This window comes from Pradoshia sp. Z5_111, from assembly GCF_058267535.1.
This window is the reverse complement of the sequence record NZ_JBZCPQ010000001.1, coordinates 807,401-893,346: the sequence shown is the minus strand read 5'-3', so window position 1 is coordinate 893,346 and position 85,946 is coordinate 807,401. Positions and strand designations below refer to the sequence as shown.

Genomic DNA, 85,946 nt, shown 5'->3' with positions numbered 1-85,946 from the left:
GCTCAAAAGCAACATTCGTCGAGGAATGGAAAAAGGATCCGGCTCTTAAAAATGTGAAGGCCTTTAAGAATAATGAAGTGCATGTAATAGACAGTGCAAATTTAACAACGGCATCCCATTTTGTGATTGAGGGAGCAGAAGATATTTATAAAGTTCTTTATGGAGAATAATATGGCTTTTAAACAGTCTAAACAGGTACTTATTTTCATAATCCTGATTTGTTCCCTGCTCGCATCGTTGCTATTGGCAACAATGTATGGCGGGGTCATCGTTCCATTTACGGAAACTGTGAAAGTATTACTCTCACTGCTTCCGTTTATAGAGTTTGAATATAACCCGATGTATGAAACAATCCTTGTGCAGATTCGCCTGGGGCGGGTTGCTGTGGCTGGATTAGTTGGGGCAGCCTTGTCAATATCGGGAGTTGTGATGCAAGGTGTGTTTCGCAACCCGATGGCTGATCCCGGTATAATTGGTGTTTCATCAGGTGGAGCATTCGGAGGAGTGCTGGCCATCTATTTTGGTTTGGCAGCAATCCATTCTCTTTTCGTCCCATTAATGGGCTTTATCATGGCTGCCTTGACTTTGTTTGTTATTTATATGATTGCGTCCAATCAAGGAAAGACTTCTGTGCTGACATTGCTGCTGACGGGTATTGCGATTAGTTCTTTTTTATCAGCCTGTAGCTCTCTGCTAATTTCTTTTTCTAATGCAGGAGTGATGCAGCAGATTGTCCAATGGATGATGGGGAACTTAAACGGGCGTGATTGGAGTCACGTGCAAATATTGATTGTTCCAGTTTTATTTTCGATTTGTGTCTTTTTATACCATGCAAACGACTTAGATATCTTTTTGCTGGGTGAAGAACAGGCACAAAATATGGGGATTTCCGTTCAACGCACCCGTAATCTACTATTAATTACTGCTTCTTTAGTGACTGGAATGAGTGTCTCATTAACGGGAGCCATCGGTTTTGTTGGTCTGATTGTCCCTCATATGACCCGTATGATCATTGGGCCATCGCATCGAAATTTACTACTGGCCAGTGCCCTAGGGGGAGCCAGTTTCCTGATCCTTGCTGACTTAATCTCACGTTTGGCCATCAGACCTGCAGAGATTCAAATCGGTATTATTACTGCTTTTTTCGGCGCTCCGTTTTTCCTTTATTTAATTTTGAAGAATAAAAAGAAGGGGGAACTATGAGATGGCAGCTGTTTTGAATGTGGAGAAACTCAGCTTTAATCGTGGGAAGCAGGTGATTTTAAAAGCAATGGATATCTCTTTGGAAAATAACCAGTTCACTTGCTTGATTGGTCCGAATGGTACCGGAAAATCTACTTTGCTGCGCTTAATGGCAGGGTTGCTAAAGCCAACTGCAGGTTCAATAGACTTCAAGAATCAAGCTCTCACTGAGATGACTACTCTTGAAGTGGCCAAAGCAATCACCTATATGCCACAAAGCACGGTCCTTGACTATGAATTTACGGTGAGTCAGGTAGTACTTATGGGAAGGCATCCGCATCGGAAGAAATGGCAATTCTCACAAAAAGGTGATAATAAACTGGCAGAGAAAGCGATGAAACAAACAGGAATTTATCATTTAAGAGACCGTTATATCACATCCCTATCAGGAGGAGAGCGTCAGCTTGTTTTCTTAGCTAAAGCCATCACTCAGAATTCTGAGGTTATTTTGTTGGATGAGCCAACTTCAGATCTGGATATTTATCATCAGGTCCAAATTGCCGAGGTCATCCGGGAGCTTGTAAAAGAGGGAAAGGCTGTCTTCGCGGCCATCCATGATATTAATTTAGCCACTCGCTATTGTGATCGACTCATGCTTATTGGAAATGGAGAACTCATTGCAGCAGGGGAACCGGAACAAGTCATTACGGATCATAACTTGATCCGTGTTTTTAAAACTCATACGTATACGTACAATGATTCCTATTTTGGGAAAAGGCAGATGATTCCTTATTCAATTGATGTAAAAGGTAGGCATGAAGAGTAAGGATTTCGTTATATTACTATACATACTTGCACGATGGCGTACTAGGTGAAGGCGCCACAGAGGTACCATTATTTCATAATTAAACCTATGTTTTAAATAAGGGGGAATGAACCTTGAAAAAAGACTGGCGTTACTCCAGTTATCCATTCATGAGAGAAAAAAGCTGTTTAGTTGATTATGAGATTCGCACTGATAGTTTAACGACAAGGATTGGAGCTGTTTTCCCATTATTGACTGAGAAAGAGCAAGCAGTTATTGATGACCTTCAGATGGTTCAACCGCTATGCTATCATGTGAACGGTTCTGTGCGCGGAAAATTGGCTATAATTGAAGCAGATTTACAGTGGCTGAGTGAAAGATATGATTTTTATGTTGAGAAAACAGGGGAAAAGATAAAACAATTCGTATTACCGCAAGGAACCAACGCCGCATGCGCACTTCATGTTGTCCGCAGTGAGGCCAAGAAGTCCTACCGTGCCCTGCATAAAGTTAGTGAAGAACGAAAAGTGCCAGATATTTTATTTGATTTTCTAGGATTACTTGCGAATGTTTGTTTTGTGATGGCTGTTTATGTAAATCAGATGAACGGCATACAAGAGATTCCTTTTGAGAGTAAATCATATGGTGTGAAAAAGAAATGAATGTTTAAGCTTACATCTAAAATAATGGCTGTTTTCGAATAGAATGCTACTCTAGAATAAAAAATGAAGTGGGGTCATCAAAATAAAGACAGCTTCTTTAACTAAAGGGAACGGTTAGTTGAATAAAGATTAACTGAACTATATATTTAAATTTGAATATAATACAGTTTCATACAAGGTGAATATACTGCGAAAAGTTGAGGTATCTTCACAAAAGAGTGGCTCTTGAGGTTTGATGAAGAGAGTGAGAGATTTATAAATATGTTTGGTGATTTAATGTAAAAATACATCACATTGGAAGTACCGCAATACCCGTTATAATATTGATCATCTAGGATTAATTCTCATTTATATTGAACTTCTTATTGTAGAAACGGGACAGGTTAGAGGAAGAAGGAATTGTTTGGTTGGAAGTAGAACTAAATATCCCAGTGAGTCCTAAAGGGGTGGAGTAAGGTGTATGAACTATATGCAGCGATTATTATAATAGTAGGGATATTGATAGGAGTTTGGAGAAGTATTAACACAACGAGAGATAATACATATAGAGTTTGGGGATCACAACAATGCTGATATTTGCACCTGTGTTTTCCTGGTTAATAGGTAGGTTATACGGAATATATGAGGGAAGCGGATTTGCTGCGATAGGTGTATTTATTATCACGTTTCCACTTGTTTTTATAACTGGAGGAGTTCTTTATTGGATAGGTGGAAGATAAGTATGAAGTATTGCGTTGGTTTGCTAATATTTACCAAAGTAAAGGTATTACTCCAATATCAAGGGCTGTAATCAGCTCTTTTTTTGTTAAGCAGCTAAAGGGGCAAGGTTAGCGGAAGAAGGATTTATATGCTTTTTAACGAATAAGTTTCTAACACCATCATTCAAATAAGGAGTTGGTTTATAGTGTGTGGGATTAAACACTAATTATCAAAAAAGAGATTTAAATCTTCCAAAGTATCGTCAAAACATAATTAAAGCAATTGAAGAAGATTTGGTAAAAGATGAGAACATATTGGGTGTATTTTATGGAGGTTCAATAGGTGATCAAAATACAGATTTATATTCTGATATTGACCTTAGAATTGTTGTCAAGGATGAGGTATATGAAGTATATAGATTAAACAAAAAGCAAAGAGCCCGAAATTGGGGAAAGGTTTTATTTTTTGAGGATTTGCCTTGGGCAACTCACAGTGTTGCTCATTATGATAAGTTCATAAAAGTAGACACTTTTTATTATAGGATTAAGGAGGTTCAACCATCAGTATGGTTACAAAACATTAAAATTGTTCGAGACACAAATGGGATATTAAGAACTGTATTAGAAGAATCAATGGATTTGTCGTATAGCCCTAATTTCCAGGAGTTTGAAATTTGGAGGACGAAATTCTTTGCTTATGTACACGAAGCATATCGAAGAGCTATGAGAAAAGAACTTTATTATGCTCTGAATTGTCTTGATCGTTTAAGACTATCAATGGTTACTGGTTGGTATATGGCTGCTGGTATTCAGCCTAACGCATTTGGAGACTGGGCAAAACTAGAAGGTAGCCGAAGTGAATTATCTGATTTACAACTCGGATTACTTGAACAATGGCACAGTAGTCGTGATCCAAATGAGATAATGACTGTAGTAAATAAAATAATCCCAGAGTTTAAAAAGGTCCATAAAAGTTTATGCATTGTTCTTGGCATAGAGGAAAAAGAGGAATGGATTGAAGAAATATTAAATATAGCTCTTTAAAAGGAATATATCCATAGTGTGAAAAGTTGTACATAAACTATCAAGGGCATTCATTCAAGAAGGATTAATGCCTTTTTGTGTTGAATTTCTTATTGTAGAAAAGGTGCAGTTAGCGGAAGAAGGAAAGTAATGCTTTAAGGGGGATTATTATGCAAGATTTAGAAGTCAGGAAAAAGTTCTTTTTGTCGCTTCTTATTTTCCCGCCAATTGGTCTCTTGATTAGAACTTACGATGAACTGTCATTGGTAACGAAAGGCATAATGACTACAGATATGTTTGTTTTGATTTTAATCACAATAGTTGGAATAGTTGGGTATGTGGATGCCAAAAAGAAAATAAACAGTTAAAAGATATCAGTATGTTCTAGTCTTTATTAGACAAACGGGGCAGGTTAGCGGAATAGGGAATTTTCTGAAACTTCAAACTAGTATCCATCGTATATAATTAATAACAGGAAATACCAAGAAAGGGGATTTTATGTTGCAGTTGCTTTTAAAGGGATTATATAGAGGGTCTATCTCATTTGGTATCTTACTAATAATTTCACTGTCGTATAAGTTGCAAGGGCAATCAGATGATTCGAGTGTTTATTTTTTTTATGGCCTTATAGCCTTTTTCCTTGGGTTGACAAGCGTCATATATCAAATTGAACAATGGAGTTTTTTAAAGCAAATTTTTGCTCATTATATGGCGATGCTGATTACTGTTTTTCCAACGTTGCTATTAAGTGGTTTTTATCCGTTAGATGCATTTAAAGATGTATTTGATGTGTATCTCCAATTTAATAAAGTGGGGATTATCTTATTTTTGACTACATATTTTATTTCGTATTTTATTTCACGTAAAAATTCTAATAATAGCACATCAATATGATTGAGGTATACGACTGACGGTGGGCATTGATCTAGGAAGAATTAATCCCTTTTGTGTTGAAACTCTTATGGAAGTAACGTGGCAGGTTAGCGGAAGAAGGAGTAACTATCATTCATACCGAATTATAAGGTTATAGAATTGGAAGCTGTGACTCGTAAAATTAAATGGAGAGGGTTAATAGTGAGGATATTGATGGGTATTCTTTTATTATTAGTGTTTTTTTTAGTGGAAAATAGAGTAGAGAAATTTCTGGGTGTAAAAAGGAAAAAAATATCTGAAACACCTGGTAAAAGCATAGACCGTTGGGGAATGACGATCATAATAGTTATCTTTTTATGTTCCTTACCGATTGTTACGCAATATTCGGAAACAGTAATAAATATTTCGTTGATTCTATTCATTACTTCACTAACGGCGTTTCAAGTTATATTGGAGTGGAAGTATTTAAAGGAATCGAAACAATATATTTCAACACTTATAAGCTCGACGATAATTATTAGCATATGTTTGTTAGCTGTTCCCTTTTACAGTTAAGGAACATTAGAAGAAAATCAAGGCAGTCAAATTGACGGTCTTTTCTATGCTACTAAAGGGGTAGGTTCGTGACATAACATAATAGAATTTATTGTTTTTTTGCTTATTACCCATATGATAAAATTACATAAACTTAGATATGGGAGTAAAAAAGAAGTGGTTAAGGTGAAAGATAAAAGTCCAGACTTTATTTTATGTTTTGTTTTAGGAATAATCTTGGGTATAGTATCGAAATACTTAGATACTGTTGCAGTTGATGGGAGTTGGTTAACTAATTTCCTTCATTTTTTGGGGAACTTATTTACAAGGTTAGGTATTTGGGTATTGATTGCTACATTGGTAGCTGCATACAGTAAAACATTGAGAAGGGCAGCTATTAATACATTCGTATTCTTTATAGGAATGTTAATAAGTTATTATGCATTTTCGGCTTTTTTATTTGGGTTTTTCCCAACTGGTTATTTTATACTCTGGGGCGGTATTGCTCTAGTTTCTCCTTTACTTGCAGTGGTTGTTTGGAAAGCTAAGAATAATGAACGGCTCGCTATGATCTTACCTGCTTTGCCTATGGGATTATTGTTAAGTCTTTCTTTAAGCATCGGTTTGTTCTATATAGATTTAACTCATTATGAAGAGTTAATAATGTATGTTTTTTTGTGTTTAGTCTTTTATAAGAATCAGAAGCAAATTGTTGTATCAATTGGATTATCCATTATTATTTCGATTATTATTAGTATAAGTTCATTATATTAGTGTGATATTTTTTACATTTTAAAAAGTGTGGAAAAATATAATTAAACAAACGGGGGCATTGATCTAAGGAAAATTAATGCTCTTTTTTTATGCAGCTAAAGAGGCCAGGTTAGCTGAATAAGAATATAATATATTAGCCTAAAAAAGTGAGTAATTACTCACTTTTTTATATTGAAAATTAGCTGTCTTGGAATTATAATCAACCTAAGTGAGTAAACACTCACTTTTGAAAGGAGGATACATAATGAACGAAACTAATACTATTCAAGTACAAGCAGTCACGAAAAGTTTCGGCAAAAAAGTGGTATTAAAAGATATCAACTTAGATATTAAACAAGGTAGTATCTATGGTTTTATAGGGCCTTCAGGAGCAGGAAAAACAACCTTGATAAAGTTGATTGTTGGAATGGATTTTCCTGATGAAGGTTCCGTCCATTTATTAGGTGAAAAAATGCCTAATTTAAACATCTTGCAAAGAATTGGCTATATGGCACAATCAGATGCCTTATATGAAGCACTAACTGGTAAAGAAAATCTTATGTTTTTCGCATCGCTCTTTAAGTTAGACAAAACTGAAAAACAGAAACGGATTGCTTATGCCGCACAATTAGTTAACTTGACCGCAGACCTTAATAAAAGAGTGTCAGCGTATTCAGGAGGTATGAAACGTCGATTATCTCTTGCAATTGCTTTAATTCAAAATCCCCAAGTTTTGATATTAGACGAACCTACTGTGGGAATAGACCCTGAATTAAGATTAAGTATTTGGAATGAGCTCTTAAGATTGAAAAACGAGGAAGGCAAAACGATTATTGTAACGACTCACGTAATGGATGAAGCCGAAAAATGTGATTATATCGCAATGGTTAGAGATGGTTCATTCATAGCATCTGGCACACCTCGCCAATTGAAAGAACAATATAATGTCAATAGTTTAGATGAGGTATTTTTGGGTGCTGGGAGGAAGGTACAATGAGAACAGTAGCACTTATTAAGAGGATTTTATTGCAAATACTTAGAGATAAGCGTACATTGGCTCTTCTCTTTGTTGCTCCATTATTAGTATTAACACTAATGAACCTAGTCTTTAATGGAAATACCGTTGATCCTGTTTTAGGAGTTGCTAATGGGAATCAGCAAATTATCGAAAAATTAGAAGATGCAGATATTGTAGTAAAAGAATATAACAAAGTTTCCAATGTTAAGGATATGATACTTGATAAAGATTTAGATGGTTTTTTACAAGTGGAAGGCGATCAAACAACCTTAACTTTACTGAATGATGATCCGACAATAGCGAAAAGTTTAGAAATGAAAGTAAAGCAAATTGATACTCAAGCAAAGCAATTGAAATTGATGGGGACTAACGCAATACAGAGTGAATTGCTCTCACAAGATTCCTTGAACACAAATTATGTTTATGGCACCAGTGAAACAGAGCTTTTTGATACCTTTAGTCCTATTTTAGTCGGGTTCTTTGTCTTCTTCTTCGTCTTCTTAATCTCTGGCATAGGCTTATTAAACGAAAGAACAACTGGCACGTTGGAAAGACTATTAGCAACCCCTATTAAAAGAGGAGAGATTGTCGCAGGATACCTTGTTGGCTATGGTTTACTGGCTTTGATACAGACAGTTATAATCGTTTTGTTTGCGATAAATGTATTGGATATGGTTTTAGTTGGTTCCATTTGGACTGTTATGTTAATCAATGTCATCATCGCCCTTGTAGCCTTGTCACTCGGAATATTATTATCTTCTTTCGCAAGTTCCGAGTTCCAGATGATTCAGTTCATACCAATTATTATTGTGCCACAAATATTCTTCTCAGGTATTTTCTCTATTGAGGGAATGGCGGATTGGCTACAAGTATTTGCAAACTTTATGCCGTTGTATTATGCAGCAGATGCATTAAAAGGAGTAATGTACGAGGGATTAAGTTTATCTGAAATTAGTAGTAATTTATATATTCTATTGGCTTTTGCAGCAGTATTTATCGTTTTAAATTTGTTTGCTTTGAAAAAGTATCGTAAGCTATAATACGGAAGCGATACAGCTTTACGCAAAGATGGTGATTTAAATGGTTAATAATAATCTACTGGATGAAATGGCTAAAATACTTGAAAAATCCAATAAACAAACGGTTAAGCAAAAGAAAATTATTGAGGTTGCTATCACTTCTTTTGCGGAAAAAGGATATTCAAATACATCAACATCTGAAATAGCTAAAAAAGCAGGCGTAGCAGAAGGAACAATTTTCAAACATTATGGAACAAAGGAAAATTTATTGTTATCTATAATGGTTCCTTTTCTAAAAGATTTTTTTCCTACGATGGCAGATGAACTCATTGGGGAATTAATGAATGATAAGCGTTCTTTTGAGGAATTCTTAAGAGTTCTTTTAACAAATCGTAGTGCTTTTCTTGCGGAAAATAGAGAAATATTTCAGGTGTTCATTAAGGAAATATTTTATAAAGAGGAACTTAGAAACGAATTCCTTCCCTTTGTTTTAGAAGTTGGATCCAATCACTTAATAAAAGTGATTGAAGCGTTTAAACAACGGGGCGAAATTAGAGATATACCGAATGAAATAATTTTAAAAATGCTAGGCACTGTAATAGGTGGATTATTTATTTCTAATTTTGCATTGCTAAATAAACATTCGGTTAGCGAAAATGAAATTGAGGAAGCCATATTTTTTATTCTGAATGGTCTTGGACAATCTCCTCAATAGAGGCATTTTTCTTTGAAGATTATAGATAACAATAGATTCCAATAGATTCCAATAGATTTAAATAAAACCCTCTCTTTTCATTTAAAGGTAGCTATATTTTAGCTGCCTTTCTTTTTATACAGAAAAATTATGGAATTATGCGAATTCACATTATAAGCATTTTGAATGTCTGTACTTAAACAAACGGGGGCAATTGAACAACGGAGACAGCAAAAAAGCTGTCACTTTTTATGATATTAGCAACTATCCTTACGAAAACAGCCAAAATAATAGAGTATGCATAGAGCTTGTTATCAGTTTCTAAATGAAGAGAGACTGATAAAGAATTAGAACGATTAAATTTAAAACGCTATTGTGTGGACAAGTTTCTTCATTATTAAGGATGGTTTTAAATTATGTGTACAGATTAAACCTACCAGATTCTATGGTGAAAAAGAGATTGTTTTGTAACCAAAAGGTCGTTAGATGACGGTCATTTCTTATTACCGAATGGAATGAATAGAAGCTCTTTAAGTAAGCCAATAGCAGCATTAATTATAAAGAATTATTTTCTACTTGCTGATTACATATTTCTAATAATACGATAAGTATAATCTTAACCTTTAACTATAGGACGTGATTTGAAAATGACAAGCGGATCTGCTGCGACTCAGACTACAGAAAGCACAAAACTGATCACAGAAAAAGAAGCGAAGGAAATTGCATTAGAGAAATTCAACGGAACAATTACAGAGGTTGATTTTGATCAAGATGATCAGCGCCCGCATTACGAATTTGAAATCCAAAGCAATAGTAAAGAAGTAAATATTGATGTTGATGCAAAGACTGGTAAAGCAACCATTACGGAGAGCGAACTAGCTGAAAAAGAAAATTCAGCCAACACGAAACCAGTACAAAACAATCAATTAGCATCTAAAGAGCAAGACGACGATGACGAAGATGATGTAAAGGCAGATTCATCTCAGCCAGCTACTACACAAAAAGCAATCATCACTAAAGCAGAAGCCATTAAAATTGCCTCAACTGTCGCTAAAGGCACTGTAACAAATGTTGAATTAGACAGCGATGATGATGACCAAACTAAGACATATGAATTAGAATTCAAAGACGGAAACGTAGAATATGATATTGAGGTAGATGCATATACAGGAAAAATCATTGAAGTCAATCAGGATATAGAGGACTAATCAGGGAAAATCCTGTATGATTCGATAAAAAGAAAAGCACGATTCTTTCTTTCATAATCAAAGAAAGAATCGTGCTTTTTTATGAATGAGTAGAGGACACATTAGTAGGGAATTTCATTCTACCCATGTTACGATCAAGTTATATTACAAAGAAACAAGTGGAAGAAAAATTGGAGTTAATTAAACCGGAAACTAAATACTTTAGGAGTGTTGCAACAGTGCTGGATAAATTTAAACAGAAATTTAACGAAATAAGTAAAAATGGAGTGACCGTTCCTATGAAGCCAGTAATGCTAGAACAACTCATAAAAAGGCAATCTGGCCAAAAAGATATAAAAGTAGAAATAACAACAGGCCATCTGATTATTCGCGGTACAACAGATACAAATAGTTCATATATAGTAAGTCTAAAACCTATTCATATGGAAAAAAGAGTGATTATTTTTGAAATTGAGAGTTTGAAGCCGATTGATATGAAGATAGATGAAATTAAAATTTTTAACAGTCCGCCATTTTCAGATTCTACAAATCAGACGGTTAAAATGGATTTTAATTCCTGGGATATCGTGAAAAAGATATCTGTTGGTAAAATTAAATCGTATGAGATGAATGATGGGACAATCAAGTTAACATTATCATTATAAGAAGAGCGAGGATTTCCGTAAAAGTGCGGAAATCCTTTTTTTTGACCAAAAAAATTAGACGCAGCACCTAATACTCAAAATCATTAAAGATACTTCGCACTGGTTATGAGGTAGAACAAGTTTTGTGTATTCGTCTGTTTATATGTTACTTTACGACTAAAATTATTAATAAGTATTCGTAAATCAAAATGTGTATGTTAGATTATATTTAAAAATAGAATTATTGGCTGTGGAAAGTTGAGAATTAAAAAAGGAAAATGCCGGAAACTAACTATTACTGTAGGGTGAAAGTATAAGATAAGTGAGAAATAAGGATGATAAGAAGTTTATGGAGTTATTTCGAAGTACAAATTTACTTTTTTATATTAAATATTCAAAATATTTTGCTGTTTATATTTTAGTTGTGTTAATATATCTAAATACTAATATCTCCAATAAAGGAAGGATGCGGAAAAAAGAAAACATAACACCTTTATTTTTCAGAATATTTAATTAACTACTAAGGGGCGATGGAGATGAAGAGAAAAGAATATATGATTGATCGAATGTATAAGGCATCTACGGGAATCGCAAATGCCGTTTTAGTAACATTAGGAATCGGTCTATTATTTGAATCAATTGGGGGTTATTTTGATTGGCAAATGTTCCTTACTATTGGAGGAGCGGCAAAGGTTTTGCTTGCGCCTGCTCTTGGTGCAGGGATTGCCTATCAGCTTGGAGGTAACTCATTAGTACAATTTAGTGCAATGGCATGTGCCTCTGTTGGTGGAGCAGCTATTCAAAAAACAGCAGAAGGTGCTTTTACGATCGTTACTGGACAACCCATATCGGCTGTATTGGCTGCACTCATCGCTACATATATAGGCAAGAGGATGGTTGGTAAAACCAAATTGGATATTATGGCAATTCCAATCACATCTATTTTTATTGGCGGGATTTCAGGAGTTGGATTAGCAGCGGTGACAACACCATTATTAACAAGGATAAGCGCACAAATTACCGCCTCTGTAGAAGGCTCTCCTTTAATTGGATCAATTGTCCTTTCCTTAATATTTAGCCTTTTATTAATGACCCCAGCTTCATCAGCTGCACTAGCGATTGCTCTGCAGTTGGATCCAGTATCAAGTGCAGCAGCCTTGATTGGCTGTACAGTACAATTTGTAGCCTTTACAGCAATGAGCTATAAAGATAATGATTTAGGTGGCTTCCTTGCCCAATCAATCGTGACACCAAAGGTACAGTTTCCAAATTTGATAAAAAACCCAATCTACATTATACCTGCGTTTACAGCTGCCGCAATTGCTGCGCCAATTGCTACGATGGTCTTTGATTTTAAAGTACCGTATGAACTAGGCGGGATGGGGCTAAGCTCGTTGATTGCACCGATAAACATCTTAGCTAATCAAGGGATGGGCATATTCCTTATCTATGTTGGGATTGGTATGGTGCTTCCTGTTATGATTGCCCTTGCGATTCACCGTCTCCTAAAAATGGCTGGAAAGGTTAAAGCAGGTGATCTTCATCTTGAAGTTCAATAGTTGTCTGCTTTGTCTCTTTTGAAATATTGACTCAAATAGGGGTTTAGGTAAATCATAAGAAGAAGAGAATCTATTTTGATAGAATATGTTAAAAATGAACCTAAACAATGATGAGAGATATAAAAATTTTACGTGGTGAGTAGATGGTTTCTGTATGATGCAGAGACCATCTTTCTTTGTGTACAGAATGATAGCTTAGTTGCTTGTTGATTTAAAATATAAAGTACTTTAGTTTACTTAAGTCCAAAGAATGATTCAGGTGGGCCATGAGTTTAAGAATATGATTAGAATATATCACGATTATTCTTTTGGGTGGTTTATGACTTCATAATCAATAATCAGATTATTATTGGGGAGAAAATTATCTCGATTATTTAAGGGAATTCAGCAAAATAGTAGCAGAAACATATAGTTAATGACATTTGATTGTTGATGAGCAACTTTCCTTCTGCCAAAGGGAAGGTATTCAATTGTAAGGGTAAATGATTTAACTGCTGCTCATCTTCTTTCGTTTAATTTATAGAAAGGCATAGGCATAAAGTCCGTATTTCCGAATCATATTCTTCTAAAAATAGGAAAACGTAAACTGTTCTTCAGATAGTTAGTTTACTAGAATGAAGGGTGTAATTGTGAAAACGATTACATATATGAGTTTATGCAATCGTTTGCCTTGCTAAGAGAAGAATGAAGGAGGAGTGGAAGATGTCTGTGAGAAAGAAGAAAATTATCGCGTTGCTAGGCACATTTTGCTTGTTATTGACAATGCTCCCTCAGCTAAGTGCAAAAGCAGAAGATAGGAACACGGAGATTGTCATCCATTATCAGGGGAATGATGATGCGAAGGATTGGAATTTATGGGTATGGCCTGAAAATGGAGAAGGCCATGTCGAACAGTTTGAGGAAGAAGATGCATTTGGAAAGGTTGCGAGATTTACACTGGAGGGACTTCATGAGCGGGTTGGCTTTATTATTCGTACTGATTCATGGGAAAAAGATGGCGGCGACCGTTGGATTGAAGGAATAAGGGATGGAAAGTCGGAGGTATGGGTTATTTCAGGAGATGATGAAGTGTACTATTCAGAACCAAACAGCGAGCCAAGCATCAAAAAGGCAGCGATGGATAGCTTTACAGAAATTACTGTAACGACAAATAAGCCACTTGATATAAATGAGACAGCGATTGAGCTTGAAAATGTACCAATTCAAGCAATTGTCCCTGAGGATGGGAATAACTCAGTAACAAATAAGTTTAAGATAAAAACAAACAAGAAACTTGATGTACGTGGCAGCTATGCCATAAAAATTGAGGGCTATGGAGAGCGGGCTGTAGAGATAGGAGAAGTGGTGAGAACTGAGGAGTTTGATCGCCAGTATTACTATAGTGGTAATGATCTTGGGAACACCTACTCACGTTTTTCGACCAACTTCCGTTTATGGGCTCCAACAGCTCAAGAGGCAAAGCTCGTTCTTTATGAAAATTGGAATGATCCTAAGGGCAAGGAAATAACGATGAAGTCGGATAAGAAGGGGACTTGGACGGCTAAATTAAAAGGAAATCAGGATGGTCTCTTTTACACATATAAAGTGAATATAGGTGGAAAGTGGACAGAGGCTGTAGATCCATATGTAAGGGCAGCATCAGTCAATGGCCAAAAAGGAGCCGTGATTGATTTATCGAAAACAAATCCGAAGGGCTGGTATAAACATAAGAAACCCAAGTTAGCGAGTCCTGAGAGCTCAATTATTTATGAATTGCATGTGCGCGACTTGTCCATCCAGTCTGAAAGCGGAATTAAGCAAAAGGGGAAATATTTAGGTGTTACTGAGAAAGATACTAAGGGACCAAATGGGCTTCCAACCGGTCTTGATCATATACAATCATTGGGAGTGACTCATGTTCAATTTTTGCCTATCTATGATTATAAAACAGTAGATGAAACAAAGCTTGATGAGCCACAGTATAACTGGGGGTATGACCCACAAAACTACAATGTACCGGAAGGGTCTTATTCTACCAATCCCTATGAGCCTAAAGTGAGAATAAAAGAATTGAAGCAAATGATTCAAACGCTCCATGAGGAGGACTTACGTGTAGTAATGGATGTTGTCTACAACCATATGTATGATGCTGCAGAGTCAAACTTTCAAAAGTTAGTTCCTGGTTATTACTACCGCTACAACGAGGATGGTACATTGGCAAATGGTACCGGTGTCGGCAATGATACTGCCTCCGAGCGAAGAATGATGCGTAAATTCATAGTCGACTCCTCAACCTATTGGGCGAAGGAATATAAACTGGACGGATTTCGATTTGATTTAATGGGAATCCATGATGTTGAGACAATGAATGAAGTAAGGAAGGCTTTGAAGCGTATTGACCCATCATTTATCATCCATGGAGAAGGCTGGGATTTAAATACTCCGCTTGCAGCAGACGTAAAGGCAAATCAGAAAAATGCTGAAAAAATGCCCGGCATTGCTCATTTCAATGATGACATTCGAGACGGACTGAAGGGCAGCGTATTTGAAGAGCAGGATAATGGTTTCGTAAATGGAAAATTAAATATGGAAGATCGTATCAAAAAAGGCATTATGGCCGGTCTTGATTATGATGATAACCAGGCAACATACCGTGATCCAGAACAGGTCATCACCTATGTAGAAGCGCATGATAATCACACCCTTTGGGACAAGTTGGAATTGACGAATCCCAATGCAAGTTACGAAGAGAAAAAACAAAGGCATAAACTAGCCTCGTCTATAATTTTAACCTCACAGGGGATTCCATTTATTCACGCCGGACAGGAATTTATGCGAACGAAGTATGGAGACCATAATAGCTATAAATCCCCGGATGAAATTAATCAATTAGATTGGAAACGGAATGCGGAATTTGTGAATGAAGTGAAATATATGTCGGGTTTGATTGAGCTTCGTAAAAACCATCCTGTATTCAGGATGACGGAGGCCAGGACAATAAAGGAAAGTATTCGCTTTTTGAATGCACCGGCAAATATGATTGCCTATACAGTAACCGAACCATCAAGAGGAAAGCAAAAGGGCAGCTATTTTGTAGCACATAATGCCAACACTAAAGATGTAGAGGTAGTACTTCCAGGAAACGCTGTATGGAATGTACTCGTCAATGCGAATGAGGCTTCCTCGAAACCCATATATAAACTGAAAGGGGATAAGGTAATTATTCCAGCATTAAGTACGGTTGTGCTTCAAGAAAAGGGAAATAGATATAAAAAGAAACGCTGATGCATAATTTATCTTAGGCCAAAACAGCTCTGTCATTATAATTACAGAGCTGTTTGGCTTTTCTATAAAACGAATTAGCTATGGCTTCAATAACCATCCTATGCTCCGGCTCTTCCCGGTCAAAGGAGGAGCGAAGGTGTGTATAAGGTGTAGGAAAGGAGCTATCAAACATCTATGCTGCACCTATGCCCCGGCTATACCCGGTCAAAGAGGGAGCAAAGGTGTGTCAAAGGTGTGGGAAAGCAGCTATCGAACACCTATGCTGCACCTATGCTCCGGCTATCCCCGGTCAAAGAGGGAGCAAAGGTGTGTCAAAGGTGTGGGAAAAGAGCTATCGAACACCTATGTTGTACCTATGCTGCACCTATGCCCCGGCTATTCCCGGTCAAAGGCGGAGCAAAGGTGTGTCAAAGATGGAGGAAAGCAGCTATCAAACACCTATGCTCCACACCTATCGTTTCTCCCGCTAGTTTATCCCCTGAGACAAGTAAAGGTGGGATTTAGAAAACGAAAAAGAAAGCCAAAATAGGCTTTCTTTTTACTTAGAGATAAATTGCTGAGTCCAAATGTGACCAGACTTCGCATAACCTACGCCAATATGAGTAAACTTTGAGCTTAAAATATTTGCTCTGTGGCCTGAGCTATTCATCCACGCCTTTACAACTTGTTCAGGTGTTGTTTGACCTTTTGCGATGTTTTCACCAGCAGATTTATAGCTGATACCAAAGTTTTTCATCATATCGAATGGAGAACCATACACAGGGCTAGTATGACTAAAGTAATTATTATCTCTCATATCTTCTGACTTGTATCTAGCTACTCTGGCAAGCTCCCAATCATATTTTAATTCCTGCAAACCTTGTTTTGCTCTTTCTACATTGACAAGCCTTATAACTTCTTGCTCATAGGCTTTTACATCGTCTTGAGTAGGAATATTGATCTTTTGACCAGGATAAATCAAGTTTATATTTGAAATTTGAGAATTGGCTGCAATAAGCTCGCTGATTCCTGTCTCTGTTTTTACAGCAATCTTCCATAATGTATCACCGGAGACAACCGTATATTGATAGTCCGCAAAAGCGGAGGCTGTAGGTAGCAGTAAAGTGGTTGTGAGTATAACTGATGTGATTTTTTTCTTCATCTTTCCTCTCCTTAAAATTTTTATTACAGGTTCGATTATATAAAAGAATGGAAGAGAATTGGTTGTCAATATCAGGAATCTACTAATATTGCCATTTGAACCCCTTTAGAAAGGGATTTATACAAAATTAGTAAATAATAGAATTTAGAATATAACTAGTAATGGGAGAAGTTAATTTTGGTAATAACCCATCACGAAAGGTCAGAGTATAAACATCCAGGCCTGAGGCTTTTTTGCCACGAAGATAGGAGGTAAGAGAGGTGTTGAATTCTGATTTGAAAAATAATGAAATATGACAAATTCAAAAACAGTATATACGTTCCTTCTATAAGTCTTTTATACTAGAAGTAGATAGTTGGAAGGGAGGTCCATATAATGAAAAAGATGTTAATTGCACTAGGTGTAACATTATTATTTACAGGGTGCAGTGCTACCGAAAGTTCCATGAAGGAAAACGAAAAGGTGGAGATGGAGAGTTCTGTTGGGCAAAAAGCAGTACATACATATATTAAGAAAGCAAAAGCTCATCTCAGTACAGCTCCTAATTATAATCCGGAAGTCTATGACAATCGGCTTATGAAAATGGCAAGTGAGTCTTTTCAGATATCTGCTGAAGAAGCCGCTCAGATTTACATAGCTTATGAATATGATAAATAATTTTTTAATTTAAATTAAAGCGCTTTCATTTGGTGGGAGTAAATCTTTCTTTCAGATCTGTATTAACCTTCTTATAAAAAGGGTAATAAGCTATTGATAGGGTTATTACAGAGAGGAAGTGGCACGGTGAGTCTCCAGACCATTCTGTTTGATTTTGATGGAACTATTGCCGATACTTTGCCTGTTAGTTTGGATGCTTTTAGGTATGTGTTTAATAAATATGATCAAAGAAATTTAACTGATGAAGAGATTATTAAATTATTTGGTCCCATTGAGGATGTTATTATAAGAAATCATTTACGTACTAAAGAAAAAGTAGAACATGCCATAGAAGATTTTTATGACCATTATGAAAAAGGGCATAATAGTGAGTTTGAATACTTAACCGAAATACAGGAGATGCTTGATGTATTAAAGGATATGGATATGAATCTGGGAATTGTTACAGGAAAGAGCAGAAGATCATTAACGCTCTCACTAGAGTTATTGAATCTATACGACTATTTCGATGTGACCATTTCTGGTGATGAAGTTAAAGCACCTAAACCCGATCCTGAGGGAATACAGAAATCACTATTTTTACTTCATAATGATTCATCTGAGGCCATAGTTGTTGGAGATAGCCAGGCTGATATCGCTGCAGGAGCTTCAGCGCACGTAACAACCATCGCAGCTCAATGGTTTAGCACAGTTCAAACGAGCCTGTATGGAACAAAGCCTTCTCATATTTGTAAGACTCTGCCTGATTTTATCAAACTGATAAAAAAGTATAAGCATGAAAATTCAATTAATAAACATAAAAAATAAATGTGTTATTCCAATTAATTCCTTTTAAATTAACTGTTTGTTGTTAAATTTAAAAGGTCTTTTTTGTTTACAAGATTTTTTTGAAGGTGAAACATTGTGAAAATCAATGATTAGTTTAGTATAATAGTCTTGTATGTGAAAGGGGGCTCTCACGTTGAAGGTGAAAAAAACCATATGGGGAAGTATAGGAATGTTAATAATGGTTCTTCTCTTGGCTGGTTGTAATGATACCGCCAGTCCAGAAGAGCGATTGAAGGAATACATAAACCTGTGGAACGATCAAAAATTTGACAAGATGTATTCAGGCTATGTAGCAGATTCAGCCAAAGACAAGTTTAAGAAGGAACAATATGTTGATCGATATCAAAAGGTCTATAAAGATCTGGAGATTTCAGATTTATCAGTTAAAAGCGCATTCAAGGATGAGAAAGAGCTGAAGGATCAAAAGAGTATAACACTTCCTATTCAAGTAAAAATGAATTCCCTTGCAGGACCGATTGAATTTGAAAAAGAAGTAACTATGAAGCTTGAAACGAAAGATAAGGAAGAGAATTGGTATGTAGATTGGGATACAACGTATATTTTCCCTGAACTGCAGCCAGACGATAAGATTGGGATTAAAAAGACAACGGGTAAAAGGGGCGAAATCCTTGATCGTAATGGAAATGGGCTTGCGGTAAATGGAATTGCTCAAACTGTAGGTATAACACCAGAGAACTTTGATGAATCCCAAAAAGTTCAGTTAACAAAATTATTAAATCTTAGCGATGACTATATTGATAAACAGCTTAATCAAAGCTGGGTGCAGCCAGGTTATTTTGTGCCGATTAAAACAATCCAAAATAGCCAAACAGAGCTGATTGAAAAATTAAAAGTGATTAATGGTGTCAGTTTCCAAGAAAAAGAGATTCGGGAATATCCCTATAAGGAAAGTGCAGCCCATTTGACAGGATATGTAGGTACCATTACTGCTGAAGAGCTAGAGAAAAATAAAGATAAAGGCTATTCAAATGACAGTATAATTGGCAAAAGAGGGCTTGAGCAACTATTAGAGGATAAACTTCGTCCGAAGGATGGCTATACCATTTATATTAACCGCGAAGACGACCCTATTGTCATTGCTGAAACCGAAGCAGAGGATGGGGAAAGCTTTAGGTTAGTATTGGATGCTGAATTACAAAAACAAGCATTTCAAAATATGAAGGGAGCTGCGGGGACATTTGCTGCGGTACATCCAACTACAGGAGATGTATTGGCACTTGTAAGTTCCCCGTCGTTTAATCCAAACGACTTTGTACTGGGAATTAGCTCAGAGAAATATAGTCAGCTGGAAAATGATAAAAAACAGCCATTGCTAAATCGATTTGCGGCCGCTTATTCGCCAGGTTCAACGATAAAGCCAATTATCGCAGCAATAGGTTTAAAAACGGGTAAGCTTGACCCAGAAAAACAGCTGAATATTAAAGGATTAAAATGGTCTAAAGGGAAAGAATGGGGAAATGCCTCTATTACAAGGGTAAGCGATCCAGGAAAACCTGTTAATCTGCAGACTGCCTTACAAATATCAGATAATATTTATTTCGCTCAGACAGCTCTTTCGATTGGTGAGACTGATTTGATTAATGGGTTTAAGGAATTGGGGATTGGCGAAGAAAAATTCTCACTCGAATATCCTATCCGCGCATCACAATATTCAAACAGTGGCAAATTGGAGAGCAGTAAATTATTAGCTGATACTGGCTATGGTCAAGGAGAAGTATTGATGAGTGCAGTTCATTTATCCAGTATTTACGGTACCATTGTCAATGATGGAAAATTGATGAAGCCTCGTCTTTACCTTGATACTGAAACTGCTGTTTGGCATGATTCTTTTATTACTGGTGAACAGGCTAAAACATTGAAAACTGACTTAAGAAAGGTTGTTACAAGCGGCACAGGTAAAGCTGCAAACACACCTAAACTGGAATTAGCAGGTAAGACAGGTACAGCTGAGCTGAAAAGCACACAAGGAGAAGATGGCATTGAAAATGGGTTATTCGTAGCCTATGATCAAAAAAATCCGAAGGCTGTCATGGCACTGTTAATAGAAGATGTACAAAATAATGGCGGCGGTAAAAATGTTCAATCCATTGTTCAAAAGACGTTCTTGGATTGGGATTCCTCCGAAATTGATTAATTAAAAGGTAAACAAAAAATAGAAAAGAAGCTTCCATTCAGAACATGAACGATACCACTGGATCGCGGACACTGACAAATAGTGTCCGCGATCCAGGGTATCGTGCAAATAAGGGTGGGAGCTTCTTTTTTTACGGCTGCTTTACAGGTTTTATTTCTGCGTTTTTCCAAGTTAATAATTTTATTCATTATCTTATCAATACTTTTAGTCATTTACTATCTCTTGATTGCATCTTAAATAGATAAACTACTAATCTGTAAAAAAGTGATGTAAATCGATTAACGAGATTTAATTCTCCTCACCAGGTAGGTTATACCTGCTATGATGATTCCCGCAATGCTCACAAATCCCATTAGCAATATAGAAAAACCTAATCCGATATTCGCATCTTCAGAGGGGGTAATCACTTCAGCAATAATTAAGAACGTATACAAGCCAAAGGTAGCTAGGTAGATTACTAATGCTGTATAGCGTTCGCCTTTACTTCCTTGCCTGGTTACTGCATAAATGCAAAAAAAGGAAACTGCCAGGAGAGCGTACCTCAAGATAATCTCAGTATAATTAATATAATCCATAATCACCGCATCCTATCTAATAAATTTAATATATTGAACATCCTATCTCATTATAAAGTTAAAATGGGTATTTATGGAATAAGTAAAAAGGCATGTCCCATCAGCAAACTTATTTCAGGTTAACAAAATTAATGTAAAATTCATTGAAAAAAGGCATCAGTTTCAAACTGATGCCTTTAATTTGCTTATCTCGAAAAGTTTTTTTAATTAGCTACATCCATAATCCTGCCTTCAACATTAGGTGAAACAGTTTGTTCAGGGAAGGATTGGATGTAATCGGAGAAAATCTCCCAATCAACGAAGCCGGGTTCGCTTACGCGGCCATCTGCATAAATATCAGCAAAGACAGAATAGCCATCGCCGCCTTTGGCAGTGAAGATGTTTGTAGCAGCGAAGTAGGTCTGTGTATCCACGAGTGAAGTATATTCACCATTCTGGTTTATTTCGACTGATTGCACGCGTGTGCCTACTGGTTTAGAGCTATCATAGGTAAAGCGCATGCCTGCGACCTGCAGGTATCCACCGCTAGCGCTTGGGGCAGCACTAACGCTATGTTCTAGAGCTGTTTTCAATTCCGCTCCGCTAATTTCCATGATTGCGAGTGCATTGCTGAAGGGGAGGACTGTCATAACGTCAGCTAATGTGATTGGTCCTGCCTTTAAGGTTGTCCGGACACCGCCTCCATTTTGTAGGGCGATGACAGTATTTGGATTGATGGCTTTTGCCTTATCGAGCATTCCATCAGCAATCAAGTTGCCAAGATTAGTTTCGCCTGTCCTTGCAGCAGGATTGCCACCAATCAGATCGACAGCTGTTGTTCCGACAACTTGCTTTTTCTTTGCGTCAACAACAGGCTTATACTTCGCTAGGATTTGACCTGCTGCCGGGTCTTCGGCAAAGATATAAGAGCCTTCCGCATTCTTGGCGTCAATGCTAATCAGTTCGCCATCATAGGCGATAACTTTTCCTTTTTTATCAAAGCTCACATCAAGCTCACCAAGATATTTGGAATACTCGTTTGCTTGGACAATAACAGTCGGTTCTTTGTATTTATCTACAACGACTGGTTCATTCAGCTGTGAATGAGAGTGGCCGCCAACAATAATGTCAATGCCTTCGACTTGATTAGCAAGCTCGAGGTCATTGTCACCGCCGCCATCATTGTAGCCAATATGGGTAAGGGCGATAATTTTATCGACACCTTGTTTCTTGAATGCTTTAACGGAGGCCTTAGCTGAATTGATATATTCCTCGAATCTGACATCCCCAGGACTAGAAATACTAGCAGTCTCAGCTGTCGTTAAGCCAAAAATACCAACTTTCTCACCGTTTACATTTTTAATGATACCGTCGTATATTTTTCCATCATGTGGTTTAGCAGTATATGTGTTATTCTGAAGTCTTTTCATGAGGGTATCATCGCTGAAATCTACATTTGCACTCACAATTGGAAACTCAGCGCTTTGAACAAATGGCAGCAAAGTCTCAGTACCAAGGTCAAACTCGTGGTTACCGAAAGTAAATGCATCGAATCCGGCTAGATTCATCAATTCAAGATCGGCTAGTCCCTTAAATTCGTTAAAATAAAGGGTGCCAGAGAATACATCACCAGCATGGAGAAGAAGATTATTCGTATTTCCATTGCGATGTTCATCAATCGCGGTAATTTGTCGTGGTGTATTTTCAATGTTAGCGTGTGTATCATTCACATGAAGAACGCGCAATTGATAATCTGGGGCTTTTAGGGCTAGTTGCAGCATGGAAATGAGCTCAGATAAGCTAACCTTTTGGTTATATCCAAATTCAGTATCGGAAATAGCTTCAGCGATACCGTATAGAAGGATAGAACCGATTCTTTCCGCTTGTTTAGCAGGTACATCAGAGAAGTCTGTTACTGTGCTTCCTTTCAAATCGAAAGCCTTCGCAATCCAAACAGCAAGCTCTCCACGAGTTAAAGGCTCAAAGCTGCCAAATTTATTCTTGCTTTTTCCATCAAGAATACCCGCATAGACTAATGAGTTTACTGCTTTTTGGGACGATTTTGGCACATCCGTAAAGTTTGTCTTTGGAGCTTTCTGGTTATCGAGTTTTAATGCGCGTGCCATCAAAGCAGCTGCATCAATTCGAGATATGGATTTCTGTTTCTTCATACTTTGGGACGAAACGCCCAGTTCCTGAATAAAACGTGTTTCATTCTGGCGATCAGCTGTCTTTGCATCCACAGCCGGCGCAACCAATGTTCCAGCAAGCGCAACAACCATTGTCATAATGGCCAACATACGATAAAACTTCACTCGATACTTCATATATCGCTCCCCTTTTGTTTGATATGGCCAAGATATAGGCCTCATATCTGATTATAATTAGTTTTCGAGGCAATCGACATAATTTTCAAATAAATGGTAAATTCGAACTATATTTTAATGAACAAATTTTTATAATAACGTAATTAATTCTTTTCAAGAGGCATTTACTTAGTTTTCTGTATAGGTTTGCTTAATCATTATGCCATAGACATCCGGAAAAACTTATATCACATAACGTATGTATTAAGGATGAAGGAGAAAGGTTATTAGATCCTTTTCTCACAATGGTATGGACCTTCATTGCCAAGTTATTAAATATGAATGAAATCTAATTAGAAAATGTTTTGTAATATTATTCCAAATGATGGTACTCTTATGAGTGGAGGTGTATTAGTGAGAAAATTTAGTTTATGGTCAATAGGAATGATGATTGCAGGGCTGATATTATTTGGTTTAACCAGAGGTATAGATCAACATGTGGAGCTTTTATTTCTTTTAGGAAGTATATCTTTTGCGGTTGGAATCGTTTTCAGTTTTGTGGCGATAGCAAAACAGGAAGAAGGGTGGTTAAAATTCATTTCACTCAGTTCTTTTTTTATTGTGTTCTTTTTGATTAGCTGGTTTGAGCCGTTTCATTTTATTCGAGTCCTTACTTGGTTGAAAAATACGGCTTAGAAGTTGGAAGGGGGCGCCGCATATTTCTCTTGCAGTGCATTTTTTTTGACTAGCTATCTTAGTATCTTAGCACTCATATAAAAGGTAGAACTTTATATGTGTAGGGTTAACAAGTGAAAATTTACAGGACAAATGTAAAATTAATTATTATTTTCTAAGTGAAGAATCATTTATAAAAGGAGGTTGATTAATGAAGAATGAAGGAATTTTAACCTTATTAAGTGAAACGTTTGAAGGACCTAAAGGGAATGAGAGTTGGTTCACTGAATCAAAGCCTGGGAGTGGATTGTTCGGTACTATTGATTCATTAAGCGCTGTGGAAGCCTCTGTACTAGTCGAAGGTGTGACAATTGCTGCCCATACAGATCATACACGTTACCACTTATGGGCATACAATCAATTATTAGAAGGGAATAGACAGGATTTCAATTGGGATGAGAGTTGGAAAATTGGATTGGTAACAAAAGATGAATGGGAGCAAATGAAGAATGAACTTCATAGAGAATACATGAAGATGATTGACCGTATTAATAGCATGCAAAACATTGATTCTCCTTCAACTACTATTCTTCTAGGGACATTGGCGCATGCAGCTTATCATTTGGGAGCAATCAGGCAGATGGTGAAGGGGGTTAGATAACTTACCATATATAACAGGGCTAAGTTAACATGCAATGGTTATGCTCATCGAATAATAAGTAAAGTCACCACTTTTCTGGATGTGGCTGTTTTCTTTCAACCTTATAAAAAAGGTACTGCAAGTAGCAGTACCTCTTTTAATTGAGAATACGAGAATTTAATTGAGAATGTTAAATAGGATTAAATTATTCTATTAAACTTCTTCAGTTACTGTTAAACCAAGTCCTGCAGCTACAAGTGTTCCGTATTCAGGATCAGCTTTGTAGAAATGCTGGATTTGACGTTCGATAATTTCAGGTACAGTTACACCTTGCATAGATCCAACGATGTTGTTAACTAGGTTAGCGCGTTCTTCACTGCTTAACAATCTGTATAGATCTCCAGCTTGAGTGTAGAAGTCATCATTATCATAAGAAGTGCTTGCAGCATAACCTTCTACTTCAAATGTTGCTTGTTGATCTTCAGGAGATTCTTGTGGACCTCCAAAGCTGTTTGGCTCGTAGTAGACAGAAGAACCGCCATTTATACTTGGGTTCATTTGGCCGTCACGTTGATAGTTATTAACTTCAACTTTAGGACGGTTAACTGGTAAGTGATTATGGTTTGCTCCGACACGGTAACGGTGAGCATCTGCATAAGCGAATAAACGACCTTGCAATAATTTATCCGGTGATACATCAATACCAGGAACGAAATTACCAGGAGAGAATGTAGCTTGTTCTACTTCTGCAAAATAGTTTTCTGGATTTCTATCTAATACCATGCGGCCAACTTCGATTAATGGATAGTCTTTTTGAGACCAAACTTTTGTTACATCGAATGGATCGAAACGATATGTGTTGGCATCTTCAAGCGGCATAATCTGTACGCATAATTTCCATGCAGGGTAATCGCCAGCTTCAATTGCATTGTGTAAATCTTCGATATGGTAGTCTGGATTAGTACCTGCAAGCTCAGCAGCTAAATCAGTAGATAGATTTTTTACCCCTTGTTCTGTTTTCCAGTGGTATTTAACCCATACGGATTTACCTTCAGCATTTGTCCATTTGAATGTGTGGCTACCGAATCCGTGCATATGACGCCAAGTAGCAGGAATACCACGGTCAGACATAAGAATCGTTATTTGATGTAATGATTCTGGTGAAAGTGACCAGAAATCCCAAACAGCATTAGGGTTTTTCAAATGTGTTTTTGGATCTCTTTTTTGTGTATGTATGAAATCAGGGAATTTGATTGCATCACGGATAAAGAAGACAGGCGTATTGTTACCAACGATATCGTAGTTACCTTCTTCAGTATAAAGTTTTACTGCAAATCCACGAGGATCACGTAATGTATCAGCAGAACCAAGTTCACCTGCAACTGTAGAGAAACGAATGAACAAAGGAGTTTTTTTGCCAACTTCAGATAGGAAAGCAGCTTTTGTATATTCAGTTAGATCCTTTGTAACCTCGAAATAACCATGTGCTCCGCCGCCTTTTGCATGAACTACACGCTCAGGTACACGTTCTCTGTTAAAGTGAGCTAGTTTTTCTAATAAATGTACGTCTTGGATTAAAGTTGGTCCGCGTCTTCCAGCTGTGATGGAATTTTGGTTATCTCCAACAGGAGCTCCCCAACTTGTAGTTAATTTTTTGGACATTAGTTATACCACCCTTTTTCGTAAGATAAACCTATTATATTTATTTTTTATAATATTATCAATTAAAAACTACTATTTATTTAAAATAATTATAAATAAAAGGAGGTTTAATGAAAGAATGCTAATGTGAACTATTATGAAAGGCTTCTTATTGGAAGGGATCTTACCTTTAAAAATAAAGCAAGCAGGAGAGTTAGCGAGCAGATTCTCAATTAAGAAATAGGTATTCTTAATTATGTCTTTTTGATTAGAATACGAAAATATCAAGTTTATAAAATGACGTGGTAAGGGAAATTTTGTCGAACATTTGTTTCACAAAATGATTGGGAAGATTATTATCCTTTATCAACTTCCTAACTGTCAATTAGAACGATTCATCAATCTTCCTATACATACAATTAATTACTAAAAGTATTTGATGATAAATATAATTTAATTAAATTCTTTTACTTTCCCAATTATGGTTAAACAGAGTAAGATGAGAAATAACATATAATACTTATTGGAGAGGTGTGAAATTATGGGGGAAACTGTGCGAACGGTTCCAAGACCATTGGTACGTTTAAATCAGTGGGTGATATTTCTTAGTGTAGTAGCTACTTGGGTAACAGGTGTTGAATGGATATTAGCACTGCCCTTACTTGCAGGAATTATGGGTTTATTATTTGGATTCAATCCAATCATGCAAGCAGGTAAATTATTTTTAAGAAAAAAACCTTCTGATTATATTCCGGAAGAGTGGGCTCAGCAACAATTTAATCAAGTAATCGCTGTAATTTGTCTTGCGGGTGGACTGATCAGTTTTATGCTTGATTGGGTGATTGCTGGATATGTATTTACAGCTATGGTTGCAATTGCATCGTTTGTAGCTATTCTGGGTTTTTGTATTGGCTGCTTTATTCGTTTTCAATGGCAGCAATATAGGTATAAGAAATCAGTAAATAAAACAGTTTAAAAGAAGGAAAAGGATCTTGCATGCTATCGCAGGATCCTTTTTTCTGGGCAGAATCGTAGAATTGTTGCTAACGGCTTAATTAAAAACCTCCGCAAGGCTATCGCTTTGCAGAGGCTCCAACTTAAATAGATTGCGATTCATCCAGAACAACAGGTTCATTTTTATCCTTCATTCTACTGAAGATCGTTGCTAAAATCGGTCCTGATATATTGTGCCATACACTAAAGATGGCACTTGGAACAGCTGCCAAAGGTGAGAAATGTGCTACCGCTAATGAAGCGCCCAATCCAGAATTTTGCATACCGACTTCAATCGCGACTGCTTTCCTTTTCGCCAGATTCATGCCTAATAATTTACCGAATAAGTATCCGATTAAATAGCCTAAGCCATTATGTAAAATAACTATAGCGAAAATAAGCAATCCTGTTTCAGCAATTTTTTGCTGATTTGCCGCAACTACAGCTGCAACAATAGCAACTATGGCAATAACAGAAACAAGAGGCATTACTTTAACACTTGCTTTCGCCTGCTTATTAAACAATTTTTGAACAATAAAGCCAAGTGCGATTGGTATAACAATTACTTGCACAATCGAGATAAATAAGCTAGCAGGTGCAACATCGATGTATTCGCTTGCGAATAAGAAAATGAGTGCAGGTGTGACAACTGGAGCCAGCAATGTTGTGATGGAAGTAATGGTTACGGATAATGCAACATCTCCTTTTGAAAGAAAGGTCATGACATTAGAAGCCGTTCCTCCTGGGCAGCAGCCTACTAAAATAACGCCGACTGCAATTTCTGGTGGAAGATCGAATAGCTTGACCAATAAAAATGCCAATGTGGGCATAATCAAGAATTGACCGACTACACCGATGAGAACATCCTTCGGTCTTGTTAATACTTCTTTAAAATCAGCAGGTGAAATTGTTAATCCCATCCCAAACATGACAATCCCTAATAAAACGGTAATATAGGCTGCAATCCAAGAAAAACCATCTGGAATAAAGAAGGCAAGTGCTGCAAAAATGAGTACCCATACTGCAAAGGTGTTACTTACAAATTGACTGAAACGTTCTAAAGCTTTCATATATCACCTCAGGGATAAATTTGTTTAATATGGGAAAATATATATTAATATCTGAATATAATCAATAGTCTAAAAATTTATTGTGAAGAGGTACATCCAAAAGAAACAGTTTTTTGGCTGACTTCTCTACATATAGTAAAGATAATTTCCGAATATCTCTGTGAAAAAGCAAAAAAATACACCATCAAACTCAAGAAACATACATAATATCGAGTAAGGTGGAAAATATTCACTTTGAATTTAATGCTTTTATTAATTCATCCGGATTTTGTGAACCCAAAACTACTGTTCTATTTCCTCTTAATTGCAATTCTATTCCCTTGTTGCCGCCTATATTATATGCAGAATCCCCATTTAAATTAAATCGTATGCCCCAGCCTCCGAATCGTAGTAACGAATTGTAGGTAATACTAGAATATTGAACCATATCTTTAAATAAAAATGATTTATAATGGAGATGAAACGGCATGTAACGCACATACAATCCATCCTTACGCACCTCAGTTTCTAGCTTACAGAATCCCAGTAATAGTCCTAATGGGATTGCTATTCCAAAAACAAGCCAAAGAATTGTTAAAAACGGATTAGATGCAGGTTTATCACCGAATGGAATTCCAAAAATGACCTGTTGAATAAATGCATACCAAAATAAAGCAGCGAGAGCAATAATTAAAATCCATAGCAAGGGTTGGCGAGGGTATTGAACTTCTCGAAAGATTACATCCTCCTGTTTTTTCATGATAATAATTTCCTCCTCTTTACATAATTAAGTACTAATGTTTGAGTACAGAACTTTTGTATTATTATAAATATGTGTTATTTATACTCCTTATTGTACTATTTAAGTAAAAAACTGTCATAATTCTATCTGTCCTTTAATTCCAGATAAAACTAAAACTCAAAAAGGCATGATCTCCGTAGATAAATGCCTCATTTTTTCTGTTAATTATATGTTCAGTAATAATGCTTGTTTATCTGTTGAGAGCTTTAAAGTCTATCCTCTATTTTTAATAGTAAAGGGAAATGAGTAGTAACACTTTATCATTCCTAGCTTTCTTATTTAAATTCCGCATAACTTGCTCCTATTTCTAAATCAAGGTCACCTTTCTTCAGCATGGGCATAAACTGTAGCATGCAATCCTTGTTGAACTGATAATTAACTTGCACGCTAGACATTTATCATGCATAGGATGAAATGAAAATGGTTGAGGAGGTAACCTTGTATGTCACAATATAGAGAAATCATCACGAAGGCAGTAGTGGCAAAGGGTCGTAAGTTTACCAAGGCAAATCATACAGTTTGTCCGGATAACGATCCTACCAGTATACTGGGCTGCTGGATTATTAATCATACGTATGAAGCCAGGAAACAAGGTAAGAAGGTAGAAATTGCAGGGTATTATGATATCAATGTTTGGTATTCATACAGTAATAATACGAAGACAGAAGTTAGAACAGAAAAGGTTCCGTATAAAGATACCATCAAATTAAAGTATCGGGATCAAACGGTCTATGATGATAATGAAGTCATAGCCAAAGTGGTTCAACAACCGAATTGTATTGAATGTCTAATAACTCCAGATGGTGAAAAAATTTCTGTTCATGTTGAACGTGAATTTTTAGTGGAGATTATTGGTGAAACAAAAGTAACTGTTTCAATCAGGGAAAATGCAGACACCGATGAGGAAAGCTGGGAGCTTGAGGTAGATGATGACGAACTGGAGGAAATTAATCCTGATTTCCTTGATCATAGTGAGTCATCCAGTGAAGAGTCCAGCTCCTATGAATCAGGCAGGAAAAAAAGCAAAAGCAAGCGGGATTAAGTAACTAGAGAGAAAAACTCTCTAGTTTTTTTGTTGTTAGATGAGCTTGGCTCCTATGATATAATACTTCTATTATATATTTGATTGAAAGAAAGGTTTTGGGAAAATGGCAGTAGCAACCTATACTCCTATGATTCAACAATACTTGAGTATAAAGGCAGATTATCAAGATGCATTCTTGTTTTTCCGCCTAGGTGATTTTTATGAAATGTTCTTTGAGGATGCCATTAAGGCATCAAAAGAATTAGAGATAACCTTAACAGCAAAGAATGGTGGAGGAGAACAAAAAATTCCCATGTGCGGGGTTCCTTATCATTCAGCGCAATCTTATATTGAAACGCTGGTAGATCGTGGCTTTAAAGTGGCCATCTGCGAACAAACAGAGGACCCGAAAGCAGCAAAAGGGGTCGTTAAACGTGAAGTTGTCCAATTAATTACTCCAGGTACGGTGATGGAAGGAAAGAGTCTCGCCGAAAAGGAGAATAACTATCTTGCAACTATTTCATCCATAGATGGCCTGGGATTTGGAGTGGCTCATATTGATTTAACGACTGGCGAAAATCGAGTAACCCATTTTTCCAATTTTAAAGATGTTTTAAATGAGGTTTCCGTTATAGGATCTAAAGAAGTTGTGGTTCAGCCAGATATCGGCGAAGAAAAAGAATTGTTATTAAAAGACAGAGGGATTGTCACAATCTCTTATGAAGCCGACTCGGAGCCGAAGGAAGAGTTTAACCACCTGGTTAACGAGCTTCCTAAAAAAGACTTGAAGCACACGGTAGCCCGTTTGCTCAATTATATACAGCGAACTCAAAAGAGAACGATTGAACATATTCAACCAGTTGAATTATATGAAACAGAGCAGTATTTAAAAATTGATTACTATTCCAAAAGAAATTTAGAGCTAACGGAGACTATTCGTTCAAAAGGCAAAAAGGGCTCTCTTTTATGGCTCCTTGATGAAACGAAGACGGCCATGGGCGGCAGAAGATTAAAGCAATGGATTGAACGCCCATTAGTCAGTGAATCTGGAATAGAAGCTCGGTTATCGATGGTCGAAACATTTATGAATCAATTTTTTGAACGGGAAGAGCTACGTGAGCTATTGCACGAAGTTTACGACTTGGAACGTTTAACAGGCCGCGTTTCCTACGGTAATGTTAATGCACGAGATTTATTGCAGCTGAAGCGTTCCCTGCAGCAAGTACCGGCTATTATTGATGTAATTGGAAGACTGCCTATTGATACGGCTAAACAAATCGCATCCCGGATGGATCCGTGTGAAGAAGTGACTGATTTACTTGAGCAGGCATTGCATGAGAACCCGCCGATTTCTATTAAAGAGGGAGGTATTATTCGCGAAGGGTATAACGAAGATTTAGATCGTTATCGCGATGCTTCCAAGAACGGGAAAACCTGGATCGCTCAGTTGGAACAAAAGGAAAGAGAAAGAACGGGTATCCGTTCGCTGAAAATCGGTTATAATCGCGTATTTGGATATTACTTGGAAATAACTAAGGCTAATCTTCATCTCTTAAATGATGATCGATATGACAGAAAACAAACTCTAGCAAATGCAGAACGTTATATCACTCCAGAATTAAAGGAAAAAGAAACAATCATCCTTGAAGCAGAGGAAAAAAGTACAGGTCTTGAATACGATTTGTTCTGTGAATTGCGTGATCAAATTAAAGATTATATTCCTCGCCTGCAAAAACTAGCGATGGAAATCAGTGAATTGGATGTTTTACAATGCTTCTCTACTATTAGTGAACGTTACCACTATGTAAAACCACAATTCTCTCATACACGCCAAATGAGTATAAAAAATGGCCGACATCCAGTCGTAGAAAAGGTTTTAAAAGCGCAGGAATATGTACCGAATGATTGCTTCTTGGATAAAAAGAAGGAAATCTTATTAATTACTGGACCAAATATGTCCGGTAAGAGTACGTATATGCGCCAGGTTGCTTTGACAGCGATTATGGCCCAAATCGGGTGCTTTGTACCTGCAGACGAAGCAATCCTTCCAATATTTGATCAAGTATTTACTCGAATCGGTGCAGCAGATGATTTGATATCAGGACAAAGTACATTTATGGTTGAAATGCTTGAAGCAAATCATGCGATTACGAATGCAACAGAAAACAGTTTGCTTCTGTTTGATGAAATCGGAAGAGGAACGTCAACCTATGATGGAATGGCATTAGCCCAATCAATCATTGAATATATTCATCATCATATTGGTGCAGCTACTCTCTTCTCCACGCATTATCATGAATTGACAGCTCTATCTGATCAACTCAGCAAGCTGAGTAACGTACATGTTCGTGCAATTGAGCAAAATGGCACAGTCATTTTCCTTCATAAAGTAGTCGATGGACCAGCTGATCGCAGTTATGGTATTCATGTTGCCAAGCTTGCAGAAATGCCGGAGACGGTGATTAAGCGAGCGCAAGAGATATTAAACGTCCTTGAGCAAGGGGACAAGCAACCAAAACCTACGCCGCCAGTCAAAACAGATACTGAGGCAGAAATGGTCAATGAACAAGCGCAATTATCATTCTTTACAGAAGAGAAAAAGGAAAAAGGATCCACAGTGAACCGGCAATCGAAAGAATGGAAGGTAGCGGAAGAGCTCAGATCCTTATCGATATTAGAGATGAATCCATTGGAAGCATTAAACGCCTTATATGCATTACAGAAAAAATTAAAGTAGGGAGGAGAGAACGAATATGGGGAAAATTGTACTGTTAGATGATCTATTATCCAATAAAATCGCTGCCGGAGAAGTAGTAGAGAGACCTGCATCTGTTGTAAAAGAGTTAGTGGAAAACTCAATAGATGCTAACAGTACGGTAATTGAGATTTATGCTACGGAAGCCGGCCTCGAGTCCATCCGCATCATTGATAATGGGGAAGGGATGGAAGAGGATGATGCCCTAAATGCTTTTCACAGGCATGCTACCAGTAAAATAAAAGACGAAAACGATTTATTCAGAATTCGTACGCTAGGTTTCCGGGGTGAGGCATTGCCTTCGATCGCCTCTGTCTCCAAATTCGAATTAAAGACCTCAACAGGTGATGGACCTGGAACCCGTCTTTTACTAGAGGGCGGCAAGGTCCTTACCCATGAGTCCTATTCAAGCCGTAAAGGAACCGATATTACGGTGAGTGAACTGTTCTTTAATACACCGGCCCGTTTGAAATATGTTAAAAGTGTTCATACAGAGCTTGGGAATATAACCGATGTCGTGAATAGGCTGGCGCTGTCTCATCCGGATGTATCGTTTAAGCTGGTGCACAATGACCGTACTTTATTACAAACATCAGGCAATGGCAATCCTCTTCAGGTGCTTGCCGGGATATATGGGATACAAACTGCTCAAAAAATGCTGCCATTTGAAGCATCAACGCTTGATTTTTCAATAAAAGGCTATGCTGGACATCCGGAAATGACGAGGGCTTCGCGTAACTATATGACTATTTTGGTCAATGGACGATTTATCAAGAATTATTTAATCGCCAAAGCTGTCATGGAAGGGTACCATACTTTATTGCCTATTGGACGTTATCCAATTGCGATGCTCAATATCGAAATGGATCCTTTGTTGGTTGACGTGAATGTGCATCCGTCGAAAATGGAAGTTCGTTTCAGTAAAGAGCAAGAGCTGATGGCGATAATTAGCGAGGCCATCCGGAATACCTTTAAAAAAGAGACGTTAATTCCGACAGGCGCTCCTGTTAAACGTGAGGAAAAAGCAAAAACGGAACAAGCTCAATTTACATTTACGGAGGAAAGAGAAAAGCGGCCTGAGCCGCCAAAGCAAACTCCTCCAATGGTGAAGGCAACTGAAGGATTTTCTGTGATTTATGATCCGCCGGAGATTGAACAGCCGAAGCGGGAATTCGAGGCTCTTATTTCTATTGAGCGGGATGAGATTGAAAGGGTGTCAGTAGAAGAAGAGGTAGAAACTGCCCCGGCAATCAGTTCAGAACCCGGTTCCGAACGGATCGGAACGATCGTGGAGCAAAAAGAAGAGAAAATAGAGTCTGTTCAAGAAAATCAGGACATTCAAGAAAGTCGAATTCCACCCTTATATCCGATTGGACAGCTACATGGAACGTATATTTTGGCCCGAAATGAGCAAGGGCTCTATATGATTGACCAGCATGCTGCCCAAGAGCGAATTAAGTACGAGTTTTTCAAGCATAAGGTGGGAGAGGTCAACAAAGAACTGCAAGAAATGTTGGTCCCGATGACACTGGAGTATTCAACAGATGAGTTTGTGAAGCTGGAAGAACATAAAGAAGAGCTGGAAGCGGTCGGAGTATTCTTGGAACCATTTGGATTAAACAGTTACATTGTCCGTGCCCACCCAACCTGGTTCCCGGCTGGCATGGAAGAAACGATCATCGATGAAATGGTCCACCAAGTATTAACGATGAAAAAGGTGGATATCAAGAAATTACGTGAAGAAGCGGCAATCATGATGAGCTGTAAGGGCTCGATTAAAGCAAACCGACATTTGCGTAATGATGAAATCAGTGCATTACTGGATGAATTGCGTCATACAAACGATCCATTCACATGCCCACATGGCCGCCCAATTATCGTCCATTATTCGATTTATGAGCTAGAGAAAATGTTTAAGCGGGTTATGTAAGTAAATAAGTATGAAATTTTAAGTAAGGTGGAGGAAACGAGTCGATTTCCTCCACCTTTTTGTGTCTGTAATATAAGTTTGGATACAAAAAAGCTCCTAAGCTGCGCTTTTTTGGGCCTATCCCCCACCTTTCAACCACCTATGCCCGGACTATACCGGGGTAAAGGTGGTTGAAAGGTAGGTGAAGTATGGGGGAAAGCAGCTATGCCCCACCTATGAGGCACCTATGACCGGACTATACCGGGGTAAAGGTGGGTGAAAGGTGGTGGAAGTAAGGAGGAAAAAGCAGCTATCCCCCGGTTATGAGGCACCTATGACCGAGCTATGCGGGGACACAGAACTCACCCAGAAAAGCAAAAAAAGGTGTCAAATCAGCCTATCAAGCTGATCAGACACCTTTTTAATTATTCAATATCAATAGTTTGCTCTTGCTTCGCTTGCCATAATTTGAATTTCTCGAGGTCTTCAGTTATTTGCTTAATGGTAAATCCGATAATGGCTGCATCATCCGCAAATCCAAGACCTACAATAAAATCTGGGATAAAATCAATAGGTGATACAAAATAGATAATGGCTGCGATTATAGAAATAATCGATTTTTTAGGAATCTCTTTGTAATCACCCTTTACCCAAGAACGAAACATGGTGATGAGTAATTGCAGATTGTCCCAAACCTCTTCCAGTGCATTTCTGTTTGTATTTGATTTCGTAGTTGCTTCATCTAAGAGCTCATTTGATTTCTTTGTATTATTTAAATAGGTTTTGGCTGAATCGATGTATTTTTTATATTTATGTATTCCTTTGTTTTGTTCTTCCATTACGCATTCCTCCTAAACGACAACTTGTTTACATTTTAAGGTATATTTCACTAACTAACAACATTTCAGTGATTGGCCAGAAAATAAATTAAATCCATTGCTTAATGTCTTTTTCCCTAAATTTGTGTATACTAATCCTATTCTGTGAAAAATTGAGGTGTATAGAGTTATGAGTAAAAGTCGGGCTAAAAAATATAGGTTGAAATTGGAGAGGGAAGGCAAGCGCAATCCTGAAACTCTACGGGGCGGTCTATATACAATTGATTTGAGTACAAGAATGACGAAAACAAAGAAGGATAAAATGGAGCAATTTAAACATAAAAAGAGATTTCAGCATCTAACAAAGGATGAGGGAATCTCTTTTTATTTGGTTCTATAGAGAAGTGTATTAAGGAGACAGTATATTCAGTCCCCTAGTATTGAGGCCTTATACTGTTCTATGTACTAAAACGATTAGTGGAATGGTGAACCAAGGGCCAAGCGCGTACCTCAATCTTTTTTGCAAAATGAAAGATAGGCAATTCATCATTAATTTCAATACCTTGCTTAGATAGTACTGAATTCTTGCTGAATTCTGCTTCTGCCTCTTGTATGATCCAAGGGTCATGTAAAATATCACAGCGAAGCGGGACTCCTGATAAATTTAAAGTATAAAAGCAGTAACGCTCGGCCATCCATTCCTCGAAGGACCCCTTAGCTGCCTGAAATGGTTCGGAAATTGGTCTATAGCTACAGGCTAACTCGATTTCAGGGTCAAGTAGTCTCTTGCTTTTAAATTCAATGTTTGTTTTATTAGTCTGCATTTCCATTTCAGTATACCAATACGGTAAGTGGTATAATGTTCTTGCCCCTTTTACAGCAAGCCAATTAGCAGCATCTAAACTAAAAAAGTAAACACCTGGCTTTCCGTCTAGAATGACATATGTCCGAACATTTAGCTCGGGAAATTGATCTGTTCCTGGTACAGGGGGTAATCCCCGAAGCCTGACACCCGACATACGAAATGGTACAACCCCAATCCAGCACATCCCATTATATGAATCCAAAGGGAGCACTTCAGGTACTAACTTTCGTAACACCTCAAATTTAATTGGATAATGGGCAAATAAGAGATCGCTCCATGTCTGCTTCATTGTCCAAGGCAAATTCGGAAGATCCCATGGACGATGGCTGTCATCCCATTGGGCTTTATTGAATTTTAGCTGTTCTTCCAAAGCCATCACTTCCTTCACAATTTTTTATAGCGCAATTTTTGGATTTAAATCCTTCTGAAATACCGTCACCACTTTACTGAAGGTAAGTAAAACTGCATCCAAAGTAAAAATCCTCATGAAAATCAACATTAATTTTGCAATTGTACACGGAGAAAAATAACCCAATTAATACCTATTATACCTTTAAATTGAAATGTTTTTATGTTATTAATCTATTCTAAGGTAATCATTGATGAAGAAGTTTCTTGCAGATAAAGGTAATCCCTGTAGAAAGAACTTTCCAACGTGAAGAATTAGATGGATTTGTAAGTTTTATATGGGAAATTAAATTAATGACAGCTTAGATGCCAGTGGTCAAATTGAAATAAACGGAGCAATATTCCGCTCATCATTGGATGGAAAATAAGTAAAGAAGAAGCGAGACAAGAACATACACAGTACCAATAAAAGCCTTATAGTTATAAAGTTCTCTAATACCTGTTAGCAAAAATAAGAAGAATAAATAAACAAAAAGCAATTGTACTAAGGAGAAGACTCTATATGAAAAAATATATCCCAGTAAGAGAAGCGTAAGTATACCAATTAAGACCTGTATGAACCGGATCATGAAAACAATTTCCTCATTTCTATATAGGTAAGATGCTTTTGTTATACCATTAACCACTTGCTGCACGTACTAACATTACACATTCAATTGTGTGAAACCTCTATAATAAATATTGATCAGGTAATTGTTATATGATTGATTACTGAAGAACCTTAATTATAGTGTTAGTAAAAATAGAACTTATCTTAAGGTTAAAGTTCATGTATAAATTATTTCAAAATAACAAAAGGATGAAAAAAGATTTGAATAAAGACTATTTAAACTGACTATACTGGTTAGATGTTACTCGCTCATGTTCAGATTATAATGATTTATGTTAAGATAAGAAAAAAATGAATAGGGCAGTGTGAAGCATAAATGGAAAAACAGAAATTGGTCGTGATTATTGGACCAACAGCAGTGGGAAAAACCAAACTATCAATCAATTTGGCCAAAAAGTTCAATGGTGAAATTATAAGTGGTGATTCAGCACAGATTTTTAAGGGTATGGATATAGGAACTGCTAAGGTTACAAAGGACGAAATGGAAGGGATCCCTCATTATTTAATTGATTGCAGGGAACCATCTGAATCCTATAATGTTTATGATTTTAAGCAAGAAGTCCAGCAGAAAATCAATGATATAACGAATAGGGGAAAGCTTCCGATTTTAGTGGGTGGTACCGGGTTGTATATTCAATCCGTCCTATACGATTATCAGTTCCCTGAAACCACGGCAAATCCCACTATTCGAAAAGAGCTGGAAGAACGAATTGAACAAGAAGGGCCTGATGCTGTTTATCAAACACTTGTTGAGATTGATCCAGTTGCTGCTGAAAAAATACATCCTAATAACACAAAAAGAGTTATCCGTGCTTTAGAGGTATTTTACGATTCAGGAAAGCGTTTCAGTGAACAGGAACAATCCACAGAGAGAACATTATTATATGATGTGGCTCTGATTGGGTTAACGATGGACCGTGATCTTTTATATAAAAGGATCAATGAACGAGTCGAAACAATGATGCAGCAGGGTCTTGAAGAGGAAGTCAGAAACCTATATGCAAAAGGATTAAAAGATGCACAATCCATGCAAGCAATTGGATATAAGGAATTTGAGGGACTAATTGAAGGAACTGAAACACGAGAAAATGTCATAGCGGAAATACAGCGGAATTCCCGTCGGTTTGCAAAAAGACAATTTACTTGGTTCCGAAATAAGATGGATGTTCACTGGTTTGATATGACCAATTTGGCTGATTTCGAAAAAATTTCTGAAGAAATATCGCTTGAAGTGGCAGGAATGCTCGCTTTAAAGGCGAATAGATAAACTATAGAGAGAAAAGAGGAGGCAAAAAAATGAAACAAGGAATCAATATTCAAGATCAAATTTTAAATCAATTGCGTAAGGAAAATGTATATGTAACAATCTTTTTACTTAATGGATTTCAGTTACGCGGACTGATAAAAGGGTTTGATAATTTTACAGTCTTAATTGAAACAGAGGGTAAACATCAATTGGTCTACAAACATGCGATTTCAACATTTGCTCCTCAAAAAAATGTACAAGTTGACCTTGAAGGTTAAGGATAAGTACGGCAGACTCCCTCTAAGGTGAGTCTGTTTTTTATTTTACTGATTTTTTCATTCTGTATAGAGGATGTTAGGAATATAAATAAGGAGAGGAAATATAATTATTTTCCGGGCAATCGCAGTATGTGACAATCAGGCACACCTTTATTGGTAAAAAATAAATTTATATTGTAGTTTCAGGGGTGCCCTTGTCTATTTTGCCTTCACTTTGTCGAATGTGTTAGGTAAAAAAGGGGGGACACGGCTTCATTAAAGAGGTGATCAAATGGAGCAACAGCCAATGCGAGTGAGAAATAATGGGCAGATTAATGTTGTACTGAAAAATGGTCAAACAAAGGCTCAGGTTAAGCCGATTTTAAATGTTCCTCCATTACCAAAGGATATACCTTCTCATCATATAGCCCTAAAAGAAATTGAAGCTGAATTGAATAGTCTCGTAGGCATGGAAGAAATGAAAAAAGTTATAAAGGAAATTTACGCATGGATTTATGTGAATAAGCAACGGGAAGTAGCTGGCCTTAAGGCGGAAAAACAGGCGCTTCATATGATGTTTAAAGGGAATCCCGGTACTGGAAAAACAACGGTTGCACGGCTTATTGGAGATTTGTTTGTAAAGATGAATGTCCTGAGCAAAGGTCACTTAATTGAGGCAGAACGGGCAGATCTTGTAGGAGAATATATTGGGCACACAGCTCAGAAGACGAGAGATTTAATCAAAAAGGCAATTGGGGGTATTCTTTTCATTGATGAAGCCTATTCTTTGGGAAGAGGTGGAGAAAAGGATTTTGGTAAGGAAGCGATTGATACATTGGTAAAGCATATGGAGGATCGGCAGCATGAATTTATTCTTATCCTTGCCGGATATTCACGGGAAATGGAGTATTTTTTAACCTTGAATCCAGGCCTGCAATCCCGGTTTCCGATTGTCATTGATTTTCCGGATTACTCGGTTGATCAATTAATGGATATTGGGAACCGAATGTTAAGTGCCAGGCAATACGTTTATAGTCCGGACGCGGAAAGAAAACTGCGCGATCATCTATATTATTTAACAAATGTTCTACATCTAAAATCCTTTTCCAATGGTAGATATGTAAGGAATGTAATAGAAAAATCAATCAGAACTCAGGCAATGCGTCTTTTGCTGTCGGATCAATATGAACGTCGGGAATTAATGACGATCCGAAGTGATGACCTAGTGTTCGATACGTTTGAGTAAGAGATACGAAAAAAGATGAATGCCCTGTAAGCTGTTATAAAGCTTATGGGGCATTTTTTTTGATAGAACAGTCATTGCGGAATAGACTGAATTGAATTCTAAGATGCTGATTTGATTAGGAGGTTAGAATACAAGAAATCAAACTACCTCGGACTGCAGGTTATTAACTGCCAAGTGTAACTAATCTATTAATTATTCTGTTGATATGGTAAATTTTAGTTAGTTTCATAGGGTTTAATGGTAGAGTTTGTGTTTAGAAAGTCTCTTGCCATTGTGTTAGAGAAAGTGGAATGAGAGTAGAGGGTAAACGATATGAATTTGATAGAAGAAACTATATTTACAAGCAAACAGGTAATCATTGATGCAGATTGTAAAAAAGAAGATTTGATTGTTTTGTTAAAAAACACCGGTGAATATACGATTCAATTAAATGGAGAACTTATTTTAACTCTTCCCAAGGGCCACCATATGATTCGATTCACAAAAGAACATTTTTGTCTTTTATACAATACGACTCTATCTTTTTATACATTAACGGGTAAATTTGTATCTGAATTTGGGGTTGGTTCACATATCCATGAGTTATTTCCCTATAAAGATGGCGTTCTTTGTACATATGGAGATGAAGGTGTATATGGAGAGGGTGCCGGAAAAGATCTATTAAACTATGTATCTCCATTCAGTGGTTTGGAGTCTTTTTATGATAAGGCTATTCGCTATAATCTTGACTATAATCCTCTATTTGCTCGATATAAGCCCTATACTTGTATCGATCCAGAGAGAAATGAGTTGGTATTACTCAACGAGCAACTTGAAGAAGAAAGAACAATGAAAATTCCTTTTGATACAGGAAATTTAATTACCTTTGCACTTACCTACAAATACGGCTTATTTATAGAAGAAAATAAGCTATGTGCATGGGAATTGGAAACAGCAAAACGCATTGTTGAGTATAAGAGGGAGTTCTCTTCTAAAACCAGAGCCATTTTTCATCGTCATGATTTTTTATTGATAGAGATTTCTGATTATGAAATAAAAGGATTCATGCCAGTTGTGGAGTATGGCACTTAAGCTAATAGATACCAAGCTTAATATCGAACGTAAACTATACAAGATATATGGGAGAGGTTTTTTTGTGGATTTAACGTTTATAGCATCTACTATTTCTAATGTTTATCGCCAAAATCCGAAGGTTGAAGCGGTATTGTTGGGAGGATCTGTTTCACGTAACTGGAATGACAGCTATTCTGATATTGAGCTATTCGTCTTTTTGGAAAGAAAGTCCAACAGAGGAGGGATTAAGAGCCTTGCTAAGTATGAAATGCAACAAGGCTCTTGTCATTTATCCTATATAAATACGAATCTATGAAATGAACTGGTAGTCTATCCATGTCAGTACTTTCAATCAGTAACTTCTTTTAACAACAGGCAGATGCCATTCATATAGATAAGAAAGCATTCTTAAAAAGGTAATAATGATAAATAAAAGGTATAATTCAAGGTTGGATGTCATCGCTCCGAGGCCGATTAAGAGACCTGCAATACCGGCCCATATGGCGTAAATTTCAGATCTTAACAGGATTGGCTTCCTGCCTGCCAGGACATCTCGTACGATACCGCCGCCACTTCCTGTCAGGATAGCAGCAAATATAACAGCAATAAGCGGTAAGGTCATTTCCGTTGCTAATAAGGCGCCCTGCACAGCGAATGCGCTTAGACCGATGGCGTCAAAAAAATTCCCCCACCTGTTCCAATGCTTTAAAAGCGAATGCTGAAATAAACAAACAATAGTTATAGAAATGAATGCGATAAAAAATAATCCATGTTGCTCCCAAATATGTATAATTGGGATTCCGAGCAGCAAATTGCGGATGGCTCCTCCTCCAAAGGCTGTTACAAATCCGAGTAAATAAAGGCCAAATAAGTCATATTCCTCTTCCATTGCCACTAATGCTCCGCTGATTGCAAAAGCGATTGTTCCGATAATACTCAATACATCCCATGTCATACTTTTTTCTTTTTCTCCTTAAATAAAATTCAAATAATCATTTAAAATCTGGCTAATTTATCATATCATTTGAATACAAGGTTTGGAACGGGTGATTTTTTTGGTATGATAAGAAGAATAGTGAACTATTGAGGGAAGTGACATAATGGAAGAAACATATGAAAAAGCTATACTAGTTGGTTGTCAGCGTGAAGATATTGATGACAGTCGATTTGAATCCTCTATGGAGGAACTTGAATCATTAACGGAAACTGCCGGAGGGCAGGCTCTTGTATTAGTGTCTCAAAAGAGAGTTAAGCCTCATCCTGCTACATATATCGGAAAAGGGAAAGTCGAGGAGCTTATTGCATTAGTTGAAGAGCTCGAACCGGATGTTGTAATCTTTAACGATGAATTGTCTCCCAGTCAAATACGAAATCTTGGTAAAGAGCTGGGAACTAGGATTGTTGACCGTACCCAGTTGATTTTAGATATTTTTGCTCAGCGTGCTCGTTCTCGTGAAGGTCAAATGCAAGTTGAGTTAGCGCAATTGCAATATATGCTGCCAAGATTGGCAGGGCAAGGTACTGAATTATCAAGACTCGGCGGTGGAATAGGAACGAGGGGACCAGGGGAAACAAAACTGGAATCTGACAGACGCCACATCCGACGTCGCTTGGATGAAATCAAAAGGCAATTGGATTCAGTTGTTAAGCACAGAGAACGTTACAGAGCGCGTAGAAAACGAAATAATCGTTTCCAAATTGCATTGGCCGGCTATACGAATGCTGGTAAATCAACCTTGTTTAACCGTCTGGCTGAAGCGGATTCTTATGAGGAAAATCAATTGTTCGCTACCCTTGATCCGATGACCAGAGAATGTCTTCTTCCATCAGGATACAAGGTCCTTATCAGTGATACTGTTGGATTTATTCAGGACTTGCCTACATCTCTTGTTGCGGCATTCAGATCCACACTTGAAGAAGTGACGGAATCCGATGCAATTTTACATGTAGTGGATTCTTCACATCCTGATGCTTATAACCATGAGAAGACTGTTCGTAAAATTATCGAGGACTTGGGTGCTGAGGATATTCCCCAATTGATTGTCTATAACAAAAAAGATATGGCCCATTCTGAATTTGTGCCGACATCCAAGGAAAAATCCATTCATATATCTGCTCGTCAGGATGAAGGGATTCAACAACTTCTTTTAGAAATGGAAAAATTGGTTGAAAGCTTTATGGAACCATACTCCGTTATGATCCCAGCTAATGAAGGGAAGATTATAGCGCGATTAAAGGATGAGACAATCGTTAAATCAACCGAGTTTCATGAAAGCAATGAGACCTATCATCTAAAGGGACTTGCTTTAGCGGACCATGCAATCATGGGAATTATTAAAAATTACGAGTAGGAGTAGGAATACAACATGTTTGAACAATTAAAGAACGGTGAGAGAATCAAAGAAACTGTTCAAGAAACTGAAAAAATGGTTGCTGAAAGATTTTTAGAAATCGATGAAAATGTAGACTTTAATACAGCAAAGGTATTAAAAGCCTTCCAGGAAAACCAGGTTAGTGATGCCCACTTTAATCCTTCAACAGGTTATGGGTATGATGATATGGGCCGAGATACATTGGAAAAGGTGTTTGCTCATGTATTTGGAGCCGAAGCGGCACTTGTCCGCCCGCAAATCATATCTGGAACACATGCTATTTCAACTTCTTTATTTGGTGTGTTACGCCCTGGTGATGAGCTTTTATACATTACAGGAAAGCCATATGACACGCTTGAAGAGATTGTTGGCATACGCGGAAGTGGTATAGGTTCATTGAAGGAATATCAAATATCCTATCAATCTGTTGCTTTAAAGGAAGATGGGTATGTTGACTTTGATGCAGTAGCAAAAGCTATTAAACCAAATACGAAAGTAATTGGCATTCAACGCTCAAAAGGCTATGATAACCGCCCATCATTTAAAATTGCTGAAATAAAGGAAATGATTCAGTTTGTAAAAGCAATCAAACAGGATGTCGTTGTCTTTGTTGATAACTGTTATGGAGAGTTTGCTGAGAAAATGGAGCCTACTGAGGTTGGAGCGGACCTAATGGCAGGTTCCTTAATTAAAAATCCTGGCGGTGGTTTAGCAAAAACAGGTGGTTATATTGCCGGTAGAGCTGATTTAGTAGAACGATGCGCCTATCGTTTAACAACACCGGGTATTGGTGCTGAAGCGGGTGCTTCCTTGTACAGTTTATTAGAAATGTACCAAGGATTCTTCTTGGCTCCGCATGTTGTTGGACAATCCTTAAAAGGAGCAATCTTTACAGCAGCCATGCTAGAAAAATGGGGATTTAGCCCTTCACCTACTTGGAACGAACCTAGAACAGATCTCATCCAATCAGTTCAATTCCATGACAGAGATAAGATGGTGCTGTTCTGTCAGCAGATTCAGTTTGCTTCACCAATTAACTCTCACGTGACACCATATCCGGCCTATATGCCTGGATATGAGGATGATGTCATCATGGCTGCCGGAACGTTTATCCAGGGAGCGAGTATCGAATTAACGGCTGACGGTCCGTTAAGACCGCCATATACCGCTTTTGTACAGGGCGGACTAACGTACTCCCATGTTAAAATAGCTATTTGCAAAGCAATCGATCAGATGATTGAAAAAGGATTAATAAAGTAATAAATGATAACTCCCTTATTTTTAGAATAGGGGAGTTTTTTTGTTCGTGAAAATATTGAAGGGGTCATGCTTATATACAAAATATGGAAATTAGTGATACTCTTAGTATTTCTATTTTAAAGTATAAATTTCAGATATTGAGGGTGAGAGTATGAGTAAAAAGTTGCATATCTTGAATATAATTGCAGGGATAATCATTTTAACTGCAATGATAGTCACACTTGTATCTGGCAGCAATAATCTTCCATATGCAGTCATAGTATTGTATTTTCTCAGTTACTCGCTGCAAAACTTAAATGATAAAAGGATCACTAAAATTCTTGGGTTGAGTATTACAATTTTATTGTTAATCTGGTCCTTGTTACTTTTGATGGAATTTGTGTTCCCTTTTGCGCCGTAGGAAGCAGGGATTGAATATAGCTTAAGAATATCCAAGAAATTGGAAGTTCTTTTTTTTAAAATCTTATTGATAAATTACTAGATTAATTACTGACAAATAGGGTAAAAGAAGTAAAGTAGTTAAAAAGATACATTACTCCTGAAATTCCATGTTAGAAAACCTTACATACGATTGACAAAGAAGTTCACATGGCATAAACTAACAATATCAAGAAGAGTTTTGAAGGAGGATGTAGTGGTGAGCGGTAACATCAGAAGAACCATGCCACTTTTTCCAATGAGTATTGTCATGCAGCTGACCGATTTAACTGCACGGCAAATTCGTTATTATGAAGAACATAAATTGGTTTATCCAGCCAGGACAGAGGGGAATCGAAGGATGTTTTCCTTAAACGATATCGATCGTCTTTTGGAAATTAAAGAATTGCTTGATCAAGGTATAAATATGGCCGGGATTAAAAAAATTCTTGAACCTTCTGCTTATAATGAAACTGAAATAATTGCTAAGGATGAACATTCCAAAGAAGAACAAAAGCCAGAATTGACCAATGCGCAATTAAGAAAATTACTGCGCGATGAAATTTTAAAGGCTGGCCGCTTTACAACGAGAGGCAGCAACCAATCTGGTGATATGCATAGGTTTTTTAATTAAAATTAAAATATAAAAAAGCTTTATTATTTAAGGGAGGAAAAAGGAAGATGGGGAAATACACTGCGGATGATATTAGGAAATTAGCTAAAGAAGAAAATGTAAAATTTATTCGATTACAATTTACCGACATTCTGGGAACAATTAAAAACGTAGAAATTCCAGTAAGTCAGCTTGATAAAGCATTAGAAAATAAAATGATGTTTGATGGTTCATCCATTGAAGGGTTCGTTCGTATTGAAGAATCTGATATGCTTTTATATCCAGATCTTGATACATGGGTAATTTTTCCTTGGACTGCTGAAAAAGGAAAAGTGGCTCGTTTAATTTGTGATATTTACAATCCGGATGGAACACCATTCTCAGGTGACCCACGTGCTAATTTAAAACGTGTGTTAGAGGAAATGAAAGAGTTAGGTTTCACAGATTTCAATCTTGGGCCTGAACCAGAATTCTTCTTATTCAAATTAGATCAAGCAGGGGAACCAACTTTGGAGTTAAATGATAAAGGCGGATACTTTGACCTTGCTCCTACAGATTTAGGTGAAAACTGCCGTCGCGATATCGTACTTGAGTTAGAAGAGATGGGATTTGAAATTGAAGCATCCCACCATGAGGTAGCTCCAGGGCAACATGAGATTGATTTTAAATATGCTGATGCGATTACAGCTTGTGACCAAATCCAAACATTCAAATTAGTAGTAAAAACAATCGCTCGTAAACATGGCTTGCACGCAACGTTCATGGCTAAACCATTGTTCGGTGTGAATGGTTCCGGTATGCACATGAACTTGTCTTTATTCTCTGAAGGGAAGAATGTTTTCTACGATACAAAAGGAAATATCGAATTGAGCGAGACAGCTCATCAATTCATTGCTGGTATCATTGAGCATGCGCCTGCATTCACAGCAGTAACAAATCCAACAGTTAACTCATACAAACGTCTAGTTCCTGGATACGAAGCACCTTGTTATGTTGCATGGTCTGCTCGTAACCGTAGCCCGTTGATCCGTATTCCGGCTTCCCGTGGATTGAGCACACGTGTTGAGGTTCGTTCTGTTGACCCAACTGCAAATCCATACCTAGCAATGGCAGTATTACTTAGCGCTGGTCTTGATGGCATTAGAAATCAGAAAAAAGCTCCAGCACCAATTGACCGTAATATCTATGTAATGTCTGCACAAGAACGTGCTGAAGAAGGTATTAAAGATCTTCCTTCTACGTTATATCAAGCATTAGTAGAATTACAAAAAAATCCTGTCATCATGAACGGTCTAGGTGATCATATCCTGGAACACTTTGTAGAAGCAAAAGAGATTGAATGGGATATGTTCCGCACCCAAGTTCATCCATGGGAGAGAGAACAATATCTTCAAATGTATTAATAGCCGAAACCCTTGACACTACCAGTGTTGAGGGTTTTTTATTTGGTGGGGCAATCATATGTATTTAGATTGTCCAAATTTTCACTCCGCTTTTGCTCCGCCTCTAAATATTTTTATCTCATCATACCTTTTGTGAAATCTTCGAATATCTCCATAGTATCTTTTTCGATTTTCTTAGTAGACATCAGCGGTGATCTGCATGGATCCATGACTCAAACGTTTTTGAATGTATTTCGAAGTTCCTGATTATGGGAGTAGAACAACATGAGTATGCCTTAAAGCGTGAATTGGTATCTTTGGCAATCTGGCTCTTTTATGGATTCGTTCCATAGCATTAAAAAGTTACAGGAATTGATTATCCTGTGCGAAAATTTTGTTAAAGTATAATTGGAACGCTATGCGGTAATATGTGAAGAATAAATAAGAGGGTTCCAAAGTGGGAGTCCTCTTATTTGTATATGGCAAATGAACCACATCTTGAGCCTCTTGTTGAAGTTATATACCAACGCTATTATTAACGTAAGTCGGATAAAGGATGAATATATATGAAGAAACTTTTGTGTATTTTCCACACCATGCGGTTACGCTATTTGCTTCAACATGTGGAATCATCTAAGGAAGTGAATCAAAAAATTCTTCTTTTGCATTTAAAATTAAACGAATTAGAAAAGCTAAAAAATTAAAATTAATGGGACTTTCCACTGTGGGAGTCCTCTTTTTTATAAAAACTTTTCCCCTCTTATTTAATAAATCGCCTCTGAAGGGAGTGGCGTATTGGCACTAATCGTTAGCATTGAAAATATATTACGATACAATTATTTTTCAAAAACTAATAGTATGTACTGTGCGATAGCCTGAGTTCGGAAAAATTACAATATTTACAATTCTGTATTTTGACGATATACTTTGGTTGTGCTTTCTCATTGAAGCCACTTTTTATATTTGTTTAATAACCTTACAGAAAGAAGTCTGAGTATTTAATACTTAGACTTTTTTCGTTCTAATGTTTATCTTTTTAAATCTGATAAAACCAGGTGTATGCTCGGTCTATATAGTGCACACCACCCCTTAAGGGAAGGAGGGAAGTCTTGCCATTTAAGGATTTGATATAAAAAAAGAGAGGCAGTTTTTATGCTCCGCAAAATCGCCTTTCCTCTATCAAAAACTGTAGACAACGTTTATTTTAAGAGTCCCTCGAGGCTCTTTTATATATTCTAATAAAAGGGGGGGTGATTATTATGGGTAAAATTATTGATATTTCGCATCACCAGCCGCCATCTTCTATAAACTATGACAAACTAGCCAAGGAAGTGGATTTAGTTATTGTTCGTACTCAGTATGGATCTTCTACAATCGACAGACATTATAAAACTCATCACAGGGAATTAAATAAGCGTGGTGTACCAACTAATGCTTATGCGTGGGTAAGGGGGATTTCGATCTCTGATATGGAGAAAGAGGCTACTGATTTTTATAACCGGACTAAAGAATTTAGGCCACCTGTTTACTGGCTTGATGTTGAGGAAAAGAGAATGAAAGATATGAGAGCAGGGGTTAAGGCCTATGTAAAGAAATTGAGAGCTCTTGGGGCAAAGAAAGTAGGAATATATATTGCCAATCATCTTTATAAATCCCTTAATATCGATATAAGAGACTTTGATGCTGTTTGGATACCTTCTTATGGACATAACGACGGCAAGCGAGCAAGTAGCCGAAAACCAGACTATGCCTGCGACTTATGGCAGTTTACAGACAAAGGAAGAGTAGATGGATATGCTGGTAATTTAGATTTAAATGCTATTATAAGTAATAAACCACTGATTTTTTTCACGGGTAATAATGAGCAAATCACATAGTATGAGGGGACTTCAAGCCGGAGTCCTCTTTTTTTTGCCTAAAGTGATGCTCGTGTAAAGTGAGCCATTCTCTTGGCCAACTATTTAGACATTAAATGATAGTTATATAGTCTAATTATGGAACAAAAGAAAGATTCTTCGCATATGATGAGGGTGAAGGTTACAGATGTTAAAACAGTTGGTGATGAATATGTCAGAAGAATTCAAAGAGTACAAGCGTCAGACGGAAGGGCAATTTGATAAACAGGACGTGCGTTTTGAAAAACATGAATTCCGGATGGACAAGCAGGAAGATCGGTTGGACCAAATGCGCAGTACACAAATTGTACACGATCAGCAGATTGCTGGTATTTTAGAAACCCTCAAAGACATTAAAGGAGATACTGTATGGTTAAGAAGAACTGTGACCGCTTCCGTTATAGGTGGAACTATTCCAGCGGTTATCGGTTTTATTGTGTTTGCTATACAAAAACTGAACTAAGGAGGGTGGATGATGAAAAGGTCTATACCATATTTTGAAGCACTAGTCAGTATATTGAGCTATTACCTTGCTTCGGTATGTATGTTCAACAATGATATGTTTCAGCAATTGCCAGAGTTATATGGAACTTTAAGTCAGTTGGGAAGCGAGACATTGTTTGCTCTCATTTTCTTTTCTGCAGCTACTATAAAGGTTATTGGCATGGTTATTAATAGTCATGTAATGAGAAAGTTTGGGTTAGGGTTATCCGCCTTAATTTATTTAATCATTGCCGTTTCTTATGCCGCGAGTGACATGCCTTTAAACTGGGGTACGGGGATTTTCTTTTTGCTGTCTGCATTCAGCCTTTTAAATATATTTGAAGTTAAGCATACTAAGTTAATAGAGTGATAGATATGAAGTGGAAAGTACGTTTAAAAACCCAATCTTATTATTGCATTTACTACTTTAGTCACTAGCTTTATATATAAATTGCTCGGTTTAATAGGAGTCATGCCGTCTGTCGCAGAAGATGATGTTACACATTGGTTTTGCTTTTTGTGGATATATTAGCTGGGATTGGTATTGTTCAGGATCCGACAACTAAAGGAATAGGAGACAGTCAACAAGCCTTGAGTTATGAAGTTCCTAGAGATGACAAAACCAATGTTGTATAAAGTCCACAGGAGCTCTTATGCTTAAGATGCGCTACCTATGACGTATCCTATCAAAAATCTGTCATGCATAAAAGAAGAGAAGGCGATCCTTTAAGACCACCTTCTCTAGACTTTAATGAACATTATTTTAGCATGGTTTGAATTAATACAGGGTCATGATCACTTGCCCGCCCATGTTCTTCCATGAAGGCAGCGTTGATGTGAACGATATCAACAGCTGTACGCAATGTTAGTGGTTTCGAAACAAGGATATGGTCTAGCACTTGTAAATTTCCTTGATAGGCATACGTATAGCGGTCAATTGAGGGAATCAAATCAATCATATTCGTCAATTCCCTGCCCTTCAGTGTTTTGAGTGTATCTGTAAATTCAAAATCATTTAAGTCTCCGAGAGCAATAATATTTGCATACTTGTCCTTGGACTGAATTTCTTTTACAAATTGATTCACCACATTTGCTATGCTAATGCGTTGCTCTTCACTAGACAATATAGCCGGCTGGTTTTTTCCAAAGAGCGGCTGGTCCCCGCCTTTTGAATTGAAATGGTTAGCGATGACAATAACATCCTTGCCATTAAAGGTAAATTGGGCAGCTAAAGGCTTACGGCTACTATCAAATGCAGGATTTTCAGGATCAATTCGTCCTGGATTTGCTGTCAGTTTGCCATTTTCATAGCGGACTGCTTCATTCGCACTGCCCTTTGGAGCAGAAGTGAGTGACACTCGCTCCGGGTTATATAAAAATCCGACACGGATATTGGCTCCAGGAGCGCCTCCATCTTGATTATTTACCGGGGCGATATCAGTGAATGAATAAGTGGGACCGCCCAGCTCTTTAATTTTATCAATTAATGTTTGATAGCTAGCACTTGCATCCGTATTACCGCTATTTGTGGCACCATCATTGTCCTGAATTTCAGTCAGTCCAATGATATCAGGTTGGTTTAGGTTGTCTGTAATAGCTTTTGCAAGTTTTGTAGTTTTTTCATCGCTCTCCTTAGGGGAGAAATTTTCTACGTTATAGGAAGCGACTGTCAGTTTTTTGGCATGTTGCTTAAATTTCGTTACCTCTTGTTTCAGGGAGCCGTTTTTAAGTTGCGGTAATTGATCTTTATCAGAAAGAATCCGGTAATTGCTGAAACCATAGCTTACAATTCCATGAATATCTCCCGTAAATGAATCGCCTGTCTTGGTAACAAAGCTTGAATCTCCAGTATCAACGATGAGTCGCTCTGGATTATAATCCTTTTCTGAAATCCTTAAGCCACCTGCCAAGGTGTTGAGTAACGTATATTTTGACACTACATATAGTTCGCCATAATCCTGCGGTGCAATGACCTTTGGCTGTTTAATGTTTACGAGCATTCCCTCTAGGCTCTCGTAATAATCTATGCCGTCCTGATACGGATCAAACTTGCCGAACTGGTCGTTATCGATGACTCGCGTTGGCTGTCCTTTAAGCGGGCTAATCTCAATCGGCTTAGGGAGCGGTTGTGAGTCTTTTACAATCGTAATGTTAGTAGCATTGATTTCCGTAACCGGTAAATCCGTTGTTAATTTTTCTGCATAACCTTCTAGTACCCATTCTTTGACCTGACCGCTTGCTTTAATGGTATTACCAACTTGTGCACCATGGTTTCTTTTATAGACAAGTATACCTTCTGAGGTGGAAGGGTTTTTATCAGCCGTTAGAGATTGCATATAGAAGTTGTTAGCATCTGCAATATAAGTTACGATGCCTTCAACATCTGCCACATATTGATCCTGAAAAGGAGAGTAGTGCTCAGCACCTTGAATGTCATGTATCTGTAAACCACTAGTGGCAATGTAATAGGTTAGTGATACAATATCACTGTTTTTATAGCCGTCTGCTATGACGATTGCTTTAATTGTTGTGTTCTCTGTGATGAGGATGGGGGTCGTGTACACTTGGCTGTCTATGGTAGGGTCCATCCCATTTGTTGTATAGTAGATGGTTGCGTTTTCTGTCTCTGTTGTTAAGGAAATAGCTGTTCCAGCTGATACTGGTCCGGGAGAGACTGAGCTCGCAGCAACGGCAGCTTTCGGAGTTGGATCATGTTCTTCTGCAAAAACAATGGAGGTAGGTGATTTTAATCCAGGCACTGTATAGTAAGCCTCAAGATTTCCGGTAACTTGAATTTTACTACCGATGATGGAAGGATTGGACTGCAGACCAAATTCTGCTCGGAATTTAGCTGGGAGCTGGATAGGAAGCAGTTTTTCTTTATCCGTTTCATTAGGTGAATCAGCGAGCGCAATATTAAAATCACTGCTGAATGGTGCTTCAAAATCGTAGCTATTATTTCCTGTCGTATGGGCAACGATATAGCCTTCAACAGTAGCATTGCCTGTATTGTTTGCTATTGCCTCTGTAACAGTAATGGGTCCATCTGCCTTGGGTGTTACCGCAGGAATGAACGATAAGAGGAGCAGGAACACGAGAAAGGCTGGGACGAAGAAACGATTAATATTGGATTTTGACATTCGACACTCTCCTTTAAATTTCTATCATTTCTCCCATATACTACAAAAAAGAGGGCAATCAGTACAGGGTGGTTAGATTCATCTTTCTGTTGAAAGTTAGGAATGGTATAAGTAAATAGTCATGATTCTATCATTTTTTAGGAAGTAAAGAATCCGAATCCTCATTTTGTGAAGGTAGAAATTTCTTTTTGTAAAATATATCGTTTTTCTTCTATTAAGTATAGGGTTGAGAGGATGCTATAGCAGGGAGAGTTGAGGAGAGAGTTATTTGTGTTCTTGGCATCTTTTTTAAAAGGGTAACATTTGTTGAAGTTAAGGTGCAGGTTTGATGAACTAGGTTAGAAAAATAGAGGTTAAGATTTATAAAAAAATATTGAGAATACACTAAGTAAGAAAAGTATGAATAGAGGTTGAATTTAAGCAAATAAAAACCCCGCTCAATCGAAACGGGGGACTTTTAGTTCGGCATATCTTTTTGCAACTAAATACTTTAGTTGTTCTAAATCTTCTAATGTAGTTTTATTTCCGATATAGTCTTTAATAACCGGAGGTATGGTTATTGAATCGATTTTTTTCGTTGGCTCTTTTATGTCCATTTTCTCATCTATCCTTCTGAAAAACTATTATAGTACCATTATATAGTTACAATATTACGAACAGATTAATAGGAGTTTACATTTAAATATTATTAAGAAGTCAAAAAGAATACCAATAATACCGAGATGGGGATTAAGATCCGCTAGAAATCATGCGCCCAACAGAAGGGAATGATAAAAAGGAGAATGAATTAAGAAGGGTTCGGCAAAAATTACCCAATCCTTTTATCTTATATAGTCTACAGATTGTATATTTTCATATAGCATAATTTAATCGATAGTAAACCCAGTATATAGATTATTTGTCGGTGGAGCGTTGAATTCTACCCACAATTTTTGGAGGGAAAAATAAAAATCGCTTTCTTCTTGAGTAATGCATATGCTGTGGTGTAGGATCGAGCGTTTCATCTTGTAAAAAATCGAGCATCGTATTAGTTGATATATACGCATGAACCATACTAACTTTCCATTGATCGTGATGAATATCCCCTCGTATGATTAAATTCCCTAAAATGCTATACATACTGTACCGTTCTAATAACCAAAAATCCAAAGATTCCGGCAGGGGCTCATATAAAATCTGCTGACGTTCATAATGAACATTGAGTTGATAGGTTTGTTTACTGCTTTCTCGTACACTTTGAAAATAAAATTGATCCTTTGCTTGTTGAAAGTACATATGTGCTTTTTTATATGGTAGGCCTAATCCTAATTGTGCTCCCAAGACGGCTAATAGTTTGTCCGCATCTAAACTAAAAAAATAAATACCTGGTACACCCTTGTATTTAACATATGTACGTACATTCAGCTCTAAATACGTATGAAGATATGGAAAATGCGGAAGCCCTCTTGCTCTCATTTTAGTTATTTTAAAGGGAATAATTGAAATCCATGCTTTTCCTTCATATAAATCAATTTCCAATTCCTCCGGCACATATGGACGGAGAAGGGTGGAGTCTAATTGATAATGTAAAAATAGCATATCATTCCATACCTGGGTCAGTATCCATGGTGACTTTGGTAGAGGAAAAGGACGATGTTTCGTTTCATTAAACTCAAAATACATAAATCCCCCTCATTTCTTTAAGTATATTAAATGTTTTGCCCATATATATTGATATTAAACATTCCGATAAAGCAATACGGATTAATAAGAAGGACTAGAACAAGAAGGAAAGAAATTTACATATAATATATAAAAGTGAATATAGCAGAGGGGAAATATGAAACTAAATATAAAATTTCGACATCTAATAATGCTGAAGTAATATATAAGTTAAAAGTAAAGACCTCTCCAACCAGAAAGATTTGAGAGGCTTTTTATAGTTCCTGGTTTTAATATCGGAGATCATACCTAAGGCGCATAACATTGTAAAACAATCGAGCATCTCGTCCCATTTTTGTTCGAGGGTTTATTTGGGATTGAAGGCAATTTAACAGCATTTCGTCACACTGTTTAGTGGGTCCAAACCGCTCATAACAGTCATCATGTTTCTTGCAGCATGAGTCTACTTGATTAGTAGGTCCCCATGGACCGGAACAGCCTGGACCGCACCAATTATATCCTGGATAACATAATCCTTTGCCAGGACGTCTTCGTCTTCTTCTTTGCATACTTCCACCTCCATATAAATCTTTATAATTAATATATGAGGAGTTGGACAAAACGTAAGGGCAGATAAATGGCTAATGTTTACTTGGATTTTAATTAGGTTGCTGTGACAAAACAAATATATTCTTATAGAAAAAAGCCCAGAGTGTTAATCTCTGGGCTACGACTAAGAAATGATAATCTCGCAATCTATTATTTATTCAACTCACGGATAATATGCATTCCGGAAACCCATCCTTGTGTATCATTTGAAAGGTTCACTTTATACCATCCATTGCTGGTTATCGGATTGTTTTTTGAATCAACCGATAGCTCAATATATTGATAATTAGATAGGGTGCCGACCACACTGCTGCCTGTATTTGCAGCAGAACGGACATTTAAGGATGTAGCATCCACACGCGCCAGATTTTTAACGGACATGTATTTATAGTAACTGCTTAACCCAAAACTGGAGGTGTAATACATGTTGCCTTTATATTTTATTTTTAAAGTCTCATTATTATGTTTTTCTAGCAAATTAAAGGTTTCTCCAGCTTTAATGCTGGCAGAGGATCCTGAGTTTGTTTTTGTTACATATTCAGAACTGACCCAGCCGGTTTTTCCGTTATATTGAACTTTATACCAGCTACCGCTTGCACTAAGAAAGGTTATTGTTGCCCCATTAGGTATGGTGAGCAAAATAGAACCATTTGTTGAAGCACTAGAACGCAAATTTAGATTAGAAGTTGTCTTATAAACGGTTGAACCTGTATTATCTGCTGATGCCAGATTAATGGTTGTATGTGCTACCGCAATAGTACCAGTAGGAAAGACATCTTTTGCATCAGGATAAGAGGGTCTGCTTGGCACCGTTTTATTCGGGGGGGCATTTTTGGCACCCTCGTTATTGTAATCAAGCATTGCCGACATATGTTTGGCAATCGCTTTTCCCCAATTTGAATCGGTCGCATAATAAAAATTCATCCCGCTGCTTAGACTGTCGATTCTATTCCCATTACTATCTTTAACGGTAGAACCAAGATACGCGCCTTTATAGGACCAGTAACCTTCATTTAAATACGTAGCTTTCATCATTTGAGCAATAAATTCAATATTTGATTTGATTGTATTAAATTTGACAGCACCCACAAATGGAGCTGCATCATAGGCTCCGTAACCAAACAGATTGTTTTTGGCTAGTGATATAGTTGATTTACCGAAATTGCTCTCGTGAATGGCATGTGCTGCAAGATACAAAGCATTCACGCCATATTTGTTTGCTGCATCAATAAATATGCTTCCCCTGTTAAATAGAACACTGTTGGAGGAGGTTGCATTATTCGCAATATACGTATTAATTTGTGCAGCTGTTACGGATGATTTTGTCCTTAAATCAATCGTTACATAGGAATCTGAACTGATTGGATTAGTGGAGTCGGAGGTAGATGCTCCTTTTACCAGATAGGATGAGCTGACCCAGCCTGTAAGTGAGTTATAGGAAACCTTATACCATGATCCGTTTTTGGATAAATACGTAACCTGTTTTCCTTTAGGTATAGTAGTAAGGACAGCTCCACTGGTAGAGGCTGAATTCCGGAACTTCAAATTAGCAGTTGTCGTATAAATCTCATTATTCTTTACTTCCTCTTTTTTATCTTCAGTTGTTTCCTTTAGGAATTCAGAGCTAACCCAACCTGTTTTGTTTCCGTACTTCACCTTATACCAAAAACTGCTTTTTGATAGATAGGTAACTTTCTCTCCTTTTGGGATAAGCGTTAATACAGACCCCTGGGTAGAAGCCTCAGTTCTTAGATTCAGTCTGGCCGTTGTTTGATAAGTCAAATTCTCATTTGGTTTTTCAACAGAAGGGGAGGGACTCTCATTTTTAACCGGTGTAACACCTTTTAAATAGCTGGAACTGACCCAACCAGTTTTACCGCTATATTTTACCTTAAACCATGAACCGCTCTTGGAAACATAAGTAACAGATTTGCCTTTAGGAATCGTTGTTAAAATAGATCCTTTCGTCGAAGCGGATGATCGTAAATTAAGATTAGCATTAGTTTGGTACTTCACTTCCTGTGTAGGTTTTGCCACAACGGAAGGGGTGCTGCTCGTTGGTTTGGCAGCAGCTGAGCTAGCTTTTAAATAACTGGAGCTGACCCAACCGGTTTTACCGCTATATTTTACCTTGAACCAAGAACCGCTTTTGGAAACATAAGTAACAGACTTACCTTTAGGAATCGTCGTTAAAATGGATCCTTTTGTTGAAGCGGAAGATCGTAAATTAAGATTAGCATTAGTTTGGTACTTCACTTCCTGTGTAGGTTTTGCCACAGTGGAAGGGGTGCTGCTCGTTGGTTTAGCAGCAGCTGAGTTAGCTTTTAAATAACTGGAGCTGACCCAACCGGTTTTACCGCTATATTTCACCTTGAACCAAGAACCGCTTTTGGAAACATAAGTAACGGATTTCCCTTTTGGAATCGTCGTTAAAATAGATCCTTTCGTTGAAGCGGATGATCGTAAATTAAGGTTAGCTTTCGTTGTGTATGAAGATGAACTGCTGGTAACAACAGCAGATTTAACCACAGCAGCAGGTTCAACCTTAGCTTTCTCATTTATTTTTTTTACATAATCTGAACTAACCCAGCCTGTAGTAGTTTGATATTTTACTTTAATCCAAGAACCACTAGTGGAAATATAGGTTAGGGTTTTCCCTTTCGGAATGGTTTTCAGGATTTTCCCGTTGGTAGACGCTTTGGATCGTAAGTTAAGATTAGCTGTAGTTTGATAGCCAGAGATAATGGCTTTATCAGAAGTAATATTTTCAGCTTTCTTCACATACTTATTATTAACCCAACCTGTGCGATTGTTGAATTTCACTTTGAACCAAGAACCACTTTTTGAAAGGTAGCTAATTTTTTCCCCTTTAGGAATGGTTAATAGTACAGAGCTTTTAGTAGAATTACTGACTCGTAAATTTAAATTAGAAGTGGTTTCGTAATACGTAACACTAGATGATTCAGCCTTTTTGGTGTCCAATAATTTTAATGATGTATCCCCGCTATATAGGATAAATCCTGCAGATAATAAAAGTGTTGTACCCTTATAGACCAATGGCTTATGGCTTGCCTTTTGATTTTGCAAATGTACATCCTCCTTTATTCTCCCTCAGTTTTACAAAGCTGTATGGCATATGTTTTTGTCAGACAACAGCAGAGATCAGTTAAATCAACCCCTAAAAAAATAAGGGTAAAATGAGTAACTAAAAAATGTCTCCAGCATAAAATGTCATAGAGGGTGCTATAGCACATATCGGCATAATTTGGGAAAAGTTTAGCGAGAAATGTAAGATTCCATAAATTAGATGTTATTTTTTTATTAAAAAAAGGAATAAAGGTAATAATAATGTAGAAAGGGGGAGATAAAATGGAAGGTTATCTACAAAATATAACAAAAAAGATATCTAGTTACTGTTTTCATCTGGATATGAAAACGAAAGTGAAAAACCGACATTTCACGATTGTCTCAGATAATGATTGGGGCAAGATAGTTTATGATGAATTAGGTATGGAATATCAAACTCCATTTGTAGGAATGTTCATATTTGCACCGGATTATATTGAACTGTTATCTAACTTTGAGCACTATATGAAATCTCCCCTTAAATTTACACTCCATTCAAAATACGATGGTGTATCGGGTGTCTATCCCATTGGGCTGTTGGGCCAGAAAGTAGAGATCCATTTCTATTCCTATAAGTATAAACAAACAGCATTAAATGACTGGAATGAAAGAGTTAAACGTATAAATTGGGATCAGCTGTTTTTTAAATTCAGCGATCAGTATCAGTGCAGAAAAGAATGTATTGAAACGTTCAATCAGTTGCCTTTAAAAAACAAAGTCTGTTTTACGGCTAGGCCAATGGGACATTTAGACAATGTGATTTGTTTTTCAAATCAACACATAGAAACCAAATTAGAAAATGAGCTAGTGGATTATAAAAAATACTTTGATGTAGCATCTTGGCTGAATACAGGAGAAGTGATTAAGAAAGAGCCTGAAAAAAGAAAAGCCAATTTTGAACTGCATTTTCCTTTTAAGCTAATCGGCAACAAATAGATAATGAATTTAAACACCGGTGTTTTCCGGTGTTTTTTATGTGCTCATGGTATGAGACCGACGCTACGGGGAGATTGCACGTTAAAATAAGGAGTAATCTATTAATTTTATCCTAACTCTCCGTACGATCTTCAAATGGGTTATCCGCTTTTATGTGTGGATTTTGCTTTAATAATTGACGAACAAACTGAGTTTGGTTTTTTGGTGAAATGGCAATCGTATTATATCCTGTAAAATTAATTTCTATTTTATCCATAGATAGGGCAGGAGCTGTAAAAGGATTTCTGGTTTTTCTTATACTGATAATTGTATCAATCATAATTTTCTTCTTAAATGGACCGTAGCGTATGGTGAGGAGGTTTTCCGATATTGTATATCCTGTTTTAAACCATATCCACAATAAACAAAAACCAACTGGTACTAACAGAACAATTTTAACCCATTGCTTGTCTAAGAAATCAGGGGTCATCCAAACACTAATGTTTGGAAATGAAATAGGTGAAAGAATAAAAAGAAATGCGAATAACCAAATAATAGCGGTCATCCATATGTCTCTTTTTGATGGAAAATACATGCAACCATCCTCCGTTTATTTGTATCTATACATTCTTGTTGGAACGTTTTTAGATCATATATAGCCTTCAAATTAAAGGGTGAATTTTAATGAAAACTACCCATCGATGGGCCGTTTTACGATTTGGGTTACCTTTTAATTCTATTTTACCAAAACTATCCATATTCTAGTTAAAAATATAAGTTGCTATTCTGAAATTTTATATTAAGATATTCGCTTCAAAAAAAGATAGTATATAAATATAGTTTTTCTTGAGCTATCCATTATTTTCGACAAAACCATTAGAAGAAATGAAAATTACCAATGTTTTTTGAAACTATCTCTCTGTTTGTTCGTATGTATAGTATGATAAAATTGCCTTAGAAAGGGGTGACTGTTTATGTTCTATATGATCCTTCTTGGATTGGTAGGAGCTACAGCTGTAGTTTTTCTGCAGGACGCAAAACCAGCAGGACCAAAACAGGAACGTTTGGCAAATGTGATGAAGCGAATAGCCGGTAAAAATCAAAAAGACCAGTTTGTATGCACGCAATTGGATGATCGTTATGCCCATTATGTATATGAATTGGATTCAAATATACTTTCCATCTTGGCTGGTCCGGATTACATTACGATTAATGCGCAAAAAGCTAAAACAAAACAGCCTTTACTGGATGTTCGATACGATACCAGGTCGAGAGTTTATACAGAAAAGAAAATCTCCGAACAACTATTAAAGAAAGAAAGCGATCTAGAAAAGATTGATCTCTTTTTAAGATGGGCCATTATGAGTTTCCAGCCAGATAAAATGAAAACGATATATCAAAATAACAATAACTTCACTGCTCTTATAAATGAGCTGGAAGATGCGAGAAATAGAAACTATCTATCTTCACCGATTGACCATGCCTTTACTCAAATTATCCCAAGCCTGGGTTATTTACTGGAGCATGTGGATCTCATCTCTGATGTTGATTATGAGCATCAGGTTAAGGAGACAATAATCAAAGATTTACGTAAGCTGATTGCTGACTTTAGTCAATTGGAATCCAAACAACAAGAAAAGTATGAACATGATACATTAAATCGACTGATTATCATACAGGAGCGAATTACACAAATTCGCAGGCATATAGACAATACAAGGGAATTTGATTTAAAGAAAACACTGACTACAATCGATCAAAGATACGAAAAATAATGTCAGACAAGAGGTGGAAAACCGATGAGTGAACAAAATAGGGAATTTGATGAAACAGCGATTCAATCATTCATAAATCCCGAAGATATGAAAAAATTAAATGATGAAGCAACTCAGGTCGTCAAAAAAATATCTGACACAGATGCACATAATATTGACTCCGTCCTAGAGCATTTAAGCAATTTCGGCGGCAATGAGCAACGTATGGCTGGGGAATCATTAAACAGTCTGCGCAGACCGGTTAAAGATATGATGGACAATAAGGACAATCACGATATACCAACTAATCTGCTGAAGCTTCGCGAGGCGGTATCTGACCTAAATCCAAATGCCTATCAGACAAAAGGAATAGCAAAGATTGTTCCGAAGTTTTTGCGCAAGAGTTCAAATGAAAAGTTTATTGCTAAGTATCAAACGGTGGAAAAGAATATTGATGAAATCGTTCAGTCCTTACTTAGAGGAAGAGATATGCTTCAGGAGGATAATGCTGAGCTTGATGTCATCAAAAAAGATGTCCATGAAAAAATTTACCTCTTAGATAAACAAATCTATATGGGTCAGCATCTTTTCCAAATGATTGAGGATAAAAAGAACGATCCGGAGTGGCAGAATAAGCAGCAGCTTGTCATGGAAGCACAGGAGAAAATCATTGTACGAACAAAGAATATGAGCTCTATGGTAAATGTGCTGCAGCAGTCCCTTGCTTCCGTTGATATTATCAAGAAAAATAATGATAAATTAAAAGAAGCCATTCGGAATGCAATTGACACGACTAAGAACTTAGCTCCCGTTACATCTGCAATTCATTTGGCCTTGCAAAATCAGGAAAGAATCATTACAGCAATCAATGATGTGAATGAAGCTACAGAAAACATGATTTTGGCAAACGCGCAAATGCTAAAAGAAAACACAGAAAAAACAACGAAGCTCTTGGAGAATCCATCTATCTCGATTGAAAAGCTCCAAAAGGCTTACCAGGATATTTATTCTGCTATTGAGACCCAGGAAGCATCCAGCAGAAGGATTATCGCCAGCAGTAAAGAGTTTGTAACGAAGCTGGATGATATGAACAGAGAAATGAAAACGAAGCTATTAAATCAATAAGGGGGAAGAAACCATGCAATATGTTAGATATTCTCTCTTGCTACTAACCTGTTATTTGACCGTGATGTTCAGTGGATTTATACCAGTGGTATTCTTTGATTCATTTGGAATGTTCCTGGGTTCCTATATTTCCATGTCCATCGGGATTACAATTCTTTTATTTGGCTTATTCTTTATGAAGATGAAAGAAAACCATTCATTGAAAATGAAGTTGCTTGTTATTAATACGATTGGCTTCCTGCTTTTCCATTTTAATTTTGCAGGATATACTTCATACAACTCCATGGTACTGTGTTATCCCATCCTAGCAGTCTTAACATTGGTTGCGTACGACAAGTATTATAAAAAGCAGAAGGATAAAGGAAATCGCATATACTACTGAAACGCCGAATGAATCGGCGTTTTTTTCTGTTTTAAAAAGACCAGGCTGCCAAACTAACGGGTTCTCTTTTGAGGGAGAAAAATAGAAATAACAAGACGTATAACACAACAATTAATAATGTAAAACGCAACAATATTTCGTTGCGATTTTTTTTGATATAAAAGGATTTAAATAAAACAATACCTCTTTTGGTTACTTAATTCGTCTAGTATTTAGCTTGCTTTTTAACATCGTTACAATAGCTATTGTCAATTTGCGATTGGGCTTGTTAATTTGCTTAAGATAATCATAGGTGATTTAGTAAAAAGGAATAAAAGGAACCTTAATCGAATATTTAACAAAGTTTAAATTGATTGAAGCTTACTAAAGTGGCAGTTTAGTTTAAAAGGCCCATTAATTTGAACTTACAGTAACAAATATAAAAGAGGGTATGAGGGATAATTTTGATTAAAGGATATTCAAAAATTTACTTACAAAAGGTTGAAAGTTTAAATAAACAAGGGTTAGTTTACTCAATAAATACAGGTGGTAAAACCATAGGGAAATTACAAGAATCCAAAAATTCCTCGAAAAAGTCAGGCAATCAATTGATAAAGCTGGCCAGCCTGATTCTCCTAGCTATACCTAAGAGAATAATCTTAGAAAATTTAGAAATAGATTTATTAAATGAAGAAGGAAAAAGTGTAGGTTATATAAAAAAAGAGATTGGATTTCATAAAGATTTAATTTTATACACGAAAAATGGAGAACATATTGCCACTGTGAAATCAACTTCAAAAGGTAAGTCACCATCAATAAAAGTTATTGATGCAAATGGCAATGAATTATTAACAGCAATAGGTAGATATGATGCAATAGATTTCACAGTTAGGGACAACAGTACAAATAAACTTTTAACTACAATTAAGAAACGCTCCTTATTTTATGAAACGATAAAAGAAAATTTATTCAACAATGATGGTTATCATATAGAAAATAGTGATTATAAAGAGGATGTAGTATTTGAACTTATTGGAATAGTGGTTGCTATTGATATTCACTTCCATATGGGGGAATGAATTGTGAACTTTTCTACTTTACCTATGGGCATTGATCCAAGGAGGATTAATGCCTTTTTGAGTTGAATTTCTTATTGTAGAAAAGGGGCAGTTTAGCTTAACAGGAGCAACTGAGAAAATAACATAAAGTTAATTCAAGTATTTAAGAGTTACAATATAAGACGGGGGGAAGAGATGAGTTGGGGAAACGGACAAAAACAATCGCATTTTATGTTATATCAATGATTGTTACATATGCGATATTTGCAAGTATAGAGAGTGCAAAACTAAGTTCTAAAACTGTCGATGAAGCATTTGAAAAGTTTAAGAATGAATTTGTTGAAACTGAAATCGGTGATAAAGAATTTTACCGAATTGGGAATTCTACATTTGTGCCATTTGAAGTTGGAAATACTGTTTCATTAGTCCAGTTTGAAAAAGGGATATTCGGTTGGAAACCAACCTATTATTCTCACGATGAGGATAGAGGTTCTTCCTATACAAGTTTTGCTGATGGAGATATCCTTTTGCACGGGGTCATACCAAAAGATATAGTGGCTGAAACGAAGATCATAAAAGTGAATGGAATAGAGGCAGATATTGTTAGGCTCAATGATAAAACGAGAGTTTGGATTTTGATGAACAATAAACCAAAAAACTTTTCTAACATAAACATAGACTTCTTAGATAATGACGGACATATAATCAGTGAAATATAAATACAAATAACATTTCTAAAGGTAGTTGCTATTATTGTGAATAAGTATACTTAAACAAACGGGGCAGGTTAGTTGAGCAAGATTCCAAGGGGGTATTTAGGAAATGGATATATATAGTTGGTTAGGTATTGTTTCAATTGTATTCATTATTTTATGTTTTTACTTCACTCTTTCATTTATTGAAAACCTTCATATGGATGATAAACGTATTACAAAACAGTCAAAAACCGCAGCGATAATTTGTCTTGGATTAGCGTTACTTATTCTGTTCTATTTATTCTTGGGGCTCTGATTCTAGAGGGATTATGTTAAATTCCTTATTGTAGAAACGGGGCAGGTTAGCTTAGTAAGAATAATGAAATTTCCATAAAAGTTGCAATTAAGAAGATTAGTGGGAGATATGAAAGTAGATAAAAAGAAGGGATACGAGATGACGTATTACTACTATTTAGCATCAGACAAGGAAATGGAATTTGGCAATGCTTCTATTGATTTTACAAAGTCGGCATTTCAAATAATTCCAGGTTTCGATTATCCAATTCAGTTAGAAATTTATAATGGTATTAGAGAAGAGTGGGAATTGCGAGAGCTACTACAATATATCCATAATCACACCGCCCCTTATAAGGTTTGTGTAGTGCAAGTAGCAAATTTAATAAATTCAAATAGAGTGGAGCTAAAAGTAGAGAAGAAATCAAAAATACTATTGCACGAAATTGTTGATGTTAATCAACTCTTATTGGAAGAAGGACATTTATTAACAATAGAAAAAGTACCGACTAAATGGAGAAAAAGGTCTATCAGAGGAAAGAATTCAAGAAAATAGAGGAAAATAGATGATGTTAAAAACGATATTTATTATTGTGAAAGGGAGCTTTGTATGAAGAAGTTAAAGAGGTTAAAGAATTTAGGGATTACTTTATTAATTCTGGTTAGTTTAATTGGTAGTATATTTCTTTATATTAGTTTTAAAAAAAATAGTTTAGAAAATGATGTAATAGAATATTTAATAGAAGAAAAGAACCTTAGTAAAGATGATATTATTTATAGAGAATCATTTATTTCCAATCTTAGTGGGGACAAAAATTTTATGGTTAGTATAAAAATAAAAGATGATAATAAAACTTACTTTTACTACAAAACTGATGGGGAAATTATTTTAGAATCTTATACTGAAAATGGCACAGAACATTGAAAATGTAAAAAGGAGAATCTCCCTTTTTACATACGGTTAATTCCGAACATTTCAGCTAACTACCAGCTGACAAACGGAGCAGTTTAGCGGAATAAAGAAAGTTTCTTATGGAAGTATAGGGGTAGCATTCCTTTACTAAATGGAAGTGTAGTTCTAGTTTGTGAAGAAACGTACTTAAACTAATGGGGGCTTTAGTTTAATAAGAAAAGAAAAACCGTCAAAGTTTCTCTGGCGGTTTTTGTGTCAATTGTATTTCTAATAAGGGTGCTAATTGATATGACAAAAGCTCTGTTACTATACGTTTCCTCCTCCAACTTAGAACCCGTTATTGCCAGACTGGCAGTCTTTTCTTTATACAGCTATCTTCTCATCAGGTTTGGATGAAGATCAATTGAAAATGGAAAATAATAAGTATCACAGGTTGACCATCCGTATATGAATGGAAAATTAGAAAAAGGATTTAAAAAGAAAGACAAGCCGTCAGATGGAGGCACGGCTTGTCTTTCTCTTTGTTTTATAGATTATCTGCAGGAGAATTGGCATCATACCTCTTTGCTTGTTCATCAGGCACAAAATCAGCATTGAATTCTTTTTCTGACTTGGAAACTACAACAGTTGCCACGCCGTTGCCAATTAGGTTCGTAATTGCACGTGCTTCAGACATGAAACGATCGACACCGATGGCGTATGTAGGTCGTGCAGTTGTGGCATTGGCATCAGACACCACGGTATCTAAGTTTTCTGGAGACACAGTAATGGTGGCTGAACTAGCGAGAAAATATGACTTTACCGATGTCGACGGAACTCAACCTTTGCCATTTGAACGATAATTACCCTCCTGATGATGGGTAGTAAGAATTGATAATCATATATTTCTTAAACAAACGGGAGCAATGGTTAATAAGGAAAGAGCCACTTATTAGTGTTTTCGTAAGAAATTTAAATTACGGGAAGGGAATGATACCTTGAAGATGGAAATATAATGTAGTAGACAGGCTCGTGATTACTTTTTAAAGGGAATGAAGGGGCGATCAGATGTGAATATGATGGCGAAAGTTAAACTCATATTTTATGCAGTAATCGTATTTTCGATTTATCTGTATGCCATTTTCTATTCTTTTAGTGATCATGATGTCGATTTAAATCAGACGTATACTAAACAAGCCGCTGATTCCTCGGATGAAGGTATCAGTAGAAATGTTCAAATAAAATTTATACTTTTGAATCCATCCGGTCATGCACTTGGAGAGACTGATATTTTGATTAAGAAAAACACTAAGAGTCATGAGAAGAAGCCCTTAAAGGTCCAAACTAATAGTAAAGGTGAATATGAGTTGACAATAGAACCTGGTACATATGATGTCTATTTAGAAAAAAATCGCTCTGTACAAAAACAAGTAACGATTCTTTCTAAGGATGATGGTAAATCAATAGTACTGAAGTTTTAAAGAAGCCTTGAGTATGGCTTTTTTTTGCATTTGTTCATTATAAACACTGTTAACTAACATCAAATAAAACGTTTCTTTGAAATTAAGTTTTTTCTCGTCAAAAATAAGGGAGAATTGAGCTATGCGACAGATTATTGCCTTAGGAGGCGGAGGTTTCTCAATGGAACCGGATAATCCGTTATTGGATCGATATATTTTAAAACAGGCTGCTGTAAGTAGGCCGAAAATATGCTTTGTTCCAACTGCCAGCGGGGATGCGGACGGGTATATACAAAGGTTTTATACCTTTTTTAATGAGCAGGAGTGTGAACCAACTCACTTATCATTATTTAAGCCACCTACCAAAAATTTGCAGGATTACATACTCGAACAGGATATTATCTATGTAGGTGGAGGTAATACGAAGAACTTATTAATTCTCTGGAAAGAGTGGGGATTGGATCGAATACTTAAAACTGCTTATGACCAAGGAATCCTATTGTGCGGTATAAGCGCAGGTGCGATTTGCTGGTATGAGGAAGGATTGACCGATTCATTTGGAGATACTCTTGAACCAATAAAGGCATTGGGGATATTAAAGGGGAGTCATTCCCCTCACTATGACGGTGAAATGAATAGAAGACCGACATATCTACAAATGGTTAAAAATGAATTACTAAATCCAGGTACTGCTGCTGATGATGGGGTAGGGCTTCATTATGTAAATGGAGAACTGATTAAAGCAGTGAGCTCCAGACCGAACGCCGCAGCCTATAGAGTTGAAATTTCAGATAATGGCATTGAGGAAAAAATACTGGAACCTTATTATTTAGGAAAGGAAGACTTATAGAAAGAATACTGCGTTGTGATTATTATGATGTTTACATGTTTTTCAATTGAGGGAAGTAGAAAAGTAAGCAAATTTAGATTAAAAGTCTTTTTGATAGTGGCAAATGAATGGGGTGCGGAGGATGAAGATAGCGATTGCTGGAGGTAGCGGTTTTGTTGGGAAGGAACTTGCTGCATTATTAGTCAGGGAAGGTCACGAGGTTTTTATTTTGACCCGTAATAAAAATAAGCTGACAAAGTCAACTGTTAAACCAGTTAAATGGCTTAATGAATCTAGTAAACCAGAAGAGGAATTGGACGGGGTTGAAGCTATTGTTAATCTAGCTGGCACATCCCTGAATTCTGGTCGTTGGACGGAGAAAAGAAAAAAGCAAATTTTAAATAGCCGTATAAATGCAACAAATGAGATCTATAGGATAATAGAAAAACTTGACCATAAACCTCGCATTTTAATCAATGCAAGTGCTATTGGTTATTATGAGCCATCTCTAGAACAAACCTATCATGAGGACTGGGAGCAAGCAGGTGACAATTTTTTAGCGGAAACCGTTGTTCAGTGGGAACAGGGTGCACAAAAGTTGGCGGATTTTGGGATACGAGTCGTATTTGCCCGTTTTGGCCTCATTCTTGGTGCCAAAGAAGGGGCTTTTCCAAAGTTGAATTTGCCCTATAAGCTATTTGTCGGAGGTAATTTAGGTTCAGGCCGACAATGGTATTCGTGGATTCATGTTGAGGACGTAGCAAATGCAATTTTATTCTGTATCCGAAACAACCAAATAAATGGCCCGGTTAATTTTACTGCTCCGAATCCAATGAGAATGAAGGATTTCGGTAAAACCTTGGGTGAGGTACTTAATAAACCGCATTGGACGACCATTCCATCTATTTTCATGAAGACAGCTCTTGGAGAAATGAGTATGCTAATACTGCAAGGGCAAAAGGTGTTACCCAAAAAATTAACCGAAGCAGGATACTCATTTATCTATCCGGATTTAAAATCTGCTCTAAAGCAATTAGTAAAACAAAGGAAGGACTCTCTGAGGTAAAAGCAGAGTCCTTATTTCTTCTAAATTACTTTTCATCATGAAAATTATGCTCATCATGATCATTGTCTGCCGTATGTTCATGATGAAGTTCTTCATGATCATCATGCTGGTTGTTTTGATGATCATGCTCTTGGTTCCATTGTTGACCGAAAAATAGTGGCCATCTTCTTTCCGTGTATAGGTTTCTTGAAATGCCAATTATTTTCTTGAAACGAATGGCTATAATACTGGTTTGACCTCTATTAGTAGTCAGCAGCAGCAAAAAGTCGCTCTTTAATGCCTTTAGCTCCCCGTAAAATGAACCTTCAACTGTAATAACCTGGACTTGTTCACCAATCAGATCAGAAGCATAATCAAAAAAATCTTTATCACTTTCTTTACTCAATTGTAGTCTCCCCTCTCTTTATAATTAGTTAATGCACGTTAAGATTTTTTGTGTAGACGTTTTGCTCAGGGAAAAGGGAATAATTATAGTTTGGCAATGGGTATAGAAGTTGCAAAGTGATATGATAAACATATAAACCATACTATTCAACCCAGAATAGTTTTTTTGATAAGGGAGCTGGCAACATGGAGGAATATTTAACAAAGCAACAAGAAACTATTTTGCAGCAATTAAAAGACGTAGCAAAAGAGTTTTCTGTAAGAGCACAAAAATATGACGAGGAACGCACATTCCCAGCTGAGAATATTGCCGATTTGAAAAAAATAAAGTATACAACCTTAACCTTGCCACAGGAATTTGGAGGAGCAGGGGAAGGGTTAACGACTTTTTTGCTTGGCCAGGAGATCATCGCCCAGCATTGCGGTTCAACATCACTTGCAATTGGGTGGCATAATATGGTGATCCTAGAGCTCTTAGAAAATCAAACATGGACAGAAGAAAATAAAAAGAAACTATTTAAAGAAATCGCTGATGGAGCTTTGGTTAACCGTGCCGCTTCCGAACCGGCGACAGGGAGCCCAACAAGGGGAGGCAGGCCAGAGACAATTGCTCTTAGAGACGGAGATAAATGGATCCTTAACGGAAGAAAAACGTACACATCACTGGCTCCGGCTTTGGATATTTTTCTTGTCAGTGCCTGGATTCCTGACGAGGAAACGATTGGTTGGTTTAAAGTATACAAAAACCAGAGCGGTGTAAGTATTGAGGAAACTTGGGATATGATTTCCATGCAGGGGACTGGCAGCCATGATTTACTTATGGAAAATGTAGTGCTTCATGAGGAAGATTTTGTGGAAAGAGCATCTGCTAGAAAAGCATCAGGCTGGCTTTTACATATACCTGCATGTTATATCGGCATTGCACTGGGAGCACGTAACTATGCGATTCAGTTTGCAAAAACGTATTCTCCAAACAGTCTAAAGGGCACAATCTCTGAACTGCCGCATATTCAGGCAAAGATTGGACAAATGGAGCTTGAACTGATGCAGTCAAGGAGCTTTTTATATTCTGTTGCTCAAAGATGGGAGCAATATCCTGAAAAACGTGAACAAATGGGCCCTGAATTGGCAGCTGTTAAAACAGCAATAACCAATCAAGCAATCTCGATTGTCGATACGGCCATGCGAATAGTCGGTGCACAAAGCCTGCAACGGAAAAATCCAATGCAAAGATATTATCGTGATGTTCGAGCTGGTCTGCATAATCCTCCTATGGATGATTCAACGTTGACCTTACTTGCTAAAAGTGCATTGGAGAAACAGGTGTAAAAGAAAGATTGACTGGTATGTAATATAGCTAAAGTAAATAATTAAATGAAATTTCATTCAGGAAGAATCCTCATTAAGGTAATGAGGTTCTTTTTTTTACTCCTTTACTTTAAGTTGATTGGGGGTCACTTTTTCCAAGAATAATTTTTGAAGAAGCAAATGAATATCGGTTTATATCCCTTAAACTCATTAAAGGGATATACAAAAAAAGCAAAAGTGCCATCCATAGTTTAATTTCCAATTCAAGTATATTCAAAAAAAGTAAAGTTAACTTTTTAAATGTAATAAATGTATATTTAGTGAAAAATACCACAATTTTCTTGACTATGAAAATATAAGAAGCTATATTGATAATATGTTATGTGAAATAATTCACATAGTTCACATCTTAGAGGAGTGAGTAATTTGAGAAATCTAAAAAAAGTAGCAATGGTAGGAACTGGTTTGGTTGGCTCAAGTGCAGCCTATAGTTTAATTAATCAAGGAATATGCGATGAATTAATTATGATTGACATTAACCATGAAAGAGCAAAGGGCGAAGTTTGGGATTTATTACACTGCATCGACTTTTTGCCAAGCCGAACGAAAATTACTGCGGGTTCCTACTCTGATTGCGAAGATGCAGATATCGTTATCATAACTGCTGGCCCTCCTCCTAAAAAAGGTCAGACACGACTAGATACATTGGAAATCAGTGCAGGGATTATGAAGTCTATTGTTTCGGAAGTAATGGAAAGTGGGTTTGACGGTATCTTTTTGATAGCATCCAATCCAGTTGATATTATGACCTATATGGTATGGAAATTATCTGGTCTTCCGAGAAATAGAGTAATTGGTACTGGAACTTCATTAGACTCTTCAAGATTGAAAAATTATTTATCTGAAATTTTACATGTTGATCCAAGAAGTATTAATGGTTATACAATGGGTGAACATGGAGACTCTCAATTTGCCGCTTGGTCCCACATGACTGTTGGGGGGAAACCACTTCTACAAATTTTAGAAGAAGGAAAAGAAGAAATTGGGGAAATCGATTTAGATTTATTATTGCAAAAAGTGAAAAGAGTAGGGTTTGAGATACTAGAAAGAAAAGGAACCACCTACTACGGTATCGGATCAGCTCTGGCATCTATCACTAAAGAAATATTTAATGATTCTCATAAAATTGTCGCACTTTCTACTATTCTTGATGGCGAATATGGATATAAAGATATCTGTACTGGAGTGCCTTCTATCATTACAAGAGAAGGTATTAAAGAAGTAGTTGAGTTAAACCTAACTAGCACAGAAAAAGAAAAATTTGATCAATCGAATGAAATACTACGTGAATACATGAGAAGCATTGGCTTTTAACAACAGGAGGAATGACAGATGAAAAAAGAATATATAATGCCTAGAATATTTAATGCTTCAACTGGTATTGCACAAGGTATTTTCGTTACGCTGGGTATCGGACTATTAATAAAAAATATAGGTTCCATTTTGGATTTGGCATGGATGATTGAAATTGGCTCAATAGCTACAGGGTTAATGGCACCAGCAATCGGGGTAGGTATTGCAATTATGTTAGGTGCGAATGGGTTAGTGGTTTTCTCTGCAGCTATAGCAGCAGCATTGGGAGCAGGCGCTATTAGTATTACCGAGGCGGGTATGTTGATTAAATCAGGAGAACCTATTGGTGCTTTAATAACCGCAACATTAGCAACCTTTATTGGAAAAAGATTGAGCGGCAAAACACCGCTTGATATGATGTTAGTTCCATTTGCAACCATATTAATCTCTGGATTTGTTGGAATACAGCTTTCAACAGTAATAGCACCTATTTTAACATCCGTTGGTGCGTTTATTAAAACATCAACAGCCGGTAGTCCTTTGATCGCTTCAATCGTTTTGGCAGTAGTTTGGGGATTATTCCTAGTATCTCCAGCATCCTCCGTCGCATTAGCTATAGCACTTGAATTGTCAGGTATCGCAGGTGGAGCCGCCCTAGCAGGTTGTGCTGCTCACTTTGTTGGATTTTCTGTTATCTCAGCAAAAGAAAATCAGTTGGGAGGTATACTAGCTCAAGGGATTTGTACGCCAAAAGTACAATTGCCCAATATAACAAAGAATCCATATATCCTGCTACCGACATTATTAGCAAGTGCCGTTGCAGGTCCGGTGTCAGCTTTAGTATTTAGTATAGAAGCTCCCAAAGAAATTGCCGGTATGGGTTTAAGTTCATTTGTAGCTCCTATTCAACTATTAACTACAAATAATCTGGGATATATCATTCCAGCGATGTTGATTACTTATATAATATTACCTGCAGGTATTGCATATGGCACTTATTATCTATTAAAGAAAAAAGGTAAGATTAAAGAAAATGATTTAAGCTTACCAGTATAAGAATAAAGAGGGCAGGGTAAATCTAATGATTTACCTTGTTTTACTTTTATAAAGGTTTTTTGACTGTAAAATAAAATTCAAAGTGATATGTTACCTTCATTAAAGGAATATGTTTCAGAATACTAATGCAGTTTTTTGATATGTTCAATTAAGTATAGTATCTTTTGAAGTAGATAAGTGACAATGTACGTGGGTTATTGGAGGGTAAAAGTCTAATAATTTGCTATTATAAGATATGTATGTTCTTCTAAAGAAGAATTATTTTTGTTCGTTTTCAGATTGAGAAGCGATTTTGATTTTCGTCTAAGGTTTTTGAGCAAGGATAGTAATACATTGTGTGGAAACACACTAGGAGGCAACAATTATGGAACAAGGTAAAGTGAAATGGTTTAATGCAGATAAAGGTTTTGGATTTATCGAACGTGAAGGCGGAGAAGACGTATTCGTACATTTCTCAGCAATCCAAAGCGAAGGCTTCAAATCTTTAGACGAAGGTCAAAGTGTTACTTTTGAAGTAGAACAAGGACAACGTGGCCCACAAGCTACAAACGTTCAAAAAGCTTAATAACAGCTAATAAATAGACCCTACATATGTAGGGTCTATTTTTATTTCATCATTAGAAAAAAATAAAGCCCTATTCATGAAATCAATAGAGCCTCTGTAACAAACGTATGAAACTAGTAATTTCAAATGGTAGGGTAAGTATGGCACGGTGGTTGAGTACTCACTAATTTAAATAGGGATTATCTGTTATTTTCCAATGATGAATCGGAATATTATGGTAATGTGTTAATGGTAAGATAGTGGGATATCAACAAGGGAAATAGTTACTGGATTACGAAATAAAAGAAGAGTTTACAGTAAAAGTATATGGTGAAGAAACAATCACAGAATACAAGGGATCGTTCAAAGGGTTTTAAATCAAGAACCAAATGCCTTTCAAAAGAAACTGTAGGGAATATTGAAATGATCGTTGATGACTTCTTTGAGGAATTCCAATTTATGCTATGGGGGGAACAGCCTGAACATTTAATTGGAAAGTTCCTAATAAGAGCTAAAAAGAAACTCAGTAGAAATTAAGTAAAGTAGTTAAAGCTGCACGAAAATGAATTTATTCATATGTTTAAAAGTCCAAGAGGAGGTATTGAAATGTCTAATGAATCAACATTTCAGAGAGAAGTAAAAGATTTTTGGTATCCAAAATACAATAAAGATGGTTACCCTCATGTTCAACAAGGAATGATTTTAAATCCTGAGAGGAATGAGGAATTTTCCCCGTTTATTCTAATGGCTGAAGACTGGTTTAAACGTGGAACCTTCTCCGACCATCCCCACAGAGGCTTTCAAACTATAACGTATGTTATTGATGGAAGGCTTGAACATATAGATAATGCTGGAGGGTATAGTATTTTGGATGCTGGTGATGCCCAATACATGAATGCCGGTTGGGCAGCCAGGCATGCGGAAGAGGCTTTTGACGATGATCTTATTCATACCTTACAGCTGTGGCTGAATCTGCCCAAAAGTTTGAAACATACAGAAACAAGTTATCAAAACATCTATGTAGAAGATGCTCCTGTTGTGAACGTTGAAGGGGGATACATTCGAGTTTACTCAGGTGATATTGCAGGGGTAACAGGACCTATGAATAGTCTGGTTCCTATTACGATGACAGAAATCAGCCTCCGTGAAGGGGCTGAATACACACATGTTTTGCCTGAGAATCATAATGCATTCTTGTATATGTTGGCAGGAGAGATGGGGTTCGGAGAAAGTAAGACAAAGATAGGTAAAACAGGGACAGCTACCCTATCCTTTAATGAGGAAGGCTCAGATTCTAACTCAAGTGAATTAAAAATAAAAGCATTATCTCGTTCCAAAGTATTGATTTATTCAGGCGTTCCTATTCGGGAAGAAATAGCTCTTGGTGGACCATTTGTAATGAATACACAGGAAGAAATCAGGGAGGCGTTCCGAGATTTTCAGCGCGGATTATTTGGACCACCTGCAGTAAAAAAATAAATCAAATTAGAGAAATAAAATATATTTTAAACAACACCAGATGGAAAATAAACATCTGGTGTTTATTTGTATAGTTTGTGTTTCTTTACTGGAATCTATTGAATAGTACGGGAGTGAATATTCTTGATTTCAATAAGTGGTTCAAATTTCACTTTAAGCGGCATTTTACTGATTTACATTTATATAAAAAGGATTTAATTAAAGAAAAAGACATTGAGGAAGCTAATAATATAACAAGGCTGTTTTCGCATAGATTGTTGTTCTTGAATAAAAGGATATAAATATCCAATTTGTGGTACAGTCGAATTAAGATGGCTTGTTCAACAAACGGGGCAGGTTAGTGAAAGAAGGAATGTTACATAAAGATAGAGAATATTTACTATAAGATACTAAAATAAAGGAAGGAGAAATATGGAGAATAGGGAGTATAACACACAAAGAACTTGCGGAGTATGGTTAGTTTACATTGGTGTAATTATAATAGTTTCAGCAATTAGTGGTGGCGAACTTTTAATACAACCTTTTATCTTAGGAGTTGGTTATTCACTAGGATATTTTTTAATATTTGTACTGCCGTACTTAAATCGAAAACTCGCATACGGTAATAACTCGAAGTTTCAAGATAAAATGGATAATATCACGATAATAGTTACTATTATTTTGTGTACCATTTGTGGACTTTTTATTGGTTTTGATAATTTAAGACTACTTTGGTTATCCATTTTAATTGTTATTGGTATACATTTTTTTGGTTTTTATTTTTCCCAAGGGAAACTGATGATTGTTTTAGGTGTGTTAACAATTATCAATGGATTGTTAGGCATCCTTATAGTCAACATTCCCTTTTTAGTAGTTGCATTGATTGATGGAACCCTAAAAATTGGTATAGGATTTAGAATGTTATTTAATAGGAGGCATTAAATGGTTGGTCTTTGAAAATGCCCGTTAACTGCCATTACTATATAATTAAGGAGCTGAGTTATCACGTTTACTGTTATACAGCTAAGGGCAGGTTAGTGGCAGAAGGATATTTTTGAAACCATATAGAAATATCTACTTCAAGGATTTAAAAAGGAGTTGTAGGGAGGAGTAACTTTGCAAATTTCTATTGTTCCAATAGCGAAAGTGAATAATAATCGTAAAGCTATTGAAGACGATAATTGGGGTTCAGTTATTTCAACTATTGAGTTAGCAGACAATATGAGTGAATCTTCTTTAGAAGGTATTAATGAATTCTCTCATTTAGAAATCATTTTTTTCTTTGATAAGGTTGCAGATGATAATATTCAATTTGAAGCAAGACATCCAAGAAATAATAAAGAGTATCCCAAAGTTGGTATTTTTGCACAAAGGGGTAAAAATAGACCTAATAAGTTAGGAGTTACTATTGTAGAACTTTTAGAAAGAAACAATAATAAATTGATTGTAAAAGGATTAGATGCAATAGATGGAACTCCTATAATTGATATCAAACCAGTAATGAAAGAGTTTTTGCCAAAAGGTGAAGTGAAACAACCAAATTGGTCAATATCTTTGATGGATAGATATTGGAACTCTTAAAAGAACTAACGTTCAGGTCTAAAAATAAGGTGTTTTCCTTATTGAGCTAAAAGGGGCATTGATCTAAGAAGGATTAATGCCTTTTTGTGTTGAACTTCTTATTGTAGAAAAGGGGCAGTTTAGTGATACTCCATTTTATTATGTTATGTATAAAACTTATATAATTTGTCTTTTTTATATCATAGCCCTAATAGATTAATGTAATCGAAGTAAGTACATATACTCTAAACAATTTGAAACAAGAGAATAAAGGAGAATAATTAAATGAGATTAGAGAGCGAGAGAATTTATTTAAGACTGCTTTGCGAGTCAGATGCCCCTATTATATTAGGAAGTACGCTGGATAAAGAAATACGTTATATGACTGGGACTACTTTTAATTTTTCATTACAACAAATTAAGACACATATAAATAATATAAATAATGATTCTAGTCGTTATGATTTCGCTATTTGTTTAAAAAGTAGTGATGAAATGATTGGGGAATTATCAATATACGATATTGATGAGGAGAATAAAAAGGCAGGATTTAGAATATCAATGGCTTCTACTTCATTAACAGGAAAAGGTTTTGGAACTGAAGCAATCAATATAGTTCTAAGTTTTGTTTTTGATCAACTCAATTTAAATCGTTTACAGTTAGAAGTATTTAGTCAAAATTTACGTGGAATCAGGGCGTATGAAAAAGTTGGATTTGTAAAAGAAGGCGTCTTACGTCAGTCCTTATATTACAATAAAGCATATTCAGATGAAATTATTATGGCAATACTTAAAAGTGATTACGAAAAGTTACTATTGTAATTGTCTTTGTTTGTGAATGAATATACTTAAACTAACGGGGGCGTTAGTCCAATAACAAGTACAGCCACTTCCTTTTTGGAGGTGGCTATTTTCATATCAAAACAAGCATTAATCAATAGCAATAATCCTTACGAAAACAGCCTATAACAATAAAGCAAATGTATGAAGCAGTAGAACCAATTAAGATTAAAAATTATGTCCATATTAATTATCAATATGAGTTAGATAGAGGATACGATATGTAAAAGATAATATATATAATAAATATTTCAGGTCGTACCAACTCTTTAGGGAGTATGAAAGATTGTTAACTGCTGTCCATGTATTGAAAGTGAGCTACATCCTCATACCAAATAAAGGTCCAGATGGACTTTACGCCATCTGGACCTTTATTATTGTCTTATTGGTCAATCTGCATATTGTAGCTGAAGACGAATCATATTCCATGACATCTTTGGCAGTACAGCTACTAAAGTGCCGTCATTAATATAGGATTGATCGCTTGTATGAGGTTTTACCTGCTCATTTCTTATTGTATTAATTGCTTTAGGGTTTTCATTCTGGAGCACAACATGTTCAATAAGTTGATAACCTTCAAATGAGCGGATATCCACATCGACGAATAATGGATGGTTCAGATTGCGGTTGACGGCAAAAATAACCAATTCATCATTTTCTTCGTTGTAAACAACAGACTGGTCCAAATAAGGTACATCTGTAAAGTCCTTGCTATCATACTTTGGAGAATCAACAATCGAATGAAGGGCAATTCCTCGTCCATATACGGAAGTATAATAGTATGGATAAAAGATCGTTTGTTTCCAAATGCCGCCTCCTGTCTCCGTCATGATTGGCGCAATGACATTCACTAATTGTGCCATGCAAGCTATTTTTACTCGATCGGAATGTTTTAGCAACGTATTGAGCATGCTGCCTACAAGCAGTGCATCTTCAAACGTATAGATATCCTCCAATAGTGGAGGAGCCGTGGACCAAGGCTCGACTTGCTTGTCCTGGTCATTGGAGTGAAACCATACATTCCATTCATCAAAACTTAAATACATCTTTTTCTTGGAGCGTTTCTTAGCTTTTATATAATCACACGTTGCGATAACTGTTCTAATAAAATTGTCCATATCCAATGTGCGAGCTAAATAGTTTGCCGTATCATTCTCTCCATTCCCATAATATTGATGGAGAGAAATATAATCAGCATATTCATATGTATGATCAAGCGTTTCAGCTTCCCATTCAGGGAATGTTGCCATGCCTGAACCTGAACTTCCGCAGCTGACTAATTCAATGGAGGGATCGACTAGTTTCATCGCTTTTGCCGTTTCAGCAGCTAGGTGTCCGTATTCAAAGGCGGTCTTCATGCCAATTTGCCAAGGACCATCCATTTCATTTCCTAAACACCATACTTTTATCTGATGTGGATCCTGGAACCCGTGCTCTCTTCTTAGGTCGCTCCAATACGTTCCACCCGGATGGTTGCAATACTCGACTAAATTTCGTGCAGCATCAATCCCTCGTGTTCCAAGATTCACTGCCATCATAACTTCGGCATTGACTTTTTTAGCCCATGTGGCAAATTCATTGGTGCCAACCTCATTCGTCTCCAGGGATCTCCAAGCCAGTTCCAATCGCTTAGGTCTTAAATCTTTAGGGCCGACTCCATCTTCCCAGTTATAGGCTGAAACCATATTGCCGCCAGGATAACGAATAATAGGTACCTGTAATTCTTTCACCAGTTCGATTACATCCTGACGAAACCCATACTCATCAGCCGTGGCATTTGAAGGATCATAAATGCCGCCATACACGGCGCGGCCTAATTGTTCGATAAAAGAGCCGTATATCCTCGGGTCAATCTCGGATATTTTAAATGACTTATCGAGGGTCATTTTGGCTTTTTTCATATTTAAAGTCATTTAGCTCACCTCTCCAGTAATCATTTGGTTATTCATTTTTTCATCATTTTTTTGAAACAAATCCATAGATATCCATATCCATCCAAAAGCTGCAGTACTTATAGTGAAAAAGGGAAGAAAGCCTGGGAATTTTAATGAAATATATAACAAGGCAAAAAAGTAAACCATGACAGCAATCGTATAGTGAATGCGCCCAAATCCAATAATGATAGCATTCCTGAAAAAGTGTGTAATTTTCCCATCATAATGAGCTAACTGTGGGAAAGACCATATGACTAGATTGATATAGAAGAAAATTAGCAAATAAAACGCCGCATGGAAAATAATATTGACGTTGCTCATACTTTGAATGGCCAGATAATTAAGGTATAGAATCATCCCTGCCATAGCCAATATCCAGCCTATTGTGTTAGATTTTGCAAATTCCTTGCGATATTCGTGCTTAAATGTATTCCAAATATGAAAATCTGTATTGCCCAGTCTCCATTTTCTGAAAATCTTTAAAGCCGATAGTGTAGCTGGAAAAATCCCGCAAATTATTAGGCCCTTCAGTGTAAACAAAAACCATAATGCATTAATGGCTGCTAACCTCATAATCCAAGTAAAGATTTTGTCTAGAAAATTTACAATGCGTTGGCCACTCATGATAAGGACACCCCTCGTTCACTAGTACATCCGTTCATCCTTTTACACTCCCAGAAGTTAATCCAGCAACAAAATACCGTTGGAAGAAGATAAAGAGAACAATGATTGGGATAATGGTCATAACAGCACCGGCAATTAATGTATCATAGTTGTTTCCATAAGGAGTTAATAAGGTGGCTAATCCAATTGGCAATGTAAACAAATCATTAGAACGGATCACAAGTAATGGCCACAAGAAATTATTCCAACTGTTTAATCCCTGCAGAATCGCCATAGCAGAGAAGGAGGGCAGCATTAATGGAGCCATGATTTTGAAGAATATCCCATATTCTGTACATCCATCAATTCTAGCAGAGTCCATCAATTCGGCAGGTAGGCCAAGTGCATATTGCCTAAAGAAAAATACGGCAGTCGGTGCTACAATCAGCGGCAGCATGACTCCTGTATACGTATTTATTAAATTTATATCAATCATCAGTTGATATAGCGGTAGCATTAAAACTTCAAACGGAATCATAATGATCACCAGTACAAACAGGAAAAGCACATTTCTTCCTTTAAAGTTATAAACAGCGAGTGCGTAACCAACCATCGATGAAAAGAAAAGAGAGAATACAATGGTCAAGGAAGATATCACCAAACTATTTCCATACCATTTCCAATATGCCGGAGATTCAGTGAAAATATGTGTGTAATTTGCTAGAGAGAGCTGGCTCCAGTTAATTGAAAATGATATCCCGTTTCTCATTAATTCGGAAGAAGGGCGAAAAGATGAGATAATCAGGCTTAATAAAGGGAACAATGCAATAAACGCCACAATGATAAAAAATAAATTTACAATCAATTTAATTAAGGTTCTATTCTTATTCATCCTACTCATCACCTCGTTTAAATGCACCTGTTAACAGCAAGTAGAAGATACTTACAACAAAGATGAGAAGCAATAGTATGACGCCAATTGCAGCACCAAAGCCCATGTCATTTTGTTGTATGCCTTGCTGATACAATAATCCAACAAGAGTCAGCCCAATATTACCGGGTGAATTTCCTTGCCAAATAACATAACTTTCTTCAAACACTCGGAAACCTCCGATTATACTTATGGTGGTCACAAAAATAATGATAGGCTTTAGGAATGGTAGAGTAACATGTCTAAATTTCTGATACATATTAGCTCCATCTATTTCAGCAGATTCATATAATTCCTTAGGGATATTCTGCAGTCCAGCCAAAAAGTATAATACATTGACTCCCATCCATCGCCAAGAAGCCATCATCACCATTAAAAACATTCCTGACCAGGCAGTAAATTGCCATTGAACAGGTTCAAAACCAAAGAACCCTATAATTTGGTTCGCAATCGCTTGCTCTGATTCTGAAAAAACTAGCCTGAAAATGACACCCGCCACTATGATGGAGGTTAATGCAGGAATAAAGAGTGCTGAACGGAAGAAGGTTTTAAATCTAACTAACTTAGAATCTAATAATAACGCCAAAAGAATGGGTATCGTAATTAAAATTAACACTGTCAGGAGCATATAAATGGTGGAATTAATTAAAGCCTTGTAAAATGTATCATTAAAGATTCTTGAATAGTTTTGCAATCCTATAAATTCAATATTTCCCGGCAATATTCTCTGAAAGCTCATAGTAATGGCTTGGATTGTTGGGTAAAGGGTAAGGATTGTAAAGGAAACAATGAATGGAAAGACAAAAACATATGGTACGACTTTTTTTGAATTAAAAAATTTCAAAAGCCCGTTTCCTTTTTTTGGAGTCATCAAATGAGCAGGATTGTCTCTCTTTTTCATATTTATATCAAACATATTATGCCCTCCCTACTTATGGAGATAAGAGATGATGGACTGGTTTACCACGTTCATCATCTCGTGTATTTTAATCTTTACTTCCTATTTTCTGCCTGATTGTATCAGCTGACTGTTTTAACGCTTCTTCTGGGGTTTGAGATTTTTCCCTTAGTACTTTATGCATAATATTAGAATCGATTTCTGTTAAAACGTCGGGTGTATACTCAGAAAGCTGAATGCCTGCTACATTATCTTTGACACTTAATAAGACATCAAAAATATCTTTGTGGAAATATTGATAATAAACATTGTCTTCTCTCATTGCAGGATCTTCCCATACATCCCAACGAGGAGGGTCGAATCCTAATTCTTTCCAAAGTTGAATATTTCCTTCTTTGGATAGCTTAGCAAAATATAAAAATTCTTTTGCCAATTCGATATGTTTGGATTGACTGGTAACAGCAGTGCCTGTTCCTCCCATTGTGACGGATTGATAGTCTGAATCAGACCATTTTGGCATAGGACGGATTTGAATTTTACCTTTAAGATCAGGCATGTATGTTGTAAAATCCTTCATATAATACATTGGAATGACTAAGGATGCCTGCCCTCCATCATTCATGAAGCCATAGAATTCCTCGGTGTGGTACTGGCCGCCAGGAGCAAGTTCGGCAATTTTATGTTTGTTAACGAGGTCATTGATAAATTCTAATGTTTCCACATTTTTTTTGTTATCTAATGTTAACTTTCCTTTTTCGTCAAAAAAGTCAGAGCCTTTTTGAGCAACAAAAGGCCATATTCCGTACCAATTGTCTGCGATTGTTGTCATCGGCTTACCAGTCTTTTCTACCACTGTTTTCCCAACTTCTACATAATCATCCCAAGTCTTGATAGAATCAATATCCACGCCAGCCTTATCCATGATTTCTGTATTATAGTAAACGACTGATGCGCCTAAGTGGGTTGGAGCTCCATAAAATTTTCCGTCTTTCGCATAAATATTAACCCTTTCTTCCATAAAACTATCTAACTCAGGTTCAATCAAATCATTAAGAGGCTCTAATTGAACATCGCCTTTTAGGAAATTAGGGAATTTAGCAAGTTCGATATCAGCTATGTCTGGTGCGCCGGAACCTGATTGCAACGCCATCAATAAATTATTATGCATCTGGTCAAATGGATAATTTTCAACAGTTAATTTGATAGCTTTATCAGGGTTTTGTTCATTCCATCTTTCGGCAGCATTGGCATAAAAGGTAGCATGTGTTCCTGCAAAGGTCCAAAAAGTTAACTCGGTGGCATCTTTGATATCAGCACCAGCAGTTTTTACATCGTCAGTATTCGCAGGTGCAGTTTTGTCATCGCCGCTGCATGCTGTCAAAAAAAATACAGAAAACAATAGTAGAGCACTAAAAATTGAGAATAATTTTTTATTCAATTTCTTTTCCCACCTTTACTTTATTCGTCTAATGAACAAACTAAGTATACAGAAATCGGTTAATAGTTATTAATAATCACCCCCTTTTTTTTAATAACCTTCAGAAATTACACTGAAAGCGTATACATTACTTATTTAAGTATAAAAACCCTTTACGTTCATGTCAATGTGAATCGTAGGTTAAAAGGTGAAAACATTATTACAATTAAATAAATTCATTATATACGTACAATAGGAGAGAAGTATAATCTATGAATCAAGCAGGGATTGATCAAAAAAATCAACCTACCTTGGGAGGAGTATTTTATTTGTATAAAGGCATTAAAGTAAAGGGAGCGGAGGCTTTTCGTAAATCTTTTAAACTATAAGGCTGAATTTAATATAGATGTACTTACTTAAACATCAAAAAGGAGTATCCTCAATCAGGAACCTGTTGAATACCTTTATAAAATTAAAAGAGACGCTTACTATGTCATATAGTAGTTTGCTTATAGTAATTTGGTTTCGTATAAAAATTAACCAGTTCATCATTAATGGTTAATTTAATTCCCGTGTCTAATAAAGCTCGGTGAATTTCTTCATCTAAATATCTAATATATTTATTTCTCCAGGAATCATTTGGTCGCAGATTATTCTCTCTTAAAAAATCTGTTACGGTCATGGCTCCTATTTGTTCTGCTAAATCAGCTAACTCTTCGTGGTTTCTAATGTGGATAAAGCCATTAGCATTACCATTTTGATAAGGGTAATTAGGTTCCATACAATTTGATTTACTATTGATAGCGAACCCAATCTGCCCAGCTTCCATACTAGGGAATTTAGTACAACCTACTAATAATCGCTTCATTTACATACCTCCATTGTATAATTATTTCAAAGTACTTCTGTATTAGGTGTTTCTTCTATTAGTTTATATAAAATGAAATTCGGTTAAGACCATAGAAAACCCTTCTTTAATAAAACGACTGTTTTGGATAAAATGACCTATAGAAGAAATGCGAACATACAGGTGCAGCTTAGTACTAGAGATTATACAGAACCTAGAAAGGCGCATTATAATGAGTATATGATCATAGGCCGAATAAGATGTACAAGCACTCTTTCTGTTTTAGACAGAAAAATAAGGAAACCATCCTAATACTTGACCCTCATCATCCTAAACACCTTTCCCAAGAATTTTAGATGTTTTTATAGGTTTGTAGGATATTTCAATCAATAGGTAAGCGTTATAATGAGTTTTGTAAGCGCTTTAATTTATGTGATAAAGGGGGAAAAGACGATGAAGAAATTAGGTTTAGTCCTAATGGGGTTACTGACGGTGTTAGCTTTAGCTGCGTGTAGCGATGATGATGAAAAAGCAGGTCAATCCACGAAGGATGGGGCAATTGAGCTGACACTTTGGACTGACTGGACCGAGGATCGGCCGGAAAACACACTTTACAAAGACATTATTTCTAAATTCAATAAAGAACACGATGATATTCAGGTTAAGGTAGAGGCCATACCACATGACCAATATGAAACTAAATTAAGAACACAAGCTGCTGGTAACCAATTACCTGACATGATGCGTGTATGGCCTGGGGCGAGAACAGAGCCTCTTGCTGAAGGAGGAGCGATTCTTCCATTAAACCCAATCATTGAGAACTGGGATGGAGTCATTCCTGATGCCATTCTACAAGACTATGCGTTAGATGATAATTATTACGCAATCCCTTCAAACATAAGTATTACAGGATTAATTTACTATCATAAAGACATACTCCAAGATGCAGGGTTTGATGAGTTTCCAAAAACATACGAGGATTTAAAAAAACTTGTAAAAGCACTTAATGATAAAGGAACGACTCCAATCTCTTTAGGTAACAAAGCAATTTGGCCATTGCAATCTGTTTATATCTCTACAATTGCTGATCGCTTTACTGGGAGTGATTTCTTAGAGAATACATTAAACGGAGATGGCAGCTTTGAGGATCCTCAATTTATCAATGCCTTATCTGTGATCGACGAATTAACAAAATTAAAGGCATTTAATGAGGATATGAATACTCTTGATGAAGCTCAATCGCGAAATGAATTCATTAAAGGAACTGCAGCGCTCCACTTTGCTGGTTCATGGGCACTTGGGCCAATCTTAGACAGTGTAGAAAATATTGATAACATTGGTGTAGCTCCATTCCCTACATTTGAAGGTGGTAAAGGGGATCCTGCCAAGATTGCTGGTGCTGCTGGCGGGGGGATTGCCGTTAACAGCAAGTTAAGTAAAGAAGAGCAAGAGGCTGCTTTCACATTCTTAAAATACTACTATGGTGATGAACTATACCAAGGATTAATCAAAGCGAATATTATCGTTCCAGCTACTGTTGAAATGGATGATAGCATTCCGCAAATATTCCAGGATGCTAATAGCTTTGCTCAAAGTGGATTAGTGCCTGTATATGATGCAACCTTAACTCCTGAACTAACAGATATTATTAACAATGGCTTGCAATCTATTACATTAGGTGACAAAACACCTGAACAATTAGCGGAAGAGATGCAGAAAGGAAACAAAAGTAAATAATCGTCTATAGTTCTTTCACAGGTTACTTCATGCAAGTAACCTGTGAATGTTTAGGGGGGAAGAAAATGAAGTTAACTAATAAGACTAAGGGAGCGTTTATACTAGGTATACTGCCTGCTTTCTTACTATATATTGTTTTTGC

The 85,946-nt window shown here is 36.7% G+C and carries 83 protein-coding genes and 2 pseudogenes (1 of these 85 cut by a window edge); 62 read left to right on the top strand and 23 right to left on the bottom strand.

Annotated features, from left to right (window positions below; all coding sequences use genetic code 11):
- Window positions 1-171 precede the first annotated feature (171 nt).
- From AC4D4A_RS04365 to pulA, 16 genes are all read left to right on the top strand, one after another.
- Window positions 172-1,203, top strand: coding sequence for a FecCD family ABC transporter permease (locus tag AC4D4A_RS04365; protein ID WP_490994735.1), 1,032 nt, complete (start codon window positions 172-174; stop codon window positions 1,201-1,203).
- Window position 1,204: 1 nt separating this feature from the next.
- The gene (locus tag AC4D4A_RS04360; RefSeq protein ID WP_490994734.1) at window positions 1,205-2,008 is read left to right on the top strand and encodes an ABC transporter ATP-binding protein; all 804 of its coding nucleotides are present in this window, start codon (window positions 1,205-1,207) and stop codon (window positions 2,006-2,008) included.
- A 113-nt stretch (window positions 2,009-2,121) separates the two neighbouring features.
- Window positions 2,122-2,649: a hypothetical protein gene (locus AC4D4A_RS04355; RefSeq protein ID WP_490994733.1), complete on the top strand. Its 528-nt coding sequence runs from the start codon at window positions 2,122-2,124 to the stop codon at window positions 2,647-2,649.
- Between the two features lie 566 nt (window positions 2,650-3,215).
- Complete coding sequence (locus AC4D4A_RS04350; protein ID WP_490994732.1) at window positions 3,216-3,368, top strand: hypothetical protein; 153 nt, start codon at window positions 3,216-3,218, stop codon at window positions 3,366-3,368.
- A 189-nt stretch (window positions 3,369-3,557) separates the two neighbouring features.
- The gene (locus tag AC4D4A_RS04345) at window positions 3,558-4,391 is read left to right on the top strand and encodes a hypothetical protein (RefSeq protein WP_490994731.1); all 834 of its coding nucleotides are present in this window, start codon (window positions 3,558-3,560) and stop codon (window positions 4,389-4,391) included.
- Between the two features lie 149 nt (window positions 4,392-4,540).
- On the top strand, window positions 4,541-4,738 hold the full coding sequence (locus AC4D4A_RS04340; protein WP_490994730.1) for a hypothetical protein: 198 nt from the start codon (window positions 4,541-4,543) through the stop codon (window positions 4,736-4,738).
- A gap of 133 nt (window positions 4,739-4,871) precedes the next feature.
- Window positions 4,872-5,264 carry a DUF3021 family protein gene (locus tag AC4D4A_RS04335; protein ID WP_490994729.1) on the top strand — a complete coding sequence of 131 codons (393 nt, stop codon included), beginning with the start codon at window positions 4,872-4,874 and terminating at the stop codon, window positions 5,262-5,264.
- A 192-nt stretch (window positions 5,265-5,456) separates the two neighbouring features.
- Window positions 5,457-5,798 carry a DUF4181 domain-containing protein gene (locus tag AC4D4A_RS04330; protein ID WP_490994768.1) on the top strand — a complete coding sequence of 114 codons (342 nt, stop codon included), beginning with the start codon at window positions 5,457-5,459 and terminating at the stop codon, window positions 5,796-5,798.
- A 156-nt stretch (window positions 5,799-5,954) separates the two neighbouring features.
- Window positions 5,955-6,551 carry a DUF6518 family protein gene (locus AC4D4A_RS04325; RefSeq protein WP_490994728.1) on the top strand — a complete coding sequence of 199 codons (597 nt, stop codon included), beginning with the start codon at window positions 5,955-5,957 and terminating at the stop codon, window positions 6,549-6,551.
- Window positions 6,552-6,795: 244 nt separating this feature from the next.
- Window positions 6,796-7,527, top strand: coding sequence for an ABC transporter ATP-binding protein (locus AC4D4A_RS04320; protein ID WP_490994727.1), 732 nt, complete (start codon window positions 6,796-6,798; stop codon window positions 7,525-7,527).
- The gene (locus tag AC4D4A_RS04315) at window positions 7,524-8,588 is read left to right on the top strand and encodes an ABC transporter permease (RefSeq protein ID WP_490994726.1); all 1,065 of its coding nucleotides are present in this window, start codon (window positions 7,524-7,526) and stop codon (window positions 8,586-8,588) included. Before AC4D4A_RS04320 ends, AC4D4A_RS04315 begins: the two co-directional genes overlap by 4 nt.
- A gap of 40 nt (window positions 8,589-8,628) precedes the next feature.
- On the top strand, window positions 8,629-9,282 hold the full coding sequence (locus AC4D4A_RS04310; protein WP_139892750.1) for a TetR/AcrR family transcriptional regulator: 654 nt from the start codon (window positions 8,629-8,631) through the stop codon (window positions 9,280-9,282).
- Between the two features lie 626 nt (window positions 9,283-9,908).
- Window positions 9,909-10,469 carry a PepSY domain-containing protein gene (locus AC4D4A_RS04305; RefSeq protein ID WP_490994725.1) on the top strand — a complete coding sequence of 187 codons (561 nt, stop codon included), beginning with the start codon at window positions 9,909-9,911 and terminating at the stop codon, window positions 10,467-10,469.
- A 125-nt stretch (window positions 10,470-10,594) separates the two neighbouring features.
- Window positions 10,595-11,113: a hypothetical protein gene (locus AC4D4A_RS04300; RefSeq protein ID WP_490994724.1), complete on the top strand. Its 519-nt coding sequence runs from the start codon at window positions 10,595-10,597 to the stop codon at window positions 11,111-11,113.
- A 509-nt stretch (window positions 11,114-11,622) separates the two neighbouring features.
- Complete coding sequence (locus tag AC4D4A_RS04295; protein ID WP_490994723.1) at window positions 11,623-12,651, top strand: PTS sugar transporter subunit IIC; 1,029 nt, start codon at window positions 11,623-11,625, stop codon at window positions 12,649-12,651.
- A 702-nt stretch (window positions 12,652-13,353) separates the two neighbouring features.
- Entirely contained in the window at window positions 13,354-15,915 is a 2,562-nt protein-coding gene (pulA, locus tag AC4D4A_RS04290) for a type I pullulanase (protein ID WP_490994722.1), read from the top strand.
- Between the two features lie 538 nt (window positions 15,916-16,453).
- On the opposite strand, the gene safA is transcribed toward pulA, so the two are convergent.
- The gene (safA, locus tag AC4D4A_RS04285; RefSeq protein WP_490994721.1) at window positions 16,454-17,056 is read right to left on the bottom strand and encodes a SafA/ExsA family spore coat assembly protein; all 603 of its coding nucleotides are present in this window, start codon (window positions 17,054-17,056) and stop codon (window positions 16,454-16,456) included.
- Between the two features lie 375 nt (window positions 17,057-17,431).
- Here safA and AC4D4A_RS04280 point away from each other — a divergent pair, with 375 nt between their 5' ends.
- The 3 genes from AC4D4A_RS04280 to AC4D4A_RS04270 all read left to right on the top strand — a co-directional run bounded on the left by AC4D4A_RS04280 (window position 17,432) and on the right by AC4D4A_RS04270 (window position 20,696).
- Entirely contained in the window at window positions 17,432-17,713 is a 282-nt protein-coding gene (locus AC4D4A_RS04280; RefSeq protein WP_490994720.1) for a hypothetical protein, read from the top strand.
- A gap of 126 nt (window positions 17,714-17,839) precedes the next feature.
- A complete protein-coding gene (locus AC4D4A_RS04275) occupies window positions 17,840-18,520 on the top strand; it encodes an HAD family hydrolase (RefSeq protein WP_490994719.1) in 681 nt (226 codons plus the stop codon).
- 160 nt (window positions 18,521-18,680) lie between these two features.
- Window positions 18,681-20,696, top strand: a complete 2,016-nt coding sequence (locus AC4D4A_RS04270) for a penicillin-binding transpeptidase domain-containing protein (RefSeq protein ID WP_490994767.1) — start codon at window positions 18,681-18,683, stop codon at window positions 20,694-20,696.
- A 278-nt stretch (window positions 20,697-20,974) separates the two neighbouring features.
- Here the strand turns inward: AC4D4A_RS04270 and AC4D4A_RS04265 are convergent, their stop codons facing one another.
- Together AC4D4A_RS04265 and AC4D4A_RS04260 are read right to left on the bottom strand one after the other, a co-directional pair.
- Window positions 20,975-21,271, bottom strand: coding sequence for a hypothetical protein (locus AC4D4A_RS04265; RefSeq protein ID WP_490994718.1), 297 nt, complete (start codon window positions 21,269-21,271; stop codon window positions 20,975-20,977).
- Between the two features lie 203 nt (window positions 21,272-21,474).
- Complete coding sequence (locus AC4D4A_RS04260) at window positions 21,475-23,577, bottom strand: 5'-nucleotidase C-terminal domain-containing protein (RefSeq protein WP_490994717.1); 2,103 nt, start codon at window positions 23,575-23,577, stop codon at window positions 21,475-21,477.
- Between the two features lie 393 nt (window positions 23,578-23,970).
- Here AC4D4A_RS04260 and AC4D4A_RS04255 point away from each other — a divergent pair, with 393 nt between their 5' ends.
- Both AC4D4A_RS04255 and AC4D4A_RS04250 read left to right on the top strand, forming a co-directional pair.
- The gene (locus AC4D4A_RS04255) at window positions 23,971-24,252 is read left to right on the top strand and encodes a hypothetical protein (RefSeq protein ID WP_490994716.1); all 282 of its coding nucleotides are present in this window, start codon (window positions 23,971-23,973) and stop codon (window positions 24,250-24,252) included.
- Window positions 24,253-24,442: 190 nt separating this feature from the next.
- On the top strand, window positions 24,443-24,892 hold the full coding sequence (locus AC4D4A_RS04250) for a hypothetical protein (protein WP_490994715.1): 450 nt from the start codon (window positions 24,443-24,445) through the stop codon (window positions 24,890-24,892).
- A 192-nt stretch (window positions 24,893-25,084) separates the two neighbouring features.
- Here the strand turns inward: AC4D4A_RS04250 and katA are convergent, their stop codons facing one another.
- Window positions 25,085-26,533 (bottom strand): catalase KatA, encoded by a 1,449-nt coding sequence (gene katA, locus AC4D4A_RS04245; RefSeq protein WP_490994714.1) that lies wholly within the window; start codon window positions 26,531-26,533, stop codon window positions 25,085-25,087.
- A gap of 520 nt (window positions 26,534-27,053) precedes the next feature.
- On the opposite strand from katA, the gene AC4D4A_RS04240 reads away from it, so the two are divergent.
- Window positions 27,054-27,488 (top strand): DUF4395 domain-containing protein, encoded by a 435-nt coding sequence (locus AC4D4A_RS04240; protein WP_490994713.1) that lies wholly within the window; start codon window positions 27,054-27,056, stop codon window positions 27,486-27,488.
- Between the two features lie 121 nt (window positions 27,489-27,609).
- Here the strand turns inward: AC4D4A_RS04240 and AC4D4A_RS04235 are convergent, their stop codons facing one another.
- Together AC4D4A_RS04235 and AC4D4A_RS04230 are read right to left on the bottom strand one after the other, a co-directional pair.
- The gene (locus AC4D4A_RS04235) at window positions 27,610-28,575 is read right to left on the bottom strand and encodes a bile acid:sodium symporter family protein (RefSeq protein ID WP_490994712.1); all 966 of its coding nucleotides are present in this window, start codon (window positions 28,573-28,575) and stop codon (window positions 27,610-27,612) included.
- Window positions 28,576-28,804: 229 nt separating this feature from the next.
- Complete coding sequence (locus tag AC4D4A_RS04230; protein WP_490994711.1) at window positions 28,805-29,314, bottom strand: DUF6141 family protein; 510 nt, start codon at window positions 29,312-29,314, stop codon at window positions 28,805-28,807.
- Between the two features lie 484 nt (window positions 29,315-29,798).
- On the opposite strand from AC4D4A_RS04230, the gene cotE reads away from it, so the two are divergent.
- The 3 genes from cotE to mutL all read left to right on the top strand — a co-directional run bounded on the left by cotE (window position 29,799) and on the right by mutL (window position 35,065).
- Window positions 29,799-30,398, top strand: a complete 600-nt coding sequence (gene cotE, locus AC4D4A_RS04225; RefSeq protein WP_490994710.1) for an outer spore coat protein CotE — start codon at window positions 29,799-29,801, stop codon at window positions 30,396-30,398.
- Between the two features lie 106 nt (window positions 30,399-30,504).
- On the top strand, window positions 30,505-33,117 hold the full coding sequence (gene mutS, locus AC4D4A_RS04220; RefSeq protein WP_490994709.1) for a DNA mismatch repair protein MutS: 2,613 nt from the start codon (window positions 30,505-30,507) through the stop codon (window positions 33,115-33,117).
- Window positions 33,118-33,133: 16 nt separating this feature from the next.
- On the top strand, window positions 33,134-35,065 hold the full coding sequence (gene mutL, locus AC4D4A_RS04215) for a DNA mismatch repair endonuclease MutL (protein WP_490994708.1): 1,932 nt from the start codon (window positions 33,134-33,136) through the stop codon (window positions 35,063-35,065).
- A 404-nt stretch (window positions 35,066-35,469) separates the two neighbouring features.
- Here mutL and AC4D4A_RS04210 read toward each other — a convergent pair whose 3' ends face one another.
- Window positions 35,470-35,883, bottom strand: coding sequence for a YkvA family protein (locus tag AC4D4A_RS04210; RefSeq protein WP_490994707.1), 414 nt, complete (start codon window positions 35,881-35,883; stop codon window positions 35,470-35,472).
- Between the two features lie 169 nt (window positions 35,884-36,052).
- On the opposite strand from AC4D4A_RS04210, the gene brfA reads away from it, so the two are divergent.
- A complete protein-coding gene (gene brfA / locus AC4D4A_RS04205) occupies window positions 36,053-36,262 on the top strand; it encodes a ribosome rescue factor BrfA (RefSeq protein ID WP_490994706.1) in 210 nt (69 codons plus the stop codon).
- A gap of 58 nt (window positions 36,263-36,320) precedes the next feature.
- On the opposite strand, the gene AC4D4A_RS04200 is transcribed toward brfA, so the two are convergent.
- The gene (locus tag AC4D4A_RS04200; protein WP_490994705.1) at window positions 36,321-37,097 is read right to left on the bottom strand and encodes a YqjF family protein; all 777 of its coding nucleotides are present in this window, start codon (window positions 37,095-37,097) and stop codon (window positions 36,321-36,323) included.
- A 964-nt stretch (window positions 37,098-38,061) separates the two neighbouring features.
- Here AC4D4A_RS04200 and miaA point away from each other — a divergent pair.
- The 5 genes and pseudogenes from miaA to AC4D4A_RS04175 form a co-directional block, all read left to right on the top strand.
- Window positions 38,062-39,012, top strand: coding sequence for a tRNA (adenosine(37)-N6)-dimethylallyltransferase MiaA (miaA, locus tag AC4D4A_RS04195; RefSeq protein ID WP_490994704.1), 951 nt, complete (start codon window positions 38,062-38,064; stop codon window positions 39,010-39,012).
- A gap of 29 nt (window positions 39,013-39,041) precedes the next feature.
- Complete coding sequence (gene hfq, locus AC4D4A_RS04190; RefSeq protein WP_066104248.1) at window positions 39,042-39,269, top strand: RNA chaperone Hfq; 228 nt, start codon at window positions 39,042-39,044, stop codon at window positions 39,267-39,269.
- Between the two features lie 271 nt (window positions 39,270-39,540).
- A complete protein-coding gene (gene spoVK, locus AC4D4A_RS04185; RefSeq protein WP_490994703.1) occupies window positions 39,541-40,494 on the top strand; it encodes a stage V sporulation protein K in 954 nt (317 codons plus the stop codon).
- A gap of 312 nt (window positions 40,495-40,806) precedes the next feature.
- Window positions 40,807-41,565 carry a hypothetical protein gene (locus AC4D4A_RS04180; RefSeq protein ID WP_490994702.1) on the top strand — a complete coding sequence of 253 codons (759 nt, stop codon included), beginning with the start codon at window positions 40,807-40,809 and terminating at the stop codon, window positions 41,563-41,565.
- A gap of 91 nt (window positions 41,566-41,656) precedes the next feature.
- Window positions 41,657-41,761 (top strand): annotated as a pseudogene (locus AC4D4A_RS04175) (DUF4037 domain-containing protein); the annotation flags it as partial.
- Window positions 41,762-41,899: 138 nt separating this feature from the next.
- Here the strand turns inward: AC4D4A_RS04175 and AC4D4A_RS04170 are convergent.
- Window positions 41,900-42,502, bottom strand: coding sequence for a trimeric intracellular cation channel family protein (locus tag AC4D4A_RS04170; RefSeq protein ID WP_490994701.1), 603 nt, complete (start codon window positions 42,500-42,502; stop codon window positions 41,900-41,902).
- Between the two features lie 145 nt (window positions 42,503-42,647).
- Here AC4D4A_RS04170 and hflX point away from each other — a divergent pair, with 145 nt between their 5' ends.
- The 9 genes from hflX (at window position 42,648) to AC4D4A_RS04125 (ending at window position 50,605) form a co-directional block, all read left to right on the top strand.
- The gene (gene hflX, locus AC4D4A_RS04165) at window positions 42,648-43,898 is read left to right on the top strand and encodes a GTPase HflX (RefSeq protein WP_490994700.1); all 1,251 of its coding nucleotides are present in this window, start codon (window positions 42,648-42,650) and stop codon (window positions 43,896-43,898) included.
- Window positions 43,899-43,913: 15 nt separating this feature from the next.
- Entirely contained in the window at window positions 43,914-45,179 is a 1,266-nt protein-coding gene (locus AC4D4A_RS04160; RefSeq protein ID WP_490994699.1) for a methionine gamma-lyase family protein, read from the top strand.
- Between the two features lie 151 nt (window positions 45,180-45,330).
- A complete protein-coding gene (locus AC4D4A_RS04155) occupies window positions 45,331-45,579 on the top strand; it encodes a hypothetical protein (RefSeq protein ID WP_490994698.1) in 249 nt (82 codons plus the stop codon).
- Between the two features lie 237 nt (window positions 45,580-45,816).
- Window positions 45,817-46,230, top strand: coding sequence for a MerR family transcriptional regulator (locus tag AC4D4A_RS04150; RefSeq protein WP_490994697.1), 414 nt, complete (start codon window positions 45,817-45,819; stop codon window positions 46,228-46,230).
- Window positions 46,231-46,277: 47 nt separating this feature from the next.
- Window positions 46,278-47,612, top strand: coding sequence for a type I glutamate--ammonia ligase (gene glnA / locus AC4D4A_RS04145; protein WP_490994696.1), 1,335 nt, complete (start codon window positions 46,278-46,280; stop codon window positions 47,610-47,612).
- 1,238 nt (window positions 47,613-48,850) lie between these two features.
- Entirely contained in the window at window positions 48,851-49,468 is a 618-nt protein-coding gene (locus AC4D4A_RS04140) for a glycoside hydrolase family 25 protein (RefSeq protein WP_490994695.1), read from the top strand.
- A 166-nt stretch (window positions 49,469-49,634) separates the two neighbouring features.
- The gene (locus AC4D4A_RS04135; protein WP_490994694.1) at window positions 49,635-49,949 is read left to right on the top strand and encodes a hemolysin XhlA family protein; all 315 of its coding nucleotides are present in this window, start codon (window positions 49,635-49,637) and stop codon (window positions 49,947-49,949) included.
- 12 nt (window positions 49,950-49,961) lie between these two features.
- Window positions 49,962-50,339, top strand: a complete 378-nt coding sequence (locus AC4D4A_RS04130; RefSeq protein ID WP_490994693.1) for a hypothetical protein — start codon at window positions 49,962-49,964, stop codon at window positions 50,337-50,339.
- Window positions 50,340-50,488: 149 nt separating this feature from the next.
- On the top strand, window positions 50,489-50,605 hold the full coding sequence (locus tag AC4D4A_RS04125) for a phage holin (protein WP_490994766.1): 117 nt from the start codon (window positions 50,489-50,491) through the stop codon (window positions 50,603-50,605).
- Between the two features lie 122 nt (window positions 50,606-50,727).
- On the opposite strand, the gene AC4D4A_RS04120 is transcribed toward AC4D4A_RS04125, so the two are convergent.
- The 5 genes from AC4D4A_RS04120 to AC4D4A_RS04100 all read right to left on the bottom strand — a co-directional run bounded on the left by AC4D4A_RS04120 (window position 50,728) and on the right by AC4D4A_RS04100 (window position 58,446).
- Window positions 50,728-53,109, bottom strand: coding sequence for a DUF8508 domain-containing protein (locus AC4D4A_RS04120; protein WP_490994692.1), 2,382 nt, complete (start codon window positions 53,107-53,109; stop codon window positions 50,728-50,730).
- A 437-nt stretch (window positions 53,110-53,546) separates the two neighbouring features.
- Window positions 53,547-53,705 (bottom strand): hypothetical protein, encoded by a 159-nt coding sequence (locus tag AC4D4A_RS04115; protein WP_490994691.1) that lies wholly within the window; start codon window positions 53,703-53,705, stop codon window positions 53,547-53,549.
- Window positions 53,706-54,003: 298 nt separating this feature from the next.
- Window positions 54,004-54,771: a YqjF family protein gene (locus AC4D4A_RS04110; RefSeq protein WP_490994690.1), complete on the bottom strand. Its 768-nt coding sequence runs from the start codon at window positions 54,769-54,771 to the stop codon at window positions 54,004-54,006.
- A gap of 269 nt (window positions 54,772-55,040) precedes the next feature.
- A complete protein-coding gene (locus tag AC4D4A_RS04105; RefSeq protein WP_490994689.1) occupies window positions 55,041-55,319 on the bottom strand; it encodes a Parvovirus coat protein VP1-like protein in 279 nt (92 codons plus the stop codon).
- 190 nt (window positions 55,320-55,509) lie between these two features.
- Window positions 55,510-58,446 carry an SH3 domain-containing protein gene (locus tag AC4D4A_RS04100; protein ID WP_490994688.1) on the bottom strand — a complete coding sequence of 979 codons (2,937 nt, stop codon included), beginning with the start codon at window positions 58,444-58,446 and terminating at the stop codon, window positions 55,510-55,512.
- A gap of 282 nt (window positions 58,447-58,728) precedes the next feature.
- Here AC4D4A_RS04100 and AC4D4A_RS04095 point away from each other — a divergent pair, with 282 nt between their 5' ends.
- Window positions 58,729-59,421 carry a DUF1919 domain-containing protein gene (locus tag AC4D4A_RS04095; RefSeq protein ID WP_490994687.1) on the top strand — a complete coding sequence of 231 codons (693 nt, stop codon included), beginning with the start codon at window positions 58,729-58,731 and terminating at the stop codon, window positions 59,419-59,421.
- A 112-nt stretch (window positions 59,422-59,533) separates the two neighbouring features.
- On the opposite strand, the gene AC4D4A_RS04090 is transcribed toward AC4D4A_RS04095, so the two are convergent.
- Window positions 59,534-59,995, bottom strand: coding sequence for a PH domain-containing protein (locus AC4D4A_RS04090; protein WP_490994686.1), 462 nt, complete (start codon window positions 59,993-59,995; stop codon window positions 59,534-59,536).
- Window positions 59,996-60,374: 379 nt separating this feature from the next.
- On the opposite strand from AC4D4A_RS04090, the gene AC4D4A_RS04085 reads away from it, so the two are divergent.
- From AC4D4A_RS04085 to AC4D4A_RS04055, 7 genes are all read left to right on the top strand, one after another.
- Window positions 60,375-61,175 carry a hypothetical protein gene (locus tag AC4D4A_RS04085; protein ID WP_490994685.1) on the top strand — a complete coding sequence of 267 codons (801 nt, stop codon included), beginning with the start codon at window positions 60,375-60,377 and terminating at the stop codon, window positions 61,173-61,175.
- Between the two features lie 24 nt (window positions 61,176-61,199).
- Entirely contained in the window at window positions 61,200-62,279 is a 1,080-nt protein-coding gene (locus AC4D4A_RS04080) for a toxic anion resistance protein (RefSeq protein WP_066104191.1), read from the top strand.
- Between the two features lie 13 nt (window positions 62,280-62,292).
- Window positions 62,293-62,661, top strand: coding sequence for a hypothetical protein (locus tag AC4D4A_RS04075; RefSeq protein ID WP_490994684.1), 369 nt, complete (start codon window positions 62,293-62,295; stop codon window positions 62,659-62,661).
- A gap of 443 nt (window positions 62,662-63,104) precedes the next feature.
- On the top strand, window positions 63,105-63,719 hold the full coding sequence (locus AC4D4A_RS04070; protein ID WP_490994683.1) for a hypothetical protein: 615 nt from the start codon (window positions 63,105-63,107) through the stop codon (window positions 63,717-63,719).
- Between the two features lie 179 nt (window positions 63,720-63,898).
- Window positions 63,899-64,417: a hypothetical protein gene (locus AC4D4A_RS04065; RefSeq protein WP_490994682.1), complete on the top strand. Its 519-nt coding sequence runs from the start codon at window positions 63,899-63,901 to the stop codon at window positions 64,415-64,417.
- Window positions 64,418-64,817: 400 nt separating this feature from the next.
- Window positions 64,818-65,243, top strand: coding sequence for a hypothetical protein (locus tag AC4D4A_RS04060; RefSeq protein WP_490994681.1), 426 nt, complete (start codon window positions 64,818-64,820; stop codon window positions 65,241-65,243).
- 54 nt (window positions 65,244-65,297) lie between these two features.
- Entirely contained in the window at window positions 65,298-65,612 is a 315-nt protein-coding gene (locus AC4D4A_RS04055; protein WP_490994680.1) for a hypothetical protein, read from the top strand.
- A gap of 514 nt (window positions 65,613-66,126) precedes the next feature.
- Here AC4D4A_RS04055 and AC4D4A_RS04050 read toward each other — a convergent pair.
- A pseudogene (locus tag AC4D4A_RS04050) lies at window positions 66,127-66,294 on the bottom strand (glutamate/aspartate:proton symporter GltP); the annotation flags it as partial.
- Between AC4D4A_RS04050 and AC4D4A_RS04045 the strand changes: the two are divergent.
- From AC4D4A_RS04045 to AC4D4A_RS04030, 4 genes are all read left to right on the top strand, one after another.
- Window positions 66,275-66,442 carry a hypothetical protein gene (locus AC4D4A_RS04045; protein ID WP_490994769.1) on the top strand — a complete coding sequence of 56 codons (168 nt, stop codon included), beginning with the start codon at window positions 66,275-66,277 and terminating at the stop codon, window positions 66,440-66,442. The pseudogene AC4D4A_RS04050 and the gene AC4D4A_RS04045 sit on opposite strands and share 20 nt — an antisense overlap.
- Before the next feature lie 207 nt (window positions 66,443-66,649).
- On the top strand, window positions 66,650-67,060 hold the full coding sequence (locus AC4D4A_RS04040) for a hypothetical protein (protein ID WP_490994679.1): 411 nt from the start codon (window positions 66,650-66,652) through the stop codon (window positions 67,058-67,060).
- A gap of 121 nt (window positions 67,061-67,181) precedes the next feature.
- Window positions 67,182-67,889 (top strand): Type 1 glutamine amidotransferase-like domain-containing protein, encoded by a 708-nt coding sequence (locus AC4D4A_RS04035; protein ID WP_490994678.1) that lies wholly within the window; start codon window positions 67,182-67,184, stop codon window positions 67,887-67,889.
- Between the two features lie 121 nt (window positions 67,890-68,010).
- Complete coding sequence (locus tag AC4D4A_RS04030; RefSeq protein ID WP_490994677.1) at window positions 68,011-68,934, top strand: TIGR01777 family oxidoreductase; 924 nt, start codon at window positions 68,011-68,013, stop codon at window positions 68,932-68,934.
- Window positions 68,935-68,959: 25 nt separating this feature from the next.
- Here AC4D4A_RS04030 and AC4D4A_RS04025 read toward each other — a convergent pair whose 3' ends face one another.
- Window positions 68,960-69,319, bottom strand: coding sequence for a hypothetical protein (locus AC4D4A_RS04025; protein ID WP_490994676.1), 360 nt, complete (start codon window positions 69,317-69,319; stop codon window positions 68,960-68,962).
- Window positions 69,320-69,504: 185 nt separating this feature from the next.
- Here AC4D4A_RS04025 and AC4D4A_RS04020 point away from each other — a divergent pair, with 185 nt between their 5' ends.
- The 8 genes from AC4D4A_RS04020 (at window position 69,505) to AC4D4A_RS03985 (ending at window position 77,419) form a co-directional block, all read left to right on the top strand.
- Window positions 69,505-70,647 carry an acyl-CoA dehydrogenase family protein gene (locus tag AC4D4A_RS04020; protein WP_490994675.1) on the top strand — a complete coding sequence of 381 codons (1,143 nt, stop codon included), beginning with the start codon at window positions 69,505-69,507 and terminating at the stop codon, window positions 70,645-70,647.
- Between the two features lie 405 nt (window positions 70,648-71,052).
- On the top strand, window positions 71,053-72,000 hold the full coding sequence (locus AC4D4A_RS04015; RefSeq protein ID WP_490994674.1) for an L-lactate dehydrogenase: 948 nt from the start codon (window positions 71,053-71,055) through the stop codon (window positions 71,998-72,000).
- 18 nt (window positions 72,001-72,018) lie between these two features.
- Entirely contained in the window at window positions 72,019-73,035 is a 1,017-nt protein-coding gene (locus tag AC4D4A_RS04010) for a PTS sugar transporter subunit IIC (RefSeq protein ID WP_140461383.1), read from the top strand.
- A 364-nt stretch (window positions 73,036-73,399) separates the two neighbouring features.
- Window positions 73,400-73,600: a cold-shock protein gene (locus AC4D4A_RS04005; RefSeq protein ID WP_050614125.1), complete on the top strand. Its 201-nt coding sequence runs from the start codon at window positions 73,400-73,402 to the stop codon at window positions 73,598-73,600.
- Window positions 73,601-74,185: 585 nt separating this feature from the next.
- On the top strand, window positions 74,186-75,058 hold the full coding sequence (locus AC4D4A_RS04000; protein ID WP_490994673.1) for a pirin family protein: 873 nt from the start codon (window positions 74,186-74,188) through the stop codon (window positions 75,056-75,058).
- Between the two features lie 411 nt (window positions 75,059-75,469).
- On the top strand, window positions 75,470-75,979 hold the full coding sequence (locus tag AC4D4A_RS03995; RefSeq protein ID WP_139892840.1) for a DUF6609 family protein: 510 nt from the start codon (window positions 75,470-75,472) through the stop codon (window positions 75,977-75,979).
- A 174-nt stretch (window positions 75,980-76,153) separates the two neighbouring features.
- Window positions 76,154-76,618 carry a tRNA (N6-threonylcarbamoyladenosine(37)-N6)-methyltransferase TrmO gene (gene tsaA, locus AC4D4A_RS03990; protein ID WP_139892841.1) on the top strand — a complete coding sequence of 155 codons (465 nt, stop codon included), beginning with the start codon at window positions 76,154-76,156 and terminating at the stop codon, window positions 76,616-76,618.
- A 264-nt stretch (window positions 76,619-76,882) separates the two neighbouring features.
- Window positions 76,883-77,419, top strand: a complete 537-nt coding sequence (locus AC4D4A_RS03985; RefSeq protein WP_139892843.1) for a GNAT family N-acetyltransferase — start codon at window positions 76,883-76,885, stop codon at window positions 77,417-77,419.
- 407 nt (window positions 77,420-77,826) lie between these two features.
- On the opposite strand, the gene arfA is transcribed toward AC4D4A_RS03985, so the two are convergent.
- From arfA to AC4D4A_RS03955, 6 genes are all read right to left on the bottom strand, one after another.
- Entirely contained in the window at window positions 77,827-79,350 is a 1,524-nt protein-coding gene (gene arfA, locus AC4D4A_RS03980) for an arabinosylfuranosidase ArfA (protein ID WP_490994672.1), read from the bottom strand.
- Window positions 79,351-79,995: a YesL family protein gene (locus AC4D4A_RS03975; protein ID WP_490994671.1), complete on the bottom strand. Its 645-nt coding sequence runs from the start codon at window positions 79,993-79,995 to the stop codon at window positions 79,351-79,353.
- Window positions 79,996-80,029: 34 nt separating this feature from the next.
- The gene (locus AC4D4A_RS03970; RefSeq protein WP_490994670.1) at window positions 80,030-80,875 is read right to left on the bottom strand and encodes a carbohydrate ABC transporter permease; all 846 of its coding nucleotides are present in this window, start codon (window positions 80,873-80,875) and stop codon (window positions 80,030-80,032) included.
- Window positions 80,868-81,821, bottom strand: a complete 954-nt coding sequence (locus tag AC4D4A_RS03965; protein WP_490994669.1) for a carbohydrate ABC transporter permease — start codon at window positions 81,819-81,821, stop codon at window positions 80,868-80,870. Before AC4D4A_RS03965 ends, AC4D4A_RS03970 begins: the two co-directional genes overlap by 8 nt.
- Before the next feature lie 70 nt (window positions 81,822-81,891).
- The gene (locus AC4D4A_RS03960; protein ID WP_490994668.1) at window positions 81,892-83,241 is read right to left on the bottom strand and encodes an ABC transporter substrate-binding protein; all 1,350 of its coding nucleotides are present in this window, start codon (window positions 83,239-83,241) and stop codon (window positions 81,892-81,894) included.
- Window positions 83,242-83,713: 472 nt separating this feature from the next.
- Window positions 83,714-84,088 carry a hypothetical protein gene (locus AC4D4A_RS03955; protein WP_490994667.1) on the bottom strand — a complete coding sequence of 125 codons (375 nt, stop codon included), beginning with the start codon at window positions 84,086-84,088 and terminating at the stop codon, window positions 83,714-83,716.
- Between the two features lie 432 nt (window positions 84,089-84,520).
- Between AC4D4A_RS03955 and AC4D4A_RS03950 the strand changes: the two genes are divergently transcribed.
- A complete protein-coding gene (locus AC4D4A_RS03950) occupies window positions 84,521-85,804 on the top strand; it encodes an extracellular solute-binding protein (protein ID WP_490994666.1) in 1,284 nt (427 codons plus the stop codon).
- Window positions 85,805-85,869: 65 nt separating this feature from the next.
- A protein-coding gene (locus tag AC4D4A_RS03945; RefSeq protein WP_490994665.1) for a carbohydrate ABC transporter permease crosses the window boundary here: on the top strand, window positions 85,870-85,946 show its 5' end (the start). It continues 799 nt past the right edge of the window; 77 of the gene's 876 nt are visible here — the first part of the coding sequence; the start codon lies at window positions 85,870-85,872; its stop codon lies beyond the right edge, outside the window.

Coding starts and splice junctions, on each gene's coding strand:
- miaA (WP_490994704.1), top strand. CDS start 38,062: ATGGAAAAACAGAAATTGGTCGTGATTATTGGACCAACAGCAGTGGGA.
- pulA (WP_490994722.1), top strand. CDS start 13,354: ATGTCTGTGAGAAAGAAGAAAATTATCGCGTTGCTAGGCACATTTTGC.
- AC4D4A_RS03970 (WP_490994670.1), bottom strand. CDS start 80,875: ATGAGTAGGATGAATAAGAATAGAACCTTAATTAAATTGATTGTAAAT.
- AC4D4A_RS03975 (WP_490994671.1), bottom strand. CDS start 79,995: ATGAGTGGCCAACGCATTGTAAATTTTCTAGACAAAATCTTTACTTGG.
- AC4D4A_RS04045 (WP_490994769.1), top strand. CDS start 66,275: ATGAAACGATCGACACCGATGGCGTATGTAGGTCGTGCAGTTGTGGCA.
- AC4D4A_RS04010 (WP_140461383.1), top strand. CDS start 72,019: ATGAAAAAAGAATATATAATGCCTAGAATATTTAATGCTTCAACTGGT.
- mutL (WP_490994708.1), top strand. CDS start 33,134: ATGGGGAAAATTGTACTGTTAGATGATCTATTATCCAATAAAATCGCT.
- AC4D4A_RS04320 (WP_490994727.1), top strand. CDS start 6,796: ATGAACGAAACTAATACTATTCAAGTACAAGCAGTCACGAAAAGTTTC.
- AC4D4A_RS04360 (WP_490994734.1), top strand. CDS start 1,205: ATGGCAGCTGTTTTGAATGTGGAGAAACTCAGCTTTAATCGTGGGAAG.
- AC4D4A_RS04160 (WP_490994699.1), top strand. CDS start 43,914: ATGTTTGAACAATTAAAGAACGGTGAGAGAATCAAAGAAACTGTTCAA.
- AC4D4A_RS04085 (WP_490994685.1), top strand. CDS start 60,375: ATGTTCTATATGATCCTTCTTGGATTGGTAGGAGCTACAGCTGTAGTT.
- AC4D4A_RS04105 (WP_490994689.1), bottom strand. CDS start 55,319: ATGCAAAGAAGAAGACGAAGACGTCCTGGCAAAGGATTATGTTATCCA.
- AC4D4A_RS04210 (WP_490994707.1), bottom strand. CDS start 35,883: ATGGAAGAACAAAACAAAGGAATACATAAATATAAAAAATACATCGAT.
- AC4D4A_RS03995 (WP_139892840.1), top strand. CDS start 75,470: ATGGAGAATAGGGAGTATAACACACAAAGAACTTGCGGAGTATGGTTA.
- AC4D4A_RS04140 (WP_490994695.1), top strand. CDS start 48,851: ATGGGTAAAATTATTGATATTTCGCATCACCAGCCGCCATCTTCTATA.
- AC4D4A_RS04130 (WP_490994693.1), top strand. CDS start 49,962: ATGAAAAGGTCTATACCATATTTTGAAGCACTAGTCAGTATATTGAGC.
- arfA (WP_490994672.1), bottom strand. CDS start 79,350: ATGACTTTAAATATGAAAAAAGCCAAAATGACCCTCGATAAGTCATTT.
- spoVK (WP_490994703.1), top strand. CDS start 39,541: ATGGAGCAACAGCCAATGCGAGTGAGAAATAATGGGCAGATTAATGTT.
- cotE (WP_490994710.1), top strand. CDS start 29,799: ATGTCACAATATAGAGAAATCATCACGAAGGCAGTAGTGGCAAAGGGT.
- AC4D4A_RS04055 (WP_490994680.1), top strand. CDS start 65,298: ATGAAGAAGTTAAAGAGGTTAAAGAATTTAGGGATTACTTTATTAATT.
- AC4D4A_RS04280 (WP_490994720.1), top strand. CDS start 17,432: ATGAAAAAGATGTTAATTGCACTAGGTGTAACATTATTATTTACAGGG.
- AC4D4A_RS04260 (WP_490994717.1), bottom strand. CDS start 23,577: ATGAAGTATCGAGTGAAGTTTTATCGTATGTTGGCCATTATGACAATG.
- AC4D4A_RS04005 (WP_050614125.1), top strand. CDS start 73,400: ATGGAACAAGGTAAAGTGAAATGGTTTAATGCAGATAAAGGTTTTGGA.
- AC4D4A_RS04115 (WP_490994691.1), bottom strand. CDS start 53,705: ATGGACATAAAAGAGCCAACGAAAAAAATCGATTCAATAACCATACCT.
- AC4D4A_RS04180 (WP_490994702.1), top strand. CDS start 40,807: ATGAATTTGATAGAAGAAACTATATTTACAAGCAAACAGGTAATCATT.
- AC4D4A_RS04240 (WP_490994713.1), top strand. CDS start 27,054: ATGGGGGAAACTGTGCGAACGGTTCCAAGACCATTGGTACGTTTAAAT.
- AC4D4A_RS04060 (WP_490994681.1), top strand. CDS start 64,818: ATGAAAGTAGATAAAAAGAAGGGATACGAGATGACGTATTACTACTAT.
- AC4D4A_RS04295 (WP_490994723.1), top strand. CDS start 11,623: ATGGAGATGAAGAGAAAAGAATATATGATTGATCGAATGTATAAGGCA.
- AC4D4A_RS04080 (WP_066104191.1), top strand. CDS start 61,200: ATGAGTGAACAAAATAGGGAATTTGATGAAACAGCGATTCAATCATTC.
- AC4D4A_RS04020 (WP_490994675.1), top strand. CDS start 69,505: ATGGAGGAATATTTAACAAAGCAACAAGAAACTATTTTGCAGCAATTA.
- AC4D4A_RS03965 (WP_490994669.1), bottom strand. CDS start 81,821: ATGTTTGATATAAATATGAAAAAGAGAGACAATCCTGCTCATTTGATG.
- AC4D4A_RS04170 (WP_490994701.1), bottom strand. CDS start 42,502: ATGACATGGGATGTATTGAGTATTATCGGAACAATCGCTTTTGCAATC.
- mutS (WP_490994709.1), top strand. CDS start 30,505: ATGGCAGTAGCAACCTATACTCCTATGATTCAACAATACTTGAGTATA.
- katA (WP_490994714.1), bottom strand. CDS start 26,533: ATGTCCAAAAAATTAACTACAAGTTGGGGAGCTCCTGTTGGAGATAAC.
- AC4D4A_RS04120 (WP_490994692.1), bottom strand. CDS start 53,109: ATGTCAAAATCCAATATTAATCGTTTCTTCGTCCCAGCCTTTCTCGTG.
- AC4D4A_RS04000 (WP_490994673.1), top strand. CDS start 74,186: ATGTCTAATGAATCAACATTTCAGAGAGAAGTAAAAGATTTTTGGTAT.
- hfq (WP_066104248.1), top strand. CDS start 39,042: ATGAAACAAGGAATCAATATTCAAGATCAAATTTTAAATCAATTGCGT.
- AC4D4A_RS04235 (WP_490994712.1), bottom strand. CDS start 28,575: ATGAAAGCTTTAGAACGTTTCAGTCAATTTGTAAGTAACACCTTTGCA.
- AC4D4A_RS04155 (WP_490994698.1), top strand. CDS start 45,331: ATGAGTAAAAAGTTGCATATCTTGAATATAATTGCAGGGATAATCATT.
- AC4D4A_RS04365 (WP_490994735.1), top strand. CDS start 172: ATGGCTTTTAAACAGTCTAAACAGGTACTTATTTTCATAATCCTGATT.
- AC4D4A_RS04110 (WP_490994690.1), bottom strand. CDS start 54,771: ATGTATTTTGAGTTTAATGAAACGAAACATCGTCCTTTTCCTCTACCA.
- hflX (WP_490994700.1), top strand. CDS start 42,648: ATGGAAGAAACATATGAAAAAGCTATACTAGTTGGTTGTCAGCGTGAA.
- AC4D4A_RS04135 (WP_490994694.1), top strand. CDS start 49,635: ATGTTAAAACAGTTGGTGATGAATATGTCAGAAGAATTCAAAGAGTAC.
- AC4D4A_RS04035 (WP_490994678.1), top strand. CDS start 67,182: ATGCGACAGATTATTGCCTTAGGAGGCGGAGGTTTCTCAATGGAACCG.
- AC4D4A_RS04340 (WP_490994730.1), top strand. CDS start 4,541: ATGCAAGATTTAGAAGTCAGGAAAAAGTTCTTTTTGTCGCTTCTTATT.
- AC4D4A_RS03985 (WP_139892843.1), top strand. CDS start 76,883: ATGAGATTAGAGAGCGAGAGAATTTATTTAAGACTGCTTTGCGAGTCA.
- AC4D4A_RS04230 (WP_490994711.1), bottom strand. CDS start 29,314: ATGAAAAAACAGGAGGATGTAATCTTTCGAGAAGTTCAATACCCTCGC.
- AC4D4A_RS04250 (WP_490994715.1), top strand. CDS start 24,443: ATGAAGAATGAAGGAATTTTAACCTTATTAAGTGAAACGTTTGAAGGA.
- AC4D4A_RS04090 (WP_490994686.1), bottom strand. CDS start 59,995: ATGTATTTTCCATCAAAAAGAGACATATGGATGACCGCTATTATTTGG.
- safA (WP_490994721.1), bottom strand. CDS start 17,056: ATGAAGAAAAAAATCACATCAGTTATACTCACAACCACTTTACTGCTA.
- brfA (WP_490994706.1), top strand. CDS start 36,053: ATGAGTAAAAGTCGGGCTAAAAAATATAGGTTGAAATTGGAGAGGGAA.
- AC4D4A_RS04030 (WP_490994677.1), top strand. CDS start 68,011: ATGAAGATAGCGATTGCTGGAGGTAGCGGTTTTGTTGGGAAGGAACTT.
- AC4D4A_RS04095 (WP_490994687.1), top strand. CDS start 58,729: ATGGAAGGTTATCTACAAAATATAACAAAAAAGATATCTAGTTACTGT.
- AC4D4A_RS04350 (WP_490994732.1), top strand. CDS start 3,216: ATGCTGATATTTGCACCTGTGTTTTCCTGGTTAATAGGTAGGTTATAC.
- AC4D4A_RS04300 (WP_490994724.1), top strand. CDS start 10,595: ATGTTACGATCAAGTTATATTACAAAGAAACAAGTGGAAGAAAAATTG.
- AC4D4A_RS03955 (WP_490994667.1), bottom strand. CDS start 84,088: ATGAAGCGATTATTAGTAGGTTGTACTAAATTCCCTAGTATGGAAGCT.
- AC4D4A_RS04315 (WP_490994726.1), top strand. CDS start 7,524: ATGAGAACAGTAGCACTTATTAAGAGGATTTTATTGCAAATACTTAGA.
- AC4D4A_RS04310 (WP_139892750.1), top strand. CDS start 8,629: ATGGTTAATAATAATCTACTGGATGAAATGGCTAAAATACTTGAAAAA.
- glnA (WP_490994696.1), top strand. CDS start 46,278: ATGGGGAAATACACTGCGGATGATATTAGGAAATTAGCTAAAGAAGAA.
- AC4D4A_RS04075 (WP_490994684.1), top strand. CDS start 62,293: ATGCAATATGTTAGATATTCTCTCTTGCTACTAACCTGTTATTTGACC.
- AC4D4A_RS03950 (WP_490994666.1), top strand. CDS start 84,521: ATGAAGAAATTAGGTTTAGTCCTAATGGGGTTACTGACGGTGTTAGCT.
- AC4D4A_RS04330 (WP_490994768.1), top strand. CDS start 5,457: ATGGGTATTCTTTTATTATTAGTGTTTTTTTTAGTGGAAAATAGAGTA.
- AC4D4A_RS04265 (WP_490994718.1), bottom strand. CDS start 21,271: ATGGATTATATTAATTATACTGAGATTATCTTGAGGTACGCTCTCCTG.
- AC4D4A_RS04305 (WP_490994725.1), top strand. CDS start 9,909: ATGACAAGCGGATCTGCTGCGACTCAGACTACAGAAAGCACAAAACTG.